Below are 112,127 nucleotides of genomic sequence, written 5' to 3'. Positions count from 1 at the left end.
GGACGATGCGCGAAGGCACTTGCAGGTTGGGCGTGGCGCACACGGCCGTCCATTCGCCGCTGATCAGCGTCAGCAGGTCGGCCAGGGGCAATTGTTCCGGCTGGTAGTGGACCTGCAGCGAGCGGATGCCCGGCGTCAGGTCGATCACGCCGTGCCGTGCGTGGGTTTCGAGGGCCTGCATCAGCGCGTGGGCGCGAAAGCGCAGCACCAGGTCGAGCTCGGGCGCGCCGATTTCCAGCAGCAGGTGGGTGTCGCCGGCCAATCGGGCAACCAGACGCGTATCTTCCTGGCCGATATCCAACACCACAGGCGACGCGGGCCAATGTGGGCGCGGGCTTGTGCGCGATGGCATCGCCTCGGTGTTGCTGTGAGCGCGCGTCGCCTGCATCGCGGGCAAGCCTGGCTCCGGCATTTGATCCCATTTCAGCGCGAGATCGCGGGCGGTCTCGAGGCTCACCGCTTCGAAGCGCAGCTTGTCGCCGGCCTTGAGTTGCCCGAGTTGCCACAGGTCGGCTTCGATCACCGTCACCGGGCACACGAACCCACCCAGGCTCGGCCCGTCCGGCCCGAGGATCACCGGCATGTCCCCGGTGAAATCCACCGCGCCGATCGCATAAGGGTTGTCGTGGATATTCGACGGATGCAGCCCGGCCTCGCCGCCATCGGTACGCGCCCACAACGGCTTGGGGCCGATCAACCGCACGCCGGTGCGGCTGGAGTTGAAATGCACTTCCCACTGTGTGGCGAAGAAGGTGTCGATGTACTCGGGCCGGAAGTATTCCGGCGCGCCGTGGGGGCCGTAAATCACCCGTAGCGTGCGGACCTGCGCCAGCGGTTGCGCGATCAGTTGTTGCCCTGCGGTGACGTCGACCAGCGGCAACAGATGCAGCACGTCGCCCGCGCGCAACGCGCGCCCGCCATGCCCGCCGAACTGGCCCAGGGTGAAGGTGCTTTGGCTGCCCAGGTAGTCCGGCACCTGCAGCCCGCCGCGCAGGCACAGGTAACTGCGCGCGCCGGCCCCGGCGAGGGTACCGAGGCTCAACCGCGATCCGGCTTCGATCCGCAGCGTGGTATTCATCGGCACGGGGTGATCGTCCAGCAGCAGCGGAATCTCCGCCCCCGTCACCGCCACCACGGCAGCGCAGTTGAAGCGCAACAGTGGCCCGCTCATGGTGATCTCCAAGGCTGCCGCGCCTTCGCGATTGCCCAGCAGACGATTGCCCAGGCGCAGCGCGCGGCTGTCCATCGGCCCCGACGGCGGTACGCCCACGGCCCAATAACCGAGGCGTCCGGGATAGTCCTGCACGCTGGTTTGCGTGCCCGCGCTGAGCACTTCGAACGTGTGGGCAACGTAGACCAGATCTTCCAGGCAGCGCGTCCACGGATGGCCGCCGGCAAAAGGCGCGGCCAGCAGGATCTGGCGCAGGTAATCGCGGTTGGTTTCCACGCCGTAGAGCTGGCTGTCGCTCAAGGCGCGATGCAAATCCAGGCGCGCCTGTTCGCGGGTGGGTGCCCAGGTGATGAGCTTGGCGATCATCGGGTCGAAGTACGGCGGGATCTCACAACCGGCTTCAACCCAAGTGTCGATGCGCAAGCCTTCGGCCTGCGGAAAATCCACGCAGGTCAACAGCCCCGGGCTCGGCTGGAAATCGCGGCCTGGATCTTCCGCATACAAGCGTGCCTGGATCGCATGGCCCTGGGGCTTCAACGCCAACTCACTCAATGGCCGCATGTCTCCCGCCGCCAGTTGCACCATCCAGCGCACCAGGTCCACGCCCCACACTTGTTCGGTGACGCCGTGTTCCACCTGCAACCGCGTGTTCACTTCCAGGAAGTAGAAGCGACTGTCTGCGCTATCGAAGATGAATTCCACGGTGCCGGCGCTGCGGTAGTTGACCGCCTTGGCCAGGGTGATGGCGGCCGAGCACAGGGCTTCGGCCATGCCTTCGGGCAGGTTCGGCGCCGGGGTTTCTTCGAGGACTTTCTGGTTGCGCCGCTGCACCGAACAATCGCGCACGCCAAGGGCGATCACCTCGCCCGCGCCGTCGCCGAACACCTGCACCTCCAGGTGGCGAGCGTGCTCGATGTACTTCTCGATAAACACGCCGGCATCGCTGAAGTTGTTCTGGCCCAGGCGCTTGACGGCGTCGAAGCACTCGTTCAACTCCGCGGCGTGGCGGCATACGCGCATGCCGATGCCGCCGCCGCCGGCGGTGCTCTTGAGCATGACCGGGTAGCCCACGCGGTCGGCGGCGAGCATGGCGGCGTCGAGGTTGTCGAGCAGTTCGCTGCCTTCGAGCAAGGGGAGGTGGTGTTGCTTGGCCAGCGCCCGTGCGGTGTGCTTGAGGCCGAATACGCGCAGCTGGTGCGGGGTCGGCCCGATAAAGGCGATGCCGGCGTTTTCGCAGGCTTGCGCGAAGGCGGCGTTTTCCGAGAGAAAGCCGTAGCCGGGATGAATCGCCGTGGCGCCGCTGGCCTTGGCGATGGCGAGGATTTTGTCCACCGCCAGGTAGGTGCCGGCCGCGGCGCCTTCACCGAGGCTGTAGGCTTCGTCGGCGTGTTGGATGTGCAGGCTGGCCGCATCGGCTTCGGCGTACACGGCGACGCCCTTTACATGCAGCTCGCGCAAGGTGCGCAGGATGCGGCAGGCGATGGCGCCACGGTTGGCGATCAAGAGTTTTTCGAACATGGCAAAACCCTGCGGGCCGTCCCGCAAAGTGAAGGAGCACTGCGGTCGTCCGCAGTGCATGTCGTGAGTGTGGGAGGGGGGGCTCCCGATGGTGGTGAGCCAGTGGGTGCGTGTTTGGCTGACTTGCCGCCATCGGGGGCAAGCCCCCTCCCACAGGGTTCAGCGGTTTTGAAGACACTGCCCGGCTCGGGCCTGGCAGAGTGCAAATAACCAACTGCGCAAGCGCTTGAGTGTCAGTTCCATACAAGTAACTCCGCAGGCGTCGGGTTGTAGGCGTTGCACGGGTTGTTCAATTGCGGGCAGTTGGAGATCAGCACGATCACGTCCATCTCGGCGCGCAGGTCGACGTATTTGCCGGGGGCGGAAATGCCGTCTTCGAAGGTCAACCCGCCGTCGGCCGTGACCGGCACATTCATGAAGAAATTGATGTTCGGGCCAATGTCGCGTTTGCCCAGGCGACCGTCATGGGCGCAGGCCCGCAGGTAGTTGTCGCGGCAGCTGTGCATGTAGCGTTTTTCCAGGGCGTAGCGCACGGTGTTGCTCTCTTGGGCGCAGGCGCCGCCGAGGGTGTCGTGGCGCCCGCAGGTGTCTGCGACGAGGGTCAGCATCGGCTGGCCGAGGTTGGAATAGAGCACGCTGCCGGCGCCCAGGTACACGCTGTTCTGGCGGCGCAAGGTGCGTTGCACGTCGTAGCGCTCGCGCGGGTTTTTCACGCTGAAGAACAGCGTGTCGACCGCCTGGTTGCCCTCCAGGTCAAGGATGCGCAGGGTCTGTCCGGCCTTGACCTCCATCAGCCACGGCTCGCCGGCGGGAATGGTGGCGCGGTACACCGCCGTGTCGGGTTGTTTCAGTGCGATAGACATGGCAGCTCCTCAGGCGAACAGACGGTCGGTGTTGATAAAACCGCGCGCGTTTTCCGGGCGCGAGGTGCGGCAGTGTTCGGCGACGCTTGGGTCGGCGTTCATCCAGCTCAGTTTCAGCGGTTGCGGGGCGTAGTCGGGGTTGGGGTCCATCGGATGCTGCAGCGCGGTGAGCACCACCAGGGTGTCCATCGGTGCGTAGAGTTCGATGTAGTCGCCCGCCTTGGAATTGCCCGGCACGAAATGCAGGCCACCGTTGTCGTCCACGCTGACTTTGCTGAACAGGTTGAGGGTCATCAGCAGGTCGGACAGCCCCAGGCCCCACTTGCCCAATTCCACCAGCAGGTTGTCGGTGCCGTTGCGATAGAAACCGTTGCGCAGTTCCTGATAGCGACCCTGGCCGTACTTCTCGGCCACCTCGGCCGCGCACAGCACGCCGCCGATGCTGTCACTCCAGCCGCAGGTGTCGGCGGTGATGGCGGCCAGCACGCGGCCCATGTCCGAGTACAGGCAATGGCCGCGGGTGAGCTTGGCGGTGTGTTGGCATTTGAGGCTGTCGGGCAGGTTCAGGCGTTCGGTTTTTTCGTTCGCGTTGAGCAGGGTCAGGCTGACGTTGGCGCCGCCGCGCAGGTCGGTGAGGCGCAGCAGTTGACCGCGCTTGAGCACGAAGGAACGGTGGCCGCCGCCGGGCAGTATTTCTTCGGCGAACGGCGGGAACAATTGAGTCGAATCGGTCATTTGGAAGTCGCTCCAAGTTCGGCGGCGAGCGCCTTGCGCCGCTCGCTGTTCAAAGGGATGTCGTAGGTGATACGGGCGCCATAGGCGCCGGGGGCGTGGGGGTCGACGCGGACCTTGTCAAACACCAGCAGGCGCGTGCCGAGGCTGAAGCCTTCGCTGAGGTCGTGGGTGACCATGAACACCGTCAGCCGGGTTTCGCGCCACAGTTCCAGCAGCAACTGGTGCATGTCTTTGCGGATGCCGGGGTCGAGGGCGCCGAAGGGTTCGTCCAGCAGCAATACGCGCGGTTTCATGATCAGGGCCTGGGCGATGGCCAGGCGTTGTTGCATGCCGCCGGAGAGCTGCGCCGGGTACTTGTCCAGCGCGTGGCCGAGGCCGACTTTGTGCAACAGCGCGGCGGCCTGTTCGCGCGCGGCTTTTTTGGCTTTGCCGAACAGCCGTCCGAGCAACGGCGCGCGCGGCAGTTCGAGGCCGAGGGCGACGTTGTCGAGCACGCTCAGGTGCGGGAACACCGAGTAGCGCTGGAACACCACGCCACGGCTGGCATCCGGTTCGCCGGCCAGCGGTTGGCCGTCGAGCAGGATGTGGCCCTTGCTCGCGGTTTCCTGGCCCAGCAGCAGGCGCAGAAACGTCGATTTGCCGCAGCCGGAGGTGCCGACCAGGGTGCAGAATTCGCCCTCGGCGACCTGCAGATTCAAACCCTCCAGCACCACCTGATCGCCGTAGCGCTGCCACACATTGTTGACGCTGATAAAGCTCATGCCCGCGCTCCTTCGTACCAGGGGAACGCGCGCCGGGTCAGGGCCTTGAGGCCCCAGTCCATCAGCCAGGCGAGCAGTGTGATCCACACCACGTAGGGCAGGATCACGTCCATCGCCAGGTAGCGGCGCACCAGGAAGATCCGGTAGCCCAGGCCGTCGGTGGAGGCGATGGCTTCGGCGGCGATCAGGAACAACCACGCCGAGCCCAGCATCAGCCGCAGCGAGATCAGCAGGCGCGGCAGCAATTGCGGCAACACCACGCGCAGCATCAGGGTCCAGGTCGACGCGCCGAGGGTCTGTGCCTTCACCAGCAGTTCCACAGGAATTTCGCGTGCGCGCTGTTCCAGGTCGCGGGCTAGGCACGGGGTGACGCCGATGACGATGAGCATCACCTTGGACAATTCCCCCAGGCCAAACACGATGAACAGGATCGGCAGGATCGCCAGCGGCGGCACCATCGACAGTACCGTCAGCAACGGCGACAACGGCGCGCCGAACAATGGCAACGTCCCGGCGGCGATGCCCAGGCACAGGCCGGCGAGGGCACTGATGCCCAGGCCGAGCGCGAGGCGGCGCAGGCTCGACGCGCTGTCCTGCCACAGCACGTATTCGCCGGTGCGGCTGTCGGCGCTGAATGCCAGGCGCTTGACCGCCTCGAGCATTTGCCCGGCGCTGGGCAGCAGTTTGTCGTTGGGGTTATCCGCCAGGCGCTCGGCCGAGCCCACGAAGTAGGCGAACAGCAGCAGGGCGAACGGCAGCAGCACCAACAACAGGCGGCTGGAGCGGTCCGGGTGACGGTTGATCAGGCGCATGGCCGGGTCCTCTTACAACGTGCCGTCGGCGGCCATCTGCACGTAGCGGGGGTCGAACTGCAGCTTGAGGTTGGCCTTGTCGCCGCTGGTCACGCCATTGGCGAAGCTCATGCCCACGGCGCTGGTGTCCTTGGCCCCTTCGCCGAGCAGGCCGTGTTCAAACGAGAACTCGGCGACCTTGCGCATGGTCGCTGGCAGCTGCGCGCTGGTGGCGAAGGCCAGGGCTTCCTTGGGCGTGGCGAACAACTTGGTGGTGTCCAGTTGCGACTGGAACCCCTTGAGGTCGGTGCCCGAGGCCTTGGCCATGTGTTCCAGGGCTTCGCTGCTGGCGGCGCCTTTGGCGTTCATCAGGGCGACCACTTCGAACCAGGCGCCGGTGAGGGCTTTGCCCAGGGCCGGGTTGTCTTTGAGGGTCTGGGTGTTGACCACCATCATGTCCATGATTTCGCCGGGCACTTTGCTGGAGTCGAACACCTGGGTGACGCCGGGTTTGGCGTTGATCGCAGAGAGCATCGGGTTCCAGGTCGTCACCGCTTGCACCTGGTCGGTGTTGAAGGCGGCGGCGATGTCGGCGTCGGAGGTGTTGACCACTTTCAGGTCTTTTTCCGTCAGGTCCGCCGACTCCAGCGCGCGGGCCAGCAGGTAGTGCGACACCGACAGTTCCACCAGGTTGACGTTCATGCCCTTGAGGTCGGCGACGGTCTTGCCGCTGCCTTTGATCACCACGCCATCGTTGCCGTTGGAGAAGTCGCTGACCACCAGCGCGGTGCTGTCGACGCCACCGGCGGCGGGGATGGTCAGGGCGTCCATGTTGGTCATGGTGCAGCCGTCGAACTGGCCGGCGGTGTACTGGTTGATGGACTCGACGTAGTCATTGAGTTGCACCACGTCGATGGTGATGCCGTACTTCTTGGCCCACTTGTCGAGGATGCCTTGGCTGCCGGCATACTCCCACGGCATCCAGCCGGCATAGATTGTCCAGCACACGCTGAAGTGGTCTTTGACGGCGGCCTGGGTCTGGACGCTCAGCACAGCGGCAAAGGCGGCGGCGAGCAGGGCGGGTAAACGGATTGAGGGCATGGGGCTTCTCCAGTTGATCGAGGGCGAGCAGGAGCAACGCGGCACCGTGAACGGTGGCTTGTCTCCCGGGCTTTTATCCCGCCGTGTAACCTCAACTGGAGGTCGCCGACTCTCGGACCAGCCACTCGCGTTTCGCGAGCCGGAACCCTAGTCAGCCATTGCAAATTGTGGTGCCGCGAACCTGTGATGAATCCTGCACGCAAGAGGCTAAGCGAGAGTCATGCCAAGTAGGGCGCGGGCGTGTAGGTCGCGGGTTTGCGCGCAACGCCCGACGCTCGAGTGCGTGCGGCTGCGTTGCAGTGGTGCGCCGTCGCACTGCAATGAGGCATTCGGCTCGTCCGAAACAGATGTTTCAGTCTGTGTCGAAATCGCACCAGTTTCGCTTTTTGATGTCAGATATTTCGTCATTCAGCAAAAGTTGAATGCCGCCCCCCAGCGTCGCTGGCGGTGCTCTTTCGCGGTCCAGGAGGCCGCCATGTATCGACGACTGCTTCTTATCGCTGTGCTCGGTCTATCCCTTTCTGCGTGCGTGCCCTATTACGATGGAGGCCCAGGTTATTACCGTTCCGAGGTCTATACCGCGCCCGCGCCGGTGTATTACTACGGCGGCGGCCCGGCGTATCAATATCGGCGTGGCTATTACCCGGCGCCGCGTTACTACGCGCCGGCGCCGCGTTATTACCAGCCGGTGCCACGTTATTACCAGCCGGCGCCCCGCATGGGTTACCGGGCTTATCCAAACCAGGGTTGGGGAGATCGCTGGGGCAATGGCGGACACGGTCGCGGTGGCGATCGTGGCGCTGGTCGCGGCGGTCATCGTTGACCGCTCTTGAAGGCAAGTGGCGCAGGCAGCGCCGCTTTTTCGTAGCATTTAGCAGTACTGTCAGATTTAACAGCTATCGTTTGGGTTTCTAGTGTATTCAACTGGGAGCGGCCGTTGCGCCTCTTCGACCGCCCAGTGAGCGAAGGAACCCCCGATGATCAGACAATTGATGTGCGTTTTACTCCTCATGGTCGGCGGCGTTGCACACGTGCAAGCGGACCAAGGCTGCCCTTATTCCTCGGCAATCAAGTACGTCGATGGCCACTTCCAGGCGACGGCGGGAACACTCGTCTGGCAAAGCCCGAAGATCGGCTATCGGGACTTTGTCGACCAATTTATTGGCGCCATTTTTACCCCGGGCAAGGAACAGGATCGGGAAAACGGCTATGTAGACAAGTGCAGCTACCTGACCGGTGACGGTCAGAGAGTGGACTTGCGGTACAGCAAATCGGCAGAGGTGGAGACGATGTCGCTGACCGGTACTTTGCATTGGCACCTTGCCAGCGACCCCTTCGGCCTGCCGGTGTATATCTGCCAGGACAGTCAGCCGGACAATTGCGCATTCACGGTTAAAAAGCCAAAAAACTGACTGTCAAAAGTAGGAAAAATCCGCGAGCGGATGGCGGCCTTCCCAGGCTTTGTTGAAATGCGCCTGCACCACGGCCTGCGGAATGGCATTGATATCCGGCCAATGCCAATGAGGCTGCTGGTCTTTGTCGATCAACCGCGCGCGGACCCCTTCGCTGAATTCCGGGTGGCGGCAGCAATTGAGGCTCAGGGTGTATTCCATCTGGAACACCTCGGCCAGCGACAGGTGGCGGGCGCGCTGGAGCTGTTCCCACACAAGGTGCGCGGTCAGCGGGCAGCCTTCGCTGAGGGTCTTGCCGGCACGGCTGAGCAACGGGTCGGCGTGCTCGCGCAACGGGCTCAAGGCCCGCCAGGCACTGCGCACGTCACTGACATCCAGCCACTCATCGATCTGCGCCCGGCGTGGTAGCCATTGCGCTTCGGGCTGCTGGTCGATGGCTTCCTGGGCCAAGGCCTTGAGCAGGCTGTTGAGCTGCATCGCGGTCTGTTCCTGCCAGTTCAGTTGCAACAGGCCTTCGAGCAGTTCGTCTTGCTGGTCGTCGCGCATGAAGCGGTCGGCCAGGCCCAGATCGAGCGCGTCGCGGCCGTTGATGTGCGCGCCGGTCAGGCCAAGGAACAACCCCAGTTTGCCCGGCATGCGTGACAGGAACCAACTGGCGCCCACATCCGGGTACAGGCCGATGCTGATCTCGGGCATGGCCAAGCGGCTGCTGGGGGTGACGATACGCACCGAGGCGCTTTGCAGCAGGCCCATACCGCCGCCCAGCACATAGCCGTGGCCCCAGCAGATCAACGGTTTGGGGTAGGTGTGCAGGCGATAGTCGAGGCGATATTCCGCGGCAAAAAACTGCGCGGCCAGCTCCGGCACGACGCCGGGTTGTTCACGGCAGGCCATGGCCAGGCTGCGCACTTCGCCGCCGGCGCAAAATGCCTTGGGGCCCTTGCCGCGCAACAGCACGCAGACGATGTTCGGGTCTTTGGCCCAGGCGTCCAGGCGATCGCCCAGGGCCAGGATCATCGGCAGGGAGAGGGCGTTGAGGGCCTTTTCGGCGTCCAGGCTGGCGATGCCGATGCGCGCGCCGCCGCTGCCGGTCAGCTCTTCGAAGTGCAGGTTCATCGTGACCTCAATCGGGAAGGTGAAGGTTGAGTATGATCCCTTCATGGGAAAGTGCCGGTTGTGTGTCAGATCAATTGACAAGCGGGGTCGGCTTTCCTAGGGTTCGCCTCATTCTTTTTTACAAGACCAGTCAATCATGAGCGAAGGCGACCGTATCAAACTCGAACCCAGCTGGAAACACGCCCTGCGCGATGAGTTCGAGCAGCCCTACATGGCCCAGTTGCGTGAGTTCCTGCGCCAGGAACACGCGGCCGGCAAGGAGATCTACCCGCCTGGCCCGCTGATCTTCAACGCGCTCAATTCCACGCCGCTGGACAAGGTCAAGGTGGTGATCCTCGGCCAGGACCCCTACCACGGCCCCGGCCAGGCCCACGGCCTGTGCTTCTCGGTGCAACCGGGCGTGCCGGCGCCGCCGTCGCTGGTCAATATCTATAAAGAGCTCAAGCGCGACCTGAATATCGACATCCCCAACCACGGTTGCCTGCAAAGCTGGGCCGACCAGGGCGTATTGCTGCTCAATACCACCATGACCGTGGAGCGCGCCAACGCCAACGCCCATGCGGGCAAGGGCTGGCAGTTCTTTACTGATCGGATCATCGAAGTCGTCAGCGAGCACCAACCGCACCTGGTGTTCCTGCTGTGGGGCGCGCATGCACAGAGCAAGCAGAAGCTGATCGATGCGACCAAGCATCTGGTGCTGACGTCGGTCCACCCGTCGCCGTTGTCGGCGTATCGCGGGTTTCTGGGCTGCGGGCATTTCAGCCGCACCAACAAGTTTCTTGAGCAGAATGGCGAGACGCCGATTGATTGGGTGTTGCCACCGGTCTGAACCATTCGCTGCGATGTGTCACCCGCTTGATTCGCAGCGCGCGTGGCTAACTGCGCCCCCTTGATATGCGCGAATCAAGGGGGGTACCTGTTATTTCTGACAGTATCCGACCGTCTTGTATCAGCATTAAATGATCTCCCTGGCCTCGTCGGTCTCATGCCGGCCGGCGCGTTTGTCAATGGTCAACCTGTGACTCATTGCGAGGAGAGTAGAAATGTCTGATTCGAAAGTATCTTCAACCGCCGAGTCGATTGCTTCAGAACCCGTCGACGCCCCCCAACGCAAGCGTTCGGCTTCCATCCAGACTCTCGACGTACCCTTGGTGCCTGAAGCCTTGCCACTGCTGTCGGACGAGGCGGCGTACACGATTCCGTTAGCCCTTCAGAATCAGCCATTGATGGTGACGATCGAGAGGGTTTGGCCGGTAAATTTCGCTAACGTCTCGATGACGACATTGGTTCAGTATCTCTGGCAGGGCCTTGAGGTTCACCGCCATGAGATCTTTGGCCCTTACGAGCCGGACGTCGAATTTCCATTGGTTCAACTGTTGCCGGCCAGTGTGCTGTCTACGGGGGGTATTCGCCAGCTCACGTATCGGGTGAGTGCTCCGCTGCTGACGACGACTGACTCTTTCCGAACAATGGTCAATGTCGACAAGAATGCGCCCAATAATGGCAATCAAGGGCCGGCGCTGATTTTTGACCCTGAAGTGATAAGCGACGGGGTGAGCGACGACTACCTTGTGGCGCACAACGGTGTCGATGCAGAAGTTGTGCGTTGGCCGGATATTCGCCTTGAGGACCGGATTGAGTTCTTTTGGGGGGAACTTCCCAACGTCCGTTCTGCGGGCACGCTGAGCATCGGGCTGGGGCATATTGCTGGCGCGCCGATAGAAATACATTTTGATGAGGCCTTTATTCGCGACAGTGGGGAGGGCCGAAGGTTTGCCTCCTATCAGCTCACTGACCGTGCGGGCAATGTCGGGCCGTTTTCCACGGTGAACGAAATAAACGTCAACCTGCAGGTTTTGCCGGATCTGCCACGGCCTGAAGTACCCTTGGCGGAGTTCGATGGCCTGATTGACCTGGACGATGCACGTACCGGCGTAGTTATCGAAATTCCTCAGATTTTTGGGGCGCAGGAAAACGACCGGCTTGTCATCTTTTGGAATACCCACTCGCTGCCCCCTATTACGGTCGGTGCAGGGCAAGCGTGGCCCATCCGTGTTCCTGTTTCTTGGGAGATCCTCTCTGCCGGTGGTTTTGCGCAGTCGATTCCCGTGCGCGTGCGTTACCTGTTTCAGCGCGGTACTGCGTCGAGAAACTCGCCCAACAACTTTTTTATTCAGGACCTCAGTGTGGCCGGGCCAGACCCGCAAGGCCCCGACCCGATCAATACCCAGTTGGCGCGGGTTGTCGTGAAAGGTGTCACAGGGGACGACGTTGTCACCGAGTTGGATGCCCCGGGGCCCGTCCGTGTAGAGGTGCCGCTATGGAGCACTCCCGCCCCGGTACCTGGGCACCGGCTGGAATTGTTCTGGGGCGGTGAGGCTGCATTTGTAGGCGCCTACGAGATCCAACCCACAGACCTGCCCGGCCAAACGGTGGCTTTTTTTGTGCCCTGGATCGTGATCATGGGCGCCGCGTCCGGCCAGATACCGGTGTATTACTGGACGGATAATTCCGTCAACCGCCAACGCAGCCCCACCAAACTGGTGCGGGTGGAACTCGATACACTCAGGGGCTTGGAAAAGCCTGTATTACTGAACGACAGCACCCGTGATTTCGTTGCCTGTGATACCCGCCCGGAACCTTGGACAGGTGTCTTCATCGGGGTGCTCTGGGATGTGACCCATTTCGAGGTGGGTGACAGGATTCAAGTGTACTGGAGCAGCTATCCCACAAAAGCCGGCAATGGTGATCCTTTCCCGGGAACGAGTGTCACGTTCGACGTCGTGTTGACCGAGGATCATAGGAACGCCGGACGAGTAGATGTTCTCATCACACCCTTTGACCCATTGTTTACCCGTCCAGGGCTAGTCAGTGATTTTGGCTCAGGCGTGACTTACTACCGGCTGTTCAAAGTTTCGGGGGCAACAGGTGTGTCGTCTAAAAAACTGATTTTCATTAATCTGAAAAGACCGCTTGGTGGCGTGTGCCTCGGACCTGTCCGTACGTCATGAATCATTGAAAAACAGCGGAGCGAAAGAGGGCATTACACCTAATGCCCTCTTTTTTATAGTCGGCGTTTTCATCACCACTTAGACTTTATGTTGCTGATAGTTGGACTGTTGATTTTGATCGGTTATTAAAACGCTATGTATTGATTGAATCAGCGCGGATACACGCTTTATTGGTTTACGCACCTGTGAAGTTTGACAGGTGCGCGCCTTGCAAGACGCAGATTTAATAGGGCTGTCACTCGGCCCAGTTAGATGTCGGAGAACGAGCCATTCTCTATCCTGCGAGAGTAACTAGCTATGGCGAAGTCCAAAAAAAACCAAGCACCTCAATTAAAGGCCCGGAGCACAAAAAAAACGGCAGTGGCGCCCGATTCCCCCCTGCTGGTACGGCCGCCGTGGGCTCGAACCCCTGTGGGGCCGCTGGTGTTGAGTGATTTGCGGGTGATGAATGCACTGCCGCCAGTGACGAACGGGCAGCCGAACTTGATGGACATCAGTGAGTTGTACGCTGAGGGTGTTCAGTGCGAAATCGACATGTGGATTGAGATCCTGCCTTTTGGCAACGACGGCTTGGAGGTCTTTATCAATAATGTCCTGTATGGCAGTCGCATCCCGTTCAGTAAACCGTTGTCTGCCCATACCTGGCCCTACCGTTTCTCGATACCGGAGGAGGATATTGGCGAACATGGGCTGAAGAACCTGACGTATGAAGTGTTTTCATCTAACGGTTCGACAGATGGCCCTGCCGCGCCTACCCCTGTCACCATCGACCGCCGAGATCCTAACGCAGGTATCAGGCCTGGCTCGGTGACGTTACCGAGTTGGGTCGGCAATTTCGTGACGCTGCAGGACCTGGACGCTAACGGCGGCGCCATGGTGATCGAGGTTCCACGTCGGTTGGACCCGCAAGTGGGCGACAAACTGGAGATCTACACAGAGTTTCCAAGTGATACCCCCTCATTGACCATTGATGATTTACCGCGCACCACGGCTCCCGTGATGGTGAGTCTGACCAAAGCGCTGCTTGAGGCGAGTGGCGGCGGCGTGAAGCAGCTCAACTATGTCTACACGGATCGTGCCGGTAACCCAACCAGCTATCCGAGCTCGTTTCGAGAGTTCACATTGGTAACGGAAGATCTTCCCGAGAACCTGCGTGACCCCGAGTGCCCCGAGGCGCCGCTTGACCTGCTTGACGCCCAATTGAACCGCGCCGAGATCTGGATCCGCGAATACGACAACGCACTTGCTGGGGACCGCGTTCTTGTCGAGTTCAATACCCTGCTGCTCGTTGGCATTGTGAATATGGTCTGGCCGCTCAGGGTGACAATCCCATGGGACGTGCTTCGCGATGGCGGTCTTGACGCGCCTTACGAGGCTGACGTGCTTTACAACATTGATCGTGGCGGGGTCATCACCGGGCCTTCCGACACCATCACGGTGGATGTCGACTTGAGGTCGGCGGGTGGGCGTCCGGAAGATCCGGGGCCTGTCAACCCTGACCTTGATCCGGTGGAGGTGACTTCATCCGAGGGGCTGACCAATCAGATCGGCCCAGGCGACATGGACGACGCGACGGCGCGGTTTGACGTGTATACGGGGGCGACGGCGGGGCATCTCATTCAACTGTGGTGGAAAGGCCTGCCTTGTTATGACCCTCCTTACGAAGTCACTCTTGCAGATGAGAGCGCTACTGAGTTTGTGCTTACGGTTCCCGCTGCGGTGATCAAGGACGCAGGCAACGGTGATATTCCCACCTGGTACACGCTCAATAACGGCGCGAACGATAACGTCATCGACTCCGTGGAAACAACGGTGTCAGTCAGCGCATTTGCGGTGGATAACTTATTGCCCATCAACTATCCGGATGGGTTGTCCTTCGGTGATGGCCGATTTGCGCTCACCTGCGCGCAAGGGATTCCCAGTGGGATCAGAACCGTTATCAAGGACCCTGCAAACCTGCGGACGGGCGATCGGATTACGCTTCATTGGGTCATCTTTGGCCCGGATGATTTCGAGTCCACGGTCATTACGGTTGATGAGTCCTTCCCTAGCGTGACGATTACTCACAATCATGACAATCCGGGCCATCCAGGAGAGCTTTTTACCGTACCGTTCCCGACCTATATCCAGCCTGTCCTGGTCGGGCGTATTGAAGCGACCTATCACGTATTAAAAGCGGATGGCGTAACTGAAGGCAATTCACCGGCCACCATTGTGCTGATGACACGGCGCCAGACAGATGGCACCACCTGCGGTTAGTACCCAGTGTGAATGCGTTGAGCCAATAGGCCGCTACCTGGTCGCGAAAGCGTCCGGGTAGCGGTCTATTGGCTCTGATCTGGTGAGGCCCCGCCATTTTGCGGGATCGGAACCATGGTTTTGATACACGAGAAGGAGGTGCTACGCGCGTTAAATTTTAGTGGGCGCATTCTTAAGGAAAGTCCTACAAGGCACTGGAATTGCCCTACATGAAGTTCCCCTCTAGGTCCGTACTCTTGGCGCCGCTGAGAGCCTGAGGCGATAGATCTGTTAATCGCTTGGCTTGTTCAGTCACCCGACTAGAGGTTTATCACCCCCATGACTAATGTTAAAACGTTCACCCCTTCTCGACTGGCGACCGCTATTAAGGTACTGGCACTGATGCCACTGTCGTTGGCCGCTACGAAAGCAGCTGCACTCGAAATTTTTCCAGGCCATGAACTGACAATTGACGCCAGTTCGCCTTTTGACCGCTATCAATTGAGCGGTGATGCAAAACTCATCTCCAATGGCGCCAGGATCGTCAGTGTCCTTGCCCGCGACTCGACATTCGAAATGAATGGCGGCCGGGTACAAGCCGGTAATGAAGTCGGTGTTTCGCTCTACGGCAGTAACGCCACTATTCGTGATGCACATATTTCCAGTGGACGATCCACGGGCTTGATCGTCGGCACCGTGGATAACCGGGCGTCGACCGCTACTGTTTTCAACACCTCGATCGAAGGCGCCACGCAAGGCGTCATCTTGAACGGCTCCAGTGTGCTGTCGTTGAATAACAGTGAGGTCAGAGGGGGCGAGCAGGGCTTGTTGGCCGTCGACGGCCAATTGATCGCAAACCAGAGTCGCATCACTGGCGCCACCAACGGCATTGAAATCTATCGTCATCCGATAACCCCAGACTCGGCCTCCTTTACGTTCAACCAGACGGCTGTGGTCGGTGAGACCGGAGCGGCCATTGTGGTGAATGCTCCCGGCACGGTTGAAATCGATGTCAACAATGGCTCCACCCTGGTGGGCGGTAACGGCAACATGCTGGAACTGACCGCGGGTGGCTCGGCCAACATGCGCGTCAACAACAGCGCTCTGAGCGGCAATATCCAGGTTGGCAGCCTCAGTGAGTTGGACCTTAACCTTGATCGCGCCATCATGAACGGTGACGTGATCAACGGTGGCGGTACCGCCAGTGTGGGGCTGAACAACGGCTCGGTCCTCACCGGTCGCCTGGAGCACGTCGATAAACTGGCGATCAACAGCGACGCCACCTGGGTGATGGTCGACCATCAGCAGGTGGGTGACTTGTCCCTGAGCGGCGGCAACGTCAAGTTCGGCGAGACCGGTACGTTCTACCAGCTGGACGTGGCCAACCTATCGGGCAACGGCACCTTCATCATGAGCGCGGATTTCGCCACCCTGAGCAGCGATTTCCTTAATGTGACTGGCACGTCGTCGGGCGACCACAAACTGCTGATCGCCAGCAGCGGTGCCGACCCGTTGAGCGACGACCGCCTGCATGTCGTACACACCGCCGACGCTGGCGCCCAGTTCAGCCTGATCGGCGACCGCGTGGATATCGGGACCTATTCCTACAGCCTGATCAATGACAACGACGGCAAGGACTGGCTGCTCGACCCAGGCAGCAAGGTGATCAGCCCGAGCACCAACTCGGTGTTGGCGTTGTTCAACGCAGCCCCCACTGTGTTGCTGGGTGAAATGACCACCCTGCGCACCCGCATGGGTGAACTGCGCTTTAGCGAAGGTCAGTCGGCTGGGCTGTGGACCCGCGCCTATGGCAACAAGTATGAGGTGTCCAATGACAAGACCGGCCTGGGCTACAACCAGTCGCAACGCGGCTTCACCCTTGGTGCCGACGTGCCGGTATCGGGTGGCGACGGCCAGTGGTTGATCGGTGCAATGGCCGGTCACAGCACCTCGGACCTGGACCTGAACCATGGCAGCAGTGCAACCGTCAACAGCTACTATGTCGGCGGTTACGCCACCTGGCTGGATGCCGAGAGCGGGTTCTACTTTGACGGTGTGCTCAAGTTCAACCGCCTGCACAACGAGTCCAATGTGGCCATGAGTGACGGCAAGAAAGCCAAGGGCAACTACACGCAAAACGCGGTGGGCGCATCGGCGGAAGTCGGTCGCCACATCACGCTGGACGACGGTTTCTTCGTTGAACCATATGGCCAGTTGTCTGCGGTGATTACCCAGGCCCAGAGCTACACGCTGGACAATGGCCTGGACGCCAAGGGTGACCGCTCCAGTACGGTGATCGGTGAACTCGGTACTACCGTGGGGCGCAATATCCAGCTGGAAAGCGGCGGCGTCTTGCAGCCGTACTTGAAGGCAGCGGTGGCCCACGAGTTCGATCAGAGCAACAAAGTGTTCGTCAACGACAACTCGTTCAACAACGACTTGTCGGGTTCGCGCCTGAAGCTGGGTGCGGGTGTGGCGATGTCGGTATCGCAGAACCTGAAGTTGCATGCGGATCTGGAACACAGCACGGGCAAGAACATCAAGCAGCCGTATGGGGTTAACCTGGGCTTGCGCTACGATTTTTAACGGGCTGGATGTATAGCGCGGTAGCGGTATAAACCGTGCGGGTAATGAAAATGCCCCGTCTCGAAAGAGGCGGGGCATTTTTTTGCTTTAAGGCAGGGCGGGGTGGTTTTTAAATGCTCACCACCGCCACGGTCGTGTTGCCAGAGTTGCAGACCAGCAAGTATTGGCCATCGGGTGTGCAAGCCACCCCATCGGGTTGATCAAAACCAGTAATAGTACCAACGAGTGTCTCGGTGGTCGTATCAATGACTCTGACACGGTTACCGGAAAGTTCCGCTACATACGCCCGGGGGAGAGTGGGATGGAAGGCAATTCCTCTTGGATCACTCAGCCCGGTTAGGGTTTTGACGTGAGTAAGACCCTCATCGGCGGTGTTGTAGATTTCAACTCTGTTTATGGCCGATACCGACACATAGAGTCGTTCCAAGGGGGAGTTAAGAGGGCTGTGGGCAAGTTCTTGAGCAACTCCCCCGTTGACAACGGTGTGGGTACGCAGCCCGCTGCTGAAAATAAATCGCTCCGTGTTGACGCCCGTTGTAAATGCCGATATGCCTTGTGGGTCGACTATCGCAGCTCTAGGGGCGGACGTGCCAGTATAGTAAGTTGAAAGCTGGTTGCTTATTGTATTGTAGCCGAACAGCGCATAGTTACCATATGCGGTGTTAGGGCCGAAAAGTACTCGCGAACCGGTGGGGTTTAGGCAAATTGCCTGGGTTATGGCGCCATAGTTGTAGGGGTAGGAGAAGCTGAAGGAGCTGATATTAAAGACTAGGATGTTGGAGTTGGCAGCAACGCCATAGGCCGAGATAAAGAGCCTTGAGTCAGTAGGGTGCAACGCCAATCTATAAGCAGCATAGGCATAGGGAGTGCTCAGTGTTCTGACTGCATCAGTTGTAAGATTGATGATTGAAATCGCATTGGCACGCGAGTTCGCGACACATGCCGTTGTGCCGTCTCGACTGATTACGATTTTAGCCGGGCCATTCCCAGCTGTAATGTGACGAATAATCTCCCCGGTTCCCTTACGCGTCACATAAGTAGGCACCTTGAAGTACTTGGCCGTATCCAGGCTGTTGGAACCGTCCAGCGATACCCAGGCTTTGACCGCAACTTCGCTGTTGTTCTCCAAGCCCGACAAATAGCTGGCGGGTATCAGGTCGAGCGTGCGTCCGGCATTGAATTCCGCGGATGTCACGCCGACCGCAAGCCGCAGGTCGCGATTGGTCGTGCTGAGTAACTGAATCCACACGGGTTGCCCGGCCCTGAAGAACGGCCATTTATCAATCCGCACGTTGTTCGCCACCGCCGTATTGATCGTCCCACCCGAGGCTTCAGGGATAGTGACCAGGTCCAGCAACGAACTCGGCAGCGCCAGGACCTCTACTGTCAGGTCGCCGGAAATCGTCGTTCCTGAGGATTCAATGAGTTGGTACGACACCGTGAACTCACCATCCAGATAAGCCGCAACAAAGTCGCTCGACAGCTCGAAGCGTGTGTAGTTCTCACCCGCTTCAGGCACGGCCGGTTTCGCAGGAATGTTTGGATTACCAATCCCCGATTTGCCTTTGATATTGACTTTGATGTCTGCATCACGCGGGAGTTTGTCTGAGATCACGCGAATTTCAATCGTTTGTGGTTGAGGTGCAATCACGTGTGTGGGGTTGAGTTCAACGCGAGTGTCCGAGATGAATGTGGTTGGCACTACTTGGGGCAGCAGCAGGGTGCGAGGCGTGCCTATTTTGATAAGCAGGTCGAGAGAGAAACGGTTCGGACCGCTAATGGGCTTGAGCTCGTAGTACAAGCGCGCCGTGCCATCGTCATTGTTCAGGACAATATTGCGAGGGACGGTGAAAGGGATCTCGGCGTCTTCCCAGTTGATGTCGACCGCGAACCAGGGGCTGGTGAAACTGCCGCCGGGTGCCGACCCCACAAAGATCAGCCTGAGTTCGGTGCCTGCGACGATGGCGGGGTGCGGACGCACCCTGACGTTCAAGTTAGCCTTGTGAATCAATGGGTTGAAGGTGAAGTCAGGCGCCACCGCCTGTAATGTGGTGGGCGCTGGCAGGTCTTCCAGGGCATCGCCGACGGGCACGCTTGCCTTTTCTGAGGCGGGTCTTGGATTACCTCGATTGATCAGGTAATGCGCCTCGAAATAACCACCGCTGAGTGCGGTAAAGAAGGCGTTGTCCAACAAGAATTCAACATCGCCATTGCCGGCCATTTCCGTGTATTCGGCATAAGTGGACGTACCATTGGCGGAGTGCCCCAGTACGATCAAGTCAACGCGGTCGTTGGGGTTCTGCCCGAAGTAGTGCGGGACCACGATGCGGACTGGGTTGGTATCTTCTGGCAGTGCGCCATTGACCAGGTCCTGTACCTCTGGAGGCGGCAGTCGTTGACTGACGAGGTCGCCGAAAATGTTATATAGCGCCCCTTCGGAGTGGCGGTCGGGAGTTCCAGGGCGAACGCGTTTGTAGGTGATCAGGATACGACCACCTGCCAGGGGCCGCAGGAAGGAAAGGGGCAGCGGGATAAGCGCCCGGATCACGTTGATAGATTGTACGTCGTATTCGAGGGTGATTTCGGTACGCACGCCGTCTGCGCTGAGTCCGCTGACGGTCAGGATAACCTTGTCGTTGACGCTATACCCCTGGCCGCGTATCGGCAGTTCAATGGTCGCGTCGCCATCGAGGTCCGGCACATTGATGAAGTCTTGTTCGCTTTCCGGGTCGTAATCGGACTCGGTGACATGCACAGGCGACAGCAGAGGTTCAACGCCACTCCCGACCCGCAGTTCGATCATTCGGGAGGGGGAGAACCCCGGTGATTTATTACCTGCCTTGTCGACGACGAACCATTCGACAAGGTGCGCGCCGTTGGGCAACTGGTTCCAGGTTCCGAAATACGCCGTGATTGTTATCGGGTTATTGCCAGAGGCCTCGAAAGACGTGACGGTGTGCTTGATGATCACGCCACCGATACTCAGGTGAATGACGTCATCCTCTTTGCGGTGGTGAACTTGAGGCTCTGCCCTGTCAAGTGGGTAATTACCAATCTGTATCTTCACGCCCGCGCTGATATCGGCATCGGTAATTACCCTGAAGTCTTCGATTTGCGGGTTGGTAAACCTGACGGGACTCATGTTGTCGTTATACGGCGTGCTGACGATCGGGTCCCTGCCGACAGGTGGCTCGCGATCAGCGAGATAATTGAACTGGCGGGTGCTATCAGTGGTGCCGCTCAGATGTTCGACGAAGACTTGCACCGTATTATTCGCCTGGTCAATAAAACGGCCGGCGTCCATAAACAGGAGGGTGAGTTGGTCAAGGTCGATTTCTTCTTGGGTAACAGTGTGGATAGGCCCCCGCACTCCGTTGATTTCAATCCAGATAAAGTCATGTTCGGCTTTATTCAGATACCCCGGCAGCAGACAGATGACGCCGTTGGTGTTGACCGTCAATGCCGCTGCGTTGAACGCTGCATCATGGCCGCTAACCGGCTTTGTTTCAGTGGGGAAAAGCACCACCAGGTCGCTGAACGGCCGGATGCCGGAGGTTGCATCGTCGGGGAACAGTTCATTGGGCATAAGCCCGCCGGGCCGGTGGTGGGAGGGGGCGATGAGCGCGGGTAGAGTGTTGTCGTCTGAGATGGCGTCAGTGTCTTGATCGAAGGTCATGATCATCGTCCTGTCTGGGCAATAGGCGTGGGCGCAATGTTCCGTGGGGAGGAGGAGGGCGCTTCAGTATTGATTCAACGCCCCGTGCAATGGGCTGCCTAGCTGTGAGAAATGACAGTGCCGACGAATGGTAAAACCCTGGAGATATTGCGCGGGTAAACATATTGAACCGCCGCCGGGCGTGCGCGGTTGGGTGGCGATGTTAAAAGCGTGAGCGTATAGCCCGAAGGAAACTCAACATGCTGGGTAATGAAAAAATGCCCCGTCTCGGAAGAAACGGGGCTTTTTATGTTTACAGTGTTAGTAAATCGCTAAACCATCGAAGCTGTTAGTTGTACTACCCCACTGCATGTCATTAGGTGGCCACCCCCGGTTTCCATAAATGTTGACAAAGCAATAAGCCAGCCCAGGTTGCGGTTGGCCAGGTGCTTGTTCAGTGGTCCATATATTACCCATCGATGGCCAGCGCCCACTGTATTGGCCACTAAGCTCAACAGCGATACTGAAGTTAGGAAGTACGCCGCCCCATGCAGCGGCTGCACTCACCATGGAATGCCATTGCCCTGTCCCCACAAACCGGCATCTGCGGAAGGACCCGTTGACAGTCACGTTATAGCTGGCTGTTTGCGCGGGTTGCGCACTGTCCCGAACTGTGATCGTCGCGGTACCTGCGGCAGTGATGTGAACGCGGCCCCCCGCATTGACGGAAATGGCTCCTGGATTATTGGAACTGTAGGTGTACGGTGGTACGCCGCCAGTGGCAGTCCGAGCTGAGCCAAAGTAAAAGATCTCATTGAAACCACCGAAAAAGTTCACCAGCAAGTAACCATTGAGATTTAGAAACCTTGGGCTGGTATCCATTGCCAGAGCGGGCGTAGTTCTGACCGTATAGCTGACGTCTTCCAGGTTCAAGGCGCTAGCCTCGCCATTGGTACCGTCCACGGATACAGAGCCTTTGACGTGCAGCTTGCTGTTTGCAAGCAGCTGGCTCAAATAGGCACTCGGTACGGGCTCCTGTACAAACCTTTGATCAAACTCCTGTTGATTAAGAGCCTTGCTAGCATCTCGCAAAGTGAGCAAGTGGGGTTGATTCCCGGCTTTGACACCTTCCAGATAGATCCACGAGGATTGTCCTACTGCATAAAAGGGCCAGGCAGCGGTTCTGACGGTGGCGGCGTTTCTGATATCAATGACACCTGCCGTGGCCTCAGGAACGCTCAACAAGTCTAATGCTTGTGCCGGCAGAGGCTCCACCTCGAGGGTCAGTGGTACCGACCCAGTGGTATTGCCGCTGCGAGTAACCTCGAAATACACCTCGCAAGAGTCCCCCAGGTAGGCGGCGACAAAATCGCTGAAATGTTCGAATCTAATATAGTCTTCGCCAGGCTCCGCAATGCCGGGTTTTGACGGAATGTCGGGAGTCCCCAAGCCTGATTTGCCCACGACCCTCAGTTTGACGTCATCGCTGTCGAGCATCGGGAAGTATTTCACCCTGAACTCTACTTCGACCGGAGGCAGCACGTGCAACGGGTTCAGGCGCGACAGGGTTGGCGTAATTGCGGTGGCCTGCACAACAACCGGCGGCTCGGACAGTTCCAGCTTAATGCCGATGTAGATCACAAGCTCCTGGGAAAACCGGGAAATTGCACCTGGCGTCTTAGGCCTTACCTCGTAGGAAAGCGTCATCGTGCTGTTGAGATTGGCCAGGACGATAGTTCTCGGAATAGTGAAAGGGATGACCGCGTCCTCCCAGTTGATATCGACATTGAACCAGTCAGTCGTAATGCTGCCGCCTGGACGGGTACCTGTGGCGATCACTCTGATCTCTACGCCTTCTACAATGAACGGATGGGGATCAATCCTGACATTGAGGTTGGCCAGGTTGGTACCGGGGTCGAACACAAAACCGGGCGGTAACGCTTGCAATGTCCTGGGGGGCGGTAATGTTGCCCTTGCATCACCGACAGGCACCGTTACCTGTTCAGAGGCTGGCCTTGTTACGCCACCATTGATCAAGTAATGAGCAGTAAAATACCCACCGCTCAGTGCATTGAAGAATGCGCTCTCCAACAAGAAAACAACGTCACCGATACCTGCCATTTCGGTGAATTCGGCATAGCTGGGCACGTTATTGGCGCTACGGCCGACCACTATCAAGTCGACTCTGTCATTTTCATGCTGCCCGAGGAATTTAGGCACCAGAATGCGTACCGGATTGGTATGGTCGGGTAGAGAGCCGTCACTGTCCAAATCCAGGACTTGTGGTGGTGGTAAACGGGTTCCGACCGGGTCACCGTAGATCGCGTAGAGCGAGCCTCTGGAGGGACGATCAGCAACGCCTGGACGAATCCGTTTGTAAGTGATGAAGATGTGCCCACCCGGCAGGGGCAGCAGAAAGTCAGCAGGCAGGGGGATGTTGACCCTGATTGGAGTGATCGAGGTCACCCGATGGTCGATGGTTATTTCGACTGGCACGCTGCTGGCGCTGAGGCCCTTTATCGTCAGGCGCACCGTATCGCTGACGGCGTATCCGTTATTGCGTATGGGCAATTCGATGTTTGCGTCGCCATCGAGATCACGGATATCGATAAAGTCCTGATCGTGCTCCTCGTCGTAGTCGGACTCGGTTACAAACACGGCGGGCAGTATTGGTTCGCTGCCACTCCCCAATTGCACTTCAATGAGCCTGCGAGGCGAGAAGCCTGGGGAATGATTACCCACCTTGTCGAGCACATACCATTCCACAATATATTCGCTGTCAGGTAGCGCTTCCCATGTGCCGAAATAGGCCCAGACACTAATAGGCAAGTTGCCTGAGGCTTCAAAATTGGTAACCGTGTGTTTGATCAGCAAGCCGCCGATACTTACGAAAATTACGTCGCCTTCTTTACGGTGATGTTTCGTGGGAACTGCGGGATTCAGTGGATAGTCTTCAATCAATATCTCGACCCCAGCGATGGCATTTTCCTTCGTGATCACGCCGAAGGCCTCGATCTGTGGGTCTGCAAACTTCACGGCAGCCATATTTTCGTTGACGTTGGGCGTGCTGACGATAGGGTCCGGGCCGACTGGGTGCTCACGATCAACGTAGATTGTGAACAGCTTGCTTTTATCAATTGTGCCGCTCAGTTGTTCGACAAAGGCCTGTACCTTATTGTTTGCCTGATCGATAAAGCGGGTGCTTTCTATAAACAGGACAATTTGCGTGCCCAAGTCGGCTTCGTCAGCGCTGACGGTATGGAAGGCTACTTGCACGCCGTTGAGTTCCAGCCAAATGAAGTCATTTTCAGCTTGTTCCAGATACGGCAGAAGGATGCAGATGACCCCCGAAGGGTTTACCTTCAAGGCGGCATCATTGAAGCCACCGTCAGCACCTGCGACAGGTTCCCATAACGTTGGGAAATACAGGGGCAAGTCGGAAAATGGAGTGTTGATAAATGTTCTTGAGTTCAATGCAACGTCGGTTGGCGGTGGTGAGGTGAAGCCTTTGCGACGCAGGTCATTGGGGTGAAGCACACCGAGTGTATCGCTGGAGGAAATATCAAGGGCCTCCGGAAAAATCGACTGGTTGTCGATGGGGTCAGGGGCTTGATCGTATGTCATGATTAGGATTCCTTGTCATAGGGAAAACGATCGGAAACCCGTCACACAAGTGGGTCTCTGGCTTGATTCAGCGCCCGTCATCTATCGCCTGCCTAGCTGTGAGAAATGACAGTGCCGACGAATGGTGAACCCGACTTGTGCGTCAGCTAAAACACCACCAACGACACTGAATCCCCGCCGATATTGGCCACGTAGCCGTGGGAATCGTCTGGGGCCACCACCAGCCCGCGCGGCTTGTTAAACCCGGCATAGCTGCCAATCACCTGTCGCGAGCGCGTATCGATAATGCCCAGCAGGTCGCCATCGGTCTGCGACACGTAGGCCCGATCACGCCCGCGTTCGAAGGCGATGTCGTAGGGGCCCAGCAACCCGGTCAAGGTCTGCTCGATGCGCTGGGTCGAGGTATTGCCGATCGTGACGCTGCCGCCTTCGCGCGCGCTGATATACACCTGAGAGCCACGGGGGTTATGGGCGATGGCGACGGGGGCGGAGCGGGTGTCGGCGCTGTTGATCAGGCTGTTGGTCGGCAGATTGATGATGGACCAGTCGAAGAATGTGGCCACGTGTGCGCGGTTGTTATCGGGGCTGACGGCGACATCGATGGGCGCGCGCACCGGGATCGAAGCCACGCGTTGGTGGTTGCTTGTGTCGATGACGACCAGGCGCGATGCACCTTCATCGGCCACATACAGGCGCGAGCCGTTGGCATTGAAGCGAATGCCTCGGACGGTGGTGAACCCGGTCAGCGTGTCGATCAGCGAATAGTCCCGCGTGCTGTAGAGGCGAATCGGGGTATTGGTGGCGCTGCTGTTGTCGGTCACATACAGACGCTCGGCCGTTGGATGAATGGCCAGGCGCAACGGCGAGCCCGGCACGTCGAAGCTGTCGATGACGCGGTTACGCAGGGTGTCGATGACCCAGATCGAAGTGCGGCCGAAGGTGCAGGCGACGTAGAGCCGCGTACCGTCCGGGCTGAGCGCCAGGGCGTTCGGCGAATTGCCCACCGGGATCGTGGCGAAGATGCCCACGGTGTTGCTCATGCGGTAGTCGACAGGGCGAAAGGCGATAGCGAAATCCTTATGGGCGCTGCCGTTCAGCGATACCCGCGCCTCAACCCGCAGGGTGCTCTGGGTCGGCAAGGAACGCAGATAATCGGCGGGTAAGCGGACTTCCACGCGTTTGGCATTGAATTCCGCGGCGCTCAGCGGTGTGCCGTCGCGCAGCACCCGATTGGCCGCTGCCTTGATTTCGAGCCACACCGGCTGCCCGGTCCGCATGAACGGCCATGCCTGAATCACTGCACTGTGCGTCACGTTGGCGTTGATGATGCCGTTCGACGCCTGGGGCACGTTGACCAGGTCCAGCGCTTGTTCAGTCAGCGGGTCGATGGTCAAGGTCAGCACCTGGGAGGCGCTGGTGGCACCGGCGCGGGTCACGGTATAGGACAATGCAGCGTCTCTGCCCAGGTTGGCGGCAATCACCCGATTACTGATGATGAAGTCGACATAACCCTTCAGCGGGTCGCCTGGCCGTGGATTGATGACGGGCGTTCCGAGCCCGTAGGTGCCGATGAATCTGGGCTGGATATCATCGCCGGCGAGCATCGGCTTGTAGCTCACCCGAAACGTACAGACCGGCGGCTCCAGCACATGTTGCGGGTTGAGCCGGGCGGTGGAGGGGTCGGCGATGTTGATCGTGCTTTCCAGAATATGCGGCACCGGCAGTTGCAGGCCGCTACCGACGGTCATCACCAACGCCTGGGAATAACGGGTGCGCTGGCCGGTGTGCTCCACCCGATAGTAAATGCGCGCCGAGCCGTTGAGGTTGGCCACGACAAACACCCGTGCGATGACAAACGCCAGGTCCTGCCCGACCCACGGCCGGGTGATGGGGAACCGGTCCGGTGGGGCGCTGCCGCCCATGGCGCTGCCTTCGACGTACAGGGTGACCGTGGCGCCTTCCGTGAAAGCGGCATGCGCCGCAACCCTCACGTTGGCATTGCCTCGGGATTGCTCGGGGTCGAAGTTGAAGGCGGGGGCGGGGGCTTGCAACACCTCAGGCGCGGGCAGGGCGTCCTGGGGCTCGCCGATGTTGAGTTGCAGAATGGCCGACGGTGGGCGCCCCCCGGCAGTGTTGATGTAGTAGTAGAGCATCAGCTCGCCGCCATCGAGCTGGCGGATGTCACCGTCGATCCCATTGTGCAGTTCGAACACGACGCTGCCTTCGCCGGCCGGCAACCCGTGCTCCTGATAAAAACGGTGGCCGTTGGCGTAGGTGCCTTCCAGCACCAGCGTGACACGGTCAAAGGGCTTTTGGCCGGTGTAAGCCGCGATCGTAACGGTCACCGGGTCGGTCAAGGGATGCAGGACGCCGCCGCTGGCGGCGGGCACTTGCGGTGCTACGAGGCCGGTTTGTTCGGGGGTTCCGCTCACTTGGACGAAGGTGTTTTCCGAGGGCCGGTTGACTTGTCCTGTGCGAATTCGCTCATAACTCAGTTGGATCAAGGCGCCGATAAGCATACGCACGTCAGCATTGGGCCAAGGGACGTCGACGAAAGGCGTTGTGGTCGATGTGATACTGGCATCGTAGGTCTGTTCGACATCGACACCTTCCGGCAAACGCCCGCGAATGGTCAGTCGAAGACCGTCGCCCGACGCCCAGCCTTTTCCCTCGACAGCCACCCTGAGGGTTGCGTCTTTGCCTGCCAGCATGTCCGCGTCCAGCGTGCCGGTCGGTGCTTCGACAATCTGGGCGGCGTCCAGCAACCGTTCGTTGGGATCCAGCCGCACTTCGATCAGTTGCATCGGCGAGCGCCCCGACGCGTAGTTGCCGACCTCATCGATGACATCGTAGGCGCAGGCCTGAAAGCCACTGCCGATGCGCAGCCAGGTGCCGTAATAGACCGTGATTGAAATCGGGTTGCGGCTGCTGGCCTCATTCTCTGTGACGATGTGCTCGATGATTTGCTCGCCGATGATCAAGCGAATGCGATCGCGTACCGCCCGGTAGGTACTGGGAGGCCGGTTGAGGTCCAGCGGGTAAAAGGGGATTCTCACCACCACCCCGCGCCCGGCTGCGGCCGAATCGATCAGGAACTGCGCGGGTTGCGGTCGCGACAGTTGTTCATTGACCCAGGGTGGGCGGGTAATGGGGTCGCTGCCGGTTGGCGCCACGGTGTCGATCTTGAGGGTCAGGCGTTGGGTTTCTTCTACGCGGTGATCGAGGTGCGTCACCCGGAAAAATACGGGGCCGGCCGCGCCGTCGGCCAAGCGGGCCATGGAGATGTGCAGGGTAATCGGCTTCGCTTCGCGCGCTTCTTGCTCGGTTACGGTATGGAAGTCGACCGGGACCAGCAGGTCGCTACAGAACAACTCGATGAAATCGCCTTCAAGCTGGCCTGCGTAGGTGCGCAAGATGCAAATCAGGCCCGTGCTGCCATGGTTCTCCAACAGCAGTTGATGCACACCGCCGGAGAATCCTACGACCGGGGTCGTCAGGCCGGGAATATAAGGCGACAACTGCGCGACGAAAGGGGGCGCGTTGAGCTCTGGAGTCATGCTTGTCACCTCGTGCAAGGCAAAGGAGCCGAAAAGGTCCGGGGCACACAAGGATTGAACACAGAAGGGCAGCGAGCAGGCTAGCTGTTAGAAATGACAGTGCCGACAGGCGGTAGCGGCCCAGGGCGGGCCGCCCTCGGTAGCCGCTAGGCTTGGCGGTTCCAATGCCTGAACAGCGGCTCCGCCAGAAACAACACGAACAACAAGCGCATCACCTGCATTGCCGTCACCAACGGCACCGACAGTTGCAGGGTTTCCGCGGTCAAACTCATCTCGGCAATGCCACCGGGCATCATGCCCAGGGTCAATGAGCGCAGGTCCAGTTGGGTCATCGCACTCAAGCCCACGGCGGCCAGCGTCGCCAGCAGCATGGTCAAGGCGGTGCCGATCAAGGTGCGCGCCATGAACGACGGCGCACTGCGGAAGAACTGACGATTGAAGTGGCAGCCCAACCCGCTGCCGATCAGCCACTGGCCGATCTGGCTGCCGCCGTCGGGCAGGCCGATGTGCAGGTCCCACGCCACACTGGCGGTGGCACTGACCAACAGTGGCCCGAACAACCATGGGTTCGGCTGACGCAAGCGTTGCCAGCCCCAGGCCACCAGCGCACCGGCGGGAAACAGCAGCGCCAGCCAGGCCCAGCTCACCGGGGCTGGATGAAACTGCGGCGCGCCACCGTCCAGCACGTACTTGAAGATCGCCGGTACGCACAGCACCACCACCAACACCCGCAGGCTTTGCCCCGCCGCGACCCGGCTGAGCACCGCGCCATTGCGTGCGCCGAGGTTGACCATCTCGCCGGAACCGCCGGGCATGCTGGAGAAAAACGCGGTGGCGCGGTCTTCGCCGCTGCGGCGCATCAACCACACGCCGACCACGCTCGACAGGCTGGTAACCAGCGCGCCGAAGAAGATCAAACCGAAGTGGCTCATCACCTGTTCGATCACCAGCGGAGTGAAGTGCAGGCCGATGCCGATGCCCACCACCCATTGGCCGCCTTTGCGCCCGCCGGGAATCTCCGCCAACTGCCACGGCGTGAGGCAACGCACGAGGATGATCGCCAGTAGCGAACCGACCATATACGGCAACGGCCAGCCGACCAGGCTGGCCAGGTAACCGCCGGCCAGGCCGACCAGCGGTGTTCCCCACCAGTGTTTAAAGCTGGCCTCAGACATCGGCCACGGCACGACGCTGCAACGCACGTTTGCGGTAGATGCGCGCCAGCGGTAACAGCAGCATCACGGCGGTCAATACCCATACACCGAAGGTGATCGGGCTGGACCACAGGATCTCCAGCGCACCGTTGGAGATCGACAGCGCGCGGCGCAGGTTCTGCTCCATCAGGCCGCCGAGGATAAAGCCCAGCAACACCGGCGACAGCGGGAAGTCCAGCTTGCGCAGGATGTAGCCGAAGATGCCGATACCGATCATCAGGAACAGATCGAACGTGGTGGCGTGAACCGCGTACACGCCGATCGCGGTGATGATCGCGATCACCGGCACCAGCGCCCAGTTCGGCACGGCGAGGATGCGCGTGAAGATGCGGATCATCGGGATGTTGAGGATCACCAGCATGATGTTGGCGATGAACAACGAGGCGATCAGGCCCCAGACGATATCCGGTTGCTGTTGGAACAACAGCGGGCCCGGCGTGATGTTGTACAGCGACAGGGCGCCGATCATCACCGCGGTGGTGCCCGAACCCGGCACGCCCAGGGTCAGCATCGGCACCAGCGCACCGCAGGCGGAGGCGCCGATGGCGGTTTCCGGTGCCGCCAGACCGCGCATGTCACCCTGCCCGAATTTACCGCTGGCCCCGGCCAGGCGTTTCTCGGTCATGTAGGCCACGGCTGACGCCAACGTCGCGCCAGCGCCGGGCAATACGCCCATGATGAAACCGAGCAGGCCGCACCGGATGTTCACCGCAAATACCGACGAGGCTTCCTTCAGGTTAAACATCATCCGCCCGGTGGCTTTCACCGCTTCCTGGCCACGGTGGGTTTTTTCCAGCAGCAACAGGATCTCGCTGATGGAGAACAGGCCCAGCACCAACACCACGAACTGGATGCCGTCGGTCAGGTGGATGTTATCGCCGGTAAAGCGGTATACGCCGCTGTTGGCGTCGATGCCCACCGCCGACAGGAACAGGCCGATCAGCGCCGCGACGAAGGTCTTCAGCGGTTTATCGCCGGCCATGCCGCCGAGGCAGACAATCGCGAACACCATCAGTACGAAATATTCCGCCGGGCCGAAGGCAATCGCCCATTTGGCCAGCAGCGGGGCAAACAGCACCATGCCGCAGGTGGCGATAAACGCGCCGATGAACGAACTCCACGCCGACAATGACAACGCCACACCGGCCAGGCCTTTGCGGGCCATCGGGTAACCGTCGAGGGTGGTCATCACGGTGGAGGCTTCACCCGGGATGTTCAGCAGGATCGAGCTGATACGCCCACCGTATTCGCAGCCCAGGTACACGGCCGCCAGCAGGATCAACGCCGACTCCGGCGGCAGGCCCAGGGCGAACGCGATGGGGATCAACAGCGCCACGCCGTTGATCGGGCCCAGGCCCGGCAGCAGGCCGACCACGGTGCCGATCAAGGTGCCGCACAGCGCGGTCACCAGGTTGTAGGGGGACAGTGCCACGCCGAAGCCCTGGCCCAAATAGCCGAAAGTATCCATATCAGTTCTCCAGAACGTCGAGCAGGCCGAGGGGCAGCGGAACATCCATGGCTTTATCGAACAGCAGATAAAGGCCGACGCTCATCAAGGTGATGATCACCGCACCGGGCAACCAGCGGCCGCCATACAGCCGTGCCATCGGAATGCCGATCAACATGCTGCTGAGAATGAAACCGAGGGATTCGAAGGTGGCGGCAAACACGATCAATAGCGCCACGCAGATGCCGATCTTGATCAGGGTGGCGCGGTCCAGCGCGGGTTCTTCCTCGGTATGCTGGGTCGGCTGCGGGCGAAACAGCATGTAGATCAGCGCCAGGCTCATCAGCCCGAGCATCAGCAGCGGGTAGGCCCGAGGCCCCACGGGTTCGTAGGAAAACGACGCCTGGTAGGGCCAGGCCATCAAGGCCAGGCCCGCGCAGGCCAGCAGCAGCGCGGCGGCGAATATGCGTTGTAAGAGCATGTTGAACTCCTGGGCCACGCCCCTGGTTCAGCAGGGCGTGGCCGCGCGACAGAGGGGCGATTACTGGATCAGGCCGAACTCTTTGGCCAGCACTTTGTAGTCCGCTACCTGCTTCTTCACGTAGGTGTCCAGCTCCGGGCCGGTCATGGCGAACGGGAACAGCTCGCGCTGGTCACGCAGCTTGGCGAAGTCTTCGGAGGCCAGCAGTTTGTCGAAGGCGTCTTTCCACCAGGCGTAGTCGGCATCGCTGACTTTTGGCCCAAGGTAGAAACCGCGCACCACTGGCCAGACGATGTCGTAGCCTTGCTCTCTGGCGGTCGGAATATCCTTCATTTCCGGCTCGTCCAGGCGCGCTTCGGAGAACACCGCGAGCAAGCGCATGTCGCCACTCTGGATATGGGGCATGGAATCGGAGATGTCGGTACTGCCCACCTGGATGTGGTTGCCCATCAGCGCGGTGACAATTTCACCGCCACCTTCCAGCGCCACATAGCGCAGGTCGCGCGGGTTGATCCCGGCGGCCTTGGCGATCAGCGCGGTTTGCATCCAGTCCTGGCTACCCACGGTGCCGCCGGAACCGATGACCACTTTGCTCGGATCTTTCTTCAGCGCCTGCACCAGGTCGTCGAGATTTTTGTAAGGCGAATCGCTTTTCACCGCGATGGCGCCGTAGCTGGTGCCGACTGCTGCCAGCCAACGCACGGCGCTTTCATCGAAGCGCCCGAACTTGCCCTGGGCCAGGTTCAACAGCGAGCCGCTGGACCAGGCCACCAGGGTGCCGCCGTCTGCAGGGCGCTGTGCGACCACGGCGTTGTAGGCCACTGCGCCCACGCCGCCAGGCATGTAGGTCACGCGCATCGGCTTGCTCAGCAGCTTCTGGTTGACCAGCGCGCTTTGCGCCAGTTTGCAGGTCAGGTCAAAACCACCGCCAGGGGAGGCCGGGGCGATGCATTCCGGGCGCTTGGGTTCGTCGGCGGCCAGCAGTTGGCCGGCGAACAGCATGCAGCCGGCGGCGAGGGCGAATTTACGCAATGAAAGGGTCATGGTTATCTCCGTCGTTGTTGTTATGAGTGGCTATTACCAGGCACTGCTTACCAGAGCGCGACGCTGTAACTGACCAGCAGGCGTACTTCATCCGCATCACGCGCTGAATAGTTGGAACGATACGTCGCATTGCGCAGGCGCACGGCGACATCCTTGAATGTGCCGCTTTGCACCACGTACTTGATCTCGCTGTTGCGTTCCCACTCCTTGCCGGTCTCGCCGTTCTTGAGCTTGATATGGTCACCCGACAGGTAACGGCTCATGAAACTCAGGCCGGGAATCCCCAGCTTGGCGAAGTCATAGTCGTAGCGTGCCTGCCAGGAGCGCTCCTCGGCGCCGGCAAAGTCGTTGATCTGCACGAAGTTGACCAGGTACGGGTCGCTGCCATCCACATACGGAAACGCGCTGTCGCCGGACATGTGCTGGTAGCCGGCGCTGAGCTTATGGCCGTTGAGGGCATAGCTGAACAGGCCATTGAGGGAGGTGTTGTCGATCTTGCCGCCGCGGGCGGCGCCAGTGTCGTCGCTGATCGCCAGGCGCAGATCGGTGGCGAAGGTGCCGGGGCCCATCGGGCGCGCAGCCACCAGGCCGAGGAAGTGCTGGCGGTACACGTCGTCGAGTTGGGCGAAGTGATAGCTGCCGGTGATCTTGTCGGCGAACTTGTAGTCCACGCCGCCGAAATTGAAGTGCTTGCCGGTGGCGCCGCTGAGGAAACGGCTGTTCTTGTTGTTGAGGGCGATGTCCTCGTAGTTGGTGTCGTCGCGGTCCTTGGCCTTGTCGAGACGGCCACCGGTGAACACCAGGTTCTTGAACTCTTTCGAGGTGATCAGGCCGCCGTTGAAGGTTTGCGGCAGGATGCGGCCGTCGTTGGGCTTGAGGATCGGCAGTTCGGGGATCAGCGCGCCGACTTTCAGCTCGGTGGCGGAGATCTTCACTTTGCCGGTCAGGCCCAGCTTGGAATACTCGTTGGCGGCGCGGCCATCGTCGTGGGGGGGCAGCAGGCCGCTGCCGGTGCGGTCGGGGCTGGAGTCGAGCTTGACGCCGAGCATGCCCAGCGCATCCACGCCAAAGCCGACGGTACCGTCGGTGTAGCCCGATTGCAGGTTGAGCATGAAGCCCTGGGCCCATTCGTCGCGCTTGGATTGCTGGGCGCTGGTGCCGTCGCGAAAGTCGCGGTTGAAGTACATGTTGCGGGTTTCCAGGGTCGCGCTGCTGTCTTCGAAGAAGGCGGCTTGGGCAAGCGGCGAAAAGCCGGCAAGGGTGGCGGCGCTGGCAAGGGCGGTCTGGGTCAGGCGGGAAAAACGCACAGGCGTGCAAGCCTGGGGCTGTGTCGACAGCATCGTTGAGTACTCCGTTATTGTTCTTATTTGACGAAAACGCTTCGAGGCGTTTTTCGGGTGCTACGGATCAGGCAGCTCGGCGGGCATGGCCTACCGTGGCTGGATGCTAAAGGGTGAAGCTTTCACTAACCTTTCAGTTGCCTTTCAATGTTTTCGGGCTTCACAGCCCAGGCCGCGCCTGTAAACTGCCTCGCAGAGCGTGGCGCCGACCACCCCCGAATGAGGTAGAAATCCATGCGTGTCCTCCTGGTTGAAGACCATTTGCAACTGGCCGAAAGTGTCGCCCAGGCGCTCAAGAGCACGGGTCTGACCGTCGATGTGCTGCACGACGGAGTGGCCGCGGACCTGGCCTTGGGCAGTGAGGAATACGCCGCGGCGATCCTCGATGTGGGCTTGCCGCGCATGGACGGTTTCGAGGTGTTGGCGCGCTTGCGGGCGCGTGGGAAAAATCTGCCGGTGCTGATGCTGACGGCGCGCAGTGATGTGAAAGATCGTGTGCATGGCCTGAACCTGGGCGCTGACGATTACCTGGCCAAGCCGTTCGAGCTGACGGAACTGGAGGCGCGGGTCAAGGCGCTGTTGCGGCGCAGCGTGCTCGGCGGCGAGCGCCAGCAGGCCTGCGGCGTGCTGGTCTACGACCTCGACACCCGCCGCTTCACGGTCGGCGGCGAGTTGCTGACCCTCACGTCCCGCGAGCAAGCCGTGCTTGAAGCGCTGATCGCGCGCCCGGGCCGGGTGATGAGCAAGGAGCAACTGGCCGCCCAGGTGTTCGGCCTCGACGAAGAGGCTAGCCCGGATGCGATCGAAATCTACATACACCGCCTGCGCAAGAAACTCGACGGCCAGCCCATCGCCATCGTCACCTTCCGTGGCCTCGGCTACCTGCTGGAAGCGCGCGATGCATAAGCCCAGCAGTCTGCGCTGGCGGCTGCTGTGGAACCTCGCGCTGTTGCTGGTGCTGTTGATGGTCGCCAGCGGCATGAGCGCCTACTGGAACGGCCGCGAAGCCGCCGACACCGCCTATGACCGCACCTTGCTGGCCTCGGCACGCACGATTGCCGCCGGCCTGACCGAGGTCGACGGCAGCTTGAGCGCGAATGTGCCGTATGTGGCCCTGGACACCTTTGCCTACGACAGCGCCGGGCGGATTTATTACCAGGTCAATGACATCGACCAGAAGCTGATCTCCGGTTACGAAAACCTCCCCGGCCCGCCGCCTGGCACGCCGCGCACCGATGATTACCCGGCGTTGGCACGGTTTTACAACGCCACGTACCAGGGCCAGGCCGTGCGCGTGGTGAGCCTGCTCAAGGCGGTCTCCGAACCGAACATGAACGGCATGGCGGAAATCCGCGTGGCCGAGACCGATGAAGCCCGCGTCAGCATGGCCCGCAGCCTGATGGCCGACACCTTGCTGCGCCTGGGCATGCTCGCCATCGGCGCGCTATTGCTGGTGTGGTTTGCCGTGAGCGCGGCGTTGCGCCCGCTGGAGCGCTTGCGCACGGCCGTGGAAGAGCGCCAGCCCGACGATCTGCGGCCGTTGCCGCTGGTCGAGGTGCAGCTCGAGTTCGGCCCGCTGGTGCGTTCCATCAACCATTTCACCGAACGCCTGCGGGGCCAGTTCGAGCGCCAGGCACAGTTTATCGCCGATGCGGCCCACGAACTGCGCACGCCGCTGGCCGCGCTCAAGGCGCGCCTGGAACTCGGCCTGCGCGCCGAAGACCCGGCCACCTGGCGCAGCACCCTGGAAACCGCCGCGCAAGGCACCGACCGCCTGACCCATCTGGCCAATCAATTGTTGTCCTTGGCGCGTATCGAAAACGGCGCACGCGCGATTGCCGAAGGCGGGGCGCAATTGCTCGACCTCAGCCAGTTGGCCCGCGAACTGGGCATGGCCATGGCGCCGTTGGCCCATGCGCGTGGGGTCGCGCTGGCGCTGGAGGCCGACGAGCCGGTGTGGCTGCGCGGCGAACCGACGCTGCTCAACGAGCTGTTGAGTAACTTGGTGGATAACGCTCTGGCGCATACGCCGCCTGGCGGCAATGTGATCCTGCGCGTGACGGCACCGGCGGTGCTGGAAGTGGAAGATGATGGCCCGGGCATCCCGCTGGACGAGCGCGACCGCGTGTTCGAACGCTTCTATCGCCGCAGTCAGCAGGGCCTGGGCTCCGGTCTGGGCCTGGCGATTGTCGGCGAAATCTGTCGCGCGCATCTGGCCCAGATCAGTCTGCATGATGGTGAACCGACGGGCTTGAAAGTGCGCGTCAGTTTTGTCGCCGGTTGATCAGTAGAACATCGACCGCGCTTCATCCAGTTCCGCACGCACGCTGTCGCTGTACAGGTCCAGGCGCAGTTTCTTGACTGCCGGCAGGTTGGTGATCGGTACATCCGCCAGTGGATGCGCGGTGCCGCGATGGCAATACAGCACGGCGACTTGCACCAGGTCGATATAGTCGAGGCTGGCGGAGTCGCGTTCCAGGTCCAGGTATTGGCCCGGCAGCTTGACCAGCATCTCCGGGAAGTCCCAGCCACGCAGGAGTTTGTCGCCGAGCATTGGGTGGCTTTTCTCGATCATGTGGTTGAGGCTGACCGGGTCAGAGAGCAACTCGTAATGGTCTTCGGCATAGGTCAGGATCGGCAGCACACCGATCTGGTGCACCAGGCCTCCGAGCGCTGCCTGGTCCGGCTTGAGCTGGCTGTGGCTGCGGCACAGCGCGTAGCTGACGCCCGCCACTTCCAGGCTGCGGCGCCAGACGTCGCGCATTTTCTGTTCGATCACTTCGGAACGGGCGTGGAAGATCTGCTCCATCACCAGGCCGATCGCCAGGTTGCTGCTGTAGTTGGTGCCCAGCCGGGTGATGGCGGTGTGCAGGTCGGTGACTTCCTGCGTGGCCCGCAACAACGGGCTGTTGACCACTTTGATCAAGCGCGCCGACAGCGCGGTGTCGCGACCGATCACTTTGCTCAAGTGGCTGATGCCGATTTCCGGGTCTTCGGCGGCCTGACGAATGCTCAGGGCCACTTCCGGTAATGTCGGCAGAACCAGGTCATCGTTGTCGATGGCCGCAATCAAAGCCTGTTGGACTTTTTCCGCCAGCTCGTTCATTCATGCTCTCTAAGGTGTTGCAAAGGGGTGCGACGATCAGTGCTGGATCTCTCGATCACGATCCAATTGGTAGGGCAGGTCAAGTAGCTGCAAAGCGGGACCTTCGAGGGTGCCTAAATGCACATCACCACTCTCGGCTGCTTCGGCTTGCAGAACCGCCAGAAGTTCCACCATTTGGTCAGCTTTTGCCGCGATCACCACTTCGCCGATCGAGCTGTTGTGGCTGGGAGAAAACAGCGGCGTGCCGGGCTCGGGCAATTCAGCGGCATTCAGGCTCAGGCGGTACAGGCGACGCTTGAGTTTGCCCAGGTATTGCATGCGCGCGACGATTTCCTGGCCGGTGTAGCAGCCTTTCTTGAAACTGACGCCGCCCACGGCCTGCAGGTTGAGCATCTGCGGGATAAACAGCTCGCGGGTCTGCGGCATGACCTGGCCGATACCGGCGCGGACCTGGCCCAGCAGCCATTTGTTCAAGTCAGCCGGTTGCAACTGCGCGGCCAATTGGCTGCGCACGGCTTCGGCTTGCTCGGCGGGCGCCCAGAGTTCGGTGCGACCAGGGGATACGCGGACGGCGATCAATTGTTCGCTGCGGGCGACGCTGTCGGTCGCGGCCGGCAGCTCCAGGCCCAGGCTCGCCAGGGCCTGATCCGCGTTCGCCAGGCCAAAACGTGCCCAGGCGGCGCTTTCGTCGGTGAGTTTGGATTTGGAGAACACCGCGTATTTCTTCAGGTCGGCCAGTTGCGGTTCCAGCAGCTCGGTGGCCATGGCCAAGAGCACGCCATCACCTTGCAGCAGGATGCGAAAGCTCGACTGCATGCGCCCTTTTTGCGTGCAGCGCGCGCCGAGGCTGGCCTGGGTGTCGCTCAGGTAGTTGAGGTTGCAGGTGAGTTGGCCCTGCAGGAACTTGGCAGCGTCGGCGCCGCGGACGGCGAGAACGCCTTCGTGGGTCAGTGGGCAGAAGAAAGCAGAGTCGGCCATGGGTCATCGCAGGTCAAAAAGTCTAGGTGCATCATAGAGGGGCGCCCGACAAATGGATAGTTTCTGTAGGGGGCGACCAAAGCCGACTGTTCCGCTGCCTTGGGGCCTGTATACTTGCAATCTATTTGAGGAGCGTTCCATGGTCGAAGATGTAGAACTCAATCGCCTCTACTGGCACAGCCGTCGCGGCATGCTTGAGCTGGACGTGTTGCTGGTGCCATTCGTCAGAGAGGTTTACTCGACCCTTAACGAGGTGGATCGCAACTGTTACGTGCGCCTGCTGGAATGCGAAGACCAGGATATGTTCGGCTGGTTCATGGAACGCTCCGAATCGGAAGACCCGGAGCTGCAGCGCATGGTTCGGATGATCCTGGATCGTGTCCAGCCCAAGTAATCCCGCCTTCGAATGCCGCTGGCAGGCCTCGCGGCTGTTGCTGGCGGCCTATCTCCTGGCCCAGTCGTCCGCACTGGGTGCGCTGCTGCTTGTCGATTTGCCTTATTCAAGCCTTGGCCTGTTGCTGTGCCTGGCTCACGCCGCCTGGGTTATCCCGCGCCATATCCGGCTGACTCACCGTTCGTCGATTCGCGGCCTGCGCCGTGACGAAAGCGGGTGGCAGTTGTGGAGCGAAGCGCGCGGCTGGCACCGCGTGCAACTGCGTCCCGAGAGCCTGGCGTTGCCGTTGATCGTGGTGCTGCGCTATCGGGTGCAGGGCGAATGGGCGGTGCGGTCGATCTGTGTGCCCAAGGATTCGCAGGCCGCCGATGTACACCGGCGCCTGCGGGTTCGCCTGAAGTTCAGTCGGCGTAGGTGGTTGGCACCAGAATAGTATCGCGGGCCTCGGGCAGCATCTGCGGGTAGTCGAGGGTGTAATGCAGGCCCCGGCTTTCCTTGCGCTCCATGGCCGAGCGGATCATCAGCTCCGCTACTTGGGCCAGGTTGCGCAATTCGATCAGGTCGCGGCTGACTTTGTAGTTGCTGTAGAACTCGTCGATCTCATCCAGCAACAGTCGCACGCGGTGTTGTGCGCGTTGCAGGCGTTTGTTGGTCCGCACGATCCCTACGTAGTCCCACATGAAGCGTCGCAGTTCGTCCCAGTTGTGGGCGATGATCACGTCTTCGTCCGAATCGGTCACCTGGCTCGCGTCCCAGCGGGGCAGGGCGGCCGGGACGGGGATCTGCGGCAGTTGTTCAAGGATGTCCGCCGCCGCCGAACGCGCATAGACAAAACATTCGAGCAGCGAGTTGCTGGCCATGCGGTTGGCGCCGTGCAGGCCGGTGAAGCTGGTTTCGCCGATCGCGTACAGGCCGGGCACGTCGGTGCGCCCGTGTTGGTCGACCATCACGCCGCCGCAGGTGTAGTGCGCGGCCGGCACCACCGGGATCGGGCCTTTGGTGATGTCGATATTGAAGGCCAGGCAGCGCTCGTAGACCGTCGGGAAGTGAGTCTTGATGAACGCTTCGGGCTTGTGGCTGATGTCCAGGTAGACGCAGTCGATGCCCAGGCGCTTCATTTCATGGTCGATGGCGCGGGCGACGATATCGCGCGGGGCCAGTTCGGCGCGCGGGTCGAAGCGTTGCATGAAGCGCTCGCCATTCGGCAGTTTCAGGTGCGCGCCTTCGCCGCGCAGGGCTTCGGTGATCAGGAAGCTCTTGGCCAGCGGGTGATACAGGCAGGTGGGGTGGAACTGGTTGAATTCCAGGTTGGCCACCCGGCAGCCCGAGCGCCAGGCCATGGCGATGCCGTCGCCACAGGCACCGTCGGGGTTGCTGGTATAGAGGTAGACCTTGGCCGCGCCGCCCGAGGCGAGAATGGTGAAGCGCGCGCCGTAGGTGTCGACTTCGCCGCTGTTGCGGTTGAGCACATAGGCGCCGAGGCAGCGCTCGCCCGACAGGCCCAGGCGTTTCTCGGTGATCAGGTCGACGGCCACCCGTTGCTCAAGCAGTTCGATGTTCGGGCGTTGGCGGGCTTGTTCGAGCAGGGTCCTGAAGATCGCGGCCCCGGTGGCGTCGGCGGCGTGGATGATGCGGCGGTGGCTGTGCCCGCCTTCGCGGGTCAGGTGGAACTCGAAGCCGCCGTCATCGCTGCCCGCGTGATCGTCACGGGTAAACGGCACGCCCTGGTCGATCAGCCATTGAATGGCTTCGCGGCTATGTTCGACGGTAAAGCGCACCGCATCTTCGTGGCACAGGCCGCCGCCGGCGTTGAGGGTGTCTTCGACGTGGGACTGCACCGTGTCGGTGTCGTCCAGCACGGCGGCAACACCGCCCTGGGCCCAGAATGTCGAGCCATTGGCCAGGTCGCCTTTGCTCAGCACCGCAATGCGCAGGTGGCTGGGGAGGGTCAGCGCAAGGCTCAGGCCGGCTGCGCCGCTGCCGATCACCAGGACATCGTGTTGAAACTGTTGGCTCATTTGAAGGATTCCGCAAAAAGCGATCCACAGGGGCTGGCGCAAACAGGACGCCTGGATCGGCGAATCAAAGGGTCACACGGGCTACTAGTATATAGAGGGGGGGAGCGGCACAATAGCCGCGCATTCGTGGCAATGTGAAATTACGGTGCACGGCCAAGGTAAATGGACCGGTTATTGAAGTGGGAACTTTTTGCATAAGCCCCGACTCAATAGCAGGTTGCCCGAAAGCTGGGAAAACGTTGAGTTTATTGGCCCGTCGGGAGCATTGGACGCGTCAGGAAACCGGCGACAAGATTATTCGCGCAGCCGGCATTGCCCGCGCTGCGTTTTTCGTGTGTGCCAAATCAGTGCATGCCGGAAACTTGCTTGGAGGGGAGAACTTTTGCGGAAAGTCCGAGTCTATGTTTGCAAGCCTGATCGTTCAGTTATGCAAGCCTCCTTCAAGTACAACGAGGAGTGTTCATGCTAACCCAGGAAGAGGATCAGCAGCTGGTCGAGCGCGTTCAACGCGGCGACAAGCGAGCTTTTGATCTGCTAGTGCTGAAATACCAGCACAAAATTCTCGGGTTGATCGTGCGGTTTGTGCACGACACCCATGAAGCGCAGGACGTTGCACAGGAAGCCTTTATCAAGGCATACCGTGCGCTGGGCAATTTCCGCGGTGACAGCGCGTTTTACACGTGGCTCTACCGCATCGCCATCAACACGGCGAAGAACTATCTGGTGTCTCGCGGACGCCGCCCACCAGATAGTGATGTCAGTTCGGAAGATGCAGAATTTTACGATGGTGATCACGGCCTCAAAGATCTCGAGTCGCCGGAGCGTGCATTGCTGCGCGACGAGATCGAAGGCACCGTTCATCGCACTATTCAGCAACTGCCAGAAGATTTACGGACGGCGTTAACTTTACGTGAATTCGATGGTCTGAGTTATGAAGACATTGCGAGCGTCATGCAGTGTCCGGTGGGGACTGTAAGGTCACGGATTTTCCGGGCCCGGGAAGCCATCGATAAAGCCTTGCAACCGTTGTTGCAGGAAAACTAAAGACAGCGGCGACAGCCAAGAGAGGAACCGCCATGAGTCGTGATGCCCTGCAGGAATCGCTGTCCGCAGTGATGGATAACGAAGCGGATGAACTGGAACTTCGTCGGGTGCTCAATGCATTCGGTGATGCCGAAACCCGTGATACCTGGTCTCGTTACCAAGTCGCTCGGGCGGTGATGCACAAGGATCTTCTAATCCCTCGTCTGGATATTGCTGCGGCCGTTTCTGCTGCACTGGCTGATGAAGCCGTTCCGGCAAAAGCTGCGCGGGGGCCATGGCGTAGCCTGGGTCGCCTGGCAGTGGCCGCTTCGGTAACTGTTGCCGTTCTGGCTGGTGTTCGCCTGTACAACCAGGACGAAATCGCCGGTACCGAACTGGCCCAACAGACTCAGCAACCGATCATGGCTGGCCCGCAAGTCAAGGGCCCCGCCGTACTGGCAGGCTACAAGGAAAGCTCCGACACTACCGGCCCGATGGCGAACGGTGTGCTTCAAGGGCAATCCGGCTGGCAGGATCAGCGTCTTCCAGGCTACCTGCGCCAACACGCACAGGAATCGGCCTTGAAAGGTACTGAAAGCGCTCTGCCTTATGCTCGCGCGGCAAGCCTGGAAAACCGTTGAACCGTTGAGGAGCACTATGCGCGCCATACCGCTCCTTACGCTTTTGCTCAGTGGTTGGTTTGCACTCCCCGCCCACGCCGATGATGCCCAAGACTGGTTGACTCGACTTGGGCGTGCTGAGCAACAGCAAAGCTTCCAAGGTACGTTCGTCTACGAGCGTAACGGCAATTTTTCTACCCACGACATCTGGCATCGTGTCCAGGACGGTCAGGTTCGCGAGCGGCTTTTGCAGCTCGACGGCTCGGCTCAGGAAGTCGTGCGGGTAGACGGTCGGACGCAATGCGTCAGCGGCACTCTTGTCGCCGGCCTCAGCAATTCGCGTGATGCCCCTTCACGTGCGCTTGATCCGCAAAAAATCGCGCAATTCTACGAACTGGCCGTCATCGGCAAATCTCGCGTGGCCGGTCGAAATGCGGTGATTGTGTCGATCACCCCGCGTGACCAATACCGCTATGGTTTTGAGTTGCACCTGGATCGCGAAACCGCGTTGCCCCTTAAATCCCTGCTGGTGAACGATCAGGGGCAGTTGCTGGAGCGTTTCCAGTTCACGCAATTGAACACCTCGGTCACGCCGGATGATCGCGACTTGCAACCCACTGGCGATTGCACGCCCATTGCAGTGGCCACGGCTAAAGCGCCAGAGGTGCAACCTGCCCAGGACTGGCATCTGGAATGGTTGCCGCCGGGTTTCCAGTTGACCAGCAGCAGTGCGCGCAAAGACACCCAGACCAAAGCGACGGTCGACAGTCGGATGTATGAAGATGGGCTGGCGCGGTTTTCGGTATTTCTTGAGCCGATCGGCGAATCCGGCGTTACCGAAACCCGTACCCAGTTGGGCCCGACGGTGGCGGTGTCGCGTCGGCTGAATACGGTGGATGGCGAAATGATGGTCACGGTAGTGGGCGAAATCCCCATGGGCACCGCCGAGCGCATCGCGCTGTCGGTGCGCGGTGAAAAAAAACCAGCCGCCAAGCCGTGAATCGTTAATCTTATGTTCATCCTGGCCTTTCACCCTACGTCCATGCGAGGTTGGTTGCCGAGCGTAATGAAATGTCTGGATCAGCATTTTCACTTGCAAAAATCTCTCATATTTTTTATAGGTCAGGGCTTGTCGGCGCTGACCATGTTTTGTTCGCGGAACGGAGATGTCGGTCACAGTTTCCGGCGTTTCCAGAACCCTGTCGCCCAACCCTGCTCGTCGTAACGGGAGCTGTATGTCGATACCACGCTTGAAGTCCTATTTATCCATAGTCGCCACATTGTTGGTGTTGGGTCAGGCCGTGCCCGCGCAAGCGGTCGAGCTGCCTGATTTCACCCAATTGGTCGAGCAGGCCTCGCCTGCCGTGGTGAACATCAGTACCACGCAAAAACTGCCCGAGCGCAAAGTCTCCGACCAGCAGATGCCGGACCTGGAAGGCCTGCCGCCGATGCTGCGCGAGTTCTTCGAGCGTGGCATGCCGCAACAACGCGCGCCCCGTGGCGGTGGCGGTGGCCAGCGTGAAGCGCAGTCCCTGGGCTCGGGCTTCATCATCTCGCCCGATGGCTACATCCTGACCAACAACCATGTAATTGCCGACGCTGACGAGATCCTCGTCCGTCTGGCTGACCGCAGCGAGTTGAAAGCCAAGCTGGTCGGCACCGACCCACGTTCCGACGTGGCGTTGCTGAAGATCGACGGCAAGGACCTGCCTGTGCTGAAACTGGGCAAGTCCCAGGACCTGAAAGCCGGGCAATGGGTCGTGGCGATCGGTTCGCCGTTTGGCTTTGACCACACCGTGACCCAAGGCATCGTCAGCGCCATCGGCCGCAGCCTGCCCAACGAAAACTACGTGCCGTTCATCCAGACCGACGTACCGATCAACCCGGGTAACTCCGGTGGCCCGCTGTTCAACCTGAACGGCGAGGTGGTCGGCATCAACTCGCAGATCTACACGCGCTCCGGTGGCTTCATGGGCGTGTCGTTCGCCATCCCGATCGACGTGGCCATGGACGTTTCCAACCAACTCAAAAGCGGCGGCAAAGTCAGCCGTGGCTGGTTGGGCGTGGTGATCCAGGAAGTGAACAAGGACCTGGCCGAGTCCTTCGGCCTCGACAAGCCGGCCGGTGCGCTGGTCGCTCAGATCCAGGACGACGGCCCGGCAGCCAAGGGCGGCCTGCAAGTCGGCGACGTGATTCTGAGCATGAACGGCCAGCCGATCGTCATGTCGGCAGACCTGCCGCATTTGGTGGGCGCGCTCAAGGCGGGCAGCAAAGCCAAGCTGGAAGTGATCCGTGAAGGCAAACGCCAGAACGTTGAACTGACCGTCGGCGCCATTCCGGAAGAAGGCGCGACCCTCGATGCCCTCGGTAGCACCAAGCCGGGCGCCGAGCGCAGCAGCAACCGCCTGGGTATTGCAGTGGCCGAGCTGACGGACGAGCAGAAGAAGGCCTTCGACCTGAAAAGCGGCGTGGTGATCAAGGAAGTGCAGGACGGTCCTGCCGCGTTGATCGGCCTGCAGCCAGGCGATGTGATCACTCACCTGAACAATCAGGCCATCGACAGCACCAAGCAGTTCACCGACATCGCCAAGGCGCTGCCGAAGAACCGTTCGGTCTCGATGCGCGTCCTGCGTCAGGGCCGTGCCAGCTTCATTACCTTCAAGCTGGCTGAGTAACACCGGCGCATCAAAAAGCCCCGCCTTCGTTTAACGAGGGCGGGGCTTTTTTGTGGGCGGTGGGTTTAGCCCATCATTCCTTTCACCAAGCGTTCCTGTTCGATCAGCTCACGCTGGCGTGCGTCGATACGTGACGACAGTGGGAAGTTGCTGCCGGCACGGCGCTTGGCGAAGTCCAGTTGTTGAATGGCTTGCTGGAAGTCGCCGACCAGGGCGAAGTACTCGGCGCGCGCCTGGTGCAGGCCGATGATATTGCCGGACAAGCCGCGCGTTTCGGCGACCTGGTACCACACGTCCGGATCGTCCGGGCGCGACTTGAGCAAACCGTCCAGGGCCTTTTCCGCATCGGCGGTGCGGTTCTGTTTGAGTAAAAGGTCCACTCGCACCTGGTTCAGCGGATAGTTGCCGGGGTACTGGGTGAGCATCCGGTCAGTGCGTTGCTGGGCATCCGGCAAGCGGTTGCTGGTGATGTCCAGCTCGATCTGCGCCAGGTTGTAGGTAATGTCGTTGGGCGACTTGGCCAACAGCGGGGCCAGGTTTTCCCGGGCTTCCTTGAGCTTGGTCCCCTTGATTTGGGCGATGGCCAGACCATAGCGCGCCACGTCGCTTTTCGGGTTTTCGTCCAGTTGGGCCTGGAAGCGCTTGGCGGCGAGGCCTGGCGTGTCTTCGTATTTCAGCTGCACCCGTGCGCGAATCAATTGATAACGCAGGCTGTCTTCGGTGCCGCCGAGCTTGGCCTGTTCGGCGCGGTTGCGGGTGTCGGCGATGCGCGATTCGGTCACCGGGTGAGTCAGCAGGAATTCCGGCGGCTTGGCGTCGAAGCGGTATTGACGCATCAGGCGCTCGAACATGGTCGGCATGGAGCGTGGGTCGTAACCGGCTTTCTCCAGGTTGAGGATGCCGATGCGGTCGGCCTCTTGTTCATTCTGGCGCGAGAACCGCCGTTGTTCCTGGATCGCCGCGGCCTGGGTGCCGGCAATTGCAGCAATGCCGGCGTCGCCCGCACCGGCTGCGGCGGCAATGATGCCGCCGAGCATCGCGGCCATCATCGGGATCTGCATGCGCTGTTGCGCTTCGACGCCGCGGGCGAAGTGGCGCTGGGACAAGTGAGCCAATTCGTGGGCCAGCACCGAGGCGTATTCACCTTCGGTCTGGGCGTTGAGGAACAGCCCGCCGTTGACCCCGACGATACCGCCAGGCGCGGCAAAAGCGTTGAGCTGCGGGCTGTCGATCAGGATGAATTCCAGGCGGCGGTCATTGACCTGGCTGGTCTCCACCAGTTTGTACACGCTGGTTTCGACGTAATCCTTGAGCTGCGGATCGTTGAGCTGCGCGACCTGGCCGCGTAAATAGGCAAGCCAGGCGCGGCCCAGTTGGTATTCCTGTTGTGGCGAGACAATGGCTGAGCTGGCGTCGCCAAGTGACGGCAGGTCGTCGGCAAAGGCCGGGGAGGCCAGCAGGCAGGCCAGCGTCAGCAGGGTGGGGCGCAAAAAAGTCATGCACAGAGCCTTTCGACAAAGAGCTTACTGTAGCCGGACACTGAGCGTCGGACCAGATATTCTAAGCAGCCTGAACGCTTGCCCGGAGTAAAACCATGACCGACGCTGTAGCCTTTGATGCCGAACTCGATGCCAGCGGCCTCAATTGCCCGTTGCCTTTGCTCAAGGCCAAACTCGAACTCAATCGATTGGCCAGCGGCGCGGTGCTCAAAGTCATCGCCACGGATGCCGGTTCCCAGCGTGATTTCCGCACCTTTGCCAGGCTGGCCGGTCATACCCTGGTGCATGAAGAAGACGCCGCCGGTGTCTACCGTTATTGGTTGCGCAAGGCCTGAAGCGTCCGCTTCCCACCACCCGAGGTTGATTGATGTTCAAAGTGTTACGAGACTGGATTCAGCGCTACTTCTCCGACGAGGAAGCCGTGGTGCTGGCGGTCCTGCTGTTCCTGGCCTTTACCGCCGTCCTCACCCTGGGCGGCATGCTCGCTCCGGTGCTGGCGGGGATGGTGCTGGCCTACCTGATGCAGGGGTTGGTCACCACCCTGGAGCGTCTGCGCTTACCGGGTGCGGCGGCAGTGGGGCTGGTATTTGCTTTGTTCATGGGGCTGTTGCTGGTATTTATCGTGGTGGTCGTGCCACTGCTGTGGCACCAGTTGATCACCCTGTTCAATGAGTTGCCCGGCATGCTCGCCAAATGGCAGTCGCTGTTGCTGCTGTTGCCGGAGCGCTACCCGCATCTGGTGTCGGATGAGCAGGTATTGCAAGCCATCGAAGTGGCGCGCGGCGAGATCGGAAAGTTCGGGCAGTGGGCGGTGACCTTTTCCCTGTCCAGCCTGCCGTTGCTGGTCAACATCATGATCTACCTGGTGCTGGTGCCGATCCTGGTGTTTTTCTTCCTCAAGGACCGCGCGATGATCGGCCGCTGGGTAAGTGGCTATCTGCCGCGTGAGCGTGCGCTGATCACCCGGGTGGCCGAGGAGATGAACCGGCAGATCGCCAACTACATTCGCGGCAAGGTGATCGAGATCATCATCTGTGGCGGCGTGACCTACATCGCCTTTATTGCCCTGGACCTGAACTACGCGGCGCTGCTGGCATTGCTGGTGGGCATTTCAGTTGTGGTGCCGTATGTCGGCGCGGTGGTGGTGACGGTGCCGGTCACGTTGATCGCCCTGTTCCAGTGGGGCTGGAGCGACCAGTTCATCTACCTGATGGCGGTGTACGGCATCATCCAGACCCTGGACGGCAACGTACTGGTGCCGCTGCTGTTCTCGGAGGCGGTCAACCTGCATCCGGTGGCGATCATCTGCGCGGTATTGTTGTTCGGCGGGTTGTGGGGGTTCTGGGGCGTGTTCTTTGCGATCCCCCTGGCGACGCTGTTCAAGGCGGTGCTGGATGCATGGCCGCGGCAGGAACCGGTGGTGGCGCCCTTACTCTGAAGCGAGGGGAGGGCGCGTGCGCCCTCTCCCGATGATGCTCACGCGTTATGCAAAGCCTGGGCGGCCGCCAGCACGGCGTCCACATGCCCTGGCACTTTCACGCCACGCCATTCCTGGCGCAGCACGCCATCCTTGTCGATCAGGAAGGTGCTGCGATCCACGCCCAGGTATTCCTTGCCATACAGCTTCTTCAGCTTGATCACGTCAAACAGCTGGCAAACCGCTTCGTCCTTGTCGCTGATCAGCTCGAACGGGAATTCCTGCTTGCCCTTGAAGTTCTCATGGGACTTCACGCTGTCGCGCGACACGCCAAACACTTCGGTGTTGGCTGCCTTGAACGCTGCGTACTGGTCACGGAAACCCTGGCCTTCGGTGGTGCAACCCGGGGTGCTGTCCTTCGGGTAGAAGTAGATCACCACTTGCTTGCCCTTGAGGGCTGCGAGGCTGAAGGTCTGGCCGCTGGTGGCCTGGGCTTCGAAATCGGCTACGGGTTTGTCGATGACTACCGCCATGGGGGCTTCCTTACATTGGGTTCTGTGGGCGCCACGGCTCGATCAAGGCGTCGAGGTTCAGGGCATCGGCGAAGTCGAGGAACTGGTCGCGCAGCCAACTGATCTGCACGCCGGCCGGCAAGGTCACGGTAAACGTGGCGTTGAGCATGGTGCCGCCGGTTTGCGGTGCCTGGTAGGTGTCGCAGGTGAGGTTTTCCAGCTCGACGTTATGGTCGATGAAGAACTGGCACAACTCGTTGACGATGTCCGAGCGGTAGGCCGAGCTGACATACGCCACATAAGGCAGGGCCTGCGGGCGGTTTTCCAGCGCGGCGCTGCGTACCACATTGACGGTGAAGTCGTGCTTCTTGGCCAGGCCCGGCAGGCCGGTCTCCAGGCGTGCCAGAGCGTCCCAGGTGCCGGAAATCTGCAGCACCAGCGCACTGCACTCGCCATGGCGGGTGAGACGGGAGGTGACGACGGCGCAGCGGTTTTCATGGCTGGCGCGGCACAGGACGTTGGTCAGCTCCATGGGGTTGGCGCCGAGGGCACTGATAACAAGGAATTGTTCGCGAACTGTGGGGGTGGACATGCAGCCTTCCTAAAACGATGAGCGGTCGATACGGTGAGGGCTGTATCGATCAAAGCATGAAGGGTAGCGAAAAGCGTCGCCAAGGGATAGGAGGTGGCGTTTTCATTGCGTGATCGGCGGGTTTTTACCCCGTCTCGACCCGCACTTTCGCGCAATGATGGCAATGCCCGTCGTTTAGTTGCGCCAGAACGCATCCTCAGGCGGTACTTCGCTTGTACAAGCATCTTGGCGCCAGTACCATTACGGCTCTCTTTTTCCGGCAGGAGCGGTTGCATGATTGCGGGCAGTATGGTGGCACTGGTCACACCCATGGATGCACAAGGTCGTCTCGACTGGGATAGCCTGGGCAAACTGGTGGACTTCCACCTGCAAGAGGGCACCAACGCCATTGTGGCGGTCGGCACCACAGGTGAGTCGGCCACTCTCGACGTGGAAGAACACATCCAGGTCATCGAGTTCGTGGTCAAGCGTGTCGCGGGCCGTATCGCCGTGATCGCCGGTACGGGCGCCAACTCGACGCGTGAAGCGATCGAGCTGACCAGGAACGCCAAGAAAGCCGGCGCCGACGCCTGCCTGCTGGTGACCCCGTACTACAACAAGCCGACCCAGGAAGGCCTGTATCAGCACTTCCGCACCATTGCCGAAGCGGTCGATATCCCGCAGATCCTCTATAACGTGCCAGGTCGCACCGCGTGCGACATGAAGGCCGAGACCGTGATCCGCCTGTCCACCGTGCCGAACATCATCGGCATCAAGGAAGCCACCGGCGACCTGCAGCGCGCCAAGGACATCCTGGCAGGCGTGAGCAGCGACTTCCTGGTGTATTCCGGCGACGATGCCACCGCTGTCGAGCTGATCCTGCTGGGCGGCAAGGGCAACATCTCGGTGACCGCCAACGTGGCCCCGCGTGCCATGAGCGACATGTGCGCCGCCGCCCTCGCCGGCGATGCCGTGACCGCACGTGCGATTCACGAAAAACTGATGCCGCTCAACAAGACACTGTTTATCGAATCCAACCCTATTCCCGTGAAATGGGCGCTGTTCGAGATGGGCATGATGCCGGACGGTATCCGTCTGCCGCTCACCCGCCTCAGCGAAGCCTGTCACGAACCGCTGCGACAGGCCCTGCGCCAGTCCGGCGTCCTGGTTTAATTGAGGAAGCACTACGCATGAAGCGATTGGCCGGACTTTCCGCACTTGCCTTGATTATCTCCAGCACCAGCGGCTGCGGTTGGATCTGGGGCCCGGAAGGCTACTTCCGTGACCGCGGCAGCGATTACCTGGAAGCACAAGCAACCAAACCGATGCAACTGCCGCCGGACGTCAACGTCGCCAAGCGCCTTGACCCGTTGCTGCCGATTCCGCGCAATGTCGCCGACGACACCGCCAAGGGTGAGTACGTGGTGCCGCGTCCACAACCGATCTTGGCCGTGGCGAATACCAGCGACTACAGCCTGCAGAAGAGCGGCGACTCGCGTTGGATCGTGGCACAGCGCCCACCTGCCGAAGTCTGGCCGGTGGCGGTGCAGTTCTTCCAGGACAACGGTTTCCGCATCGACGAGCAGCGCCCGCAGACCGGTGAGTTCACCACGGCGTGGCAGCAGGGCAGCGAGCTGTCCGCCAGCATGGCCAAGCGTTTGCAGTCCGGCGGTATCGCCGCTGACAGCGAAGCCCGTGTACGTGTACGCATCGAGCCTGGCGTGCAGCGCAATACCAGTGAAGTCTATGTGGTCAGCGCCGAGCGTCCTGCCGGCAGCACGTCCAACGTCGAGTTCACCAACCGCTCGGTCAACACCGGCGTCGACGCCGCACTGGTCGACGAGATGCTGGCCAGCATGAGCCGCATTTCCGAGAAGGGCGGTTCGATCTCCCTGCTCGCCGCACGCGATTACGACACCCCGAGCCGCGTCAGCCTCACCGAAGACGGCAGCGGCAACGTGGTGCTGAACCTGGGTGAAGACCTGGATCGTGCCTGGGCCAGTGTTGGTCGCGCGTTGGAACAAGGCCCTTGGCGTGTTGAAGACATCAACCGCAGCCTGGGCCTGTACTACATCAACGTGGCGGAAAAAGCCGAGAAGAAAGACGCCGAGCCAGGTTTCTTCAGCAAATTGTTCGGCAGCGCGCCGACCAAGGAAGAGATCGAAACCCGCGCCGAGCGTTATCAGATTCGTTTGAGCAAGGTTGGCGAAAGCGTGCAAGTCACCGTCGAGAAGAACATCAACACCGTTGCGCCAGCTGAAACAGCGCGCAAGGTGTTGGGCGTGATTCAGGACAACCTGGGCTGATCCGATGCGTTTTGCCGTTCTCGGCAGCGGTAGCCAAGGGAACGGCACGCTGGTCGCTCAAGACGACACGTATGTGCTGGTGGATTGTGGTTTCTCGTTAAGAGAAACCGAGCGGCGCCTGCTGCGCCTGGGGGTTCACCCCTCGCAGCTGAGCGCGATTCTGGTGACCCACGAACATGCCGACCATGTGCATGGCGTGGGTTTGCTGTCTCGGCGCTACAATCTTCCGGTGTACCTGAGTCGCGGCACCTTGCGCGGGATGCGCAAACCCATTGAACCCGCAGGCTTCCTGGCCGGTGGCGAGCAACTGCAGATCGGTGCCTTGAGCATCGATGTGATTGCCGTGGCGCATGACGCCCAGGAGCCGACGCAGTATGTATTCAGTGGCGGCGAGCGACGTTTCGGCGTACTCACCGACCTGGGTTCCTACTGCGCCAAGGTGCTGGACGGTTACCGGGATCTCGATGCATTGATGATCGAGTCCAACCACTGCCGAGACCTGTTGGCTCGCGGTCATTACCCGTACTTTCTCAAGCAACGGGTAGGCGGCGAACTCGGGCATTTGAACAACCACCAGGCGGCGTACCTGGTGTATGAGTTGGGCTGGCAAGACCTGCAACACCTGGTCCTGGCCCACCTGAGCAGCAAGAACAACCTGCCGCAGCTGGCCCGGCAATGTTTTGTCGATACCCTTGGGTGCGACCCGGACTGGCTGCAACTGGCCGATCAAGATTCAGGGCTCGACTGGCGACACATCGCCTAGCCCACCTCACTCAAAGCGGAGCCCATCATGGAAAAACGTGAAGAACTCTACCGCGGCAAAGCCAAGTCGGTATACAAGACCGACGACGCCAACCGCCTGATCCTGCTGTTTCGCAACGACACTTCGGCGTTCGACGGCAAGCGCATCGAACAGCTTGATCGCAAAGGCATGGTGAACAACAAGTTCAACGCCTTCATCATGCAGAAACTCGAAGCGGCCGGCATTCCGACCCAATTCGACAAACTGCTGAGCGACAACGAGTGCCTGGTCAAGAAGCTGGACATGATCCCGGTCGAATGCGTCGTGCGTAACTACGCCGCTGGCAGCCTGGTCAAGCGCCTGGGCGTGGAGGAGGGCCTCAAGCTCAACCCTTACACGTTCGAGCTGTTCCTGAAGGACGACGCCAAGGGCGACCCGTTCATCAACGAATCCCACGTCGTGGCGTTCGGCTGGGGCACCGCCGAGCAACTGGCGCGCATGAAGGAACTGTCCCTCAAGGTCAACGACGTGCTGAGCAAGCTGTTCGACGACGCCGGCCTCTTGCTGGTCGACTTCAAGCTTGAATTCGGCGTGTTCCACGACGGCTCCATCGTCCTGGGCGACGAATTCAGCCCGGACGGCTGCCGCCTGTGGGACAAAGACACCAAGAAGAAGATGGACAAAGACCGCTTCCGCCAAGGCCTCGGTGATGTGATCGAAGCCTACGAAGAAGTCGCCAAGCGCCTCGGCGTACCGCTGTAATCGACGCAAGCATCTGATAGCACGGAAAAAAATCGCTTCGGCGCTTTGCTTTCCAGAGACAGGCTGTTATGATGCGCGCCGTTGGAGAGATGCCAGAGTGGCCGAATGGGACGGATTCGAAATCCGTTGTACCTTCACCGGTACCTAGGGTTCGAATCCCTATCTCTCCGCCATTATTAAAAAGTCCTTATAAATCAATGATTTAGAAGGATTCGAAAGTGGCGATTTGTAGCAGTGATTTGTAGCAAAATTTGTAGCGAATTTTGATTGCAAGCTGACCTACAGATCGCCATTTTTTTTCGCCTGCCGTTTGACCTTTCTGCTGCTCGTTCTGAGCTTCTTTGGCCTCCGTGGCTACGTCTTCCTATCTGTTGATGTTCTGGTGCCTCTAGTGAGGCTCTGAGCCGTTATCCTGCTTGGTTCTGGATCGAGGTCGCTGAAGGTGCGGGGACTTGTACCCGTGCCTTTGGGGGCCGAAAAGCAGATCTATTTCGGATATGGTATCTCTGTCAGTTGGCAGACGTGCAAAGCTGCACTGACGTATGGGCCGTATCATCTGATACGACTTTTCTAGTCCTCAAGGTAATACAGTAGACGTTTAAACGACTTGAAAGTTGGAGAAATGAATGGACAAGGAATATGTAGTGGATTTTGATGAGTGGGTAAAACCATTCGGTAAAGTTTCTCAACATTTGGATGAGGATTTTTCAAGTCTCTTGACAGAGCTGTTACACCTAATTAGGGGGACTAACGTCACACATAGCTCCGATAAAACAAACATCGAAGACAGCAAGATGAAGTTTGTGGCGAATATGCATGCTGAATGGAAAAAGGCTGAAAAGCTGATTTCTTCGAATGTTTATGTTTGTCTTTGTGACATTGAAGAGATTGAGAAGAGAAAAATAAAATTTCACATTGATAAAGATTTTGAAAATAAGAAAATATGTATCAGGAAAATAAAAGATAAGTCTGTGCGTATTAGGATATTAAGGCGTTTTTATGATGCGATAGTTTGGTCGTTTGTGCGAGGGGAACACTCTACTATAAGGAGGTTCTTTACTCCGTCTAATATTGATAATCTATCCAAGAAAAATATTGAAGATGGTTCTGTCTTTTTAGAAAAAGCTAACGCTGATAGATTTAATATTGCTATAAATGCCGATATTACTACGTTTATGCATTCTGGTGATGCTCTTGTGTTCAATCCGTTCAAAGGGACTACTTTGGTTGAAGTAAAAACCGGTCATAAGAACAGTAAAATATGCGAAGATGTAAGGAAATATACCTCTCCCGAAAATCTTTCTCAGGTTGATGAGTTTGTTGCCGGCTTAAATGAGAAAGATAGGCAGCAGTTTGGTAGGATAAGAAAGCAGTTAGAGCTAAGCCGTAGTATTGTAGATGTATTAAATAACGGGATAGGGGTGGATTACAGCACGGGACAAAATGTGGTCACGCCGACAACAAGTATCACCTCAGATTTTTTTTCAACAGAAATTGTTTCTCTTTATGAGTCACTTTCCGAAAAGAAAACGTGGGCAATTGATGTTATAGATGAATGCCTGTATTTGGGAGTGTACTCGGACCAACGTTCGGCTATTTTAGGGTTTAACGGCTGGATGGGGGTGATGGAGTGTAAGTCTCCAGTCTTTAACATACTTGATTTTTTGAAGGACCCACTGGCACCGCCTCTACCTTATTTGGATTTACCGACACCATTGCTCGACGACATAATGAAAGATAAGGTTGTGGTTGTGATGTGTCTCGATGTTGTAGGTTTTATTGAAAAGGTGAATAAAAAATACGGTGATTATCTGTTTTTTCTAGAAAAGAAAGAGAGTAGAAAGCATTTGGATAGCTTGAATGCAATGTGGTCTTATGAAGGCCGGGTGGTTGGTTATAAAAACGGCACTGGTACCGGAGTGTTGGGTTATGGGGTAGTTACCCGAATTCTTTACGATTTTCAAAGGCCGTTGAATATGATTGCCCAGCTCAAAGATTTAGACGCTAGGTCAGGTTCTGTCGGCGGAGCTTAATCACTCTAAGCATGTGTGGAATATATAAGTTAGGTCATTCCTACGGCGTAGGAGTGATATTTTATTATGGCTTCATTTTTTCCATTATGCGTTTTTTGTATTCGTCTGCGTCTGTATCTATCTTTGTTTTTGCTGCTTCCCAATGCTCTTTGTAAGTCGCCCTATATCGCTCAATTAGTGTAAGGGTAATATTATTAAGGTTTTGTTGTTTTACTTTGTTGTCGGGTCTGCCGAACTCTCGCACTAATACATCGTTGGAGATTGATTGTAAGCGATCCATCACCTACACATTCAAAGCCGCCCATTGAAGCCTGATGCTGTGCTCCCGATCTCTTTACGGAGCCAGCACCTCATGATGCGTCCCGACGCCAAAGTCGAAAAAGTCTACCTCTACCCCAAGCCCGTGGATTTTCGAAAATCCATCGACGGCCTCGCCGCCCTGGTCGAGCTGGATATCAAGGTGGTGGTATTCGACCCGGTACTTTTTGTTTTTCTAAATCGCCCCCGTAACCGGGTGAAAATCCTTTACTGGGAGCGCAATGGCTTTTGCCTTTGGCTCAAGCGCCTGGAGTCCGAGCGTTTCAAAACCTCGCCCGACGCGACTGACGAAGCCATCGTATTGAGCGTCCAGGAACTGAACTGGCTGCTTGACGGTTTTGACCTGTGGCGCAACCGTCCGCATCAGGTTTTGACGCCGCGATTTGTTGCTTGATTGGGTATAATCCTGGCCATGACTTCGATGCCCGACAACCATCCCGATGACCCGGCTGCGCTCAAGCAATTACTTGCTCAGATGCAGTCGAAAGTCGCTCTTCTTGAAGAGGAAAATGCACTGCTTCGTCAGCGCCTGTTCGGACGAAAATCTGAGCAAACCGTTGATCCGATGACACCACAGCTGCCGTTGTTCAATGAAGCTGAAAGTATCGCCACGCCAGTGCCCGTTGATGCTGAGGAAGAAGTTGTCGCTCCGACCAAACGCCGTGGCAAACGCAAGCCTCTACCCGCTAACTTGCCACGAATCGAAGTCATCCACGAACTCCCCGAACACGAACTGACCTGCATTTGCGGCTGCCGCAAACATACCATCGGCGAAGAAACCAGCGAACAGCTGGAGATCGTGCCGATGCAGATCCGGGTGATCAAACACATCCGCAAGGTCTACGGCTGCCGTGGTTGTGAAACTGCACCGGTCACCGCCGACAAAACCGCGCAACTGATCGAAAAAAGCATGGCCAGCCCCAGCGTGTTGGCCATGTTGCTGACCGCCAAGTATGTCGATGGCCTGCCGCTGCACCGTTTCGAAAAAGTCCTCGCTCGCCACGGTGTCGATATCCCGCGTCAAACCCTGGCGCGCTGGGTGATCCAGTGCTGCGAACACTTCCAACCGCTGTTGAATCTGATGCGTGATCGGTTACTGGAAAGTCCGATTGTTCACTGCGATGAAACGCGAGTGCAGGTGCTCAAAGAGCCAGGTCGAGACCCGACCAGCCAATCCTGGATGTGGGTACAAGCCAGCGGCCCACCGGCGCGACCAATCCTTCTTTTTGACTACACCACCAGTCGAGCGCAGGAGGTGCCGTTGCGGCTGCTCGGCGACTATCGTGGCTATTTGATGACTGACGATTACGCCGGCTATAACGCCTTGGCCGCGCAGCCGAGTGTCGAGCGTTTGGCTTGTATGGCCCATGTACGGCGCAAGTTTGTCGATGCGCAGAAAGTGCAGCCCAAGGGTAAAACCGGTCGGGCCGATGTTGCGCTGACGATGATCAACAAGTTGTACGGTATCGAACGTGATTTGAAAGAAATGACGGATGAGCAGCGCTTTGCCGGTCGCCAGGAAAAGAGCTTGCCGGTGCTCGCGCAGTTGAAAAGCTGGCTGGAGAAAACTCAGCCGCAAGTCGCATCGCAAAGTGCTCTCGGCAAGGCGCTCAGTTATCTGGGTAGCAACTGGAGCCGGCTGGAACGTTACGTGGAGGCCGGTTTTTTACCGATCGACAACAATGCCGCCGAAAGAGCGATAAAGCCGTTTGTCATAGGGCGCAAGGCATGGTTATTCAGCGATACGCCCAAGGGCGCCACCGCCAGTGCGCAGATCTACAGTCTGGTCGAAACGGCTAAAGCCAACGGCCAGGAGCCCTATACGTGGCTGCGCCACGTACTGGAGCGATTACCGCAGGCTGAATCAGTTGAAGATGTTGAGGCGTTACTACCCTGGAATTGGAGGGCATCATGAGTATCAACATTGATCATCTGAGCGTCGATGAGTTAGTGACATTGAATCATCACATTATCGAACGGCTGAAGATGTTGGAGTCATTGGAGGCTCATAAATCGATGATGCAGTTCCATCCGGGAGCACGGGTAAGCTTCGATTCACCCAATGGTGAGCGCCTGTCCGGTACCGTTATGAAGTTCAACCGCAAAACCGTCACAGTGGTAACCGACACCGGCCAGCGCTGGAATATTTCGCCGCACTTACTGTCACCGATCAAAAACGTACAGGCGGGGATGGTGGTGGATATCAGGCCGAAAAAATGAAGTAACTGTGCCGAGAATCGTCTCCGCGCCAGCATGATTTGATTCCTCCCCACCTCAGGCGCCGTCTGTTTGGATAGGTGGGGTTTATGGATCAGTTACTCTCCAACAACCCGATCATGGCGGGCGTCTGACCGTGAAACACTGGAAACCCGGACGGCTGCGCGCCGCCTTGCAGCAGTGGCTCGGCGTTCCCGTCGGCTTGGCTGAAAGGGCCTTCTGGCAAGAGTGGTTCAGCACCTCCAGCAGTGGCAACGCCGTGTCGGTCGATTCCGCCATGCGGCTGGACAGCATCTTCGGCGCTTCGCTGTCAGCGGAAGAGGCCGCAGCGAAGGTCTTCGCCAAACGTCCTATGAGCCTGCTCGTAGTCTAGAAAAGGCATTAGATAGGTTTCGGAGTGTGATCAATCAAGCGAGGCGACTCTAACGGTGTAATGTAAGAGTCGCAAAGCTATTCAGCTGGATGGGTTATTTTTTGAAAATTTGTTTTTTGGGCGGATGAATTTTTTCGTGGAGTTTTTTTGCAACACCTGATCTGGATATTCGCACCAATATACAGAACACGGAGAAAATCGAAATTGCGACGATTGCCAGAAGAAGCCCTCGTTGCCCCTTGAGCCCATTGTTTACATGCTCACGGTATTTGTCCTCGCCAAAGAGCGAGCAGATGATGTTGATGTTTTTTTCTGAGAACTCGTGATTGATAAATTTTTTAAGTGATTCCGGTGACTGGCACTCTTTCTCTGTTAGCGTTGGGTTGGATCTGAAAAAGCTGAATTTGGCATCACCCTCGGATAGGTAAAATGACGGAGCTTCCGGAGCGTCTTTCAATGAAACCATCAGGTATTTTGCGTTCGTAAGTGGTACTGAAATGCTGATAATTACGAAGAAAAAGAAGAGTAGCGCAAAAAACGCACATTGAGCATTTTTCGAAAACAGGGCCTCTTTAAATTTTAGGCTGTTAAAGTTTTTCCAGTCTATATATTTTCTTGCTCGTGCAACATCTCTATGGCAGAAGCCATTTTTCTTGATCCATTCCTCGGCGAGTTTGGTGTCAGTCAAGTTCTGTGCGGGTATGTTGAACTCGAATCGGTAGTATTCAACTTCCCTGAGGTTTTTTCGTACTTGTTCGTAGCCTTCGGTTTCAAATTTTGTGGAGCCGCCGAAAAAGCGCCACATTAAGTCGCGTAGGAATATCAGCGAGCCTGAGCGCGAATAAATGTACAAGGCTAACAAGCAGATGGCGATACCGCTAACTAAGCTTGCCAGTGTTGCATAGTTTTCAAATGTCCAGTTTACGATGTTGTCGTTGAAGTTTTGCTGTGCCACAGAGTCATCCTTGATTTAGTTCTGATGGAAGGTTTTATTGGCTGTTTAGCCATTAAGCAATAGGCATTTTTAACTCGTCCTTAAGTTATTTGTGTCTGCGACGATAGCGCTCTATGCCCTACAGGGAGGATAACCCATGTCCGACACCACCCGCGACCAGTTCAAACAGGTTTCCTCCGAGCTGGAGTGTGCCTCCGGCGCCTTCAGCAAACAGGCTGAGGAGACCATGAGCGAAGCGCGCAAGGCTGGCGGTTTATCCGAGCAAACCAAGGCCACCGTGCCTGAGGAATCCGTTGCCTGGATCTCTGAGCTGCAGTTGGCCAGAAAATGCAAGGACGCTTCCAGGTTTAGCCACTTTGCACCGGGTTGGATATTAGAGAAACCTTGCGAAGGTCTGCACTTCAGTCAGCGCTCGACATTGAATTTTTGACATGCCACGAACCATTCAATTGTCTTTGAGCCAATTATCTATGTGCGAATGATGCATGGGCTGTGAAAAGTAATAACCTTGGACAAAAAAACAACCCAGGCTAATCAATGCTTCCAATTCCTCGCGAGTTTCCACGCCCTCGGCTATACATTCCAGTTGCATGTCACTGCTCAAAGCAACTAGAGACTTTACAATTTTGTAGCGGGTGGGGTTTTCATCAATGCCAGTAATAAAGGTTCGATCTATTTTTATTTTAGTGAGCGCCAGCGAAAGTAGTTGGCTAAGGCTGGAGTATCCAGTGCCGAAATCGTCAAGGGCCACTCCGCAACCTAGCCGACAGAACCTGTCAATAGTATGTTGCACTTTAACAACATCCTGCATGATCGCTGTTTCGGTTATTTCCAGGTCCAGTCGCCTGGCGTCGAAATGGCTGGCCTTGATGATTTCGATTATTTGTCCGGCGATTTCGTCTGAAGCGCAGTCGTGCGCGGACAAGTTAAAAGAAAGGCAAATGTGACGGGGCCAGTCAGAGGCAATCAGCAATGCCTTGCCGAGCAGGTGAGTGGTCAGGCGATTTATCAGGCCGATCCGCTCGGCAATCGGAATGAACTGGCCGGGAGGCACGTCACCTAGCTCTGGGCTGTTCCAGCGTGCCAATGCCTCGAACGCTACGGTGCGCCAGCTGCGCAAATCAATCACCGGCTGAAAAACCAGGCTGAATTCGTGCTCGATATCGACCTGGCGTAACGCCTGTTCGATCATGCCTTGTCGTGTCAGTTGTTGAAGGTGGGAAGGTGTGAGCATGAACGTTTACCCCCAGTTACCCAACCATAGGCAATAGGAGCGGTGTTTTTTGACCTGTAACGACAAATAACTGCTGGGTGCTTCTCAAACGCGGGTACCTGCAGGCACCAAAAATCAATCGCATTTTCCGGCAGGCATAATTTTCGGCGTCCATGGGAAAATTCCTTAGCAATTCAACATCGTTCAGATAGTCAAAAAATGACTATACTGAAATTGGCTAGAAAATAATAGCAATCTAGCCTTTTTATGATCTTCCTGGGGAGGTGAATAGGTGTAAGCATTTGATTTTAAGTGATATTTCAGATGAAGCAAAGTGCCACTATACGTATAGGCAAGCGAATCAAGCACTTACGACTAGACAATAAATGGACACAGGCCGCCCTTGCCGAAGCACTGGGGTGTGAGTCGATGACAGTGAGTCGTTACGAGAGGGGCGAATACGCCCCTAGCATCGAGATGTTGGAGCGAATCGCTGACGTCCTGGGCGTGGGACTGGATGCTTTTTTTACGAGCCGGGATCACGCTGAACCAACCGCCGCGAGCCTTCGCCACTGCCTATGCGACATTGCCTATCAAGCAGATGAAATGTCGCTGAAAGAAATTATTGGCGCCGCAAAAAGGATCTTGAAGAATCGAGAACAATAGAAGTGCTCGGTTCAATTCACCTGATAGGTGGCGCAAAATACTGAGTAGAGTCAGGGGCGGTTTATTGTTTTTGAATGTGGTTGTTTACGCTTCATTAAGTATAGGAACGTATGATGTTATTCCTGTTCCTGCTGCTAGATGAATGCATCAGGGATGTGTTCGTTGGTGTTGATGAGCTTTTTTAAAGTTCGGCCTGGCCGGTGTGACAGGTGTCATTAATTGGCGAAGCAAAAACAATGTTTTCAACGAGCTGAACTTTAGTTGACGAGGAAAGAGTCTACAAAGTTCGCCGAAGTCCAGAATGAACAAGCCAAGGCCCTATTGAGTTCGCCTGAGAGAACCGTCTGATAAATCGCTGAATACATTCGACTACCGCGCCAGACGAGCCAACAAACTGTCGATAAACACTGTTTCTGCGCGACTCATCTTCTGCTCCCGATGCCACAACACATGGATATCCACATCCGCAATCCCCTCATCCGGCGGTAATCGCCAGAGCAGTCCGTTCTGCACATCCTCCGCCACCACATGAATCGGCAGGCAGCCCAGGCCAAACCCGGCGATAACCAGGCGGCGCACTTCTTCCAAGCTGGAAGACGACGCCACGATCCGCCCGCTGAACCCCTGCTGATCGCGGAATATGGTCAACGGCGAGAGCATCCCGCCGATCTGGTCGCTGGTAAAACTGACGAAGTTTTCCGACTGCAAGTCCCCTTCGGCCAAGCCGCTGCGGCCGAACAGTGGGTGGTGTTTGCCGCAGAAAAAACCATAGCGCTGGTGCAGGAACAGATGTTGTTCCAGGCGCGGCTGTGGCCGGCGGTTGAGGCTCAGGCCCAGGGTGGCGGTTTTTTCCAGCAGGGCGGCGACGATGTCGGAGCTGCGCATTACCTCGACCTCCAGGTCGACCCGCGGGTGTTCGCGGTGAAACTCGGCCAGGAACTCATCGAAGGTGTTGGAGTTGATGCGGCTGATCATCAGCAGGCGCACTTTGCCGATCACTTCATCGCCGGGTTTTTGCAGGGCGTTGCTCATCTGCGAGACCTGGCCGTACATCTCGCCGGCGATGGCGAAGATCTGTTCGCCGGCCTCGGTCAGTACGAAGCGCGGGCCACGGCGGGCGATGAGTTGGCAGTCGAGTTGTTCTTCCAGGCGTTTGAGGGCCTGGCTGATGGCCGGCTGAGTCAGGTGCAGGCGTGCGGCGGCGCGGCTGATGCTCAGTTCCTGGCCAATGACGCGGAAGGTGCGTAGCAGGTTCCAGTCCAGGCGGTCGTTGAGCAGCGGGTGAATATCGCGACGGGTTTCGGGCATGGCGCGGCTCAATAATAAGCAGGATTTATAATTGGAATAATAAATAGAAAATTGACTAATCATAGCCCCGCGACGATAAATCACCCTCAACAAGCGCCATCAGAGCGCATGCGTTCGACCTTTCTCCTGCCAAAAAAATAACCAAAGGAGCCCGCCCCATGAAGCCTTCCGCTTCGCCCCAGCCTCGCCGTGCTGCGGCCGCCGCTTTCATCGGCACCATGATCGAGTGGTACGACTTTTATATCTACGCCACCGCCGCCGCGTTGGTGTTCGGTCAGCTGTTTTTCCCTTCCGAAGATAAATTGTTCAGCACCATGGCCGCGTTCGGCACCTTTGCCGTGGGCTTTTTCGCGCGGCCGCTGGGCGGCATTGTGTTCGGGCATATCGGCGATCGCATCGGCCGCAAGAAGTCGCTGGTGATCACTCTGGTCATGATGGGCGTGGTCACGGTGTGCATCGGGTTGTTGCCGAGCTACGCACAGATCGGCGTCGCGGCGCCGGTCCTGCTGGTGCTGTTGCGCATCGTGCAGGGCATCGCCGTCGGTGGCGAGTGGGGCGGGGCGGTGTTGATGGCCGGCGAGCACGCGCCAAAGGGCCGCCGCAATTTCTTTGCCTCCTTTGCTCAGTTGGGCAGCCCGGCGGGCTTGATTCTGTCGCTGCTGGCGTTCAGCGCGGTGACCCGTTTGCCCGAAGAAGACCTGCTCAGTTGGGGCTGGCGCCTGCCGTTCCTGGCCAGCGCCTTGCTGTTGATCGTTGGCCTGGCGATTCGCCTGGGGGTGAACGAGTCGCCTGAGTTCCTCGAAGACAAAGCCTTGGCCGAAAAGGCACGGGCGCTCAAGCCGGACCAGGCCCCGGTGATCGAGGTGCTGAAGACCGCCTGGCGCCCGCTGCTGCTGTGCATCGGTGCCAACACCCTGGGTATCGCCGGCGTGTATTTCACCAACACCTTTATGATTGCCTACAGCACTCAGCAACTGGGCCTACCGCGCTCGTTGATTTTGGAGTGCCTGTTCGTCGTCGCCATCATCCAGTTCTGCGTACAGCCCCTGGCGGCCTGGGTCGCGGAGAAGGTCGGCGCCACGCGTTTCCTCTGCGCGATGACGGTGCTGGCGATGGCGTCGCCTTACCCGATGTTCGTGCTGGTCAGCAGCGGTGAGGCGCCGTTGATCATCCTCGGCATCGCCCTGGCGGTGGTGTGCATGGCTTCGTTTTATGCGGTGATCGCGGGCTTTGTCAGCGGCCTGTTTGAAACCCGCGTGCGCTACACCGCGATTTCCCTGGCCTATCAGGTGTGCGGTGCGCTGGCCGGTGGCCTGACGCCGTTGATCGGCACCTGGCTGGCCCACGAATACCAAGGCCAATGGTGGCCGATGGCAGTGTTTTACAGCCTGATCGCGGCGGTCTCGCTGGTGAGCGTATTGGCCTTGTCGCGCCGCCACGCCACTGCCCACCGTCTGGAAATGGCCCCTGGTGTTTAATGGAGCGGGTGCAATGTTGAAGATTAAGGGTGAGCGTTTATGGGCCAGCCTGATGGCCATGGCCGAAGTCGGCGCGACCGCGCGCGGCGGCAGTTGCCGCCTGGCGTTGAGCGCCGAAGACCACGCCGGTCGCGAGCTGTTCAGCCACTGGTGCAAGGCCGCCGGGCTGACCTTGAGCATGGACGCCATCGGCAACCTGTTCGCCCGGCGTGCCGGTACGGATAAAGACGCCGCGCCGGTGATGATCGGCAGTCACCTCGACACCCAGCCGGAAGGCGGCCGCTTTGACGGTGTCTACGGCGTGCTGGCCGGCCTGGAGGTGATGCGCAGCCTCGACGACCATGGCATCCAGACCCGCAAGCCGCTGGAAATCGCGGTATGGACGAACGAGGAGGGCGCCCGTTTCACCCCCGCCATGCTCGGCTCCGCCGTGTTCACCGGTACGTTGGCGCTGGACCAAGCCCTGGCCACCACCGATGCCGACGGCATCAGCGTGGCCGACGCCTTGCGCACACTCGGCTGCCACGGCGAGCGTGCCCTGGGCGGGGCGGTGGATGCGTATTTCGAAGCCCATATCGAGCAAGGCCCGATCCTTGAGGACCACGCCAAGAGCATCGGCGTGGTCAGTGGTGGCCAGGCGATTCGCTGGCTCGATGTGCGGGTCGAAGGGCTGGCCGCGCATGCTGGCACCACACCGATGCCGCTGCGCAAGGACGCGCTGTATGGCGCCGCGAAAATGATCCAGGCCCTGGAATGCCTCGCCATGGATTTCGCCCCCCAGGGCCTCACCACCGTCGGCGAGTTGAGCATTGTCAAGTCTTCGCGCAACACCATTCCCGGTTTGCTGACCTTCACCGTCGACCTGCGCCATCACCGCGACGCCGACATTGAGGCGATGGAGCAGCAGGTCAGGGCGCGCTTGCAGGCCATCGCGCAGAAGCGCGGCCTGAGCGTCACCATCAGCCCTCACTGGGTCAGCCCAGCGACGCCGTTCGACGCCGAATGCGTGGCCTGCGTGCAAGCCGCGGTGGACGCCTTGGGTTACAGCCAGCAGCCCATCGTCAGCGGCGCCGGCCACGATGCCATCCACCTCGCACGCTATTGCCCGACGGCGATGATCTTCATCCCCTGCGTCGGCGGCCTCAGCCACAACGAAGCCGAAGACGTACTGCCCGAGGACGTGCGCCAGGGCGCCGATGTTTTACTCAACGCCGTGTTGAAACGTGCCGGCCAAGCCAACTGACCGCCTCATTCAGGACGACTGAAGACGACCTGCCGGGCCGCAGGCAAGCCAGCGCCCACCGGCAGCGTGTTCACTCAGGAGATTCCCATGCAAACGTTCTTCCACCCCGAACAACTCCTGCATCATCCGCGCAGCTACTACTCCCGTGGTCAGATGCGAACGCCGCAGGAAGTCCCCGAGCGCGCCCGCAACCTGCTGCGGGCCGCGCAAACCCTGGGGTTTGAGATTGTGTCACCCGAGGACCACGGCCTTGAGCCGCTGCTGGCGGTACACGCTGCGCCCTACCTGACCTTCCTTCAGGAGGCTTACCCGCGCTGGAAGGAAATCCCTGAAGAGTGGGGCGACGAAGTCATGTCCAACATCTTCGTGCGTGAACCCAACGCCCTGCGCGGCATCCTCGCCCAAGCCGCACGCTACCTGGCGGATGGCAGTTGCCCGGTCGGCGAACGGACCTGGCGCTCGGCCTATTGGTCGGCCCAAAGCGCCGTCGCTGCCGCCAAGGCCGTCCTCGATGGCGCGCCCGCCGCCTACGCGCTGTGTCGCCCCCCCGGTCATCACGCACGCTTCGATGCGGCGGGCGGCTTCTGCTACATCAACAATGCCGCGGTGGCGGCGCAGGTGTTGCGCGAAGGCTTCCAGCGCGTCGCGGTGCTGGATACCGATATGCATCACGGCCAAGGCATTCAGGAGATTTTCTACGACCGCGACGACGTGCTCTACGTGTCGATCCACGGCGACCCGACCAACTTCTACCCGGCTGTCGCCGGTTTTGCCGACGAGCGCGGCAACGCGGCCGGCGAAGGTTTCAACCTCAACCTGCCGATGCCCCACGGTGCCAGCGAGGCGGTGTTCTTTGAACAGCTCGAACTGGCCCTCAAGGCGCTGAAGGACTTTTCTGCGGATGTGCTGGTGCTCTCCCTGGGCTTCGATATCTACGAACTGGACCCGCAAAGTAAAGTCGCGGTGACGCGGGACGGGTTTGCGCGCTTGGGTGAGCGCATCCGCGGCCTGGGGTTGCCCTGTGTGATCGTGCAGGAGGGCGGGTATCACCTGGAGACGTTGGACAGCAATGCGCAGGCGTTCTTCAGTGGCCCGCAGGCTTGGGCGAAGTAACCGAGTATCGGTTTTGTGGAGGTGTGATATCTTTATGCCATCATATGTCGTGACGATCACGGAGGATGGTATGAAGAAGCTGTTATTGGTCGGGGTTTTGGTGGTGTTGGCGTGTAGCCCGTTTTTTGCCGCAGCGTGTCCGAAGGGGACACATCCGGTCGGGGGCACGGGGTCGCATCACAAAGGTGGGACTTGTCAGTAGTCGATGGATCGACAAGGCGTGTGAAGTCGCGGTTCGAGCGTCAACCCCGTGCGGGTGCGCTTGAGGGCGGTTAACCGATGCCCGCAGCGAAAAGCCTGCTGAACCGAGCGTTCTGCAGGCTTTTTCGTTTCAGATGGAGAGATCAGGTTCTTTCCCGTGCAGGGATTTTTCCGCATACGCAAATCTCCCTGTAATCCTGCATGACTGATCGCAGGCGCACGCGGGGAAATGGATGACGTCTCTAAAGTCCTGATCCTGGCGGCCGAAATGCTCTTGTATGACATCTGATCACTAATAAGAGAGCCTCGAAAAATGTCCTTACGTAGCCTGTCCATCGCCCGTCGCGCGGGCCTGGATTTTGCCCTGATTGCTTTGCTGGTGGCCGTACTCGGTTTTTTTGCGCTCTCGAACATGGCCAGCATTCGTGAAAGTGCGGTCCAGGTCGAGCGTGGGCTGGTGCCTAAAATGCGTCTGGTCTCGGATATCCGCGAGATTATGTTGCGCATTCGGACCATCTCTTTGCGCATGGCGCTGGACCCGAACCCGGCAAGCATCCCGCAGTACCGCAGCCAGATGGACACGCGCAGCCAGGACCTGAGTAAAAAGCTGGCCGACCTCGAGGCCGTGATCGACAGCGCCGAAGTGCGCGCGTTGTATGAGCAGTTCCAGGTCTCGTTGCGCCAATACCAGCAAGGGCTGACCCGCTCGTTTGCGCTGGCCGACCAGCAACAGGGGGCTGAGCTCAACAAGTTGCTGTTGGTGGATATGAAAACCGTGGTCGATGGCTCCGGTGCCCAGCTCAACGCATTGGCCGACTACTACAACGCGCAGATCAACCAACAGGGGCAGGCGGCCGAGGCGCAGTATGGCCGTTCGCGCACGATGGTCTTCGGCTTTGTGCTCCTGGCCGCCTTGAGTACCGTGGCGCTGGCCTGGCTGCTGACACGCAGCATCGTCGGCCCGCTGAGCCATGCGGTGCGGGCCGCGGAAAACGTCGCCCGTGGCGACCTGACCGAAACGGTGGCAGTGACCGGCGACGACGAAGTGACCCGCCTGCTCGTGGCGCTGCAGAGTATGCAAGCCAGCCTGCGCGGCACCTTGCAGCTGATTCGCCAGTCGGCCGGGCAGTTGGCGTCGTCGGCTACCGACCTGAACGGCATTACCGATCAAAGCAGCCGCAGCCTGCAAAAGCAGACCGCGGAAATCGAGCTGGCCGCCACTGCCGTCAATGAGATGACTTCCGCAGCTGACGAGGTGGCGCGCAACGCGGTGTCCACCTCCGAGTCCACGCGGGTGTCCAATGAAACGGCGCGCGAAGGCCAGCATCGCGTGGGCGAAACGGTCAGCGCGATTCAAGCCCTGAGCAGCAACATCGGCGAGACCTCGACCCTGGTGCAACACCTTGCCGAGCAGTCGCGGGATATCGGCAAGGTACTCGACGTGATTCGCTCCATCGCCGAGCAGACCAACCTGCTGGCCCTCAATGCCGCCATCGAAGCGGCGCGGGCCGGGGAGTCCGGACGCGGTTTTGCGGTCGTGGCCGACGAAGTGCGCGCCCTGGCGCACCGCACCCAGCAATCGACCCTGGAAATCGACCAGATGGTCAGCGCCATGCGCGCGGGTTCCGACCACGCACTGACCTCGATGCAGTCGAGCACCGCACGCGCCACCGACACCCTGGCGTTGGCGGAGGGCGCCGGCGGTGCCTTGAGCCAGATCACCGATTCCATCGACCAGATTCACCAGCGCAACCTGGTCATCGCCAGCGCCGCCGAGGAGCAGGCCCAGGTCGCCAAGGAAGTCGATCGCAACATCGTCAACATTCGCGACTTGTCGGCGCAATCGTCTTCCGGCGCCGGGCAGATCAACGGCGCGAGCCGGGAACTGGCGCAACTGGCGGTCGCACTGAACGAGGCGGTGGCACGCTTTCAGCTGTAGTGAAGTGCGCCGCGAGTGGCGGCGCGCAGGATGGCGCTAATTCAGCGTCGGTTCTTCCACGATCCTGATATTGACCGCTTGCCACTCGCCCCCCGGCCCCCGTTCCAATTCGTAGGTGACGGTTTGCCCTTCGCGCAGCACCCGACCACCCTGGGCGGTGCTGCTGCGAAAGAAAACGTCCTGTGCATCGTGGGCGGCAGTTTCGCTGCTGATGAAGATTGCAGTCTGTGGAGTCTTTCTGGACATGGCCGTTCTCCATTTTCAGTGCAATACATGGCCCAGGGTGGGCGGGGTGACGCGGTGAGTCGCAGGCTTATCAACTGATCAATTGGACTTTGTCCGCCTGCATGCCTTTTTCCCCTTTTACCGTTTCGAAGCTGACTTTCTGCCCTTCTTTCAATGATTTGAATCCAGTGCCCTCAATCGCCCTGAAGTGTACGAACAGGTCAGCCCCGCTATCCGGAGTGATGAACCCATAGCCTTTTTCATCGTTGAACCACTTCACCGTGCCGTTCTGTCTGTCGCTCATTGTTCGTATCCTCTAAACCCTGATGTCCTACTGCGCACCGACGCAGTGCGACATGCTTAATAAAAGCCCCGCGCCAGCCCGTCGTCAACACTGCGCAAGACCAGCGGTACTGTCATTCCTGACAGGTTCGCAGGCCGTCGAAACGCGCCATACTGCGCAGTTTCATGCTGACAACCTGGCGTATCCGGGCGCCGGTCCTTACGCACATGGCGCCCCGTCACCTGCCATACGATAATGCCCTCCATCCCGATTCCCACTGGCTTCCTACCGTGATCATCAACTTCGACCTCAACGACCTCCAAGCCTTTCGCGCCGTAGTAGACAAAGGTAGTTTTCGCGGCGCCGCCGATGCCATCCGGATCTCGCAGCCAGCGCTCAGCCGGCGCATCGAAAAGCTCGAAACCGCCCTCGACGTAAAGCTGTTCGAGCGCACCACGCGCCGCGTCAGCCTGACCATGGTCGGGCGCGCCTTCCTGCCGCAGGTCGAGCGTATCCTCGACGACCTCGACATCGCGCTGATGGGCATCAGCAACGTCGCCTCCACGCGGATGGGCGATGTGACCATCGCGTGTGTGCCGTCCACCGCGTATTACTTCATGCCTCACGTGATCTCGGCATTCCACAAGCTCTACCCCAAGATTCGCCTGCGGGTGCTGGATGCCAGTGCCGGCGAGGTGTGCAATGCGGTGGAAAGCGGCGAGGCGGATTTCGGCGTGAGTTTCAGCGGCAGCCTGGCCGATGAGGTGGAGTTCGAGTTGCTGTTTCAGGAGCGTTATGTGCTGGCCTGCCGCCGCGATCACCCGCTGGCCGAGCGCGCCAGCGTGAGCTGGGCCGAGGCCTACGAGCATGACTACATCACGGTGGACAAAACCTCGGGCAACCGTTTTCTGCTGGACCAGGCCCTGCGCGGCGTGCGGGTGAAAAAGCCGAGTATCTGCGAGACGCACCACGTGACCACCATGATCGGCTTGGTCGAGGCGGGGCTGGGTGTGGCGATGGTGCCGTCGATTGCCATGCCGGGCACTGAACACCCGATCCTGCTGAGTGTGCCGCTGGTGGAACCGCAGGTGATGCGCAATGTGGGCTTGATCAAGCGCCGCGGGCGGACGTTGCCGCCAGCGGCGCTGGAGTTGGAGCGGTTGGTGCGGGAGCTGCCGTTTCGGTCAGCGTGACACCGAGTCCAGGCCGGTGGATTGCACCACTGCTTGCGCCTCGGGCGAGGCCAGGTAGTGCAGCAGCGCCCTGGCCTGCGCCGGGTGTTCGGCGTTGACCGGAATACCCGCGGCGAAGCGCGTCACCGATTGCACGTCTTCAGGGATCTTGCCGACGTAAGTCACCCCCGGCACCGGTAACAGTTCCGCCACCTGCTGCAAGCCCACCTCGTAGTCGCCCTTGGCGACCTGTTCGGCCACGGGGATGCGTTCGATCATGGTGCCCTTGGCCGGCATGCCGAGTTTCTTGAACAGTTCCTTCTCGACATACACGCCGCTGGCGCTGTCCGAATACGCCACGGACTTGGCCTTGAGCAACACCGCTTTGAGTTCGGCATCGGTGCCGATGGCCGGTTTGGCCGCGCCGGCTTTCACCACCAGGCCGATCCGCGAATCCGCCAGTTCCACGCGGGACGCTTTGTCGACCTTGCCCTGTTTGATCAGCTCATCCAGGGCGTAGCCGACCATGATCACCACATCGGCGTGTTCGCCACGGGCCAGGCGGTTGGGAATCGCTTCCGGCGCCTTGCCCATGGACGGGCCGAGGACGGTGTCGAGGGTGTCGCCGCTGCGCTGGGCGTATTGCGGGCCCAGCAGCTTGTAGGCAGCGGTGAAGCCACCGGAGGTCATCACCTTGAGTTGTTCGGCCTGGGCCGTCAGTGCCAGGGCACCGAGGGCCAGGGCCGTCAGGGTTTGCGACAGCGCTTTCATTGCGCCGCCTCGAGCATGACTTGCCCGCGGGTATTGGCGCGGTGATACAGCGCGAGGGTCGAGCACAGGGCGCACAGGGCCGCGAACATCAACCAGTAGGCCGGCGAAGCTTTGTCGTCGGTGATGTGAATGAACCAGGTGGAGATCGCCGGAGTGAAACCGCCGAAGATCGCAGTCGCCAGGCTATAGGCCAGGGAGAAGCCCGCCACGCGCACTTCCACCGGCATGATTTCGGTCAGCGCCGGGATCATCGCGCCGTTGTACATGCCGTACAGGAAGGAGAACCACAGCAGGGTTTCTAGCATATGCGCAAAGCTCGCAGCGTTTACCACGTAGGACAGCGCCGGATAAGCCGTGAGCACCGTCAGCGCGGTCATCGCGACCAGCACCGGTTTACGCCCGAAGCGGTCGCTCAGGCTGCCGCCGATGGGCAGCCAGACAAAGTTCGAGATCGCCACCAACAGGGTCACCAGCAACGCATCGGACGTGGTCAGTTGCAGCACGGTCTTGCCGAAGGTCGGCGCATACACGGTGATCAGGTAGAACGCGGTGGTGGTCATGGCCACCATCAACATGCCGCCGATGACCACAGACCAGTTTTTCGCCAGGGTCGCCAGCACTTCACGCATGCTCGGGCGATGTTTGCGGTTGGCGAACTCTTCGGTTTCCTCAAGGTTGCGCCGCAGCACAAAGATGAACGGAATGATCACGCAACCGACGGCGAACGGAATGCGCCAGCCCCAGTCGGCCACGACCGACGGTTGCATCCACACGTTCAGGCCATAGCCCAGCGCGGCGGCGACCACGATGGAGATCTGTTGGCTGCCCGACTGCCAACTGGTGTAGAAACCTTTGCGGCCGGGGGTAGCCATTTCAGCGAGGTACACCGACACCCCACCCAGTTCCGCACCGGCCGAGAAGCCTTGCAGCAGACGGCCGAGCAACACCAGCGCCGGAGCCCACAGGCCAATGGTGTGATAACCCGGCACCAGCACGATCAGCAGCGTACCGCTGGCCATGATCGCCAGGGTCACGATCAACCCTTTGCGCCGCCCCACATCGTCGATGTAGGCACCCAGGATGACCGCACCCAACGGACGCATCAGGAAGCCCGCGCCGAACACGGCAAAGGTCATCATTAATGACGCAAACTCATTAGCGGCGGGGAAGAACGCGGCAGCGATGTAGGTGGCGTAGAAGCCGAACAGGAAGAAGTCGAACTGTTCGAGGAAGTTGCCCGAAGTAACGCGGAAAACCGCACCAATTTTCGAACGGGCAGAGTCGGGGCGGGTAGGGCTAGTCATGCTTTTGTGTCTCCAGCGTTCTTTTAAAGTGCTTGTTTCGCTTAAGGCCAAGGATAGTGGCTGACACATTTAGAAATGATAAGTGAATATTTTTGATCTATTGATGCGTTTTGATTATCAGTGGTCGGTGCAGACCCACGGCGGCGTCCTTGTTCTATGCTTGCAGGCGTAACCAATTCTTACGGTCGGGGGTGCCTATGACTGACGAACAGAAACAGCGGGACGAACGGGAGCAGGAGCGACGCAGGCGGCAATTGGAGGAAGAAAAGCCGCAGACCTGGAAGCATCCCGACGACGGCACGGAGCTTTCGGAGCGGGATCGGGAAATTCCGCTGAAACCCTGATGCGTGATCGGTGGGGGCGGGCATGCCCGCTCCCACATGTGCAACGGGCGTTCCTCGGGAAGAGGCAAACTATTTGACATATTTGATTTGTGATCACATATTGGGGGCATAAGAACCACAACACAGGTTTGCCTCATGACAGATGGTCCGCTCCTCCTGCCCACCCTGCGCCAGGTGTCCCGCGATACCTTGCAAGACCAGGTCTACCGCCAGATCCGCGAAGCGTTGATGAGTGGCCGTTTCCAGCCTGGCCAGAAACTCACCATCCGTGGCCTGGCCGAAGCGCTCGGCTCCAGCCCGATGCCGGTGCGCGAAGCCCTGCAACGCCTCAGCGCCGAAAACGCCTTTGAAGTCACCGAAACCTCGCGTCTGCGGGTCCGCATGATGACGGTCGAGCGCCTGCGCGAAATCCGCGATGCGCGGGTTGCTCTGGAAGGCTTGCTGGCCGAGAAGGCGGTATTGCTCCTGAAAAAAGCCGACCTCGACGAAATCACCGACCTGTGCCAGCAAATGCAGCACGCCGCCGACGAAGTCGATGTGTCGCGCTACCTGTGGACCAACTTCGCCTTCCACCGCCGGATTTACACAGTGGCCCAGGCCGAGCTGACCATGGCCGCCGTGGAGAATTTCTGGCTGCACATGGGGCCGTGCTTTGCCCTGGTCGCCCCCGATAAAGCTCACCTGCAACGCTCGATGGAGGCGCATACGCGCATCGTCGAAGCCCTGGCCGCCCGCGACGGCGCTGGCGCACGGGCGGCGGTGACCGATGACATCATGCAGGCCGCCGATTCCCTGGCGCGCCTGCTCGTCAAGAACGACCGTTCGCGGTCGTCTGCTTCAGGAGGTAAACGTGCATGAGTGTCCTACAGCGGCTACAGCCCTATCCTGGGTTGCGTGTATTGATTTCCGGTGGGGCTGCCGGCATCGGTGAAGTGTTGGCCGCGGCGTACCTGGAGGCCGGTGCCCAGGTGCATGTGTGTGATGTCAGCGAACCGGCCCTGGCGGCGTTTCGCGACAAATACCCAGGCAGCGTCGCCACCCGCGCCGATGTCAGTGATGCCGCGCAGATCGCGGCGGTGTTCGAGGTGCAGCGCGAGCATTTCGGCGGCCTCGACGTGTTGGTCAACAATGCTGGCATCGCCGGCCCCACTGGCGGTATCGACGCGATCAGCGACGCCGAATGGCAAGCCACCATCAACATCAACCTGACCGCGCAATACCGTTTTGCCCACCATGCGGTGCCGATGCTCAAGCAATCGTCCCACGGCCATCTGTTGCATATCGCCTCGGTGGCCGGGCGTCTGGGCTACGCGTGGCGCACGCCGTATGCGGCGACGAAGTGGGCGATTGTCGGCCTGATGAAATCCCTGGCCTCGGAGTTGGGCGAGAGTGACATCCGCGTCAATGCCTTGCTGCCCGGCATCGTCGAAGGCCCGCGCATGGACGCGGTGATTCGCGCCCGTGCCGAGCAGGTCGGCGTACCCGAACCCGAGATGCGCCAGGAATACCTCAACAAAATTTCCCTCAAGCGCATGGTCACCGCCGAAGACGTCGCGGCCATGGCGCTGTTCCTCTGTTCGCCCGCCGCCCGCAACGTGACCGGCCAGGCGATCAGTGTCGACGGTAACGTCGAGTACCTGTAGGACGCGGCGCCAGTCGCCAAGGAAGAACCCCGAGCTGTACCCAGGATTTTTTTCATAAGAATAAAAGTCGGAGAATCGTCATGTCCAAAAAACGTCCTGTGATCATTACCTGTGCCGTGACCGGTGCCATCCATACGCCGTCGATGTCGCCGCATTTGCCCATCACTGCCGAGGAAATTGCCGCCGCCGCCATCGGCGCCGCCGAAGCCGGCGCGGCGATTGTTCACCTGCATGCCCGTGACCCCAACGACGGCCGCCCCAGCCAGGACCCCGCGCTGTTCGCCGAATTCCTGCCGCAGATCAAGGCCGCCAGCGATGTGGTGATCAACATCACCACCGGTGGCGCGCCGACCATGGGCGTGGAAGAACGCCTACAGCCGGTGATGCAGTTCAAGCCGGAATTGGCCTCGCTGAACATGGGCTCGATGAACTTCGGCCTGTACGAAATGCTCAACCGCTTTACCGAGTTCAAGCACGACTGGGAGCGTCCATACCTGGAAGAGAGTGACGACCGGATCTTTCGCAACACCTTCCGCGACATTGCCCACATCCTCAATTCCTGCGCCGAGAACCGCACCCGTTTTGAGATCGAGTGCTACGACATCGGCCACCTCTACACCGCCGCGCACTTCCTGGAGCGTGGCCTGCTCAAGCCGCCGCTGTTCATCCAATCGGTGTTCGGCCTGCGCGGCGGCATCGGCGGGCACCCGGAAGACCTGGCGCACATGCGTCGTACCGCCGATCGCCTGTTTGGCGACGATTATGTGTGGTCGATCCTCGGTGCCGGACGTGGGCAAATTCCGCTGGCGACCATGGGCCTGTCCATGGGCAGCCATGCCCGGGTCGGCCTGGAAGATTCGTTGTGGGACGGGCCGGGCAAATTGGCCGCTTCGAACGCCGATCAGGTACGGCGCATTCGCAGCGTGATCGAAGCCCTCGGCCATCGCGTCGCCACGCCGGATGAAGCGCGGGACATCCTCGGGCTCAAGGGGCGCGACCAGGTCAATTTCTAACCGACGACACGGCCGCGTGCTGGCGCGGCCCGAATCCCGCACAACAACAATAAGGGGATCACACCATGCGTATCGAAGTGCTTGTGGACGTCAAGACCACCCTGGGCGAAGGCCCGGTGTGGGACGTCGAACAACAGCGGCTGTATTGGATCGACAGCGCCGACGGCCGCATCCTGCGTTGCACCGACGACGGCCGCGAACTGCGTGCCTGGGACGTGGGCCAGAAAATCGGCTCCATGGCCCTGCGCCACAACGGCGCGGCGGCCATCGTCGCCCTGCAGAATGGCGTACACACTCTGGACCTGGCCAGTGGCGAACTGGCGCTGATCGAAGACCCTGAACCGCACCTGCCGAACAACCGTCTCAACGACGGCAAGGTCGACCGCCAGGGCCGCTTTGTCTTCGGTTCCATGGACACCCAGGAAGACCGCGCCAGCGCCAGACTCTACCGCCTGGACCCGGACCTGCGCCTGCACACCCTGGACGAAGGCATCATCGTCTCCAATGGCCCGTGCTGGAGCCCGTCCGGGGACACCTTGTACTTTTGCGACACCTGGTCGGGCGAGATCTGGGCCTATGACTACGACCTCGCCAGCGGCAATGTCAGCAACCGGCGCACCTTCGCCAAGGTCGACACCTCGGGTGGCGGCGCCGCGGACGGTTGCACCGTGGACGCCGAAGGTTGCCTGTGGCAGGCCCTGGTCTATGCCGGGAAGCTGGTGCGCTACACCCCCGATGGTCACGTCGACCGGATCATCCAAATGCCGGTGAAGAAGGTCACCAGCCTGACCTTCGGCGGGCCGAACCTCGACACCCTGTTTGTGACCTCCATGGCCAAGCCGCCGCTGCCGCGTTTTCCGCACGACGGCCAGCAGCGCGGCGCGCTGTTCGCCATTACCGGGTTGGGCGTGCAAGGAATAGCCGAGCGACGGTTCGCCAGCTAGCGCGTGTGTTCGATCAGCAACATTCCTTCGCAACCTTGTGTCAGTGCGCGCCCTCGCGCGCCTGGAGAGGCTCATGGCAACTTTAAAAAAAGCGTCGCTGCGCAGCATTCACCGGCATTCCTGGGTGTCGCTGCTGGTTTGCTGGATGATCTGGATTCTCAACGCCTACGACCGTGAGATCGTGTTGCGCCTGGGGCCGACCATCTCCAAGCATTTCGATTTGTCCGCCGATCAGTGGGGCACCGTGGCCACGGTGATCATGCTCGCCCTGGCCCTGTTGGATATCCCGGGTTCGATGTGGAGCGACCGCTACGGCGGCGGCTGGAAGCGCGCGCGGTTCCAGGTGCCGTTGGTGCTGGGCTACACGGCGATCTCGTTTTTGTCCGGGTTCAAGGCGTTGAGCGGCAACCTCGCGACGTTTATCGCCCTGCGTGTCGGGGTCAACCTCGGCGCGGGCTGGGGCGAACCGGTGGGCGTGAGCAACACCGCCGAATGGTGGCCGGTGGAACGCCGCGGTTTTGCCCTTGGCGCGCACCACACCGGTTACCCGATCGGCGCGATGCTCAGCGGCATCGTCGCCAGCTTTGTGATCAGCACCTTCGGCGAGGACAACTGGCGCTACGTGTTCTTCTTCGCCTTCGTGGTGGCCTTGCCGCTGATGATCTTCTGGGCGCGGTATTCCACGGCCGAACGTATCACCGCGCTGTACGTCGACATCGCCGCCAAAGGCATGACGCCACCGGACAATGCCCCGGCCAGCCAGATCAAGGGCGACGCCTGGCGCACCTTTGTCGCCACCCTGCGCAACCGCAATATCGCGTTGACGGCGGGGAACACCCTGCTCACGCAGGTGGTGTACATGGGCGTGAATATCGTGTTGCCGGCCTACCTCTACAACATCGTCGGGCTGTCGCTGGCGCAGTCGGCGGGGATGAGCGTGGTGTTCACCCTGACCGGGATTCTCGGGCAACTGGTGTGGCCGTCGTTGTCGGACATCATCGGCCGCCGTACCACCCTGATCATCTGCGGGCTGTGGATGGCCGCCAGTGTCGGCGCGTTCTACTTCGCCAGCACCCTGACCCTGATCATCGTCGTGCAGTTGCTGTTCGGCCTGGTCGCCAATGCGGTCTGGCCGATCTACTACGCGGTGGCCTGCGACTCGGCCGAGCCGTCGGCCACCTCCACGGCCAACGGCATCATCACCACCGCGATGTTCATCGGCGGCGGCCTGGCGCCGGTGTTGATGGGCAGCCTGATCGCGATGGGCGGCGGCTGGACCACGCTGCATGGCTACACCGTGTGCTTTTTCGTGATGGCCGGCTGCGCCCTGGGCGGCGCGCTGCTGCAACTGTTTTCCCATCGCCCGCGGGCGTTGGTTGTGCAACTCGAACCCTAGAACAACATTGATGCGCCCCCCAGCCGCGCTGGCGGGGCGCCAGGAGGAACTGCCCGATGACTACTGCCACCCAGGCCCGCGAACCGCAGGTACTGAACAAATTGATGTTCGCCAAGTTGATGCCCTTGTTGATCATCGCCTACATCCTGAGCTTTCTGGACCGCACCAACATCGCCCTGGCCAAGCACCACCTGGACGTCGACCTGGGCATCTCCGCCGCGGCCTACGGGCTGGGCGCGGGCTTGTTCTTCCTCACGTATGCACTGTCGGAAATCCCCAGCAACCTGATCATGCACAAAGTCGGCGCGCGCTTCTGGATCGCGCGGATCATGGTGACCTGGGGCCTGATCTCGGCGGCCATGGCGTTTGTGTCGGGCGAGACCTCGTTCTACGTGTTACGCCTGTTGCTGGGCATCGCCGAAGCGGGCCTGTTTCCCGGGGTCATGCTCTATCTGACCTACTGGTTCAACCGCGAACAACGCGCACGGGCCACCGGCTATTTCCTGCTCGGCGTGTGCTTTGCCAACATCATCGGTGGCCCGGTGGGCGCAGCGTTGATGCGCCTGGACGGGCTGCTCGGCTGGCATGGCTGGCAGTGGATGTTCCTGCTCGAAGGCTTGCCGGCGGTGGCGTTCGCCTGGGTGGTGTGGCGCAAGTTGCCGGACCGCCCGAGCCAGGCGCCGTGGCTGACGGCGGCGGAAGCGCAGGGTATCGAACAGCGCATTGCCCAGGAAACCGAGGAAGGCGCCGGGGAGGGCGGCCACGCGTTGAAAAACTGGCTGACCCCGCAGATCCTGCTGGCGATCTTTGTGTATTTTTGCCATCAGATCACGGTCTACACGGTGATCTTTTTCCTGCCGAGCATCATCAGCAAATACGGTGAATTGAGCACCATGAGCGTGGGGTTGCTGACCTCGCTGCCCTGGATCGCCGCCGCCTTGGGCGCAGTGTGGCTGCCGCGTTTTGCGACCACACCCACCCGCGCGCGGCGCCTGTTGATCAGCGGGTTGCTGACCATGGCGCTGGGGTTGGGCATCGCGTCGGTGTCGGGGCCGGTGTTCAGTCTGCTGGGCTTTTGTCTGTCGGCAGTGATGTTTTTTGTGGTGCAGTCGATTGTGTTCCTCTACCCGGCCTCGCGTCTCAAGGGCGTCGCCTTGGCGGGCGGGCTGGGTTTCGTCAATGCCTGCGGGCTGTTGGGCGGGTTTGTCGGGCCGTCGGTGATGGGCATGATTGAGATGAGTACCGGCAACGCGATGAATGGCCTGAAGGTGATTGCCGTGGTGCTGGTGGTCGCGGCGTTGGCCGCGCTGCGTTTGCGCCAGGGCCAGGAACAGGCGCCGGCCCCTCGGGTCGCTATGAGACCAGCAACGAAATAGGATAACCCGACGCCAATACCAGGTACGCCACCACCGCCGCCAGGCACAAGCCGACGAATACCCGCAACAACGTGCGGGCGGTGGGGTGCGCGATAAACTGGATGACCCAGATGCAGAACCCGGCCAGGAGGATGGCCGCGGCGAGAATAACCAGCACGATAGTGTTCCTGCGACCGTGAAGAGCTGAATATATAGTCGTAAAGCCGCCCAATGAACAGTGCGCGCATAGACGCAGCCCCTCGGGCTTTCTAAACTGCGGCTTGTCGTGGGGAAAGGGCAGGTGCCGATGAATCGCAATGAATTACGCAAGGCCGACATCAACCTGATGGTGGTCTTCGAGGCACTGATGCTCGAGCGCAATGTGACGCGGGTGGCGGAGAAGTTGTTTCTCGGCCAGCCGACCATCAGTTCGGCGCTCAACCGGTTACGCACCTTGTTCAACGATCCGCTGTTCATTCGCGTCGGCCACCGCATGGAACCTACCGCGCGGGCCGAGGAAATCATCCGGCACCTGTCGCCGGCCCTGGACTCTCTTTCATCGGCCCTGAGCCTGACCCACGATTTCGACCCGTCCGTCAGCACCATGACCTTCCGGATCGGCCTGTCCGATGACGTCGAGTTCGGCCTGTTGCCGCCGTTGTTGCGCGCCTTGCGCCAGGAAGCGCCGAAGGTGGTGTTCGTGGTGCAGCATGTGGATTACTGGCGGATTCCCGATCTGCTGGCATCCGGTGATATCACCGTCGGCATCACCCAGACCCGTGGCCTGCCGGCGAATGCCAAGCGCAAGTTACTGCGCCATATCCACCCGCGCTTGCTGCGCGCCGACGCGTCCGACCGGCCGCTGACCCTCGATGAATATTGTGCGCGGCCCCATGTGCTGGTGTCCCACACCGCCAACGTATCCGGGTTTGCCGATGAGTGGCTGGCGGAAATCGGGCGCAAGCGCCATGTGGTGCTGTCGGTGCCGCAATACAGCGCGCTGCCGGCGCTGCTGGCCGGCACCGACCTGATCGCCAGCCTGCCGGACTACACCGCTGAAGCCATGACGCTGTCGGGCAATCTGTTTTGTGAGCCCTACCCATTCGAGACGCCGACCCTGGATCTGTCCATGGTCTGGCTCAGCCATGTGGACACCGATCCGGCCGAGCGCTGGGTGCGTTCGCGGCTGGAGGCGTTCATGAGCGACCGCGGGCTGGCGAAAAAGGTCTGATGCTTTTATCCGTGGTATATCTAGGAATCTTCCTATCGATACTTCGGAGACTCCCATGCCACACCTGCACCTGGAATACACCGCCAACCTGACGCAACTGGACACCGACAAGGCCCTGTTGCGTCTGAACCATGCATTGGTGGCCTCCGGTCAGTTTGGCGCCGAGCTGGATATCAAGAGCCGTTCACTCAAGGTCGAGAGTTTTCGCGTGGGCACCGGCATGAACCCGCGGGGTTTTGTCGCCGTGCGCCTGGCGTTGCTCAGTGGACGCTCGGCGCAGGTCAAGAAGCAGCTGTCAGAAAGCCTGCTGGCCGTGGTGCAGGAACTTGGGCCATGGCCGGAAGGTGTGCAGGTGCAACTGAGTGTCGAATTGCTGGATATCGATCGCGATTCCTACAGTAAGGTCGCGATCGGCTGAGCGCTTCCATCCACCACAACCGTCGATGCGTAAGGTCAGAGTAATCCCTGTTCAGCGCAGACTTTGACCACCTGCTCCCTGAACCAGGTATTGGCGCTGTCCTGTTCACTGGTTTCGTTCCACTGCATATCCAGGGTGAACCCCGGCAACCCGTGGGGCGCCTCGCAGTGGCCGAACAGCGACGCCGGGGCCAGCAGTTTGTGGACGCGGCGGGGCAGGGTCACGATGAAGTCGGTGCCGGTGATCATCTTCAACGCCGCGCCATAGCTGTTGGCCCGTGCGACCACTTGGCGCTTGTGGGCCTGACGCGCCAGCCAGCCGTCGACCATGTTGGTGTCGGAGGTCCACGGCGTGGGAAACACGTGGCGCCGCTCGACGAACGACTGCAGGCTGAACGCCGCCTCGCGGGGTGCCGCGCGCTTGTCGAAGACACACACCAGATCATCTTCCAGCAACATCTGGGTCTTGAAGTCTTTATGCGCGCGGTGAAAGTGCGGGCCAAAGCAAATCACCAGGTCGAGGCGGCCTTCGCGCAGGTCGTCGGCAGGGATCTCGGTTTCCAGCTTGCGCACATTGACGATCACCGGCAGGTTCGCGCGATCGAAGTGCTTCAACAGGCGCGGCAGGATCAGTTGCTCGAAATACTCCGGGGCGCACACGTTGAAGGTCACGGCTTTCTGGGTGGGGTCAAAGGCTTGGCCACCGGCGTGGCACAGGTTGATGCTTTCGAGGATTTTCTGCACATGGCCGTACATGGTGCTGGCCTTGTACGTCGGACGCATACCCGCCCGCGTGTTGATGAACAGCTCATCCTCGAAGCTGGTGCGCAGCTTCTTCAAGCTGTAGCTCACGGTCGACTGGCTGACGAACAGCGTTTCTGACACCTCGGTAACGCTGCTCTGGTCGTAGACGGCGATAAACACCATCAAATCCTGCATATCGAGCTTTCTGAGCAAGTTACTGTTTAGCATCCATTCCATCCGGTAAGCCTTGGCACTGTGGCAGCGCGCGACAAGGGCAAAAGCTTAACGGAACGGGAGTGCCAATAGAAAGCTCTGTAGGGTGTTTCAGTGTTGTGCGTGGGACAAAAAGTGTTTGCAACACGACGTCAGCGGATGTGGTCTGCGTAATGCTTCGGATTGAAGCGCGTGACGATCAGCAGCATCACCCCGATCACCGCCGCCAGCGACCACCATGCCCATTCGAAACTGCCCAACTGATCGCGGATCATCCCGGCGATCAGCGGCGACAGGCCGGCAATCAGGTAACCGATGCCTTGCACGAACGCCGTCAGGCTACCGGCGCGGCGCGGGTGGTCGAGGTGGTCGAGGGACAGGATCAAACTCATCGGGAACAGGCCGCCGATGCCCAGGCCGAGCAGGCAGGGCCACAGCAGGCTCAGGTGTTGGGGCGCGAGGATCAGGCCGCAGAACCCGAGGATGATCAGCACCAGCAACACGGCCAACACTCCGCGTTTATCCCGGCGGCGGTTGGCGAGGGCGGGGGTGACCAGGCCCGAGATGACTTCCATCGCGGTGAGGAAACCCAGGAGCAAACCGGCATGCTGTTCGCTCCAGCCTTGTTCTACGTAGTACGGCGCCAGCCACGCCAGTACGCAGGTGTAGGAGGCTGTACCGAGGCCAAAAAAGATCGCCAGCAACCAGGCGCGGCCGTTGCCGAAAAATCCTTCCTGCTTGTCAGAACCTGCCTGGGGCAGAACCGGCAGCGCCGCACGCTGGGCGGACCAGCACACCAGGGCGAGCACGGCCAGCCCCGCCCAGATCGCCAGGCCGATGCGCCAGCTACCAGTCTGCACCAGCACGAACGGGGAGAACGACGCCGCCAGCGCCGCACCGCCCATGATCGCCGTGACGTACAAGCCCATGAACAATGAAACGTCAGCGCTGAAGCGCGACTTGATCAGCGCCGGCATCACCGCCTGGATCATCGCGATGCCGACCCCCGCAGCGATGGCGCTGACGATCAACTCCAGCGCCGAATCGAGGAACAACCGCGACAGCGTCGCCACGCCGATCACCAGCAGCGACACCGCAATGCTGCGATGTTCGCCGAAGCGCTTGGCCAGGCCCATGCCGAAAAACATCGCCAGGCCCATGGCCATGACCGGCAACATGGTCAGCAGCGCCGCGCTGCTGAAACTCAACGGCACCTCGCCGCGAATCGACGCTAACAACGGCCCTACGGCCGCCATCGACGGGCGCAGGTTAAGCGCGACCAGCACGACGCTGATCATCAGCCACACGGCGGTGGTGGGTTTTGCGTGAACGTTTTCCATGGGCCTGCCTTGAGTGAACAAGGGCGAATCAGGCCACGGGCGGGGGAGTGGGGCAAATGAGAAAGTCGCAGGGGCTATCTAAAAAATGCAGTTAACTGAAATACCGCACATTGCTCCACATTCCATCGGGAGGCTGCGTCGTCAGTTAGACCGGATTACATGCTTGATCTCCTGAAACGCCGCCAGCCCCCACGGGCCCAGTTCGCGGCCAATGCTGCTCTGCTTGTAACCGCCCCACGCCGTTTGCGGGAAGATCACCTGCGGCGCGTTGATCCACACCATGCCGGCCTGCAAGGCATTGGCCACGCGTGCGGCGGTTTCGTCGTTGCGGCTGACCACGCTGGCCACCAGGCCGAAATCGCTGTCGTTGGCCAGGGCGATGGCCTCGGCCTCCGTGGTAAAGCGTCGTACACACAGCACCGGGCCGAAGATTTCTTGCCGCCACAACGCGCTGTCCAGCGGCACGTCGGTGAACAGCGTGGGGCGAATGAAATAACCCTTCGCCAAGTGCGCCGGGCGCTCACCGCCGCACAGCAAGCGGGCACCGTCCTGCACGCCGCGCTGGATATGCGCCAACACCCGTTGGTACTGGGCGCGGTTGATCAACGCGCCCATTTCCACGTCGTTGGCAAATGGGTCGGCGACGCGAATCCCTTCAGCCCGCGCAGTTAAACGCTGTAGGAATTCATCCGCGAGACTGTCCGCCACCAGCACACGACTGGTCGCTGAACACATCTGCCCGGCGTTGAAAAAGCCACCTCCACAGGCCAGCTCAAGCGCCAGGTCGAGGTCGGCATCTTCCAGCACCAGCAGCGAGGATTTGCCCCCCAGTTCCAGGCTCACGCCCTTGACGGTTTCGGCGGCGCGTTGCATCACCTGCACGCCCACCGCATTGCTGCCGGTGAAGGAAATCTTCGCCACGCGAGGGTCCGCCGCCAGCGGGGCGCCCACGGCCGAGCCGGTGCCGCAGACCAGGTTGAACACCCCCGCCGGGAAGCCGGCCGCGGCGATGATCTGCGCCAGTTGCAACTCCGCCAGCGGCGTCACTTCCGACGGTTTGAGCACCACGCAACAGCCGGCGGCCAGCGCCGGGGCGAGTTTCCAGGCGGTGGTGACCATGGGGAAATTCCACGGCACGATCAGCCCCACCACGCCGCAGGGCTCGCGGCGCAGGCGGGCGCTGAAGGCATCAGTGGGCAGCGCCACCGCGCGGTCTTGCTCGGCGTCCAGCGCCTCGGCGAGACCGGCGTAGTACTCGAAGGTGGCGATGACGTCGTCCACATCGATTCCTGCTTCGAACAACGGTTTGCCGCTGTTGCGCGACTGTATGTGCATCAACGGTTCGCGCTGCTCGCTCACGCCTTGAGCCACTTTGCGCAGCAGGGCGCCGCGCTCGCGGCCGGTGCTCTGCGACCAGCCGACACACGCCGCGCTGGCGGCGTCGACCGCCTGGGTCACGGCGCGGGCATCGCCGACGCTGACCTGGGCGAGTATTTCCTCGGTGGCCGGGTTGATCACGTCCAACACGTCATGGCCCGCACGCCACGCACCATTGATATACACACCGTTTACGACCGCACTCATACCGCTACCTCCTGCATCCAACGTTCCTGGTCGATTTCAATCAGCGTCGGCCCCTGGCGATCCGCGGCGGCACGCAAGGCCACGCGCAGTGCGTCCAGGCCCTGGATGCGTTCGGCAGCGCAACCGAGGGCCGTGGCCACGCCGATGAAGTCCGGCGTGTAAATGTCGACGCCGACCGGTTCGATGGCCCGGTTGACCATGTACTTCTTGATCTCCTCATAGCCCTGGTTATTCCACAGCAGCACGATGATCGGTGTGCGCGCCTCCACGGCGCTGGCCAGTTCCGGCAGGGTGAATTGCAGCCCGCCGTCGCCGATCAGGCACACCACCGGCTGGCCATCGCCACGCCCCAACCAGGCACCGATGGCCGCGGGCAGGGCATAACCCAGGGTGCCGTAGCCGGTGGACGCGTTGAACCAGCGGCGCGGGTGGTCAAGGTTCAGGGTCAGGTTGCCGCTGTACACCGGCTGCGTGGAGTCGCCCACCAGCGCTGCGCCGGGCAGTTCCTCCAGCACCGTGTGGAGCATGCGGGTTTGCGCGCGGGTGGCGGCGTCCCAGGTCGGCGTCAATTCGGCCCACAGGCGGGCGACGCGCTGGGCGCCCCAGGCACTGTGGCGAGGCGCCAGCGGTTGGCGCTGGAGTTCGGCGAGCAAGGCGTCGGCGGCGATCTGCGCGTCGGCCACCAAGGCCAGCTCGGGCGGGTAATTGCGCACGGTCTGGTCGGGGTCGATATCGATGCGCAGCAGTGCGCCGGGAATCTCGAAACCGCCGGCGAAGGTCACGTCGTAGTCGGTCTCCGCCAGCTCCGTGCCGATCGCCAGCACCACATCGGCTTCGGCGACCAGGGCGCGGGTGGCGAGCAGGGACTGGGTCGAGCCGATCAGCAGCGGGTGGGCCGCGGGCAGCAGGCCTTTGGCGTTGATGGTCAGAGCCACGGGGGCACCGAGGGCGTCGGCCAGGCGGGTCAACGCCGCGGCGGCCTCGATGGCGCCGCCGCCGGCCAGGATCAGCGGGCGTTGGGCGGCGGCGAGCCGTTGGCTCATCTGCGCGACCGCCACTGGCGCCGCACCGGCACGCGCCACGCTGATGGGGGAGGTGCCGAGCAACGCATCGGCGTTTTCCACCAGCACATCCAGCGGGATTTCGATGTGTACCGGGCGCGGGCGCCCTGCCTGGAACAGTGCAAACGCCCGCGCCAGCACGCCGGGCAATTCTGCTGCCGACATCACGGTGTGGGAGAACGCCGCCACGCCGGCGACCAGCGCGCTTTGGTTCGGCAGCTCATGCAACTTGCCGCGCCCGCCGCCCAACTGGCTGCGCGCCTGCACGCTGGAGATCACCAGCATCGGGATCGAGTCGGCATAGGCCTGGCCCATGGCCGTGGTGATGTTGGTCATGCCGGGGCCGGTGATGATCAAACACACGCCGGGCTTGCCGCTGGTGCGCGCATAGCCATCGGCCATAAAACCCGCGCCCTGTTCGTGGCGCGGGGTGACGTGGCGGATGTTCGAGCGCGCCAGGCCGCGATACAACTCCACGGTGTGGACGCCAGGAATACCAAACACCTGGTCCACGCCGTAGCTTTCCAGGAGCTTGACCAATACTTCGCCGCAGGTCGCCATACATGTCGCTCTCAGGTTGAGGTGAGGCGGTATTGGACCGGCTGGCCGGTAGCGGCAACAATCGATAAAAAGTCATACTAGCCATGTCCTCACGTCATGGCTGCTTGCCCTATGAAACGCCTCCCGCCGCTGCCCGCGCTGCACACCTTCTGGGTCACCGCCCAGTGCTGCAACTTCACCCACGCTGCCGCGCAGTTGCACATCACCCAAGGCGCGGTGAGCCGGCAGATCGCCGGGCTGGAAAGCCATTTGGGCTATGCCTTGTTCCAGCGCCAGGCACGGGGCCTGAGCCTGACCGAAGAGGGCCGCGAGTGGTCGCTGCGGGTGCAGCAGGTCTTCGGCCTGATCGGTGACGCGCTGGAGCAGATCGGCCGCCGCCGCGACACCTTGCAGCTCAAGGCCTCCACCTGCGTGATGCGCTGGCTGCTGCCGCGCTTGATGCAATGGCAGCGGGAGCGCCCGGATGTGCCGGTGGAGCTGACCACGACCGTGGCCTACACCGTGGACTTTCGTCGCGAGCAATTCGATGCCGCGGTGATCTATGCGCCCAGCGCCGAACAGTCGGCCGAGGCTCGGCATCTGTTCGACGAACACCTCACCCCGGTGTGCGCGCCGGCCTTGCTGGGCGCGCTGAATACGCCAGCAGACCTGCAGCAACAGGTGCTGCTGCACCCCACGCGGGACGAGCGGGACTGGGCGTTATGGCTGAACGCGGCGAAGACGCGCTTGAGCAATGTGAGCCAGGGCCATCATTTCGAGACGCTGGATCTGGCCATGACAGTGGCGTCCCAGGGTTCAGGCGTGGCGATCGGCGACAGCGCGTTGATTGGCGAGGATGTGAGCGCGGGGCGCTTGGTGACGCCGTTTGAATTGCGGGTGCCGACGGGGATGGGCTATTACCTGGTGTATCCGCCGGGGACAAAGCCGTCCGCCGGGCTTGAAGCGTTGATGGAGTGGTTGGTCAACCAGGCGCAACAGGCGTAACGCTGAAGATCCACCTGTGGGAACCGGCAAGCCAGCTCCCACAGGTTGATCGTGTCGGCTCAGTAACCGACGGTGAAACGCTGGCGCGAATGCTTCGGTGTTTCCACTTCATCGATCATCGCGATGGCGAAGTCGGCGAAGCTGATCCAGCTGCGGCCTTCGCGGCTCACCAACAGATCATCCTGGCCCAGGCGGAAGGTGCCGGTGCGCTCGGTTTCAACGAATTCGGCCGATGGCGACAGGAAGGTCCAATCCAGTTCCTGCTCCTGACGCAACGCCTCGAGGAACGTCGCGCCGGCACTGGCTTCAGCCTTGTACGCCTCTGGGAAACCCTCGCTGTCGATCACCCGAGTGCCGCCCGGCAGCAGCAACGAACCCGCGCCGCCCACCACCAGCAGGCGTTTGACCCCGGCTTTTTTCACCGGGCCGATCACCGCGCTGGCGGGCAGGGTGGCGAAATGCGCCGCGCTGATCACCACATCGCTGCCGCTGATGGCCTGTTGCAAGGCCTCGGCATCCAGCGCATCGACCTGTTTGACGCTGACGCCAGGACGCACGGCGAGCTTGTCAGTGTTGCGCGCGATGGCGGTGACGCTGTGCCCGCGTCGCAGCGCTTCTTCCAGCAGTTGGCTACCGGCGCGGCCGGTGGCCCCAATGATTGCGATCTTGCTCATGACATTCTCCAGTACGGTTAAGGTTTGAAACGCTTCACCACTTCATTTCGCCCTTGGCGACTTTGGCGCTCAGTTCCAGCGAACTTTCGTCGGCGAGGGTCGGGTAACGCTTTTTCATCGCCGCGATCAGGGCGGCGGAGTCCTTGGCCTTGGCGGTTTCTTCGTCAAAGGCCTGGATGTAGTCGGCGGTAAAGGCCACGGATTGCAGCGACGGGTTGCCGAGGAAATGCCCCGGAACCACCGTGCGCGGCTGCAGTTCGGCGATGCGTTGCAGGGTGGCCAGCCAGTCTTTGTGGGACTGCGCGCTCTGAGTATCGGCCATCCACAGGTGGATGTTGTCGGCGACGACCACACCGCCGACCACGGCCTTGATCGACGGCACCCATACAAAGCTGCGATCCGGCTGCGGGCCGTCGAGGCCGATCACTTCCAGCGGTTGCCCTTCAAGCGTCAGGCGGTGGCCGTCGAGCACCTGCGGCACGATGGTTTTGCCTGGCTTGTCGGCGCCCATTTTCGGGCCCCAGAACGCCAGTTTGCCGGCGACGGTGGCGTTGATGTGGTCGACCACCGCTTGCGGGGCCAGCACCTTGGCGTCGGGGAATGCGGCGGTCAGGGTGTCGAGGCCGAAGTAGTAGTCCGGGTCGCCGTGGCTGATGTAGATGGTCGTCAGGTGTTTGCCGCTGGCGCGGATCTTCTGCACCAGGTGTTCGGCCTGGCTTTTGCCGAACTGCGCGTCGACCAGGATCGCGTCTTTCGCGCCGCTGACCAGCACCGAACTGACCGGGAAGATCGCGGCCTCGCCGGGGTTGTACACGTCGAGGGTCAGCTCGGCGGCGGCCGCCTGGACGGCGAAGGCCAGGGCGGCGGTCGCCAGGGTCAGGCGCTTGAGGGTGGACAACATCGGGCAACTCCGGCAATCGGTAAGGGATGCGCAGAGCTTAGTTGCACCAAACACCACAAAAAATGCGATGCTGGGACATAGTTTGTTTCTAAAATCGGGCAGATCATGGATCGTCTTCAAGCAATGCGCGTGTTTGTGACGGTGGTGGATCTGGGCAGCCAGTCCGCCGCCGCCGACCATCTGGACCTGTCGCGCCCGGTGGTCTCGCGCTACCTGGCCGAGCTGGAAGACTGGGTCGGCGCGCGCTTGCTGCATCGCACCACGCGCAAACTCAGCCTGACGGCTGCCGGCGGGGAAACCCTGCCACGTTGCCGGCAATTGCTGGAACTGTGCGGCGACATGCAGGCCGCCGTCAGCGAGCCGGATGACGCGCCCCGTGGCCTGCTGCGCCTGAGTGTCAGCACCTCGTTCGGCCAGGCGCAGTTGGCCGAGGCCATCGCCGAATACGTCAGGCGCTACCCCTTGGTGACGGTCGACCTGCAGATGCTCGATCGCACGGTCAACCTGGTGGATGAGCGCATCGACCTGGCCATCCGCACCAGCAACGACCTGGACCCCAACCTGATCGCGCGGCGCCTGACGGTCTGTCGCTCGGTGGTGTGCGCGACCCCGGCCTACCTGCTTGAGCATCCGGCGCCGCAAAAGGTCGAGGACCTGGCGCGGCACAACTGCCTGACCCACTCGTACTTCGGCAAAAGCCTGTGGCATTTCGAGGAAGGCGGCGAACACGTTTCGGTGCCGGTCCACGGCAATATCACCGCCAACGAAGCCAGCACACTGTTACGCGTGACGCTCGCCGGGGCGGGGGTGGCGATGCTGCCCAGTTATCAGGCCGGCGAGCACATCCGCCGTGGCGAACTGGTGCGCCTGTTGCCCGCGGCCGAACCGCGGCAGATGAACATCTACGCGGTGTACGCGTCGCGCAAACACATGCCGTCGGCGCTGCGCAGCCTCCTGGATTTCCTGGTGCTGAGGTTTCCGGAAACGCCGGAGTGGGACCGGGGCCTGTGACCCGACATACAGATGTTGAATGGCGTCCAATAATGGCAACTCGCCCTGGCTGACCTATGCTTTAAACAGCACCGAGTAGGTCCTTCAGAGGTCTGTGCCATGACCGTCAAAACCAGAAAGTACCTGAAAATTTTCATCCTTTGCGCCTTGGTCAGCGCGCTGTACGGCACCGCCGCCTATCGCGTCGAGCAGGCCCGCATGCAGCCGAGCTTTGCGATCAGTTGCCATCAGGATCAATGCATTCCGCGCACCGGCAGTTTCAGCGCGTTGCGCTAATGGCCAACCAAGGACGATCCCGCGTTTAATCCTCGGGTGTTTCGGCCTTGAGTCGTTCGCGAAATGCCTTGGGCGAAAACCCGACCCGGCGGCGGAATAGCCGCGAGAAGTTGGTCGGGTCGGAAAAGCCCAATACCTCTGACATTTCATTGATGGTCATGCTGGTGTAGGTCAGCAGGCGCTTGGCTTCCAGCAATTGGCGGTCGTGCATGATCTGTAGCGCGGGTTGCCCACCCAACTCCCGACATGTGCCGTTCAGGTGTGAGACCGAGATACCCAGCTTGTGGGCCAGGTCTTCAATCTTCGGGTGTTCGCGATAATGCTGTTCGACCAATTGGGTAAAGCGCCGGAAATACTCGCGCCCACGCGGTGCCCGCGGGTGACGGCGCTGGATGGCCTGGCGGCTGATCCATACGAGCAGCACGCTGACCAGGGCGTGCATCAGCATGTCCCGGGCCGGCTGCTCATCGGCGTATTCGTCCTGCAGGCGGGCGAACAGGTTGTTGAGATAGTCGCTGTCCTTGCCTGCCGGGTAACTGCCCAGCACCTGCAGGCCGTCCACCGTTGCGCCCAATTGCGCTTGCAGGTGGCTGACCAGCGGTGCCGCCAGGGTCAGCACGTAGCCTTCGACATCTTCCGCAAACCGGAATCCGTGCACACACAGCGGCGGCAGCACCTGCAAGGTCGCTTCGTTGAGGGTGGTGCGCTGGCCTTCGATTTCCAGTTGCGCCTGGCCTTGGTGGACGTACAGCAACTGGCACAGATCCGCGTGCCGGTGGGGCTGGATTTCCCACTGGTAGTCCCGGCTGCGTCGGGAAATCGTTTCGCAGTGCAACAAATCCGGCGTCGGCCATTGCTGGTTTTCCCCGTACAGCTTGAACACCGGAATCGCGGAACTGGCAGTTTTGGTCATAGTTTCAATCCGATACTCAGGCAAGTGGTTCGGTAATCGCCCCGATTGGCAAAAAGCGCAGGCTTTGGCGCAGTTTTCACCTTCTTATAGCGCCCACTCAAGTGAAAAATGTCAGCAATAAGACCAATGACAACTCTTTCACCTTATCCGTTCGGGTGAATTTTTCGGACCATAAAAATAATGAAAACGCTGAAAACTCAAGTCGCCATCATCGGCGCCGGTCCTTCGGGACTGTTGCTCGGCCAACTGTTGCAGCAGGCCGGTATCCAAACCCTGATTCTAGAGCGCCAGAGCGCCGACTACGTGCTGGGGCGCATCCGTGCCGGGGTGTTGGAGCAAGGCATGGTCGACCTGTTGCGCGAGGCCGGCGTCGGCCAGCGCATGGACGCGGAAGGCCTGGTCCATGATGGCTTCGAACTGGCGCTTAATGGCCAACTGACTCACATCGACCTCAAGGCGCTCACCGGCGGTCAATCGGTGATGGTCTACGGCCAGACCGAAGTGACCCGCGACCTGATGGCCGCACGCGCCGCCACCGGTGGCGTCACCTTGTACAACGCGCGTGAGGTGCAACCCCACGGGCTCAAAACTGATCAACCCTGGCTGACGTTCGAACATGAAGGCGAAGCCTTTCGCCTGGAGTGTGATTACGTGGCCGGTTGCGACGGTTTTCACGGTGTCGCCCGGCAATCGATCCCGGCCGAGTCGCTGAAGGTCTTCGAGCGGGTGTATCCCTTCGGCTGGCTGGGCATCCTGGCCGACACGCCGCCGGTCCATCCTGAACTGGTGTACGCCAAGCATGCGCGCGGGTTTGCCTTGTGCAGCATGCGTTCGCCGACGCGCAGCCGTTACTACCTGCAAGTACCCGTCGAGGAGTCGGTCGATGAGTGGTCGGACCAGCGTTTCTGGGCTGAACTGAAAACGCGCCTACCAAGCCAGTTGGCCGAGCAGTTGGTGACCGGGCCGTCGATCGAAAAAAGCATCGCGCCGCTGCGCAGCTTCGTGGTCGAGCCGATGCAGTACGGGCGTTTGTTTCTGCTGGGGGATGCGGCGCACATCGTCCCACCCACCGGGGCCAAGGGCTTGAACCTGGCGGCGAGCGACGTGAGCACGCTGTTTCGCATCTTGCTCAAGGTCTACCGCGAGGGGCGCGTGGAGTTGCTGGAGAAATATTCGGAAATCTGCCTGCGACGCGTGTGGAAGGCTGAGCGGTTTTCCTGGTGGATGACGTCGATGCTGCATCAGTTTCCCGAAGCGGACGGGTTCAGCCAGCGCATTGCCGAGAGCGAACTGGCGTACTTCATCCACTCACACGCCGGTCGCACCACCATCGCGGAAAATTACGTCGGGCTTCCTTACGAAGCTATCGAATAGCCTGCTATCGTATCGAGCATGCCCGCAGGTCGCCTTTTCCTGCGGGCCTTGCTCGAAGGTTTACCGTGACTCAGCTCAATCAGCCTACTCCAGCCGTACCTGCCGTGCGCAGCATCCTCGTCTCGTTGATGATGGCGATCTTCCTCGGTGCCTTGGACCAGACCATTGTCGCCGTGTCCATGCCGGCCATTTCCGCGCAGTTCCACGACGTCAACCTGCTGGCCTGGGTGATCTCCGGCTACATGGTGGCGATGACAGTGGCGGTGCCGATCTACGGCAAGCTCGGCGACCTGTACGGGCGGCGGCCGATGATGCTGATCGGCATGGGCCTGTTCACCCTGGCGTCGCTGTTCTGCGGCATGGCGCAAAGCATGGAGCAACTGGTGCTGGCGCGGGTGCTCCAGGGCATCGGCGCCGGCGGGATGATTTCGGTGAGCCAGGCGATCATCGGCGACATCATCCCGCCGCGCGAGCGCGGGCGTTACCAGGGCTATTTCAGCGGCATGTACGCGGTGGCCAGCGTGGCCGGGCCGGTGCTGGGCGGTTATATGACCGAGTACCTGTCCTGGCGCTGGGTGTTTTTGATCAACTTGCCGTTGGGCGCCGGCGCCTGGTACGTGGCCCATCGCAGCCTGGTCGGGCTGCCGTTGCCGCAACGCAAGCCGATCATCGATTACCTCGGTACCGTGCTGCTGATCATCGGCTTGAGCGCCTTGCTGCTGGGCATCACCGAGATCGGCCAGGGCCATGATTGGCGCAATGACTCGGTGCTAGCGTTGCTGGCCTGCGCGCTGGTGGCGCTGAGCATATTTGTCTGGCATGAGCGGCGTGCGCGGGAACCGTTGTTGCCGATGCACCTGTTCGCCAACCGCAGCGCGGTGCTGTGCTGGTGTACGATGTTTTTCACCAGTTTCCAGGCGATTTCCCTGACGGTGCTGATGCCTTTGCGCTTTCAGACCGTGACCGGTTCCGGCGCGGACAGCGCCGCGCTGCACCTGCTGCCACTGGCGATGGGCTTGCCGATGGGCGCCTACTTTGCCGGGCGCATGACCTCGGTGACCGGGCGCTATAAACCACTGATCCTCAGCGGCGCCGTGTTGAGCCCCTTGGCGATTCTCGGCATGGCGTTCAGCGCGCCCCAGGCGATGGGGCTGACGGCGATGTGCATGCTGCTGTGCGGCATCGCTGCCGGCATGCAGTTCCCGACCTCGCTGGTGGGTACGCAGAACTCGGTGGAACAGCACGATATCGGCGTCGCCACCAGCACCACCAACCTGTTCCGTTCCCTGGGCGGGGCGGTCGGGGTGGCGTGCATGTCGGCGTTGTTGCTGGCGCTGTTGCAGGACTCCAGCTTTGCCCACCTGGCCAGCGGCGCGCTGGTGGTCGAGGGCGGTTCCGGCAGCGTTTTGCTCGACGGCCTGAACGCCGCCCCGGGCCCGGCGCAGGATGCCCTGCGCGGGGAACTGGCGTTGACGTTCCGGCATTTGCTGATGGTCAGTGCGGCGGTGTCGTTGCTGGGGTTGGCGGCAGCGATTGCGATGCCTGATCGCATGCTGCGCGGCCGTGAAGACAAGGCCCGCTGACGGTCCGGCTGGACATCCAAATGTGCGAGCGGGCTGGCCCGCTCCCACCGGTTTGACCGCCTGTGCAATTCAAGGGCTGTAAGAACCGACCGCCACCATGAAATGCCCGGTTTTGCGCAAATACGCATGCTTGTTCTCGACCTTGCCGGTCACCGGGTTTTTCCAACGGTACGTGTACTCACCCTGATCCTGCTCCGCCATCAACTTGAGGATCGGTGCGCCCACCGGCTTGCCGTCGGGGTCCTTGATCTTGCTGAAGTCGGTGTTGATCAGCCGCAGGTTGGTGCCATGGGCGGCATAGCGCCGGGTATCGAGGTCGACCACGAACACGTAGAGATCGTCCTGCAGGAAACCGCCCTGCAATGAGTTGATCGCCTTCAGCGTGCCGGCTTCATCCTTGACCAGCGCCTTGACGGCCTGGTCCCGCAGCGCTCGCGCCTGTTCCGGCGTGGCCCGTGGCAGGTAATAGCCCACCGCCAGAATGCGTTCGCCGACACGCTGATAAAACACATGCTTGTGTTCGATCTTGCCGTCGTTCCAGTTCTGCCAGCGGTAGTCGGCCTGCTGGATGCCCTGGCCTTCCGGCGCCTTGAGCGCGTCCTTGAACGACTGGCGCAAATCTGCCCCGAGCACTTCGGACACATCGCGGCCGATCAAGGCGGAGGAGGGCCCGCCGCTGGCCAGCAACACGCCCTGGGTGTCGACCACGAACACATAGCGGTCATGGTCGACGAACTCGCCCTGGCGGCTGAAGGCGGCGAAGGCCTTGTCGCCATTGCTCTGGTAGTAGGCCAAGGCTTTCCCCAGCAGAGCCTTGGCCGCCTGGGCTTCCTCCTCCGGCAAGGCGGCGGCGTGTACCTGGCTGAAACCCAACAGCAACAGCCAGCTGAATCGGAGCAGTCGCTTCATTATCCGTGCCTCGTTCTTATGGATGTGAGCACAGCTTAGACGGCTGCGGCTCAGGGCGCCGCCAGCCATTGATTGACGATGCCGTTGTACACCCCGGTGGCCACGCTCAGGTGCAACCACTGGTCGACGTAACTTTTCCAGGCCACATCGTCGCGGGGCAGCAGGAAGGCTTTCTCGCTGTACTGCATCTGCCGCTGCGGGTTGACCGCGCACAGCCCCGGCTTGAGTTTCTGCTGGAAGCGCGCCTCGCTGGCGTCGGTGATCATCACATCGGCCTTGCCCGCCAGCAGTTCGTCGAAGATGGTCACGTTGTCGTGCAGGCGCAGTTGCGCCTGGCCCAGGTGCGCCCGGGCGAACACTTCGTTGGTGCCGCCCGCCGGTTCGATCACCCGCACCTGTGGCTGGTTGATCTGCTCGACGCTCTGGTAACGCTGCACATCGGCGCAGCGCACCAGCGGGATCTTGCCGTCGACGCCGAGGGACTGGCTGAAGAACGCCTTTTTCTGGCGTTCCAGCGACACCGAAATACCGCCCACGGCGATGTCGCAGCGGTGCGCGAGGAAGTCCGGCATCAGGCTTTTCCAGGTGGTGGGCACCCAGGCGATTTTGGCGTTGAGGCTCTTGGCCAGGGACTCGGCCATGGCGATATCGATGCCTTCGTAGCGGCCATCGGCACGCAGGAAGGTGTAGGGCTTGTAGTCGCCGGTGGTGCAGACGGTGAGCGTGCCGCTGTCGAGCACGTTGTCCAGGCGCGAGGGGGGCGTGTCCGCGAGGGCGGGTGTCGCCAGACTCACCAATACACACAGGGCTAAAGGAGCTTTCATGCGGTCGAGTCCTTGGGCATGATCGGGCGGCCATTATTTCCAGCAAGATGGCGGGGTGGCAAGGACGGCGAATGTTTAGCCAACGTGCAACCAAACTCCGTCAACCCTGAATTGACGCCCCTGACCCGGCGTGTGACGCTGCCAGGCATCTCCCTCACTGTGATTCGCCCATGGACGGTTACCCCGACACTTACCCCGAGACACTGCCTGGCGTGCTCGCGCCGAGCGGTCCGGCGGATGTCGAGGCGTTGCCCTCCGCGCTGGCTTTCTGGGCCCTGTTCCACTGTCGACATGCGCGCCCACCAGATACCTCTCTCCTACGTTGATCTATCCGATGGATGACGCGCACCTGCGCGCATCCGCCCGGCGGCGCCTGTGCGCCTGCCTGACGCAAACGTATGAGAATTGCCATGAGTGTTTTTGCCAGCCTGCACGAAGCCCGCTCTTTCCTTGAGCAGAACCCGGACATCGAGATGTTCGAGCTGTTTATTCTCGACAACAATGGCGTGCCGCGCGGCAAGTTGCTGCATCGCGACGAACTGCTGGCGGTGTATGAAAGCGGCCGCCCGCTGCCCAGCACCATCCTTGGCCTGACCATCCATGGCGATGACGTGGAAAACTCCGGGCTGGTGTGGGAGGTGGGCGATATCGACTGTCGCGCCTACCCGATCAGCGGCAGTTTGCAGCGCATGCCATGGCGGCTGATTCCGACGGCGGCGGTGCAAGTCAGCATGCACCCCACCGAAGGCTTGCCCGCCACCGTGGCCGACCCCCGGCACGTGCTGGCCAGGGTGATCGACGGGCTCAAGGCCGATGGTTATTACCCGGTGATGGCGGCGGAACTGGAGTTCTACCTGCTCGACCAGAAACCCGACCACAACGGCCGCCCGCAACCGGCGCGTGACATGGACGGCGGCCGCCCGCGTGCGACCCAGGTCTATGGCCTGCGCGAGCTGGAGCAGATCGAGCCGTTTCTCGCCGACCTTTACAGCGCCTGCAAACTGCAAGGCATCCCGGCGCGCACGGCGATTTCCGAATACGCGCCGGGCCAGGTCGAAATCACCCTCGAACACCGCACCGATGCCCTGCAAGCGATGGACGAAGCGGTGCGCTACAAACGCCTGGTCAAAGGCGTGGCGCACAAACACGGGATGACGGCGTGCTTCATGGCCAAACCGTTCGACGACCTGGCCGGCACCGGCATGCACATGCATGTCAGCCTGGCGGACGCCGAGGGCCATAACCTGTTCGCCAGCGAGGCCGCCGACGGTACGCCGCTGCTGCGCCAGGCCGTGGGCGGCATGCTCAGCACCTTGCTCGATTCGCTGCTGATGTTCTGCCCCAACGCCAACTCCTATCGCCGCTTCCAGACCAACAGCTATGCGCCGCTGGCCGCCACCTGGGGCGTCGACAACCGCACCGTCAGCCTGCGTGTGCCGGGTGGTCCGGCGCCGTCGCGGCACATCGAACACCGCCTCTGCGGCGCCGACGCCAACCCCTATCTGGCGGCGGCGGCGATCCTCGCCGGTATCCACCGCGGCATCCGCGAACGACTTGACCCCGGCGCTCCGGTGGAAGGCAACGGCTACGCCCAGGCCAACGCGTTGCTGCCCACCGATTGGCTCACCACCCTGCGCGCCCTGGAAGACTCCAGCTGGGCACGGGAGGCGTTCGGCAGTGAGTTCCTCGGCGTGTACCTGGCGGTGAAACGGGCTGAATATCGGCAGTTCATGGGCGAGGTGGGCGAGCAGGATTGGCGCTGGTATCTGCACTCGGCGTGAACGGATTGACGGTGGTGGTTTTTTCGACCTTTTTTTCACGTTGCACTGGTTAAGCTGCGAATCAAGGTCGTTCACTACCGTTCCACTCACATGAGCCCGTGATGTTGTCACCACCACTTTCGTCCATCGAGATCGAATACGCCGAACGCTGTGACCGTGAGCACGCCAGGGTCTGCGGCGATACGCGCCCGCCTGGGCTGCGCCGGCGTCTGGCGGCGTGGCGTGACGGGCGGCTGGTGCGCAATGCCCTCAAGGTGGCCGGCGAGCCCGGTCTGATCCTCGACCTGGCCTGCGGTTCGGGGCGGTTCTGGCCGGTGTTGGCCGAACACGTCAACCGGGTCATCCTCGCCTCGGATAACTCCCAGGACATGCTCGACCACGCCCGCACCCATCACCCGGCGGCGCTGCTCAAGCGGGTCAAGACCTTTCAGGGCTCGGCATTTTCCATCGGCTTGTCGGCGAACGCGGTAGATTGCATTTTCTGTCTGGAATTGTTTCGCCACGTGCCCAGCCGCGAAGGGCGCCAAGCGCTGCTACAGGAGTTTCATCGGGTCAGCCGCGACACCGTGATCGTGTCGGTCGCCTCCCGGACGCCAGTGGAGGGGGAGTTCTGCCAGGCGGGGTTCCAGGTCCTGAATCACCAGGAGTTCATTCCTGGCTCCAGCGTATGGCGTGTCTACGTTCTACGTAAGATGGGATAACTCCAATCTGTCCGACTATTCTTCACATGCTGTCGGAGTTTTCATGATTGCGTGTGCACTGCGGATGCTCGCAAGTCCCTTCCGCGATATATACTGCGCGCCATTCTTCAAGGGAGAGCCGTGTGGCCATCGATATTCACTGGATCTGCGACAACGATAGCCTCGGCCAGCATTGCGCCGAATGGCAGCAGTTGCCATTCGTCGCCCTCGACACCGAGTTCATGCGGGTCGACACCTTTTATCCCATTGCCGGGCTGATCCAGATCGGTGATGGCGTTCGCGCTTACCTGATCGACCCCCTGACCATCGACAACTGGCAACCGCTGGCGGCGTTGCTGGAAAACCCGGCCGTGATCAAAGTGGTCCACGCCTGTAGTGAAGACCTGGAAGTGTTGCTGCGCCTGACCGGCAGCCTGCCAGTGCCGTTGTTCGACACCCAACTGGCCGCGGCTTACCTGAACCTCGGCTTCTCCATGGGCTATTCGCGCCTGGTGCAAGCCGTGCTCGATATCGACTTGCCCAAGGGCGAAACCCGCTCGGACTGGCTGCAGCGCCCGTTGTCCGAGACCCAGGTGAGCTACGCCGCCGAAGATGCGGTCCACTTGGCCGAGGTCTTCATTCGCCTGCGCCCGCGGCTGTCGGACGACAAGTACGCCTGGGTCCTGGAAGACGGTGCCGAACTGGTGGCCAACCTGCGCCGCGAAGTCGACCCTTACGAGGTGTACCGCGAGGCCAAGCTGGCGTGGAAACTGTCCCGTGCCCAACTCGCCGTGCTGCGTGAACTGTGCGCCTGGCGCGAGCAGCAAGCGCGTGCCCGTGACCTGCCGCGCAATCGCATCATTCGTGAACACTCGCTGTGGCCCCTGGCCAAATCCCAGCCGGATAACCTCGCCGCCCTGGGCAAAATCGAAGACATGCACCCGCGCACCGTGCGTCAGGATGGCCAGTTTCTGCTGGACCTGATCAAGCGCGCCGGCAGCGTGTCCATGGACCAATGGCCGCCCGCCGTGGCTGAACCGCTGCCGGTGGACGCCGCGACGCTGATCAAGCACCTGCGCGCCTTGGGCCAGGCGCAAGCCGAACGTCTGGAGATGGCGCCGGAACTGATGCTGCGCAAGAAAACCCTCGAAGCCCTGGTCAAAAGTGGCTACCCCGACGGGCCTTACCAATTGCCAGACTCGCTGCGTGGCTGGCGCCGCGAGTTGATGGGCCAGGCGCTGCTCGACAGCCTGGCCACTGCCGGAGAACAGCCTTGAAACGTATTTGCTCCATCTATCGCAGCTTGAAACGCAACGAAATGTATCTCTACGTGCTGAAAAGTGATGCCCTGGAGCGCGTGCCGGAACCCTTGATGGAAGCCTTCGGCAAGGCCCATCACGCCTTCGACATGGTGCTGACGCCCGAGCGCAAGCTGTCGCGCGAGGACATCGCAGTGGTCCTGGAAAACCTCGAAAAGCAGGGCTACCACCTGCAAATGCCACCGGCCGAGGACGAGTACATCGAACACTTGCCCGAAGAGCTGCTGCGCCGCAACGACCCGATGTGATCGTGGCGTGCCCTGCCCGGGGCGCATTCTTTTCCATGGAATCGTATTAATGGATGGTGGCCGTAAGGATGCGGGCGGCCGTCCGCATTGTTTTTGAAAGGTTTGAACCATGCGTGTTCTGATTGCTGAACAGGATCACCCGCTCTACGCCCGGTTGCTGAGCGAAGCGGCCCCGGACCTCGAGGTGTTGACCAGCGGCGACTCGGCCGAACTCTCGCGCCTGGCCGCCGATTGCCCGGTGTGGCTCGGCCAGCCGGACCTGCTCGCCACCCTGTTGCGCCAGGGGCACCAGCCGCAGTGGCTGCAATCGACCTGGGCCGGCATCACGCCGCTGCTGGCCGACGGCCTGCCCCGCGACTATCGCTTGACCCGTGCGGTGGGGATTTTTGGCCAGGTCATGGCGGAATTTATCCTCACCTACATGCTCGGCCATGAACGCGAAGTCTTGGCGCGCCTGGTCAGCCAGGTCGAGCGCAAGTGGGACAACCGCATGGGCCAGAGCCTGGCGGGGCGCACGGTGCTGATCGTCGGCTGCGGTGATATCGGCCAGCGCGTGGCGCAGTTCCTCGTGCCGTTTGGCGTCAAGCTGTACGGCATCGCCAGCCAGGCGCGCGAGCAGGCGCCGTTTGTCGAAGTGGCCGCGCTCGATCAACTCGGCCGGCTGGTGGGCGAAGCGGACTACGTGATCAACCTGTTGCCCAACACGCCGAACACCCACGACCTGTACGACGCGGCGCTGTTCAAGCAATTCAAGCCGAGCGGGTTGTTTATCAACGTCGGCCGCGGCGTCGCGGTGGTTGATGCGGATCTGGTCGAAGCGTTGAAAGAAGGGCACCTGGCTGGCGCGGTGATCGACGTGTGCCGCCAGGAACCGTTGCCGCAGCGCCACCCGTTCTGGACCGCCTGGGGCCTGCTGCTGACCGGGCACAGCTCGGCGCCGACCTCGCCATCGATGATGGTGCAACTGTTTCTGGAAAACGTGCGCGCCTACCAGGCCAAGCAAGTGTTGCGCGGTGAAGTGGATTTCGAGCGCGGCTACTGACACCGCGTCGAACCACAGGTGGGGGCTGGCGAGCCAGCTCCCACGTCAGTCCTAGAGACTGAAATCGCCTTGCGAAACCAGCTCGCTCAACGGCTTGCGCGGGCTTGGGGTCTCACGGCCTTGCAGGTACTCGGGCAAGCTCGACTTGTCGCCCAGCTTGCCAATCGCGACCGCCGCATGCAGCGCATAACCCTCGGGAATCTTCAGCTCTTTGCGCGTCAGCGCCTGATCGAAGCCGGCCATGCCATGGCTGTGCCAGCCGCTGAGGCTGGCCTGCAGCGCGAGGTAGCCCCAGGCCGAACCGGTGTCGAAGGTGTGCCACAGCGCCGGGGTTTCTTCGCTGGCGCCGGGGGCGATGAAGTCGGTTTTCGAGGCGATGATCACCAGGGCCGACGCATGCTGCGCCCAGTTGCGGTTGAATTCGTTCAACAGGCCGAGGAAACGTTCCCAGTCCGGCGTGTCACGGCGCGCATAGAGAAAACGCCAGGGCTGCGAGTTGTAGGCCGATGGCGCCCAGCGCGCGGCTTCGAAAAAACTCAGCAGGGTTTCCTGCGGGATGCTCTCGCCGGTAAAGGCGCGGGGCGACCAGCGCTCAGTGAACTGGGGGTTGATCGGGTAATCGGCAGCGCGGGGGTTGGTGCTCATGGGCAGTTCCTGATCGTCAATTCGGCGCTCAAAGCTACTGCGCTCCCACTAGACTGACAAGTCTTGCAACACCGCCAGTCGTAAGCGCTTGGCCCCAGTGGCCTTGGGCACTAGACTGGCGGCCTTTTCACCCACCGATACCGATGTAGAACCATGGCCGCCAAAGTCGAACCTTTCTGGATACGCAAAACCCTTGAACACCTCGATCAGGAGGAGTGGGAGTCGTTGTGCGACGGCTGTGGCCTGTGCTGCCTGCAAAAGCTCGAGGATGAAGACGACAACAGCGTCTATTACACGCGCATCGCCTGCAAACTGCTCGACCTGAAAACCTGCCAGTGTACCGATTACCCCAACCGCCGCGCGTCGGTGCCCGACTGCATCCAGCTTACCCCGGGCCAGGCCGACCAGTTCAAGTGGTTGCCGCCCACCTGCGGTTACCGCCTGGTCAGCGAGCGCAAGGACTTGCCGCTGTGGCATCACCTGGTCTGCGGCGACCGTGACGCCGTGCATCACGAACGCATTTCCCAGTCCGGACGCATGCTCCGCGAAGGCAGCGTGCCCGAAGAAGACTGGGAGGATTACCTGATCTTCCGCGCTGGCTGAACAAGGAGCGAGTATGAAGGGCCTGACCCGGCTGGCGGCCAGCCTGGTGTTGCTGGCGCTGAGCACACCGGCGTGGTGCGCGAAGAAAGTCGACCTGGACTATCACGTCAAACTGCTGCCCCAGAGCGATCAGGCTGAGGTGCGCGTGAGTCTGTCCCAGGGTTCGGCGGTGCGCAGCCTGGATTTCGAGCTGGGTCGCGACGGTGACTACAGCGATTTCAAGGCCGATGGCCAATGGAAAGTCAGTGGCCATCGCGGCCTTTGGCAACCCAGCGCCGACAAGGCCAGCCTGACCTACCGTGTACGCCTCAGCCATGCGCGCAAGCCGGGTATCTATGAAACGCGCATGACGCCGGATTGGGCGCTGTTTCGCGGGGAAGACCTAGTGCCGACCGCGCACCTCGACCAGCAGGACGGCGTCGAGCTGGTCTCGCGCCTGGTGTTCGAGCTGCCGACGGGCTGGAAAAGCGTCGAAACCGCCTGGCCGCGTATCGGCAAGCACACCTTCCGGATCAACAACGTCTCGCGCCTGTTCGACCGGCCCACCGGCTGGATGCTCGCCGGTAACCTCGGCAGCCGCCGTGTGCGCCTGGGCGAAACCGACGTCACCGTGACCTCGCCCAAGGGCCAGGCCATGCGCCGTATGGACGTGCTGACGTTGCTGACTTTCGTCTGGCCGCAGGTGGAAGCCGCGTTCCCGCGTCACCCCGCCAAGCTATTGATTGTCGGCGCCAGCGACCCGATGCGCCGTGGCGCCTTCTCGGCGCGCGACTCGGTCTACCTCAACAGCCGCACGCCGCTGGTCAGTGAAAACGGCAGCAGCCCGTTGATCCGCGAAGTGGTGCATGCCATCGGCCGCTTCAGTGACCATGATGCCAGCGACTGGATCAGCGAAGGCCTGGCGGAGTATTACGCGATCGAACTGTTGCGCCGTGGCGGCGGGATCACCGATGAGCGCTATGCGGCGATACAGGCGCGGTTGACCCGCGAAGGCAAGAACGTCACCAGCCTGCGTGGCGAGCACGTCAGCGGCGCAACCGTGGCGCGGGCAGTGGTGGTGATGCAGGAGCTGGATCGCGAGATCCGCGTGAAAACCCACAACAAGCGCTCGCTGGATGATCTCGCGCAAGTGGTGATGCGGGCGAACAGCGTCAGCACCCCAGAGTTTGTGCGACTGGCCCAGAGCATCATCGGCGAGTCGTCGGTGGTGCTGGACTCCAAGCTGTTGCGCTGACCCAGAATAAAGGTGGGAGCAAGCTGCCTCCCACATCTGGATCAGCAACAGGCAGAAGACTTGGCTCAGCCGGTGGTTTTTGTGGCCTTTTCGGCCCCCGTTTGCGCCTTGGTCTTCAGGTTCTTCAACTCGTCACCGGCCCGCTCGATTTTCGTGCGCAGGCTGTTCATTTCCTGGCGACCTTGTTCCAGCTTGTCCTTGAGCGAACTGTGCCCGGTAAACCCACGCGTCAGCGCCACGCCGCCAATCGCCACCTGGAGCAGCCCGAAAATCCCGCCACGGCGCAGGCCTTTGCCGACCATGATCACGCCGCCGGCCACCGAGCCGATGCGCTCCCAACCGTGTACGTTCTGCGTGGGGCGGGCCTGGCGTGGGGTGGATTCAATGACAGGTCGCAGGGTTTTGCTGTCGCTCATGATCGGTCTCCAACAAGGGCTAGTGATACGCAACTGACTGTGTGCAGGCGCCGGATGTTCCCGGCAACTCAGTATTTGGGCCCCGAGCGGGTGTTATTGCCCTTGGCCAGGCGGTCGTAGAGCACCACGTTGACGGTGGCGGCGAGGTTCATGCAGCCGGTGGTCGGGATGTACACCACGTCTTCACACCAGTCGCGAATCTCTTTGTCGAGGGAGCCATCTTCGGGGCCGAAGATGTACAGCGCGCGGTCGGGGTGGGTGTATTCGGGCAGCGGGCGGGCGCCGTCCACCAGTTCGACGGCGACCGGGATGCAGCCCAGCGGCAGGATTTTTCTCAGGTCATCGATGCCGATCAGCGGAATGTCGTGGTGGACCTTCTTGGTGTCGGTGATGAAATCCCGGGCGCGCTCGTAGCGTTTGCCGGTGTAGAACACCGAGGCCACGCCGTAGCAACCGGCGGCGCGCATCACCGAACCGACGTTTTCGGGGGATTTGGGGTTATACAGACCGATGCAGCTGTAGCGTTTATTGCCCACGGGGAAGGGTGCCTTGGAGAAAAGCGGCGATTATACGGGGATTGGTCGGGCTGTGGTCGCTATCGAGCGCTGCGCCGCTGGCACTGCTGCCTTCGCGAGCAAGCCCGCTCCCACATTGGTCCGTGTCCATGCTCTGGAATGCGGTCAAGGGTAGGAGCGGGCTTGCCCGCGAAGAGGGCGGGGCAGCCCGCGCGCAACTTCAGTCGTCTTTCTTCATCAACCCGGCCAACGCCGCGAACGGGTTGTGCGTGGCCTTGGCGATCGTCGGGCTGCTGGTGGAGCCTTCGCCGAAGTACTGCTGGTCGGTGTAGCGCGAGTGCTCGTTGTCGTGGCAGTACAGGCACAGCAACTCCCAGTTGGACCCATCCTGGGGATTGTCGTCATGGTTGTGGTTGCGGTGGTGTACGGTCAGTTCGCTCAGGCGCTTGCCGGCGAACTCACGGGCGCAGCGGCCGCACACGTGGGGGTACATTTTCAGGGCTTTGTCGCGGTAGCCCATTTCCCGGTCGCGCTGGGCATCGGCGAGGATGCGGTCGAGCTTGGCGGTGTGGGAGGGCGGGTTGGTCGAGCTCATCATGGCTCCTGTCTTCGGGTGGGTCACGGATAGGGTTGATTCTAGCCAATCGCGGCGCAATTAGCCCTTGAGCTTTTCCGCAATCCAGATGGTGTGCCGCGTGCCCTTGTTGCCATGGGCGAACACTTGCACTTCCTCGGCCTTGAAACCGGCCTTGCGCAGCTTGTCGCTGAACAGCTTGTCGGCGCTGGCCGACCACACCGCAAGTACGCCCTTGGGGCGCAGGGCCTTGGCGCAGGCGGCCAGGCCACCGGCGGAGTAGAGCCAACTGTTGGCTTTTTGCGTAAGGCCTTCGGGGCCGTTGTCCACGTCGAGCATGATCGCATCAAAGCCCTGGGGCTCGGCTTGCAGCACCTTGGCCACGTCTTCCATGCGGACCACGGTGCGCGGGTCAAGCAGCGGGCGCCCGGCCTTTTCGCCCAAAGGGCCACGGTTCCATTCCACGACACCGGGCACCAGTTCTGCCACCACCACTTCGGCGGTCTTGCCCAGGTGCTTGAGGGCCGACGCGAGGGTGAAACCCATGCCCAGCCCGCCGATCAATACCCGCGAACCGGGGCGGCCGGCGACTTTACGACAAGGGATTTCTGCCAGCGCGTCTTCGGAGCCGTGCATGCGCGTGTTCATCAACTGGCCGCCGTCGCCGCCCTGGATCTTGATGACAAAGTCCTCGCCGTATTCGAACAGGCACAAGGCACCGCCGTTGTCGGGGATCGGGGTGGTGTCCAGCAGAACGAAACGTTTCATGGAGATCTCATTGGGAAGGGCATTCTTGCGCGGTTGGGAGTAGCCTTACGACATTCCGGTCAGGCCATGGAGCCATCGATGAAGTGCAGCATTCTAACGGTCATTGTGTTGGGCGCGCTCACATTGGGTGTGGCGCAGGCTCAGGAGTTGCAAACCGTACCGGTCGCGCCGGCGCCAACCCCAGGCGCGCCGGGCACCCCCACCCCGACGCTGTATCCGCAAGTCACCCCGCCGGCGGTGCCCAAGACGAACGGCTCGCCGCCGCTGGTGCCTATTGTGTTACCTGCGCCACCGAAGGACCAGACGGTCCCCGGCGTGCCACCGAACGACAGCAAGCCGAAGACACCCGGCGGTTAACCGCGTCGAGCGCTCCAGCGTTCAGCCAGGACCGCTAAACCAGCCCCAGCGCCTTGAACACAAATGCATATTCGAGCGCTACGTCACGTAATCCCTGGTAACGCCCGCTCATGCCGCCATGGCCGGCCCCCAGTTCGGTCTTGAGCAGCAGCAGGTTGTCGTCCGTCTTGGTGTCGCGCAGCTTGGCCACCCACTTGGCCGCTTCCCAGTACTGCACGCGGCTGTCGTTGTAGCCAGCGATCACCAGCAGGGCCGGGTAGGCCTGGGCGCGCACGTTCTCATACGGCGCATACGCCTTGATGCGCGCATAGACCTCGGGCTCCTGCGGGTTGCCCCACTCGTCGTACTCGGTGACGGTCAGCGGCAGGTCCGGGTCGAGCATGGTGTTGAGCACGTCGACGAACGGCACTTCGGCAATCGCCGCCTGGAACAGCTCCGGACGCTGGTTGAGCACCGCGCCGATCAACAGGCCACCGGCACTGCCGCCGCTGATCACCAGCTGTTTGGCGCAGGTCAAACCCTGTGCGATCAGGTGTTCGGCGCAGGCGATAAAGTCGTTGAACGTGTTCTGCTTGTGTTCTTGTTTGCCATTGCGATACCAGGCTTCGCCCAGCTCGCCGCCGCCGCGCACATGCGCAATGGCAAACGCGACGCCACGGTCCAGCAGGCTCAGGCGCGCGTGGGAGAACCACGGATCGAGGCTCTGGCCGTAGGCGCCATAACCGTAGAGGTACAGCGGCGTCGGTTTGCCAAGCTGGTCGCGCTTGACCACCAGGCTGATCGGCACCTGGGTGCCATCGGCGGAGGTTGCCCACAAACGCTGGCTGACGTAATCGTCGGCGTTGAAGACGCCGAGTACCGGGGTTTCCTTGAGCACCTGTTGCGCGCCGCTGGCCAGTTCCAGCTGGCGCACCTGGGCCGGACGGTTCAGGGCTTCATAGCGCAGGCGGATCTTGTCGCTGGGGAATTCCAGGCTGTTTTGTACGTAGAGGCTGTAGGCAGCGTCAGGCAATTCCACACGATAGGTCGGTAGACCCTGGGGATGCACTTCGATGACCGGCAGGCCGCCGATGCGCAGGCTCAAGGTCATGGCGCCGGCATTCAGGCTCACGCCGTCGAGCATCACCTCATCGCTGTGGGGGATCAGGTTTTTCCAGTCGGCCTGGGTCGGCACGCGGCCGGTGTCGGCGGCGACGAACAGGGCGTAGTTGATGCCGTCGCGGTTGCTGCGGATGAACCAGGTCCACGCGCCGTCGAGCTGGCCGTGGTCGACGTCGTACTCGTGGTCTTCGACCCGTGGCGCCAGGCAGGTGAAGTCCAGGTGCGGCTGGTCGGCGTCCAGCGCCCAGATTTCACTGGTGGTCTTGCTGCCCAGGGCCACCAGCAACTGGCGCTCGGAGCTGGAGCGGTAGCAGTGCAGGAAGAAACGCCCGTCGGTCTCGTGGAACACTTCCTGCGCGGCGGTGCCGTCCAGACGATAGCGGTAGAGTTTGTGCGGACGATGGGTGTCGTCCAGTTCGCCGAAAAACAGGGTCAGGCTGTCATTGGCCCAAGTCATGCTGCCGTCGCAGTTATCGAACGCCAGTTCGCTGACTTTGTTGGTGGCCAATTCCTTCACATATAGGGTGTAGATCTCTTCGCCATTGGTATCGAGGCTGTAGGCCAGGCGCTGATGGTCGGGGCTGATGCTGAACGCACCGAGGGAGAAAAAGCCGCCGTTGGCCAGCACGTTGGGGTCGAGCAACAGCTCCTCGCTGCTGTCATCCACCTGGTTGCTGTCGTCGGCCGGGCGGCGGCAGCGGTAGTGGCGGGCGTATTCGTCGCCGGCGGTGGTGCGCGTGTAATACAGGTACGGGCCCCAGGGGGAGGGCAGCGACAGGTCGGTTTCGAGGATACGGCCCTTGATCTCTTCGAACAGGGTTTCACGCAGCGCCTGTTGCCCGGCGAGTTGGGCTTCCTGCCAGGCGTTTTCGGCTTTCAGGTAATCCATCACTTCTGCGCTGTCACGCACTTGCAGCCAGGCGTAAGGGTCCTGGCCTGGGGCCTTGCGGGCAATCGGGGCGGCAGTGATGGGGGTCGATGGCGGCATGGAGCACTCTCTGTCTGGCGGATGGTGGCAGGCATTGCAGCCGCGACACGCAAAAGCCGTTATCATAGCGGCCTGTTTGCCTACCTTGCCATGGACACCATGACCGAGAACGATTATCTGACCGCTTGGGGCCTTTACGCCTTCGCCGCTTTGGGCTGCCTGTTGGTGTGGTGGCGCATGACCCGCTGGATCTGGCGCTGGTTGCGCGAGCCACTGCAATTGCTGATGGCCGTGCTGCTGTTGAGCCCGACCATCGTCGACCCGGTCAAGACCCAGTTCGCGCCGGCCGTGGCGATTACTGCGCTGGACCTGGTGCTCAAGGTCGGCAATAACGCCTGGCGGGCCGTCTCCGATTTGTTCATGTACACGATGATCGCCTTTGGCGTGTACCTCGTGTTTGTGTTGATCCGCTGGCCCATCGAGCGCGCCGCCAACGCCCGCCGTGAGCGCAAGGCCGCCGCTGATGCCGCCTTGGCCGCCGAGCCCGAAGACGATGACGAGCCGTTCCGTCGCCCGGCGCCTGTGGGCGGTATGCGGGTCGAACCGCGCCTTTAACGTTGTCTGCCCTGCAGCGAGAGCCCTGGCATGTGTGAATTATTGGGCATGAGTGCCAACGTCCCCACCGATATCGTGTTCAGCTTTACCGGGCTGATGCAGCGCGGTGGGCGTACCGGCCCCCACCGCGACGGTTGGGGCATCGCGTTCTATGAAGGTCGTGGTCTGCGCCTGTTCCAGGACCCGGCCGCGAGCAGCGAATCGGAAGTCGCGCGGCTGGTGCAGCGTTATCCCATCAAAAGTGAAGTGGTGATTGGTCATATCCGCCAGGCCAACGTGGGCAAAGTGTGCCTGTCCAATACCCACCCGTTCGTGCGCGAGCTGTGGGGGCGTAACTGGTGCTTTGCGCACAACGGCCAATTGGCCGACTTCACCCCGCGCGCCACGTTTTACCGGCCTGTGGGCGACACCGACAGCGAAGCGGCGTTCTGCGACCTGCTCAACCGCGTCCGCGAGGCGTTCCCGGAGCCGGTGGAGATCGAACAGATGCTGCCGGACCTGATCGCCGCCTGCACCGAATACCGCAGCAAAGGCGTGTTCAACTGCCTGCTCAGCGACGGCGATTGGTTGTTCTGCTACTGCACGACCAAATTGGCCCAGATCACCCGGCGCGCTCCGTTCGGCCCGGCACGCTTGAAAGATGTCGACGTGATCGTCGATTTCCAGGCCGAAACCACGCCCAACGATGTGGTAACGGTGATCGCCACCGAACCCCTGACCGACAACGAAAACTGGACCCGCTACGAACCGGGCCAGTGGAGCCTGTGGCGGCGCGGTGAATGCGTCAGCCAGGGCATTACCGAGTAAGGAAGTCGACTATGTTGCTCAGCTATCTGCGGTTGGTGTTGTTTGCCATTGGCTTGTTGGTCGGTGTGCAAGTGCCGGGGTTCATCAATGACTACGCCAAGCGCGTCGAAGCCCACTTGATCGAGGCCCAGACCGGCCTGCGCGGCTTTGAATCCACCGCGCAACAGTTCTTCAACGGCGACTTGCAGGCCCTGGTCGCCCACTACCGCGCCAGCGACGACCCGGTGTTTCGCAGCGATGCCAACAGCCTCGGCACGTTGTTGGATCGTCAGTTGGCGCTGGACAAGCAATTCCAGGCCATGCAAGGCCCCTGGTACATTCGCGCATTGCAGGTAGCGGTCGCGGCCGACCCGGCGATCCGCCTGGAAACCTGGAACGGCTACAGCTACCAGATCCTGCTGACCCCCGAAGCCATGGGCTGGGGCCTGGGCGGGGCGATGTTGTTGTCGTTCGGCCTGGAGTGCCTGTTCCGCTTGATCGACTGGGTGGTGCTGGGCGGCAAGCGCCTGCGCCAGAGCCGGCCGATCGAAGAGCGTGATTTGAAAGGGCTGTAGAAAGGCCTGTAATGGTGGGAGGGGCTTGCTCCCACCGTTTTAATCGCGCTCCTTCAACTTCATGGGGTCGACCTTTATGGGGTGGACACCGTCCCGGACACACGCCAAAAATCGCGCCGTTTCACGATAAGTGTCGCTGGGACGGTGGGATAAGTTGCGAGTCTTGTGTAAAAGATCCCACACTACAAAAAAACAAAGCCTACAGGAGCACTCAGCGTGAGCCGTCTGCTATTGAATTGCGACATCGGCGAAAGCTATGGCAACTGGAACCTGGGTCTCGACGCTGAGGTCATGCCGTTCATTGATTGCGCCAACGTGGCCTGCGGCTTCCATGCCGGCGACCCGAGCATCATGCGCAAGACCGTCGGCCTGGCGCTCAAGCATGGCGTGCTGGTCGGGGCGCACCCGGCGTATCAGGACCTGCAAGGTTTCGGCCGCCGTTCCATGGCCTACACGCCCGAAGAAATCCAAGACCTGTTGCACTACCAGATCGGCGCGCTCGACGGCATTTGCCGCGCCCAGGGCGGACGGGTCAGCTACGTCAAACCCCATGGCGCGATGTACAACGACATGATGGCCAACCCCGCGCAGTTGCGTGCGGTGATCCAGGCCGTTGCCGCTTACGGCGAACTGCCGCTGATGCTGCTGGCCACCCGCGACAACCGCGCGGCCCAGGCGCTGGGCGACGAATACGGTGTGATCCTGTGGTTCGAGGCGTTCGCCGACCGTGCCTACGACAACAAGGGGCACCTGGTTTCCCGCCAATTGCCCGGCGCGGTACACCACGATACCGAAGCCATCATCCAGCAATCCCTGACCATTTCCCGTGGCGAACCCTTGACCGCCAGCGATGGCAGCCCCTTGGTCCTGCGGGCCAATACCTTGTGTGTGCATGGCGATAACGCCAGTTCGGTGGCCTCCGTGCAGCGCATTCGCGAGGCGTTGAAGTGCCAGTGACGCCACGCCTATGGGAGATATCGGGTTACTTGGAAAGGAACCGCATGCCTTCTTCGAGCCCGCGCAAGGTCAGCGGATACATCTGGTCTTCGACCAACTCCCGCACGATCCCGGTCGACGCCGTATAGCCCCAGGTGTCCTTCGGATACGGGTTTATCCAGATCAGCTTCTTGTACTTGGCCATGAAGCGCTGCATCCACACATACCCCGGCTCCTCGTTCCAATGCTCGACGCTGCCGCCGGCCTGGGTGATTTCATACGGCGCCATCGAGGCATCGCCGATAAAGATCACTTTGTAATCGGCGCCATATTTGTGCAGCAAGTCCTGGGTGGAGGTGCGCTCCGACGTGCGGCGCTGGTTGTTCTTCCACACCGACTCGTACACGAAGTTGTGGAAGTAGAAGTATTCCAGGTGCTTGAACTCGGTCTTGCACGCTGAGAACAGCTCTTCGCAGATCTTCACATGGGCGTCCATCGAGCCGCCGATGTCGAACAGCAACAGCAGCTTGATGGTGTTGCGCCGTTCCGGGCGCATCTGGATATTCAGCAAACCGGCATCGCGGGCGGTGTGGTCGATGGTGCCGTCGATGTCCAGCTCTTCCGCCGCACCCTGGCGCGCGAACTTGCGTAGGCGGCGCAGGGCGATCTTGATGTTGCGCGTGCCCAGTTCCACCTGATCGTCGAGGTTCTTGTACTCGCGCTGGTCCCAGACTTTCACCGCCTTGCCCTGGCGCTTGCCCGCATCGCCGACGCGGATGCCTTCCGGGTTGTAGCCGCCGGAGCCGAACGGGCTGGTGCCGCCGGTGCCGATCCACTTGTTGCCGCCGGCGTGGCGCTCTTTCTGTTCTTCCAGGCGTTTCTTGAACTCTTCGATCAACTTGTCCAGGCCGCCGAGGGACTGGATCTGCGCGCGTTCTTCGTCGCTCAGCGAACGTTCGAACTCCTTGCGCAGCCAGTCTTCGGGGATCAGCGCCTGCAGGTGGTCGTCGAGCTTTTCCAGACCGTTGAAATAGGCGCTGAAGGCGCGGTCGAACTTGTCGAAATGGCGTTCGTCCTTGACCAGGATCGCCCGGGCCAAGTAGTAGAACTCGTCCATGTCGGCGAAGATCACCCGCTGTTTCAGGGCGTTGATCAGGTCGAGCAGCTCGCGCACCGACACCGGCACCTTGGCTGCACGCATTTCATTGAACAGGTTGAGCAACATGGCAGGCGCCCTTATCGGTTACCGCGACGGCTCATGAACGCCAGGCGTTCGAGCAATTGCACGTCCTGCTCGTTCTTCACCAGCGCACCGGCCAGGGGCGGGATGGCCTTGGTCGGGTCGCGTTCGCGCAGTACCGCTTCGCCGATATTGTCGGCCATCAGCAGCTTGAGCCAGTCGACCAGTTCGGAGGTGGAAGGCTTTTTCTTCAGGCCCGGCACTTTGCGCACGTCGAAGAACACGTCCAGCGCTTCGCTGACCAGGTCTTTCTTGATGTCGGGGTAATGCACATCGACGATCTTTTGCAGGGTGGCGCGGTCGGGGAAGGCGATGTAATGGAAGAAGCAGCGGCGCAGGAACGCATCCGGCAGTTCTTTTTCATTGTTAGAGGTAATGATGATGATCGGGCGTTTCTTGGCCTTGATGGTCTCGTCGATTTCGTAGACGTAGAACTCCATCTTGTCGAGTTCTTGCAGCAGGTCGTTGGGGAACTCGATGTCGGCCTTGTCGATTTCGTCGATCAGCAGGATCACCCGTTCCTCGGCCTCGAAGGCTTCCCAGAGCTTGCCCTTCTTCAGGTAGTTGCGCACGTCATGCACCTTGTCCACGCCCAACTGCGAGTCGCGCAGGCGGCTGACCGCATCGTACTCGTACAGGCCCTGGTGGGCCTTGGTGGTGGACTTGATGTGCCAGGTGATCAGCTTGGCGCCGAAGGATTCGGCCAACTGCTCGGCGAGCATGGTCTTGCCGGTGCCCGGCTCGCCCTTGACCAGCAGCGGCCGCTCCAGGGTGATGGCCGCGTTGACGGCCAGTTTCAGGTCATCGGTGGCAACGTAGGCCTGGGTGCCTTCGAACTTCATCGGTCATTCCTCGAATTCATCAATGCCAGACTATACCGTGCGGCCCCGGCGACTGTGAACGCAGACGGGTTATTCAGTCTCTGAATGACCAGTCACGCGTGCGCTCAGTCGATCGAAGGCGTGGTCGTTCCCGGGGCTGTTCTGCGGGCTTGTAGGAAATTGACTATTGCGATGTCTCCGACGTTCCGCTGACTGGACGCTTTGGAAGACGAGGCATACCCTTGGGGCTTTCTTCAAGCCGCCTCAAGGACCCGTCATGAGCCGCATTTTTGCAGACAACGCGCACTCCATCGGTAACACGCCTCTGGTTCAGATCAACCGCATCGCACCGCGTGGCGTGACCATCCTGGCCAAGATCGAAGGGCGTAACCCGGGTTATTCGGTGAAGTGTCGCATTGGCGCGAACATGATCTGGGACGCAGAAAGCACCGGCAAACTCAAGCCGGGCATGACCATTGTCGAACCGACCTCGGGCAACACCGGTATCGGCCTGGCGTTCGTCGCCGCGGCCCGTGGCTACAAACTGG

The 112,127-nt window shown here is 60.8% G+C and carries 105 protein-coding genes, 1 tRNA gene, 2 pseudogenes and 1 riboswitch (2 of these 109 only partly in view); of the genes and pseudogenes, 61 read left to right on the top strand and 47 right to left on the bottom strand.

Annotated features, from left to right (window positions below):
• The 6 genes from uca to C5F70_RS17125 all read right to left on the bottom strand — a co-directional run.
• Positions 1-2,689, bottom strand: partial view of an urea carboxylase gene (uca, locus tag C5F70_RS17150; protein ID WP_104903780.1) — the 5' portion only. 935 nt of this gene lie to the left of the window's left edge; 2,689 of the gene's 3,624 nt are visible here — the first part of the coding sequence; the start codon lies at positions 2,687-2,689; its stop codon lies off the left edge, out of view.
• A 233-nt stretch (positions 2,690-2,922) separates the two neighbouring features.
• On the bottom strand, positions 2,923-3,552 hold the full coding sequence (locus C5F70_RS17145) for an urea amidolyase associated protein UAAP2 (protein WP_017844884.1): 630 nt from the start codon (positions 3,550-3,552) through the stop codon (positions 2,923-2,925).
• Between the two features lie 9 nt (positions 3,553-3,561).
• Positions 3,562-4,287, bottom strand: coding sequence for an urea amidolyase associated protein UAAP1 (locus C5F70_RS17140; RefSeq protein ID WP_017844885.1), 726 nt, complete (start codon positions 4,285-4,287; stop codon positions 3,562-3,564).
• Positions 4,284-5,048: an ABC transporter ATP-binding protein gene (locus C5F70_RS17135; RefSeq protein WP_046490324.1), complete on the bottom strand. Its 765-nt coding sequence runs from the start codon at positions 5,046-5,048 to the stop codon at positions 4,284-4,286. Before C5F70_RS17135 ends, C5F70_RS17140 begins: the two co-directional genes overlap by 4 nt.
• Positions 5,045-5,860, bottom strand: coding sequence for an ABC transporter permease (locus tag C5F70_RS17130; protein WP_017844887.1), 816 nt, complete (start codon positions 5,858-5,860; stop codon positions 5,045-5,047). The genes C5F70_RS17135 and C5F70_RS17130 overlap by 4 nt, the downstream gene beginning before the upstream one ends.
• Positions 5,861-5,872: 12 nt before the next feature.
• Positions 5,873-6,940, bottom strand: coding sequence for a putative urea ABC transporter substrate-binding protein (locus tag C5F70_RS17125; protein ID WP_046384382.1), 1,068 nt, complete (start codon positions 6,938-6,940; stop codon positions 5,873-5,875).
• Between the two features lie 60 nt (positions 6,941-7,000).
• Positions 7,001-7,102: riboswitch (guanidine-I (ykkC/yxkD leader) on the bottom strand.
• 313 nt (positions 7,103-7,415) lie between these two features.
• Between C5F70_RS17125 and C5F70_RS17115 the strand changes: the two genes are divergently transcribed.
• Both C5F70_RS17115 and C5F70_RS17110 read left to right on the top strand, forming a co-directional pair.
• Positions 7,416-7,763, top strand: coding sequence for a hypothetical protein (locus C5F70_RS17115; protein ID WP_017844889.1), 348 nt, complete (start codon positions 7,416-7,418; stop codon positions 7,761-7,763).
• A 154-nt stretch (positions 7,764-7,917) separates the two neighbouring features.
• Positions 7,918-8,352, top strand: a complete 435-nt coding sequence (locus C5F70_RS17110; RefSeq protein WP_017844890.1) for a DUF3757 domain-containing protein — start codon at positions 7,918-7,920, stop codon at positions 8,350-8,352.
• A 3-nt stretch (positions 8,353-8,355) separates the two neighbouring features.
• On the opposite strand, the gene C5F70_RS17105 is transcribed toward C5F70_RS17110, so the two are convergent.
• The gene (locus C5F70_RS17105) at positions 8,356-9,468 is read right to left on the bottom strand and encodes an enoyl-CoA hydratase/isomerase family protein (RefSeq protein ID WP_017844891.1); all 1,113 of its coding nucleotides are present in this window, start codon (positions 9,466-9,468) and stop codon (positions 8,356-8,358) included.
• Between the two features lie 136 nt (positions 9,469-9,604).
• On the opposite strand from C5F70_RS17105, the gene ung reads away from it, so the two are divergent.
• The 4 genes from ung to C5F70_RS17085 all read left to right on the top strand — a co-directional run bounded on the left by ung (position 9,605) and on the right by C5F70_RS17085 (position 17,303).
• Positions 9,605-10,297 (top strand): uracil-DNA glycosylase, encoded by a 693-nt coding sequence (gene ung / locus C5F70_RS17100; RefSeq protein WP_017844892.1) that lies wholly within the window; start codon positions 9,605-9,607, stop codon positions 10,295-10,297.
• A gap of 214 nt (positions 10,298-10,511) precedes the next feature.
• Positions 10,512-12,479, top strand: coding sequence for a hypothetical protein (locus C5F70_RS17095; protein WP_104903778.1), 1,968 nt, complete (start codon positions 10,512-10,514; stop codon positions 12,477-12,479).
• A gap of 297 nt (positions 12,480-12,776) precedes the next feature.
• Positions 12,777-14,738: a hypothetical protein gene (locus C5F70_RS17090; protein ID WP_158683866.1), complete on the top strand. Its 1,962-nt coding sequence runs from the start codon at positions 12,777-12,779 to the stop codon at positions 14,736-14,738.
• A 381-nt stretch (positions 14,739-15,119) separates the two neighbouring features.
• Positions 15,120-17,303 carry an autotransporter outer membrane beta-barrel domain-containing protein gene (locus tag C5F70_RS17085; protein WP_017844895.1) on the top strand — a complete coding sequence of 728 codons (2,184 nt, stop codon included), beginning with the start codon at positions 15,120-15,122 and terminating at the stop codon, positions 17,301-17,303.
• A 109-nt stretch (positions 17,304-17,412) separates the two neighbouring features.
• Here C5F70_RS17085 and C5F70_RS17080 read toward each other — a convergent pair whose 3' ends face one another.
• From C5F70_RS17080 to C5F70_RS17045, 8 genes are all read right to left on the bottom strand, one after another.
• Positions 17,413-20,979: a YncE family protein gene (locus tag C5F70_RS17080; RefSeq protein WP_104903776.1), complete on the bottom strand. Its 3,567-nt coding sequence runs from the start codon at positions 20,977-20,979 to the stop codon at positions 17,413-17,415.
• Positions 20,980-21,279: 300 nt separating this feature from the next.
• Positions 21,280-24,582 (bottom strand): hypothetical protein, encoded by a 3,303-nt coding sequence (locus C5F70_RS17075; protein WP_017844897.1) that lies wholly within the window; start codon positions 24,580-24,582, stop codon positions 21,280-21,282.
• A 146-nt stretch (positions 24,583-24,728) separates the two neighbouring features.
• Positions 24,729-28,139: a YncE family protein gene (locus C5F70_RS17070; RefSeq protein WP_104903775.1), complete on the bottom strand. Its 3,411-nt coding sequence runs from the start codon at positions 28,137-28,139 to the stop codon at positions 24,729-24,731.
• Positions 28,140-28,285: 146 nt separating this feature from the next.
• Positions 28,286-29,314, bottom strand: a complete 1,029-nt coding sequence (locus tag C5F70_RS17065) for an AbrB family transcriptional regulator (protein WP_104904574.1) — start codon at positions 29,312-29,314, stop codon at positions 28,286-28,288.
• Positions 29,307-30,821 carry a tripartite tricarboxylate transporter permease gene (locus C5F70_RS17060; RefSeq protein WP_017844900.1) on the bottom strand — a complete coding sequence of 505 codons (1,515 nt, stop codon included), beginning with the start codon at positions 30,819-30,821 and terminating at the stop codon, positions 29,307-29,309. Before C5F70_RS17060 ends, C5F70_RS17065 begins: the two co-directional genes overlap by 8 nt.
• A gap of 1 nt (position 30,822) precedes the next feature.
• Positions 30,823-31,281, bottom strand: a complete 459-nt coding sequence (locus C5F70_RS17055; RefSeq protein ID WP_017844901.1) for a tripartite tricarboxylate transporter TctB family protein — start codon at positions 31,279-31,281, stop codon at positions 30,823-30,825.
• A 60-nt stretch (positions 31,282-31,341) separates the two neighbouring features.
• Entirely contained in the window at positions 31,342-32,331 is a 990-nt protein-coding gene (locus C5F70_RS17050) for a tripartite tricarboxylate transporter substrate binding protein (RefSeq protein WP_164887021.1), read from the bottom strand.
• A 41-nt stretch (positions 32,332-32,372) separates the two neighbouring features.
• Positions 32,373-33,665, bottom strand: coding sequence for an OprD family porin (locus tag C5F70_RS17045; RefSeq protein ID WP_104903774.1), 1,293 nt, complete (start codon positions 33,663-33,665; stop codon positions 32,373-32,375).
• A 234-nt stretch (positions 33,666-33,899) separates the two neighbouring features.
• On the opposite strand from C5F70_RS17045, the gene C5F70_RS17040 reads away from it, so the two are divergent.
• Both C5F70_RS17040 and C5F70_RS17035 read left to right on the top strand, forming a co-directional pair.
• A complete protein-coding gene (locus tag C5F70_RS17040; RefSeq protein ID WP_017844905.1) occupies positions 33,900-34,571 on the top strand; it encodes a response regulator in 672 nt (223 codons plus the stop codon).
• Entirely contained in the window at positions 34,564-35,949 is a 1,386-nt protein-coding gene (locus tag C5F70_RS17035) for a sensor histidine kinase (protein ID WP_017844906.1), read from the top strand. The genes C5F70_RS17040 and C5F70_RS17035 overlap by 8 nt, the downstream gene beginning before the upstream one ends.
• Here C5F70_RS17035 and C5F70_RS17030 read toward each other — a convergent pair whose 3' ends face one another.
• The gene (locus tag C5F70_RS17030; RefSeq protein WP_017844907.1) at positions 35,950-36,771 is read right to left on the bottom strand and encodes an HDOD domain-containing protein; all 822 of its coding nucleotides are present in this window, start codon (positions 36,769-36,771) and stop codon (positions 35,950-35,952) included.
• Positions 36,772-36,807: 36 nt separating this feature from the next.
• Positions 36,808-37,749 carry a folate-binding protein YgfZ gene (locus C5F70_RS17025; protein ID WP_104903773.1) on the bottom strand — a complete coding sequence of 314 codons (942 nt, stop codon included), beginning with the start codon at positions 37,747-37,749 and terminating at the stop codon, positions 36,808-36,810.
• A gap of 139 nt (positions 37,750-37,888) precedes the next feature.
• Between C5F70_RS17025 and C5F70_RS17020 the strand changes: the two genes are divergently transcribed.
• Complete coding sequence (locus tag C5F70_RS17020) at positions 37,889-38,143, top strand: succinate dehydrogenase assembly factor 2 (protein WP_046384372.1); 255 nt, start codon at positions 37,889-37,891, stop codon at positions 38,141-38,143.
• Complete coding sequence (locus tag C5F70_RS17015; RefSeq protein ID WP_046490340.1) at positions 38,127-38,576, top strand: protein YgfX; 450 nt, start codon at positions 38,127-38,129, stop codon at positions 38,574-38,576. The genes C5F70_RS17020 and C5F70_RS17015 overlap by 17 nt, the downstream gene beginning before the upstream one ends.
• On the opposite strand, the gene nadB is transcribed toward C5F70_RS17015, so the two are convergent.
• Entirely contained in the window at positions 38,545-40,161 is a 1,617-nt protein-coding gene (nadB, locus tag C5F70_RS17010; RefSeq protein ID WP_017844910.1) for an L-aspartate oxidase, read from the bottom strand. The genes C5F70_RS17015 and nadB overlap by 32 nt on opposite strands.
• Before the next feature lie 462 nt (positions 40,162-40,623).
• Here nadB and rpoE point away from each other — a divergent pair, with 462 nt between their 5' ends.
• The 4 genes from rpoE to C5F70_RS16990 all read left to right on the top strand — a co-directional run bounded on the left by rpoE (position 40,624) and on the right by C5F70_RS16990 (position 44,479).
• A complete protein-coding gene (gene rpoE / locus C5F70_RS17005; protein ID WP_003172477.1) occupies positions 40,624-41,205 on the top strand; it encodes an RNA polymerase sigma factor RpoE in 582 nt (193 codons plus the stop codon).
• A 32-nt stretch (positions 41,206-41,237) separates the two neighbouring features.
• Positions 41,238-41,825 (top strand): sigma-E factor negative regulatory protein, encoded by a 588-nt coding sequence (locus tag C5F70_RS17000; protein WP_017844911.1) that lies wholly within the window; start codon positions 41,238-41,240, stop codon positions 41,823-41,825.
• Between the two features lie 16 nt (positions 41,826-41,841).
• A complete protein-coding gene (locus C5F70_RS16995) occupies positions 41,842-42,804 on the top strand; it encodes a MucB/RseB C-terminal domain-containing protein (RefSeq protein ID WP_026139782.1) in 963 nt (320 codons plus the stop codon).
• Positions 42,805-43,039: 235 nt separating this feature from the next.
• Positions 43,040-44,479, top strand: coding sequence for a DegQ family serine endoprotease (locus C5F70_RS16990; protein ID WP_026139783.1), 1,440 nt, complete (start codon positions 43,040-43,042; stop codon positions 44,477-44,479).
• Positions 44,480-44,544: 65 nt separating this feature from the next.
• Here C5F70_RS16990 and C5F70_RS16985 read toward each other — a convergent pair whose 3' ends face one another.
• Complete coding sequence (locus tag C5F70_RS16985) at positions 44,545-45,978, bottom strand: M48 family metalloprotease (RefSeq protein WP_102617676.1); 1,434 nt, start codon at positions 45,976-45,978, stop codon at positions 44,545-44,547.
• Positions 45,979-46,073: 95 nt separating this feature from the next.
• Here C5F70_RS16985 and C5F70_RS16980 point away from each other — a divergent pair, with 95 nt between their 5' ends.
• Together C5F70_RS16980 and C5F70_RS16975 are read left to right on the top strand one after the other, a co-directional pair.
• The gene (locus tag C5F70_RS16980) at positions 46,074-46,313 is read left to right on the top strand and encodes a sulfurtransferase TusA family protein (RefSeq protein ID WP_017844915.1); all 240 of its coding nucleotides are present in this window, start codon (positions 46,074-46,076) and stop codon (positions 46,311-46,313) included.
• A gap of 32 nt (positions 46,314-46,345) precedes the next feature.
• Complete coding sequence (locus tag C5F70_RS16975) at positions 46,346-47,416, top strand: AI-2E family transporter (protein WP_017844916.1); 1,071 nt, start codon at positions 46,346-46,348, stop codon at positions 47,414-47,416.
• A 38-nt stretch (positions 47,417-47,454) separates the two neighbouring features.
• Here the strand turns inward: C5F70_RS16975 and C5F70_RS16970 are convergent, their stop codons facing one another.
• Positions 47,455-47,928 (bottom strand): peroxiredoxin, encoded by a 474-nt coding sequence (locus tag C5F70_RS16970; protein WP_046384366.1) that lies wholly within the window; start codon positions 47,926-47,928, stop codon positions 47,455-47,457.
• A 10-nt stretch (positions 47,929-47,938) separates the two neighbouring features.
• Positions 47,939-48,499, bottom strand: a complete 561-nt coding sequence (locus tag C5F70_RS16965; RefSeq protein ID WP_003172487.1) for a glycine cleavage system protein R — start codon at positions 48,497-48,499, stop codon at positions 47,939-47,941.
• Positions 48,500-48,772: 273 nt separating this feature from the next.
• Between C5F70_RS16965 and dapA the strand changes: the two genes are divergently transcribed.
• From dapA to C5F70_RS16935, 6 genes are all read left to right on the top strand, one after another.
• On the top strand, positions 48,773-49,651 hold the full coding sequence (gene dapA / locus C5F70_RS16960) for a 4-hydroxy-tetrahydrodipicolinate synthase (RefSeq protein WP_017844918.1): 879 nt from the start codon (positions 48,773-48,775) through the stop codon (positions 49,649-49,651).
• Positions 49,652-49,668: 17 nt separating this feature from the next.
• Entirely contained in the window at positions 49,669-50,784 is a 1,116-nt protein-coding gene (bamC, locus tag C5F70_RS16955) for an outer membrane protein assembly factor BamC (RefSeq protein WP_017844919.1), read from the top strand.
• A gap of 4 nt (positions 50,785-50,788) precedes the next feature.
• Positions 50,789-51,547 carry an MBL fold metallo-hydrolase gene (locus tag C5F70_RS16950; RefSeq protein ID WP_017844920.1) on the top strand — a complete coding sequence of 253 codons (759 nt, stop codon included), beginning with the start codon at positions 50,789-50,791 and terminating at the stop codon, positions 51,545-51,547.
• A 27-nt stretch (positions 51,548-51,574) separates the two neighbouring features.
• On the top strand, positions 51,575-52,288 hold the full coding sequence (purC, locus tag C5F70_RS16945) for a phosphoribosylaminoimidazolesuccinocarboxamide synthase (RefSeq protein WP_017844921.1): 714 nt from the start codon (positions 51,575-51,577) through the stop codon (positions 52,286-52,288).
• Between the two features lie 83 nt (positions 52,289-52,371).
• Positions 52,372-52,461 (top strand) — tRNA-Ser (locus C5F70_RS16940).
• Between the two features lie 453 nt (positions 52,462-52,914).
• The gene (locus C5F70_RS16935; protein ID WP_104903772.1) at positions 52,915-54,321 is read left to right on the top strand and encodes a hypothetical protein; all 1,407 of its coding nucleotides are present in this window, start codon (positions 52,915-52,917) and stop codon (positions 54,319-54,321) included.
• Positions 54,322-54,385: 64 nt separating this feature from the next.
• Here the strand turns inward: C5F70_RS16935 and C5F70_RS30615 are convergent, their stop codons facing one another.
• Positions 54,386-54,601: a hypothetical protein gene (locus tag C5F70_RS30615; RefSeq protein ID WP_158683865.1), complete on the bottom strand. Its 216-nt coding sequence runs from the start codon at positions 54,599-54,601 to the stop codon at positions 54,386-54,388.
• Positions 54,602-54,673: 72 nt separating this feature from the next.
• On the opposite strand from C5F70_RS30615, the gene tnpB reads away from it, so the two are divergent.
• The 4 genes from tnpB (at position 54,674) to C5F70_RS16915 (ending at position 57,229) form a co-directional block, all read left to right on the top strand.
• Positions 54,674-55,033: an IS66 family insertion sequence element accessory protein TnpB gene (tnpB, locus tag C5F70_RS16930; protein ID WP_256588293.1), complete on the top strand. Its 360-nt coding sequence runs from the start codon at positions 54,674-54,676 to the stop codon at positions 55,031-55,033.
• A gap of 18 nt (positions 55,034-55,051) precedes the next feature.
• Positions 55,052-56,554, top strand: coding sequence for an IS66 family transposase (locus C5F70_RS16925; protein ID WP_104903771.1), 1,503 nt, complete (start codon positions 55,052-55,054; stop codon positions 56,552-56,554).
• Positions 56,551-56,859, top strand: coding sequence for a hypothetical protein (locus C5F70_RS16920; protein WP_104903687.1), 309 nt, complete (start codon positions 56,551-56,553; stop codon positions 56,857-56,859). Before C5F70_RS16925 ends, C5F70_RS16920 begins: the two co-directional genes overlap by 4 nt.
• 133 nt (positions 56,860-56,992) lie before the next feature.
• Positions 56,993-57,229, top strand: a complete 237-nt coding sequence (locus C5F70_RS16915; protein ID WP_104903770.1) for a hypothetical protein — start codon at positions 56,993-56,995, stop codon at positions 57,227-57,229.
• A gap of 94 nt (positions 57,230-57,323) precedes the next feature.
• Here the strand turns inward: C5F70_RS16915 and C5F70_RS16910 are convergent, their stop codons facing one another.
• Complete coding sequence (locus C5F70_RS16910; RefSeq protein ID WP_104903769.1) at positions 57,324-58,184, bottom strand: DUF6216 family protein; 861 nt, start codon at positions 58,182-58,184, stop codon at positions 57,324-57,326.
• A gap of 136 nt (positions 58,185-58,320) precedes the next feature.
• Between C5F70_RS16910 and C5F70_RS16905 the strand changes: the two genes are divergently transcribed.
• On the top strand, positions 58,321-58,614 hold the full coding sequence (locus tag C5F70_RS16905) for a hypothetical protein (RefSeq protein ID WP_104903768.1): 294 nt from the start codon (positions 58,321-58,323) through the stop codon (positions 58,612-58,614).
• Between the two features lie 15 nt (positions 58,615-58,629).
• On the opposite strand, the pseudogene C5F70_RS16900 reads toward C5F70_RS16905, so the two are convergent.
• Positions 58,630-59,424 (bottom strand): annotated as a pseudogene (locus C5F70_RS16900) (EAL domain-containing protein); the annotation flags it as partial.
• 297 nt (positions 59,425-59,721) lie between these two features.
• On the opposite strand from C5F70_RS16900, the gene C5F70_RS31580 reads away from it, so the two are divergent.
• Positions 59,722-60,063 (top strand): helix-turn-helix domain-containing protein, encoded by a 342-nt coding sequence (locus tag C5F70_RS31580; RefSeq protein ID WP_017848706.1) that lies wholly within the window; start codon positions 59,722-59,724, stop codon positions 60,061-60,063.
• Positions 60,064-60,432: 369 nt separating this feature from the next.
• On the opposite strand, the gene C5F70_RS16890 is transcribed toward C5F70_RS31580, so the two are convergent.
• Positions 60,433-61,371: a LysR family transcriptional regulator gene (locus C5F70_RS16890; RefSeq protein ID WP_017848707.1), complete on the bottom strand. Its 939-nt coding sequence runs from the start codon at positions 61,369-61,371 to the stop codon at positions 60,433-60,435.
• A 158-nt stretch (positions 61,372-61,529) separates the two neighbouring features.
• Between C5F70_RS16890 and C5F70_RS16885 the strand changes: the two genes are divergently transcribed.
• The 5 genes and pseudogenes from C5F70_RS16885 (at position 61,530) to C5F70_RS31570 (ending at position 67,345) form a co-directional block, all read left to right on the top strand.
• On the top strand, positions 61,530-62,849 hold the full coding sequence (locus C5F70_RS16885; protein ID WP_046384359.1) for an MFS transporter: 1,320 nt from the start codon (positions 61,530-61,532) through the stop codon (positions 62,847-62,849).
• Positions 62,850-62,862: 13 nt separating this feature from the next.
• Positions 62,863-64,092: a Zn-dependent hydrolase gene (locus C5F70_RS16880; RefSeq protein WP_104903766.1), complete on the top strand. Its 1,230-nt coding sequence runs from the start codon at positions 62,863-62,865 to the stop codon at positions 64,090-64,092.
• An 87-nt stretch (positions 64,093-64,179) separates the two neighbouring features.
• Positions 64,180-65,205 (top strand): histone deacetylase family protein, encoded by a 1,026-nt coding sequence (locus tag C5F70_RS16875; RefSeq protein WP_017848710.1) that lies wholly within the window; start codon positions 64,180-64,182, stop codon positions 65,203-65,205.
• A 514-nt stretch (positions 65,206-65,719) separates the two neighbouring features.
• A pseudogene (locus tag C5F70_RS31575) lies at positions 65,720-66,439 on the top strand (MCP four helix bundle domain-containing protein); the annotation flags it as partial.
• A gap of 42 nt (positions 66,440-66,481) precedes the next feature.
• Complete coding sequence (locus tag C5F70_RS31570; protein WP_370737569.1) at positions 66,482-67,345, top strand: methyl-accepting chemotaxis protein; 864 nt, start codon at positions 66,482-66,484, stop codon at positions 67,343-67,345.
• Positions 67,346-67,381: 36 nt separating this feature from the next.
• On the opposite strand, the gene C5F70_RS16865 is transcribed toward C5F70_RS31570, so the two are convergent.
• Together C5F70_RS16865 and C5F70_RS16860 are read right to left on the bottom strand one after the other, a co-directional pair.
• Positions 67,382-67,591 carry a cold-shock protein gene (locus tag C5F70_RS16865; RefSeq protein WP_017848712.1) on the bottom strand — a complete coding sequence of 70 codons (210 nt, stop codon included), beginning with the start codon at positions 67,589-67,591 and terminating at the stop codon, positions 67,382-67,384.
• Positions 67,592-67,661: 70 nt separating this feature from the next.
• Positions 67,662-67,874: a cold-shock protein gene (locus C5F70_RS16860; protein ID WP_017848713.1), complete on the bottom strand. Its 213-nt coding sequence runs from the start codon at positions 67,872-67,874 to the stop codon at positions 67,662-67,664.
• Between the two features lie 269 nt (positions 67,875-68,143).
• On the opposite strand from C5F70_RS16860, the gene C5F70_RS16855 reads away from it, so the two are divergent.
• Positions 68,144-69,046, top strand: a complete 903-nt coding sequence (locus tag C5F70_RS16855; protein WP_017848714.1) for a LysR family transcriptional regulator — start codon at positions 68,144-68,146, stop codon at positions 69,044-69,046.
• Here the strand turns inward: C5F70_RS16855 and C5F70_RS16850 are convergent.
• A complete protein-coding gene (locus tag C5F70_RS16850; protein WP_104903764.1) occupies positions 69,038-69,796 on the bottom strand; it encodes a substrate-binding domain-containing protein in 759 nt (252 codons plus the stop codon). The two genes, C5F70_RS16855 and C5F70_RS16850, sit on opposite strands and share 9 nt — an antisense overlap.
• Positions 69,793-71,100 carry an MFS transporter gene (locus C5F70_RS16845; protein WP_046490376.1) on the bottom strand — a complete coding sequence of 436 codons (1,308 nt, stop codon included), beginning with the start codon at positions 71,098-71,100 and terminating at the stop codon, positions 69,793-69,795. Before C5F70_RS16845 ends, C5F70_RS16850 begins: the two co-directional genes overlap by 4 nt.
• Positions 71,101-71,297: 197 nt before the next feature.
• Between C5F70_RS16845 and C5F70_RS30835 the strand changes: the two genes are divergently transcribed.
• The 7 genes from C5F70_RS30835 (at position 71,298) to C5F70_RS16815 (ending at position 77,816) form a co-directional block, all read left to right on the top strand.
• Positions 71,298-71,444, top strand: a complete 147-nt coding sequence (locus C5F70_RS30835) for a hypothetical protein (protein ID WP_017848717.1) — start codon at positions 71,298-71,300, stop codon at positions 71,442-71,444.
• Between the two features lie 135 nt (positions 71,445-71,579).
• Positions 71,580-72,302 carry a GntR family transcriptional regulator gene (locus tag C5F70_RS16840; protein ID WP_017848718.1) on the top strand — a complete coding sequence of 241 codons (723 nt, stop codon included), beginning with the start codon at positions 71,580-71,582 and terminating at the stop codon, positions 72,300-72,302.
• The gene (locus tag C5F70_RS16835; protein WP_026140238.1) at positions 72,299-73,087 is read left to right on the top strand and encodes an SDR family oxidoreductase; all 789 of its coding nucleotides are present in this window, start codon (positions 72,299-72,301) and stop codon (positions 73,085-73,087) included. The genes C5F70_RS16840 and C5F70_RS16835 overlap by 4 nt, the downstream gene beginning before the upstream one ends.
• A gap of 80 nt (positions 73,088-73,167) precedes the next feature.
• Positions 73,168-74,100: a 3-keto-5-aminohexanoate cleavage protein gene (locus C5F70_RS16830; protein ID WP_017848720.1), complete on the top strand. Its 933-nt coding sequence runs from the start codon at positions 73,168-73,170 to the stop codon at positions 74,098-74,100.
• 65 nt (positions 74,101-74,165) lie between these two features.
• Positions 74,166-75,044 (top strand): SMP-30/gluconolactonase/LRE family protein, encoded by an 879-nt coding sequence (locus C5F70_RS16825; protein ID WP_017848721.1) that lies wholly within the window; start codon positions 74,166-74,168, stop codon positions 75,042-75,044.
• A 73-nt stretch (positions 75,045-75,117) separates the two neighbouring features.
• The gene (locus C5F70_RS16820; protein ID WP_104903763.1) at positions 75,118-76,440 is read left to right on the top strand and encodes an MFS transporter; all 1,323 of its coding nucleotides are present in this window, start codon (positions 75,118-75,120) and stop codon (positions 76,438-76,440) included.
• Positions 76,441-76,496: 56 nt separating this feature from the next.
• The gene (locus tag C5F70_RS16815; protein WP_104903762.1) at positions 76,497-77,816 is read left to right on the top strand and encodes an MFS transporter; all 1,320 of its coding nucleotides are present in this window, start codon (positions 76,497-76,499) and stop codon (positions 77,814-77,816) included.
• Here the strand turns inward: C5F70_RS16815 and C5F70_RS16810 are convergent.
• Positions 77,794-77,973: a hypothetical protein gene (locus C5F70_RS16810; protein ID WP_104903761.1), complete on the bottom strand. Its 180-nt coding sequence runs from the start codon at positions 77,971-77,973 to the stop codon at positions 77,794-77,796. The genes C5F70_RS16815 and C5F70_RS16810 overlap by 23 nt on opposite strands.
• A 129-nt stretch (positions 77,974-78,102) precedes the next feature.
• Here C5F70_RS16810 and C5F70_RS16805 point away from each other — a divergent pair, with 129 nt between their 5' ends.
• A complete protein-coding gene (locus tag C5F70_RS16805) occupies positions 78,103-79,026 on the top strand; it encodes a LysR substrate-binding domain-containing protein (protein ID WP_017848725.1) in 924 nt (307 codons plus the stop codon).
• A 55-nt stretch (positions 79,027-79,081) separates the two neighbouring features.
• Entirely contained in the window at positions 79,082-79,444 is a 363-nt protein-coding gene (locus C5F70_RS16800) for a 5-carboxymethyl-2-hydroxymuconate Delta-isomerase (protein ID WP_017848726.1), read from the top strand.
• A gap of 35 nt (positions 79,445-79,479) precedes the next feature.
• Here the strand turns inward: C5F70_RS16800 and C5F70_RS16795 are convergent, their stop codons facing one another.
• The 4 genes from C5F70_RS16795 to C5F70_RS16780 all read right to left on the bottom strand — a co-directional run bounded on the left by C5F70_RS16795 (position 79,480) and on the right by C5F70_RS16780 (position 84,946).
• Positions 79,480-80,415, bottom strand: coding sequence for a LysR family transcriptional regulator (locus C5F70_RS16795; protein ID WP_104904572.1), 936 nt, complete (start codon positions 80,413-80,415; stop codon positions 79,480-79,482).
• A 137-nt stretch (positions 80,416-80,552) separates the two neighbouring features.
• Positions 80,553-81,740, bottom strand: a complete 1,188-nt coding sequence (locus C5F70_RS16790) for a cyanate transporter (protein ID WP_046384346.1) — start codon at positions 81,738-81,740, stop codon at positions 80,553-80,555.
• Between the two features lie 141 nt (positions 81,741-81,881).
• On the bottom strand, positions 81,882-83,324 hold the full coding sequence (locus C5F70_RS16785) for an aldehyde dehydrogenase family protein (protein WP_104903760.1): 1,443 nt from the start codon (positions 83,322-83,324) through the stop codon (positions 81,882-81,884).
• Positions 83,321-84,946: a 5-guanidino-2-oxopentanoate decarboxylase gene (locus C5F70_RS16780; RefSeq protein WP_104903759.1), complete on the bottom strand. Its 1,626-nt coding sequence runs from the start codon at positions 84,944-84,946 to the stop codon at positions 83,321-83,323. The genes C5F70_RS16785 and C5F70_RS16780 overlap by 4 nt, the downstream gene beginning before the upstream one ends.
• 111 nt (positions 84,947-85,057) lie before the next feature.
• On the opposite strand from C5F70_RS16780, the gene C5F70_RS16775 reads away from it, so the two are divergent.
• Positions 85,058-85,930: a LysR substrate-binding domain-containing protein gene (locus C5F70_RS16775; protein ID WP_046490388.1), complete on the top strand. Its 873-nt coding sequence runs from the start codon at positions 85,058-85,060 to the stop codon at positions 85,928-85,930.
• A 59-nt stretch (positions 85,931-85,989) separates the two neighbouring features.
• Here the strand turns inward: C5F70_RS16775 and C5F70_RS16770 are convergent, their stop codons facing one another.
• Together C5F70_RS16770 and C5F70_RS16765 are read right to left on the bottom strand one after the other, a co-directional pair.
• On the bottom strand, positions 85,990-86,604 hold the full coding sequence (locus C5F70_RS16770; protein ID WP_017848732.1) for an NAD(P)-dependent oxidoreductase: 615 nt from the start codon (positions 86,602-86,604) through the stop codon (positions 85,990-85,992).
• Positions 86,605-86,638: 34 nt separating this feature from the next.
• Complete coding sequence (locus C5F70_RS16765; RefSeq protein ID WP_017848733.1) at positions 86,639-87,505, bottom strand: MBL fold metallo-hydrolase; 867 nt, start codon at positions 87,503-87,505, stop codon at positions 86,639-86,641.
• A 105-nt stretch (positions 87,506-87,610) separates the two neighbouring features.
• Here C5F70_RS16765 and C5F70_RS16760 point away from each other — a divergent pair, with 105 nt between their 5' ends.
• Entirely contained in the window at positions 87,611-88,516 is a 906-nt protein-coding gene (locus C5F70_RS16760; RefSeq protein WP_032804836.1) for a LysR family transcriptional regulator, read from the top strand.
• Between the two features lie 99 nt (positions 88,517-88,615).
• Positions 88,616-88,792, top strand: a complete 177-nt coding sequence (locus C5F70_RS30830; protein ID WP_017848735.1) for a hypothetical protein — start codon at positions 88,616-88,618, stop codon at positions 88,790-88,792.
• Positions 88,793-88,817: 25 nt separating this feature from the next.
• On the opposite strand, the gene C5F70_RS16755 is transcribed toward C5F70_RS30830, so the two are convergent.
• On the bottom strand, positions 88,818-89,705 hold the full coding sequence (locus tag C5F70_RS16755) for a helix-turn-helix domain-containing protein (RefSeq protein WP_046490390.1): 888 nt from the start codon (positions 89,703-89,705) through the stop codon (positions 88,818-88,820).
• Between the two features lie 189 nt (positions 89,706-89,894).
• On the opposite strand from C5F70_RS16755, the gene pobA reads away from it, so the two are divergent.
• Both pobA and C5F70_RS16745 read left to right on the top strand, forming a co-directional pair.
• Positions 89,895-91,079, top strand: a complete 1,185-nt coding sequence (pobA, locus tag C5F70_RS16750) for a 4-hydroxybenzoate 3-monooxygenase (protein WP_177410577.1) — start codon at positions 89,895-89,897, stop codon at positions 91,077-91,079.
• A 65-nt stretch (positions 91,080-91,144) separates the two neighbouring features.
• Positions 91,145-92,662 (top strand): MDR family MFS transporter, encoded by a 1,518-nt coding sequence (locus tag C5F70_RS16745; RefSeq protein WP_104903757.1) that lies wholly within the window; start codon positions 91,145-91,147, stop codon positions 92,660-92,662.
• A 69-nt stretch (positions 92,663-92,731) separates the two neighbouring features.
• On the opposite strand, the gene C5F70_RS16740 is transcribed toward C5F70_RS16745, so the two are convergent.
• On the bottom strand, positions 92,732-93,571 hold the full coding sequence (locus C5F70_RS16740) for a cache domain-containing protein (protein WP_017848739.1): 840 nt from the start codon (positions 93,569-93,571) through the stop codon (positions 92,732-92,734).
• A gap of 50 nt (positions 93,572-93,621) precedes the next feature.
• A complete protein-coding gene (locus tag C5F70_RS16735; protein WP_104903756.1) occupies positions 93,622-94,395 on the bottom strand; it encodes a transporter substrate-binding domain-containing protein in 774 nt (257 codons plus the stop codon).
• Positions 94,396-94,805: 410 nt separating this feature from the next.
• On the opposite strand from C5F70_RS16735, the gene C5F70_RS16730 reads away from it, so the two are divergent.
• From C5F70_RS16730 to C5F70_RS16710, 5 genes are all read left to right on the top strand, one after another.
• On the top strand, positions 94,806-96,176 hold the full coding sequence (locus C5F70_RS16730) for a glutamine synthetase family protein (protein ID WP_046384337.1): 1,371 nt from the start codon (positions 94,806-94,808) through the stop codon (positions 96,174-96,176).
• Between the two features lie 101 nt (positions 96,177-96,277).
• Positions 96,278-96,877 (top strand): class I SAM-dependent methyltransferase, encoded by a 600-nt coding sequence (locus C5F70_RS16725; protein WP_017848742.1) that lies wholly within the window; start codon positions 96,278-96,280, stop codon positions 96,875-96,877.
• Between the two features lie 122 nt (positions 96,878-96,999).
• Entirely contained in the window at positions 97,000-98,133 is a 1,134-nt protein-coding gene (gene rnd / locus C5F70_RS16720; protein WP_046490395.1) for a ribonuclease D, read from the top strand.
• Positions 98,130-98,423 (top strand): YcgL domain-containing protein, encoded by a 294-nt coding sequence (locus tag C5F70_RS16715; RefSeq protein WP_017848744.1) that lies wholly within the window; start codon positions 98,130-98,132, stop codon positions 98,421-98,423. The genes rnd and C5F70_RS16715 overlap by 4 nt, the downstream gene beginning before the upstream one ends.
• Positions 98,424-98,532: 109 nt before the next feature.
• Positions 98,533-99,465: a D-2-hydroxyacid dehydrogenase gene (locus C5F70_RS16710; protein WP_017848745.1), complete on the top strand. Its 933-nt coding sequence runs from the start codon at positions 98,533-98,535 to the stop codon at positions 99,463-99,465.
• A 51-nt stretch (positions 99,466-99,516) separates the two neighbouring features.
• Here C5F70_RS16710 and C5F70_RS16705 read toward each other — a convergent pair whose 3' ends face one another.
• Positions 99,517-100,110: a nitroreductase family protein gene (locus C5F70_RS16705; RefSeq protein WP_017848746.1), complete on the bottom strand. Its 594-nt coding sequence runs from the start codon at positions 100,108-100,110 to the stop codon at positions 99,517-99,519.
• A gap of 153 nt (positions 100,111-100,263) precedes the next feature.
• On the opposite strand from C5F70_RS16705, the gene C5F70_RS16700 reads away from it, so the two are divergent.
• Together C5F70_RS16700 and C5F70_RS16695 are read left to right on the top strand one after the other, a co-directional pair.
• A complete protein-coding gene (locus C5F70_RS16700; RefSeq protein ID WP_017848747.1) occupies positions 100,264-100,713 on the top strand; it encodes a YcgN family cysteine cluster protein in 450 nt (149 codons plus the stop codon).
• Between the two features lie 13 nt (positions 100,714-100,726).
• Positions 100,727-101,947 (top strand): hypothetical protein, encoded by a 1,221-nt coding sequence (locus C5F70_RS16695; RefSeq protein ID WP_104903755.1) that lies wholly within the window; start codon positions 100,727-100,729, stop codon positions 101,945-101,947.
• 65 nt (positions 101,948-102,012) lie between these two features.
• Here C5F70_RS16695 and C5F70_RS16690 read toward each other — a convergent pair whose 3' ends face one another.
• From C5F70_RS16690 to C5F70_RS16675, 4 genes are all read right to left on the bottom strand, one after another.
• Complete coding sequence (locus C5F70_RS16690; RefSeq protein WP_017848749.1) at positions 102,013-102,363, bottom strand: DUF2892 domain-containing protein; 351 nt, start codon at positions 102,361-102,363, stop codon at positions 102,013-102,015.
• 68 nt (positions 102,364-102,431) lie between these two features.
• Positions 102,432-102,899, bottom strand: coding sequence for an RNA methyltransferase (locus C5F70_RS16685; RefSeq protein ID WP_017848750.1), 468 nt, complete (start codon positions 102,897-102,899; stop codon positions 102,432-102,434).
• 199 nt (positions 102,900-103,098) lie between these two features.
• Positions 103,099-103,473 (bottom strand): YajD family HNH nuclease, encoded by a 375-nt coding sequence (locus C5F70_RS16680; protein WP_003210675.1) that lies wholly within the window; start codon positions 103,471-103,473, stop codon positions 103,099-103,101.
• 60 nt (positions 103,474-103,533) lie between these two features.
• Positions 103,534-104,220: a spermidine synthase gene (locus tag C5F70_RS16675; RefSeq protein WP_017848751.1), complete on the bottom strand. Its 687-nt coding sequence runs from the start codon at positions 104,218-104,220 to the stop codon at positions 103,534-103,536.
• Between the two features lie 78 nt (positions 104,221-104,298).
• Between C5F70_RS16675 and C5F70_RS16670 the strand changes: the two genes are divergently transcribed.
• Complete coding sequence (locus tag C5F70_RS16670) at positions 104,299-104,577, top strand: hypothetical protein (protein ID WP_017848752.1); 279 nt, start codon at positions 104,299-104,301, stop codon at positions 104,575-104,577.
• Positions 104,578-104,611: 34 nt separating this feature from the next.
• Here C5F70_RS16670 and C5F70_RS16665 read toward each other — a convergent pair whose 3' ends face one another.
• Positions 104,612-106,666 (bottom strand): S9 family peptidase, encoded by a 2,055-nt coding sequence (locus C5F70_RS16665; RefSeq protein ID WP_104903754.1) that lies wholly within the window; start codon positions 106,664-106,666, stop codon positions 104,612-104,614.
• 21 nt (positions 106,667-106,687) lie between these two features.
• Between C5F70_RS16665 and C5F70_RS16660 the strand changes: the two genes are divergently transcribed.
• From C5F70_RS16660 to C5F70_RS16645, 4 genes are all read left to right on the top strand, one after another.
• Positions 106,688-107,221 (top strand): hypothetical protein, encoded by a 534-nt coding sequence (locus C5F70_RS16660; RefSeq protein WP_017848754.1) that lies wholly within the window; start codon positions 106,688-106,690, stop codon positions 107,219-107,221.
• Positions 107,222-107,251: 30 nt separating this feature from the next.
• Positions 107,252-108,028, top strand: a complete 777-nt coding sequence (locus C5F70_RS16655) for a class II glutamine amidotransferase (protein ID WP_026140241.1) — start codon at positions 107,252-107,254, stop codon at positions 108,026-108,028.
• 11 nt (positions 108,029-108,039) lie between these two features.
• Positions 108,040-108,582: a DUF2937 family protein gene (locus C5F70_RS16650; RefSeq protein ID WP_017848756.1), complete on the top strand. Its 543-nt coding sequence runs from the start codon at positions 108,040-108,042 to the stop codon at positions 108,580-108,582.
• Between the two features lie 216 nt (positions 108,583-108,798).
• Positions 108,799-109,539: a 5-oxoprolinase subunit PxpA gene (locus tag C5F70_RS16645; RefSeq protein WP_017848757.1), complete on the top strand. Its 741-nt coding sequence runs from the start codon at positions 108,799-108,801 to the stop codon at positions 109,537-109,539.
• 25 nt (positions 109,540-109,564) lie between these two features.
• Here C5F70_RS16645 and C5F70_RS16640 read toward each other — a convergent pair whose 3' ends face one another.
• Both C5F70_RS16640 and C5F70_RS16635 read right to left on the bottom strand, forming a co-directional pair.
• Positions 109,565-110,743, bottom strand: coding sequence for a VWA domain-containing protein (locus C5F70_RS16640; protein WP_046384330.1), 1,179 nt, complete (start codon positions 110,741-110,743; stop codon positions 109,565-109,567).
• An 11-nt stretch (positions 110,744-110,754) separates the two neighbouring features.
• A complete protein-coding gene (locus C5F70_RS16635; protein ID WP_017848759.1) occupies positions 110,755-111,600 on the bottom strand; it encodes a MoxR family ATPase in 846 nt (281 codons plus the stop codon).
• Positions 111,601-111,856: 256 nt separating this feature from the next.
• Here C5F70_RS16635 and cysK point away from each other — a divergent pair, with 256 nt between their 5' ends.
• A protein-coding gene (gene cysK / locus C5F70_RS16630; protein WP_017848760.1) for a cysteine synthase A crosses the window boundary here: on the top strand, positions 111,857-112,127 show its 5' end (the start). 704 nt of this gene lie beyond the right edge of the window; the window shows 271 of its 975 coding nt (coding positions 1-271); it begins with the start codon at positions 111,857-111,859; the stop codon falls past the right edge of the window.

Source organism: Pseudomonas sp. LH1G9, assembly GCF_002949975.1.
In the GTDB taxonomy this organism is placed as follows: domain Bacteria; phylum Pseudomonadota; class Gammaproteobacteria; order Pseudomonadales; family Pseudomonadaceae; genus Aquipseudomonas; species Aquipseudomonas veronii.
The sequence above is the reverse complement of the archived record's forward strand: the minus strand, read 5'-3'. Positions and strand labels throughout refer to the sequence as shown.

What these genes read in the sequence shown, in the direction of transcription:
- C5F70_RS17145 (WP_017844884.1), bottom strand. Translation starts at nt 3,552, where the DNA reads ATGTCTATCGCACTGAAACAACCCGACACGGCGGTGTACCGCGCCACC.
- C5F70_RS17140 (WP_017844885.1), bottom strand. Translation starts at nt 4,287, where the DNA reads ATGACCGATTCGACTCAATTGTTCCCGCCGTTCGCCGAAGAAATACTG.
- C5F70_RS17135 (WP_046490324.1), bottom strand. Translation starts at nt 5,048, where the DNA reads ATGAGCTTTATCAGCGTCAACAATGTGTGGCAGCGCTACGGCGATCAG.
- C5F70_RS17130 (WP_017844887.1), bottom strand. Translation starts at nt 5,860, where the DNA reads ATGCGCCTGATCAACCGTCACCCGGACCGCTCCAGCCGCCTGTTGTTG.
- C5F70_RS17125 (WP_046384382.1), bottom strand. Translation starts at nt 6,940, where the DNA reads ATGCCCTCAATCCGTTTACCCGCCCTGCTCGCCGCCGCCTTTGCCGCT.
- C5F70_RS17115 (WP_017844889.1), top strand. Translation starts at nt 7,416, where the DNA reads ATGTATCGACGACTGCTTCTTATCGCTGTGCTCGGTCTATCCCTTTCT.
- C5F70_RS17110 (WP_017844890.1), top strand. Translation starts at nt 7,918, where the DNA reads ATGATCAGACAATTGATGTGCGTTTTACTCCTCATGGTCGGCGGCGTT.
- C5F70_RS17105 (WP_017844891.1), bottom strand. Translation starts at nt 9,468, where the DNA reads ATGAACCTGCACTTCGAAGAGCTGACCGGCAGCGGCGGCGCGCGCATC.
- ung (WP_017844892.1), top strand. Translation starts at nt 9,605, where the DNA reads ATGAGCGAAGGCGACCGTATCAAACTCGAACCCAGCTGGAAACACGCC.
- C5F70_RS17095 (WP_104903778.1), top strand. Translation starts at nt 10,512, where the DNA reads ATGTCTGATTCGAAAGTATCTTCAACCGCCGAGTCGATTGCTTCAGAA.
- C5F70_RS17090 (WP_158683866.1), top strand. Translation starts at nt 12,777, where the DNA reads ATGGCGAAGTCCAAAAAAAACCAAGCACCTCAATTAAAGGCCCGGAGC.
- C5F70_RS17085 (WP_017844895.1), top strand. Translation starts at nt 15,120, where the DNA reads ATGCCACTGTCGTTGGCCGCTACGAAAGCAGCTGCACTCGAAATTTTT.
- C5F70_RS17080 (WP_104903776.1), bottom strand. Translation starts at nt 20,979, where the DNA reads ATGACCTTCGATCAAGACACTGACGCCATCTCAGACGACAACACTCTA.
- C5F70_RS17075 (WP_017844897.1), bottom strand. Translation starts at nt 24,582, where the DNA reads ATGACATACGATCAAGCCCCTGACCCCATCGACAACCAGTCGATTTTT.
- C5F70_RS17070 (WP_104903775.1), bottom strand. Translation starts at nt 28,139, where the DNA reads ATGACTCCAGAGCTCAACGCGCCCCCTTTCGTCGCGCAGTTGTCGCCT.
- C5F70_RS17065 (WP_104904574.1), bottom strand. Translation starts at nt 29,314, where the DNA reads ATGTCTGAGGCCAGCTTTAAACACTGGTGGGGAACACCGCTGGTCGGC.
- C5F70_RS17060 (WP_017844900.1), bottom strand. Translation starts at nt 30,821, where the DNA reads ATGGATACTTTCGGCTATTTGGGCCAGGGCTTCGGCGTGGCACTGTCC.
- C5F70_RS17055 (WP_017844901.1), bottom strand. Translation starts at nt 31,281, where the DNA reads ATGCTCTTACAACGCATATTCGCCGCCGCGCTGCTGCTGGCCTGCGCG.
- C5F70_RS17045 (WP_104903774.1), bottom strand. Translation starts at nt 33,665, where the DNA reads ATGCTGTCGACACAGCCCCAGGCTTGCACGCCTGTGCGTTTTTCCCGC.
- C5F70_RS17040 (WP_017844905.1), top strand. Translation starts at nt 33,900, where the DNA reads ATGCGTGTCCTCCTGGTTGAAGACCATTTGCAACTGGCCGAAAGTGTC.
- C5F70_RS17035 (WP_017844906.1), top strand. Translation starts at nt 34,564, where the DNA reads ATGCATAAGCCCAGCAGTCTGCGCTGGCGGCTGCTGTGGAACCTCGCG.
- C5F70_RS17030 (WP_017844907.1), bottom strand. Translation starts at nt 36,771, where the DNA reads ATGAACGAGCTGGCGGAAAAAGTCCAACAGGCTTTGATTGCGGCCATC.
- C5F70_RS17025 (WP_104903773.1), bottom strand. Translation starts at nt 37,749, where the DNA reads ATGGCCGACTCTGCTTTCTTCTGCCCACTGACCCACGAAGGCGTTCTC.
- C5F70_RS17020 (WP_046384372.1), top strand. Translation starts at nt 37,889, where the DNA reads ATGGTCGAAGATGTAGAACTCAATCGCCTCTACTGGCACAGCCGTCGC.
- nadB (WP_017844910.1), bottom strand. Translation starts at nt 40,161, where the DNA reads ATGAGCCAACAGTTTCAACACGATGTCCTGGTGATCGGCAGCGGCGCA.
- rpoE (WP_003172477.1), top strand. Translation starts at nt 40,624, where the DNA reads ATGCTAACCCAGGAAGAGGATCAGCAGCTGGTCGAGCGCGTTCAACGC.
- C5F70_RS17000 (WP_017844911.1), top strand. Translation starts at nt 41,238, where the DNA reads ATGAGTCGTGATGCCCTGCAGGAATCGCTGTCCGCAGTGATGGATAAC.
- C5F70_RS16995 (WP_026139782.1), top strand. Translation starts at nt 41,842, where the DNA reads ATGCGCGCCATACCGCTCCTTACGCTTTTGCTCAGTGGTTGGTTTGCA.
- C5F70_RS16990 (WP_026139783.1), top strand. Translation starts at nt 43,040, where the DNA reads ATGTCGATACCACGCTTGAAGTCCTATTTATCCATAGTCGCCACATTG.
- C5F70_RS16985 (WP_102617676.1), bottom strand. Translation starts at nt 45,978, where the DNA reads ATGACTTTTTTGCGCCCCACCCTGCTGACGCTGGCCTGCCTGCTGGCC.
- C5F70_RS16980 (WP_017844915.1), top strand. Translation starts at nt 46,074, where the DNA reads ATGACCGACGCTGTAGCCTTTGATGCCGAACTCGATGCCAGCGGCCTC.
- C5F70_RS16975 (WP_017844916.1), top strand. Translation starts at nt 46,346, where the DNA reads ATGTTCAAAGTGTTACGAGACTGGATTCAGCGCTACTTCTCCGACGAG.
- C5F70_RS16970 (WP_046384366.1), bottom strand. Translation starts at nt 47,928, where the DNA reads ATGGCGGTAGTCATCGACAAACCCGTAGCCGATTTCGAAGCCCAGGCC.
- C5F70_RS16965 (WP_003172487.1), bottom strand. Translation starts at nt 48,499, where the DNA reads ATGTCCACCCCCACAGTTCGCGAACAATTCCTTGTTATCAGTGCCCTC.
- dapA (WP_017844918.1), top strand. Translation starts at nt 48,773, where the DNA reads ATGATTGCGGGCAGTATGGTGGCACTGGTCACACCCATGGATGCACAA.
- bamC (WP_017844919.1), top strand. Translation starts at nt 49,669, where the DNA reads ATGAAGCGATTGGCCGGACTTTCCGCACTTGCCTTGATTATCTCCAGC.
- C5F70_RS16950 (WP_017844920.1), top strand. Translation starts at nt 50,789, where the DNA reads ATGCGTTTTGCCGTTCTCGGCAGCGGTAGCCAAGGGAACGGCACGCTG.
- purC (WP_017844921.1), top strand. Translation starts at nt 51,575, where the DNA reads ATGGAAAAACGTGAAGAACTCTACCGCGGCAAAGCCAAGTCGGTATAC.
- C5F70_RS16935 (WP_104903772.1), top strand. Translation starts at nt 52,915, where the DNA reads ATGGACAAGGAATATGTAGTGGATTTTGATGAGTGGGTAAAACCATTC.
- C5F70_RS30615 (WP_158683865.1), bottom strand. Translation starts at nt 54,601, where the DNA reads ATGGATCGCTTACAATCAATCTCCAACGATGTATTAGTGCGAGAGTTC.
- tnpB (WP_256588293.1), top strand. Translation starts at nt 54,674, where the DNA reads ATGATGCGTCCCGACGCCAAAGTCGAAAAAGTCTACCTCTACCCCAAG.
- C5F70_RS16925 (WP_104903771.1), top strand. Translation starts at nt 55,052, where the DNA reads ATGACTTCGATGCCCGACAACCATCCCGATGACCCGGCTGCGCTCAAG.
- C5F70_RS16920 (WP_104903687.1), top strand. Translation starts at nt 56,551, where the DNA reads ATGAGTATCAACATTGATCATCTGAGCGTCGATGAGTTAGTGACATTG.
- C5F70_RS16905 (WP_104903768.1), top strand. Translation starts at nt 58,321, where the DNA reads ATGTCCGACACCACCCGCGACCAGTTCAAACAGGTTTCCTCCGAGCTG.
- C5F70_RS31580 (WP_017848706.1), top strand. Translation starts at nt 59,722, where the DNA reads ATGAAGCAAAGTGCCACTATACGTATAGGCAAGCGAATCAAGCACTTA.
- C5F70_RS16890 (WP_017848707.1), bottom strand. Translation starts at nt 61,371, where the DNA reads ATGCCCGAAACCCGTCGCGATATTCACCCGCTGCTCAACGACCGCCTG.
- C5F70_RS16885 (WP_046384359.1), top strand. Translation starts at nt 61,530, where the DNA reads ATGAAGCCTTCCGCTTCGCCCCAGCCTCGCCGTGCTGCGGCCGCCGCT.
- C5F70_RS16880 (WP_104903766.1), top strand. Translation starts at nt 62,863, where the DNA reads ATGTTGAAGATTAAGGGTGAGCGTTTATGGGCCAGCCTGATGGCCATG.
- C5F70_RS16875 (WP_017848710.1), top strand. Translation starts at nt 64,180, where the DNA reads ATGCAAACGTTCTTCCACCCCGAACAACTCCTGCATCATCCGCGCAGC.
- C5F70_RS31570 (WP_370737569.1), top strand. Translation starts at nt 66,482, where the DNA reads ATGCAAGCCAGCCTGCGCGGCACCTTGCAGCTGATTCGCCAGTCGGCC.
- C5F70_RS16865 (WP_017848712.1), bottom strand. Translation starts at nt 67,591, where the DNA reads ATGTCCAGAAAGACTCCACAGACTGCAATCTTCATCAGCAGCGAAACT.
- C5F70_RS16860 (WP_017848713.1), bottom strand. Translation starts at nt 67,874, where the DNA reads ATGAGCGACAGACAGAACGGCACGGTGAAGTGGTTCAACGATGAAAAA.
- C5F70_RS16850 (WP_104903764.1), bottom strand. Translation starts at nt 69,796, where the DNA reads ATGAAAGCGCTGTCGCAAACCCTGACGGCCCTGGCCCTCGGTGCCCTG.
- C5F70_RS16845 (WP_046490376.1), bottom strand. Translation starts at nt 71,100, where the DNA reads ATGACTAGCCCTACCCGCCCCGACTCTGCCCGTTCGAAAATTGGTGCG.
- C5F70_RS30835 (WP_017848717.1), top strand. Translation starts at nt 71,298, where the DNA reads ATGACTGACGAACAGAAACAGCGGGACGAACGGGAGCAGGAGCGACGC.
- C5F70_RS16840 (WP_017848718.1), top strand. Translation starts at nt 71,580, where the DNA reads ATGACAGATGGTCCGCTCCTCCTGCCCACCCTGCGCCAGGTGTCCCGC.
- C5F70_RS16835 (WP_026140238.1), top strand. Translation starts at nt 72,299, where the DNA reads ATGAGTGTCCTACAGCGGCTACAGCCCTATCCTGGGTTGCGTGTATTG.
- C5F70_RS16830 (WP_017848720.1), top strand. Translation starts at nt 73,168, where the DNA reads ATGTCCAAAAAACGTCCTGTGATCATTACCTGTGCCGTGACCGGTGCC.
- C5F70_RS16825 (WP_017848721.1), top strand. Translation starts at nt 74,166, where the DNA reads ATGCGTATCGAAGTGCTTGTGGACGTCAAGACCACCCTGGGCGAAGGC.
- C5F70_RS16820 (WP_104903763.1), top strand. Translation starts at nt 75,118, where the DNA reads ATGGCAACTTTAAAAAAAGCGTCGCTGCGCAGCATTCACCGGCATTCC.
- C5F70_RS16815 (WP_104903762.1), top strand. Translation starts at nt 76,497, where the DNA reads ATGACTACTGCCACCCAGGCCCGCGAACCGCAGGTACTGAACAAATTG.
- C5F70_RS16805 (WP_017848725.1), top strand. Translation starts at nt 78,103, where the DNA reads ATGAATCGCAATGAATTACGCAAGGCCGACATCAACCTGATGGTGGTC.
- C5F70_RS16800 (WP_017848726.1), top strand. Translation starts at nt 79,082, where the DNA reads ATGCCACACCTGCACCTGGAATACACCGCCAACCTGACGCAACTGGAC.
- C5F70_RS16795 (WP_104904572.1), bottom strand. Translation starts at nt 80,415, where the DNA reads ATGCTAAACAGTAACTTGCTCAGAAAGCTCGATATGCAGGATTTGATG.
- C5F70_RS16790 (WP_046384346.1), bottom strand. Translation starts at nt 81,740, where the DNA reads ATGGAAAACGTTCACGCAAAACCCACCACCGCCGTGTGGCTGATGATC.
- C5F70_RS16785 (WP_104903760.1), bottom strand. Translation starts at nt 83,324, where the DNA reads ATGAGTGCGGTCGTAAACGGTGTGTATATCAATGGTGCGTGGCGTGCG.
- C5F70_RS16780 (WP_104903759.1), bottom strand. Translation starts at nt 84,946, where the DNA reads ATGGCGACCTGCGGCGAAGTATTGGTCAAGCTCCTGGAAAGCTACGGC.
- C5F70_RS16775 (WP_046490388.1), top strand. Translation starts at nt 85,058, where the DNA reads ATGAAACGCCTCCCGCCGCTGCCCGCGCTGCACACCTTCTGGGTCACC.
- C5F70_RS16770 (WP_017848732.1), bottom strand. Translation starts at nt 86,604, where the DNA reads ATGAGCAAGATCGCAATCATTGGGGCCACCGGCCGCGCCGGTAGCCAA.
- C5F70_RS16765 (WP_017848733.1), bottom strand. Translation starts at nt 87,505, where the DNA reads ATGTTGTCCACCCTCAAGCGCCTGACCCTGGCGACCGCCGCCCTGGCC.
- C5F70_RS16760 (WP_032804836.1), top strand. Translation starts at nt 87,611, where the DNA reads ATGGATCGTCTTCAAGCAATGCGCGTGTTTGTGACGGTGGTGGATCTG.
- C5F70_RS30830 (WP_017848735.1), top strand. Translation starts at nt 88,616, where the DNA reads ATGACCGTCAAAACCAGAAAGTACCTGAAAATTTTCATCCTTTGCGCC.
- C5F70_RS16755 (WP_046490390.1), bottom strand. Translation starts at nt 89,705, where the DNA reads ATGACCAAAACTGCCAGTTCCGCGATTCCGGTGTTCAAGCTGTACGGG.
- C5F70_RS16740 (WP_017848739.1), bottom strand. Translation starts at nt 93,571, where the DNA reads ATGAAGCGACTGCTCCGATTCAGCTGGCTGTTGCTGTTGGGTTTCAGC.
- C5F70_RS16735 (WP_104903756.1), bottom strand. Translation starts at nt 94,395, where the DNA reads ATGAAAGCTCCTTTAGCCCTGTGTGTATTGGTGAGTCTGGCGACACCC.
- C5F70_RS16730 (WP_046384337.1), top strand. Translation starts at nt 94,806, where the DNA reads ATGAGTGTTTTTGCCAGCCTGCACGAAGCCCGCTCTTTCCTTGAGCAG.
- C5F70_RS16725 (WP_017848742.1), top strand. Translation starts at nt 96,278, where the DNA reads ATGTTGTCACCACCACTTTCGTCCATCGAGATCGAATACGCCGAACGC.
- C5F70_RS16710 (WP_017848745.1), top strand. Translation starts at nt 98,533, where the DNA reads ATGCGTGTTCTGATTGCTGAACAGGATCACCCGCTCTACGCCCGGTTG.
- C5F70_RS16705 (WP_017848746.1), bottom strand. Translation starts at nt 100,110, where the DNA reads ATGAGCACCAACCCCCGCGCTGCCGATTACCCGATCAACCCCCAGTTC.
- C5F70_RS16700 (WP_017848747.1), top strand. Translation starts at nt 100,264, where the DNA reads ATGGCCGCCAAAGTCGAACCTTTCTGGATACGCAAAACCCTTGAACAC.
- C5F70_RS16695 (WP_104903755.1), top strand. Translation starts at nt 100,727, where the DNA reads ATGAAGGGCCTGACCCGGCTGGCGGCCAGCCTGGTGTTGCTGGCGCTG.
- C5F70_RS16690 (WP_017848749.1), bottom strand. Translation starts at nt 102,363, where the DNA reads ATGAGCGACAGCAAAACCCTGCGACCTGTCATTGAATCCACCCCACGC.
- C5F70_RS16680 (WP_003210675.1), bottom strand. Translation starts at nt 103,473, where the DNA reads ATGAGCTCGACCAACCCGCCCTCCCACACCGCCAAGCTCGACCGCATC.
- C5F70_RS16675 (WP_017848751.1), bottom strand. Translation starts at nt 104,220, where the DNA reads ATGAAACGTTTCGTTCTGCTGGACACCACCCCGATCCCCGACAACGGC.
- C5F70_RS16670 (WP_017848752.1), top strand. Translation starts at nt 104,299, where the DNA reads ATGAAGTGCAGCATTCTAACGGTCATTGTGTTGGGCGCGCTCACATTG.
- C5F70_RS16665 (WP_104903754.1), bottom strand. Translation starts at nt 106,666, where the DNA reads ATGCCGCCATCGACCCCCATCACTGCCGCCCCGATTGCCCGCAAGGCC.
- C5F70_RS16660 (WP_017848754.1), top strand. Translation starts at nt 106,688, where the DNA reads ATGGTGGCAGGCATTGCAGCCGCGACACGCAAAAGCCGTTATCATAGC.
- C5F70_RS16655 (WP_026140241.1), top strand. Translation starts at nt 107,252, where the DNA reads ATGTGTGAATTATTGGGCATGAGTGCCAACGTCCCCACCGATATCGTG.
- C5F70_RS16650 (WP_017848756.1), top strand. Translation starts at nt 108,040, where the DNA reads ATGTTGCTCAGCTATCTGCGGTTGGTGTTGTTTGCCATTGGCTTGTTG.
- C5F70_RS16640 (WP_046384330.1), bottom strand. Translation starts at nt 110,743, where the DNA reads ATGTTGCTCAACCTGTTCAATGAAATGCGTGCAGCCAAGGTGCCGGTG.
- C5F70_RS16635 (WP_017848759.1), bottom strand. Translation starts at nt 111,600, where the DNA reads ATGAAGTTCGAAGGCACCCAGGCCTACGTTGCCACCGATGACCTGAAA.